The 113,754-nt window shown below is 66.7% G+C and carries 109 protein-coding genes, 1 tRNA gene and 4 pseudogenes (2 of these 114 only partly in view); 74 read left to right on the top strand and 40 right to left on the bottom strand.

Annotated elements, in window-relative coordinates; genetic code table 11:
* Positions 1 to 400, top strand: the 3' end of a protein-coding gene (locus A5759_RS18390) for a TIGR03084 family metal-binding protein (protein WP_005116473.1). It extends 413 nt beyond the left edge of the window; the window shows 400 of its 813 coding nt (coding positions 414-813); the start codon falls outside the window, past its left edge; the stop codon is at positions 398 to 400.
* Complete coding sequence (locus A5759_RS18385; protein WP_005110557.1) at positions 397 to 2,121, top strand: acyclic terpene utilization AtuA family protein; 1,725 nt, start codon at positions 397 to 399, stop codon at positions 2,119 to 2,121. The genes A5759_RS18390 and A5759_RS18385 overlap by 4 nt, the downstream gene beginning before the upstream one ends.
* Here A5759_RS18385 and A5759_RS18380 read toward each other — a convergent pair.
* The 6 genes from A5759_RS18380 to A5759_RS18355 form a co-directional block, all read right to left on the bottom strand.
* Positions 2,118 to 2,711, bottom strand: a complete 594-nt coding sequence (locus tag A5759_RS18380) for a TetR/AcrR family transcriptional regulator (RefSeq protein WP_005086604.1) — start codon at positions 2,709 to 2,711, stop codon at positions 2,118 to 2,120. The genes A5759_RS18385 and A5759_RS18380 overlap by 4 nt on opposite strands.
* 213 nt (positions 2,712 to 2,924) lie before the next feature.
* Entirely contained in the window at positions 2,925 to 4,478 is a 1,554-nt protein-coding gene (locus A5759_RS18375; protein ID WP_005086603.1) for a long-chain fatty acid--CoA ligase, read from the bottom strand.
* A gap of 26 nt (positions 4,479 to 4,504) precedes the next feature.
* Complete coding sequence (locus A5759_RS18370; protein ID WP_068200068.1) at positions 4,505 to 5,659, bottom strand: acyl-CoA dehydrogenase family protein; 1,155 nt, start codon at positions 5,657 to 5,659, stop codon at positions 4,505 to 4,507.
* 54 nt (positions 5,660 to 5,713) lie between these two features.
* Positions 5,714 to 7,747, bottom strand: coding sequence for a biotin carboxylase N-terminal domain-containing protein (locus A5759_RS18365; protein WP_005116476.1), 2,034 nt, complete (start codon positions 7,745 to 7,747; stop codon positions 5,714 to 5,716).
* Positions 7,748 to 7,752: 5 nt separating this feature from the next.
* Entirely contained in the window at positions 7,753 to 9,354 is a 1,602-nt protein-coding gene (locus tag A5759_RS18360; protein ID WP_005086599.1) for an acyl-CoA carboxylase subunit beta, read from the bottom strand.
* A 351-nt stretch (positions 9,355 to 9,705) separates the two neighbouring features.
* Positions 9,706 to 10,380 (bottom strand): TetR/AcrR family transcriptional regulator, encoded by a 675-nt coding sequence (locus A5759_RS18355; protein ID WP_005086598.1) that lies wholly within the window; start codon positions 10,378 to 10,380, stop codon positions 9,706 to 9,708.
* 68 nt (positions 10,381 to 10,448) lie between these two features.
* On the opposite strand from A5759_RS18355, the gene A5759_RS18350 reads away from it, so the two are divergent.
* Positions 10,449 to 11,318, top strand: a complete 870-nt coding sequence (locus tag A5759_RS18350) for a metal-dependent hydrolase (RefSeq protein ID WP_005086597.1) — start codon at positions 10,449 to 10,451, stop codon at positions 11,316 to 11,318.
* A gap of 183 nt (positions 11,319 to 11,501) precedes the next feature.
* Here A5759_RS18350 and A5759_RS18345 read toward each other — a convergent pair whose 3' ends face one another.
* Positions 11,502 to 12,065, bottom strand: a complete 564-nt coding sequence (locus tag A5759_RS18345; RefSeq protein WP_005131302.1) for a TetR/AcrR family transcriptional regulator — start codon at positions 12,063 to 12,065, stop codon at positions 11,502 to 11,504.
* 197 nt (positions 12,066 to 12,262) lie between these two features.
* Between A5759_RS18345 and A5759_RS18340 the strand changes: the two genes are divergently transcribed.
* From A5759_RS18340 to A5759_RS18275, 14 genes are all read left to right on the top strand, one after another.
* On the top strand, positions 12,263 to 13,117 hold the full coding sequence (locus A5759_RS18340; protein WP_068200066.1) for an SDR family NAD(P)-dependent oxidoreductase: 855 nt from the start codon (positions 12,263 to 12,265) through the stop codon (positions 13,115 to 13,117).
* A 13-nt stretch (positions 13,118 to 13,130) separates the two neighbouring features.
* Complete coding sequence (locus A5759_RS18335; RefSeq protein WP_005086594.1) at positions 13,131 to 14,054, top strand: hypothetical protein; 924 nt, start codon at positions 13,131 to 13,133, stop codon at positions 14,052 to 14,054.
* A complete protein-coding gene (locus tag A5759_RS18330; protein WP_068200063.1) occupies positions 14,051 to 15,544 on the top strand; it encodes an NAD(P)/FAD-dependent oxidoreductase in 1,494 nt (497 codons plus the stop codon). The genes A5759_RS18335 and A5759_RS18330 overlap by 4 nt, the downstream gene beginning before the upstream one ends.
* Before the next feature lie 44 nt (positions 15,545 to 15,588).
* Positions 15,589 to 17,106 (top strand): NAD(P)/FAD-dependent oxidoreductase, encoded by a 1,518-nt coding sequence (locus tag A5759_RS18325; RefSeq protein WP_068200060.1) that lies wholly within the window; start codon positions 15,589 to 15,591, stop codon positions 17,104 to 17,106.
* Positions 17,103 to 18,068: an alpha/beta hydrolase gene (locus tag A5759_RS18320; RefSeq protein WP_012296509.1), complete on the top strand. Its 966-nt coding sequence runs from the start codon at positions 17,103 to 17,105 to the stop codon at positions 18,066 to 18,068. Before A5759_RS18325 ends, A5759_RS18320 begins: the two co-directional genes overlap by 4 nt.
* 76 nt (positions 18,069 to 18,144) lie before the next feature.
* On the top strand, positions 18,145 to 19,674 hold the full coding sequence (locus A5759_RS18315) for an NAD(P)/FAD-dependent oxidoreductase (protein ID WP_068200057.1): 1,530 nt from the start codon (positions 18,145 to 18,147) through the stop codon (positions 19,672 to 19,674).
* A gap of 115 nt (positions 19,675 to 19,789) precedes the next feature.
* Positions 19,790 to 21,247, top strand: coding sequence for a cytochrome P450 (locus A5759_RS18310; protein WP_011560575.1), 1,458 nt, complete (start codon positions 19,790 to 19,792; stop codon positions 21,245 to 21,247).
* Positions 21,244 to 21,897, top strand: a complete 654-nt coding sequence (locus tag A5759_RS18305) for a transglutaminase family protein (RefSeq protein WP_011560574.1) — start codon at positions 21,244 to 21,246, stop codon at positions 21,895 to 21,897. Before A5759_RS18310 ends, A5759_RS18305 begins: the two co-directional genes overlap by 4 nt.
* A 26-nt stretch (positions 21,898 to 21,923) precedes the next feature.
* On the top strand, positions 21,924 to 23,543 hold the full coding sequence (locus A5759_RS18300) for a fatty acid--CoA ligase (protein ID WP_094286550.1): 1,620 nt from the start codon (positions 21,924 to 21,926) through the stop codon (positions 23,541 to 23,543).
* A 38-nt stretch (positions 23,544 to 23,581) separates the two neighbouring features.
* Positions 23,582 to 24,727, top strand: a complete 1,146-nt coding sequence (locus A5759_RS18295) for an acyl-CoA dehydrogenase family protein (protein ID WP_068200043.1) — start codon at positions 23,582 to 23,584, stop codon at positions 24,725 to 24,727.
* A 49-nt stretch (positions 24,728 to 24,776) separates the two neighbouring features.
* Positions 24,777 to 25,835 (top strand): BtrH N-terminal domain-containing protein, encoded by a 1,059-nt coding sequence (locus A5759_RS18290; RefSeq protein WP_068200039.1) that lies wholly within the window; start codon positions 24,777 to 24,779, stop codon positions 25,833 to 25,835.
* A 91-nt stretch (positions 25,836 to 25,926) separates the two neighbouring features.
* Positions 25,927 to 26,337 (top strand): SCP2 sterol-binding domain-containing protein, encoded by a 411-nt coding sequence (locus A5759_RS18285; protein ID WP_005110592.1) that lies wholly within the window; start codon positions 25,927 to 25,929, stop codon positions 26,335 to 26,337.
* A 152-nt stretch (positions 26,338 to 26,489) separates the two neighbouring features.
* Positions 26,490 to 27,596 carry an NDMA-dependent alcohol dehydrogenase gene (locus tag A5759_RS18280; RefSeq protein ID WP_068200036.1) on the top strand — a complete coding sequence of 369 codons (1,107 nt, stop codon included), beginning with the start codon at positions 26,490 to 26,492 and terminating at the stop codon, positions 27,594 to 27,596.
* Positions 27,597 to 27,755: 159 nt separating this feature from the next.
* Complete coding sequence (locus A5759_RS18275; RefSeq protein ID WP_068200032.1) at positions 27,756 to 28,955, top strand: acyl-CoA dehydrogenase family protein; 1,200 nt, start codon at positions 27,756 to 27,758, stop codon at positions 28,953 to 28,955.
* Between the two features lie 40 nt (positions 28,956 to 28,995).
* On the opposite strand, the pseudogene A5759_RS26155 reads toward A5759_RS18275, so the two are convergent.
* From A5759_RS26155 to A5759_RS18265, 3 genes and pseudogenes are all read right to left on the bottom strand, one after another.
* Positions 28,996 to 29,301, bottom strand: a pseudogene (locus tag A5759_RS26155) (integrase core domain-containing protein); the annotation flags it as partial.
* Positions 29,299 to 30,168 (bottom strand): annotated as a pseudogene (locus tag A5759_RS18270) (IS3 family transposase); the annotation flags it as partial. The pseudogenes A5759_RS18270 and A5759_RS26155, both read right to left, overlap by 3 nt.
* Positions 30,165 to 30,455, bottom strand: coding sequence for a transposase (locus A5759_RS18265; protein ID WP_068200030.1), 291 nt, complete (start codon positions 30,453 to 30,455; stop codon positions 30,165 to 30,167). The gene A5759_RS18265 and the pseudogene A5759_RS18270, both read right to left, overlap by 4 nt.
* 46 nt (positions 30,456 to 30,501) lie before the next feature.
* Between A5759_RS18265 and A5759_RS25700 the strand changes: the two are divergent.
* A pseudogene (locus A5759_RS25700) lies at positions 30,502 to 31,533 on the top strand (recombinase family protein); the annotation flags it as partial.
* Here A5759_RS25700 and A5759_RS18255 read toward each other — a convergent pair.
* Positions 31,515 to 31,600: transfer RNA gene (locus A5759_RS18255), tRNA-Leu, on the bottom strand. The pseudogene A5759_RS25700 and the gene A5759_RS18255 overlap by 19 nt on opposite strands.
* 72 nt (positions 31,601 to 31,672) lie before the next feature.
* On the opposite strand from A5759_RS18255, the gene A5759_RS18250 reads away from it, so the two are divergent.
* From A5759_RS18250 to A5759_RS26485, 3 genes are all read left to right on the top strand, one after another.
* Complete coding sequence (locus tag A5759_RS18250; RefSeq protein ID WP_068200029.1) at positions 31,673 to 33,016, top strand: M20/M25/M40 family metallo-hydrolase; 1,344 nt, start codon at positions 31,673 to 31,675, stop codon at positions 33,014 to 33,016.
* A gap of 18 nt (positions 33,017 to 33,034) precedes the next feature.
* Positions 33,035 to 33,565: a YbhB/YbcL family Raf kinase inhibitor-like protein gene (locus tag A5759_RS18245; protein WP_064393976.1), complete on the top strand. Its 531-nt coding sequence runs from the start codon at positions 33,035 to 33,037 to the stop codon at positions 33,563 to 33,565.
* Positions 33,566 to 33,677: 112 nt separating this feature from the next.
* Positions 33,678 to 33,806 (top strand): hypothetical protein, encoded by a 129-nt coding sequence (locus A5759_RS26485; RefSeq protein ID WP_255361514.1) that lies wholly within the window; start codon positions 33,678 to 33,680, stop codon positions 33,804 to 33,806.
* Here the strand turns inward: A5759_RS26485 and A5759_RS18240 are convergent.
* From A5759_RS18240 to A5759_RS18230, 3 genes are read right to left on the bottom strand one after another with little or no spacing between them, the layout of a single operon-like run.
* Positions 33,803 to 34,861 carry a quinone-dependent dihydroorotate dehydrogenase gene (locus tag A5759_RS18240; protein WP_197506110.1) on the bottom strand — a complete coding sequence of 353 codons (1,059 nt, stop codon included), beginning with the start codon at positions 34,859 to 34,861 and terminating at the stop codon, positions 33,803 to 33,805. The genes A5759_RS26485 and A5759_RS18240 overlap by 4 nt on opposite strands.
* A gap of 7 nt (positions 34,862 to 34,868) precedes the next feature.
* The gene (locus A5759_RS18235) at positions 34,869 to 35,138 is read right to left on the bottom strand and encodes a DUF5703 family protein (RefSeq protein ID WP_064393974.1); all 270 of its coding nucleotides are present in this window, start codon (positions 35,136 to 35,138) and stop codon (positions 34,869 to 34,871) included.
* Positions 35,135 to 36,124, bottom strand: a complete 990-nt coding sequence (locus A5759_RS18230) for a hypothetical protein (protein WP_231984693.1) — start codon at positions 36,122 to 36,124, stop codon at positions 35,135 to 35,137. Before A5759_RS18230 ends, A5759_RS18235 begins: the two co-directional genes overlap by 4 nt.
* Positions 36,125 to 36,313: 189 nt before the next feature.
* On the opposite strand from A5759_RS18230, the gene A5759_RS18225 reads away from it, so the two are divergent.
* The 8 genes from A5759_RS18225 to A5759_RS18190 all read left to right on the top strand — a co-directional run bounded on the left by A5759_RS18225 (position 36,314) and on the right by A5759_RS18190 (position 42,733).
* Positions 36,314 to 36,625: a hypothetical protein gene (locus A5759_RS18225; RefSeq protein ID WP_064393972.1), complete on the top strand. Its 312-nt coding sequence runs from the start codon at positions 36,314 to 36,316 to the stop codon at positions 36,623 to 36,625.
* Between the two features lie 44 nt (positions 36,626 to 36,669).
* Positions 36,670 to 37,500, top strand: a complete 831-nt coding sequence (locus A5759_RS18220; RefSeq protein ID WP_064394185.1) for an undecaprenyl-diphosphate phosphatase — start codon at positions 36,670 to 36,672, stop codon at positions 37,498 to 37,500.
* Positions 37,497 to 38,201: a histidine phosphatase family protein gene (locus A5759_RS18215; protein WP_064427901.1), complete on the top strand. Its 705-nt coding sequence runs from the start codon at positions 37,497 to 37,499 to the stop codon at positions 38,199 to 38,201. The genes A5759_RS18220 and A5759_RS18215 overlap by 4 nt, the downstream gene beginning before the upstream one ends.
* 46 nt (positions 38,202 to 38,247) lie before the next feature.
* The gene (locus A5759_RS18210) at positions 38,248 to 38,835 is read left to right on the top strand and encodes a DUF3090 domain-containing protein (protein WP_064393970.1); all 588 of its coding nucleotides are present in this window, start codon (positions 38,248 to 38,250) and stop codon (positions 38,833 to 38,835) included.
* Positions 38,819 to 39,652, top strand: a complete 834-nt coding sequence (locus A5759_RS18205; protein ID WP_094286545.1) for an SCO1664 family protein — start codon at positions 38,819 to 38,821, stop codon at positions 39,650 to 39,652. The genes A5759_RS18210 and A5759_RS18205 overlap by 17 nt, the downstream gene beginning before the upstream one ends.
* 3 nt (positions 39,653 to 39,655) lie before the next feature.
* Positions 39,656 to 40,435, top strand: coding sequence for a 3'(2'),5'-bisphosphate nucleotidase CysQ (locus A5759_RS18200; protein ID WP_064393968.1), 780 nt, complete (start codon positions 39,656 to 39,658; stop codon positions 40,433 to 40,435).
* A 57-nt stretch (positions 40,436 to 40,492) separates the two neighbouring features.
* On the top strand, positions 40,493 to 41,731 hold the full coding sequence (mshC, locus tag A5759_RS18195) for a cysteine--1-D-myo-inosityl 2-amino-2-deoxy-alpha-D-glucopyranoside ligase (protein ID WP_064425633.1): 1,239 nt from the start codon (positions 40,493 to 40,495) through the stop codon (positions 41,729 to 41,731).
* A 123-nt stretch (positions 41,732 to 41,854) separates the two neighbouring features.
* Positions 41,855 to 42,733: an SDR family oxidoreductase gene (locus A5759_RS18190; RefSeq protein ID WP_068200021.1), complete on the top strand. Its 879-nt coding sequence runs from the start codon at positions 41,855 to 41,857 to the stop codon at positions 42,731 to 42,733.
* An 88-nt stretch (positions 42,734 to 42,821) separates the two neighbouring features.
* Here A5759_RS18190 and A5759_RS18185 read toward each other — a convergent pair whose 3' ends face one another.
* Positions 42,822 to 43,688 (bottom strand): PAC2 family protein, encoded by an 867-nt coding sequence (locus A5759_RS18185; RefSeq protein WP_197506108.1) that lies wholly within the window; start codon positions 43,686 to 43,688, stop codon positions 42,822 to 42,824.
* Positions 43,689 to 43,793: 105 nt separating this feature from the next.
* Here A5759_RS18185 and A5759_RS26480 point away from each other — a divergent pair, with 105 nt between their 5' ends.
* From A5759_RS26480 to A5759_RS18140, 10 genes are all read left to right on the top strand, one after another.
* A complete protein-coding gene (locus tag A5759_RS26480) occupies positions 43,794 to 43,916 on the top strand; it encodes a hypothetical protein (protein ID WP_255392535.1) in 123 nt (40 codons plus the stop codon).
* Positions 43,917 to 44,142: 226 nt separating this feature from the next.
* Entirely contained in the window at positions 44,143 to 47,892 is a 3,750-nt protein-coding gene (gene metH, locus A5759_RS18180; protein ID WP_068200018.1) for a methionine synthase, read from the top strand.
* 12 nt (positions 47,893 to 47,904) lie between these two features.
* Positions 47,905 to 48,588: an HAD family phosphatase gene (locus A5759_RS18175; RefSeq protein ID WP_068200145.1), complete on the top strand. Its 684-nt coding sequence runs from the start codon at positions 47,905 to 47,907 to the stop codon at positions 48,586 to 48,588.
* A gap of 54 nt (positions 48,589 to 48,642) precedes the next feature.
* A complete protein-coding gene (locus A5759_RS18170) occupies positions 48,643 to 50,100 on the top strand; it encodes a sugar porter family MFS transporter (RefSeq protein ID WP_064393963.1) in 1,458 nt (485 codons plus the stop codon).
* Positions 50,097 to 51,632 carry an FAD-binding protein gene (locus tag A5759_RS18165; RefSeq protein WP_068200015.1) on the top strand — a complete coding sequence of 512 codons (1,536 nt, stop codon included), beginning with the start codon at positions 50,097 to 50,099 and terminating at the stop codon, positions 51,630 to 51,632. The genes A5759_RS18170 and A5759_RS18165 overlap by 4 nt, the downstream gene beginning before the upstream one ends.
* A 40-nt stretch (positions 51,633 to 51,672) precedes the next feature.
* Positions 51,673 to 51,954: a phosphoribosyl-ATP diphosphatase gene (locus tag A5759_RS18160; protein ID WP_064393961.1), complete on the top strand. Its 282-nt coding sequence runs from the start codon at positions 51,673 to 51,675 to the stop codon at positions 51,952 to 51,954.
* 5 nt (positions 51,955 to 51,959) lie between these two features.
* Positions 51,960 to 52,805 carry an ATP phosphoribosyltransferase gene (hisG, locus tag A5759_RS18155; protein WP_064393960.1) on the top strand — a complete coding sequence of 282 codons (846 nt, stop codon included), beginning with the start codon at positions 51,960 to 51,962 and terminating at the stop codon, positions 52,803 to 52,805.
* A gap of 67 nt (positions 52,806 to 52,872) precedes the next feature.
* A complete protein-coding gene (locus A5759_RS18150; protein WP_064393959.1) occupies positions 52,873 to 53,355 on the top strand; it encodes a DUF4126 family protein in 483 nt (160 codons plus the stop codon).
* Between the two features lie 10 nt (positions 53,356 to 53,365).
* Positions 53,366 to 54,736: an FAD-containing oxidoreductase gene (locus tag A5759_RS18145; RefSeq protein ID WP_068200012.1), complete on the top strand. Its 1,371-nt coding sequence runs from the start codon at positions 53,366 to 53,368 to the stop codon at positions 54,734 to 54,736.
* Positions 54,737 to 54,761: 25 nt separating this feature from the next.
* Complete coding sequence (locus A5759_RS18140) at positions 54,762 to 55,313, top strand: nuclear transport factor 2 family protein (protein WP_068200010.1); 552 nt, start codon at positions 54,762 to 54,764, stop codon at positions 55,311 to 55,313.
* Position 55,314: 1 nt separating this feature from the next.
* On the opposite strand, the gene A5759_RS18135 is transcribed toward A5759_RS18140, so the two are convergent.
* The 7 genes from A5759_RS18135 to A5759_RS18105 are packed head-to-tail and all read right to left on the bottom strand — an operon-like array spanning position 55,315 to position 59,364.
* Entirely contained in the window at positions 55,315 to 55,947 is a 633-nt protein-coding gene (locus A5759_RS18135) for a flavodoxin family protein (protein WP_064425627.1), read from the bottom strand.
* A 6-nt stretch (positions 55,948 to 55,953) separates the two neighbouring features.
* Positions 55,954 to 56,448 carry an SRPBCC family protein gene (locus tag A5759_RS18130; protein ID WP_064425626.1) on the bottom strand — a complete coding sequence of 165 codons (495 nt, stop codon included), beginning with the start codon at positions 56,446 to 56,448 and terminating at the stop codon, positions 55,954 to 55,956.
* Complete coding sequence (locus A5759_RS18125) at positions 56,441 to 56,761, bottom strand: helix-turn-helix transcriptional regulator (protein ID WP_064393954.1); 321 nt, start codon at positions 56,759 to 56,761, stop codon at positions 56,441 to 56,443. The genes A5759_RS18130 and A5759_RS18125 overlap by 8 nt, the downstream gene beginning before the upstream one ends.
* 46 nt (positions 56,762 to 56,807) lie before the next feature.
* Positions 56,808 to 57,092, bottom strand: a complete 285-nt coding sequence (locus A5759_RS18120) for a YiaA/YiaB family inner membrane protein (protein ID WP_068200007.1) — start codon at positions 57,090 to 57,092, stop codon at positions 56,808 to 56,810.
* A 43-nt stretch (positions 57,093 to 57,135) separates the two neighbouring features.
* Positions 57,136 to 57,651, bottom strand: a complete 516-nt coding sequence (locus tag A5759_RS18115; protein ID WP_064393952.1) for a DinB family protein — start codon at positions 57,649 to 57,651, stop codon at positions 57,136 to 57,138.
* Positions 57,648 to 58,445 (bottom strand): thioesterase family protein, encoded by a 798-nt coding sequence (locus A5759_RS18110; RefSeq protein ID WP_064418284.1) that lies wholly within the window; start codon positions 58,443 to 58,445, stop codon positions 57,648 to 57,650. Before A5759_RS18110 ends, A5759_RS18115 begins: the two co-directional genes overlap by 4 nt.
* Positions 58,446 to 58,476: 31 nt before the next feature.
* A complete protein-coding gene (locus A5759_RS18105) occupies positions 58,477 to 59,364 on the bottom strand; it encodes a RecB family exonuclease (RefSeq protein WP_068200004.1) in 888 nt (295 codons plus the stop codon).
* A 73-nt stretch (positions 59,365 to 59,437) separates the two neighbouring features.
* Between A5759_RS18105 and A5759_RS18100 the strand changes: the two genes are divergently transcribed.
* Entirely contained in the window at positions 59,438 to 60,271 is an 834-nt protein-coding gene (locus A5759_RS18100; protein ID WP_064425623.1) for a tRNA (adenine-N1)-methyltransferase, read from the top strand.
* Positions 60,272 to 60,330: 59 nt separating this feature from the next.
* Here A5759_RS18100 and A5759_RS18095 read toward each other — a convergent pair whose 3' ends face one another.
* From A5759_RS18095 to A5759_RS18085, 3 genes are read right to left on the bottom strand one after another with little or no spacing between them, the layout of a single operon-like run.
* Entirely contained in the window at positions 60,331 to 60,627 is a 297-nt protein-coding gene (locus A5759_RS18095; RefSeq protein WP_064418281.1) for a DUF503 domain-containing protein, read from the bottom strand.
* Between the two features lie 7 nt (positions 60,628 to 60,634).
* Positions 60,635 to 61,180: a hypothetical protein gene (locus A5759_RS18090; RefSeq protein ID WP_068200001.1), complete on the bottom strand. Its 546-nt coding sequence runs from the start codon at positions 61,178 to 61,180 to the stop codon at positions 60,635 to 60,637.
* Positions 61,181 to 61,187: 7 nt separating this feature from the next.
* Positions 61,188 to 61,679, bottom strand: coding sequence for a hypothetical protein (locus tag A5759_RS18085; RefSeq protein WP_064418279.1), 492 nt, complete (start codon positions 61,677 to 61,679; stop codon positions 61,188 to 61,190).
* A 145-nt stretch (positions 61,680 to 61,824) separates the two neighbouring features.
* Between A5759_RS18085 and arc the strand changes: the two genes are divergently transcribed.
* Positions 61,825 to 63,666: a proteasome ATPase gene (gene arc, locus A5759_RS18080; RefSeq protein ID WP_064393945.1), complete on the top strand. Its 1,842-nt coding sequence runs from the start codon at positions 61,825 to 61,827 to the stop codon at positions 63,664 to 63,666.
* A gap of 105 nt (positions 63,667 to 63,771) precedes the next feature.
* On the top strand, positions 63,772 to 64,410 hold the full coding sequence (locus tag A5759_RS18075; RefSeq protein WP_068200143.1) for a hypothetical protein: 639 nt from the start codon (positions 63,772 to 63,774) through the stop codon (positions 64,408 to 64,410).
* On the opposite strand, the gene A5759_RS18070 is transcribed toward A5759_RS18075, so the two are convergent.
* Positions 64,380 to 65,540 (bottom strand): hypothetical protein, encoded by a 1,161-nt coding sequence (locus A5759_RS18070; RefSeq protein WP_064418278.1) that lies wholly within the window; start codon positions 65,538 to 65,540, stop codon positions 64,380 to 64,382. The two genes, A5759_RS18075 and A5759_RS18070, sit on opposite strands and share 31 nt — an antisense overlap.
* A 30-nt stretch (positions 65,541 to 65,570) precedes the next feature.
* Positions 65,571 to 66,488, bottom strand: coding sequence for a hypothetical protein (locus A5759_RS18065; RefSeq protein ID WP_197506101.1), 918 nt, complete (start codon positions 66,486 to 66,488; stop codon positions 65,571 to 65,573).
* 40 nt (positions 66,489 to 66,528) lie between these two features.
* Between A5759_RS18065 and dop the strand changes: the two genes are divergently transcribed.
* From dop to prcA, 4 genes are all read left to right on the top strand, one after another.
* Entirely contained in the window at positions 66,529 to 68,025 is a 1,497-nt protein-coding gene (dop, locus tag A5759_RS18060) for a pup deamidase/depupylase (RefSeq protein WP_064350045.1), read from the top strand.
* Positions 68,026 to 68,118: 93 nt separating this feature from the next.
* Complete coding sequence (locus tag A5759_RS18055) at positions 68,119 to 68,313, top strand: ubiquitin-like protein Pup (protein WP_064393943.1); 195 nt, start codon at positions 68,119 to 68,121, stop codon at positions 68,311 to 68,313.
* On the top strand, positions 68,310 to 69,218 hold the full coding sequence (gene prcB / locus A5759_RS18050) for a proteasome subunit beta (protein WP_064393942.1): 909 nt from the start codon (positions 68,310 to 68,312) through the stop codon (positions 69,216 to 69,218). The genes A5759_RS18055 and prcB overlap by 4 nt, the downstream gene beginning before the upstream one ends.
* Positions 69,215 to 69,958: a proteasome subunit alpha gene (gene prcA, locus A5759_RS18045; RefSeq protein WP_064393941.1), complete on the top strand. Its 744-nt coding sequence runs from the start codon at positions 69,215 to 69,217 to the stop codon at positions 69,956 to 69,958. The genes prcB and prcA overlap by 4 nt, the downstream gene beginning before the upstream one ends.
* Position 69,959: 1 nt before the next feature.
* On the opposite strand, the gene A5759_RS18040 is transcribed toward prcA, so the two are convergent.
* From A5759_RS18040 to A5759_RS18030, 3 genes are read right to left on the bottom strand one after another with little or no spacing between them, the layout of a single operon-like run.
* The gene (locus tag A5759_RS18040; protein WP_064393940.1) at positions 69,960 to 70,871 is read right to left on the bottom strand and encodes an alpha/beta fold hydrolase; all 912 of its coding nucleotides are present in this window, start codon (positions 70,869 to 70,871) and stop codon (positions 69,960 to 69,962) included.
* On the bottom strand, positions 70,868 to 72,436 hold the full coding sequence (locus tag A5759_RS18035) for an alpha/beta hydrolase (protein ID WP_068199998.1): 1,569 nt from the start codon (positions 72,434 to 72,436) through the stop codon (positions 70,868 to 70,870). The genes A5759_RS18040 and A5759_RS18035 overlap by 4 nt, the downstream gene beginning before the upstream one ends.
* On the bottom strand, positions 72,433 to 72,708 hold the full coding sequence (locus tag A5759_RS18030) for a hypothetical protein (protein ID WP_064418275.1): 276 nt from the start codon (positions 72,706 to 72,708) through the stop codon (positions 72,433 to 72,435). Before A5759_RS18030 ends, A5759_RS18035 begins: the two co-directional genes overlap by 4 nt.
* A 165-nt stretch (positions 72,709 to 72,873) precedes the next feature.
* On the opposite strand from A5759_RS18030, the gene pafA reads away from it, so the two are divergent.
* The 7 genes from pafA to A5759_RS17995 all read left to right on the top strand — a co-directional run bounded on the left by pafA (position 72,874) and on the right by A5759_RS17995 (position 81,385).
* Positions 72,874 to 74,232: a Pup--protein ligase gene (gene pafA / locus A5759_RS18025; protein WP_094286531.1), complete on the top strand. Its 1,359-nt coding sequence runs from the start codon at positions 72,874 to 72,876 to the stop codon at positions 74,230 to 74,232.
* Between the two features lie 249 nt (positions 74,233 to 74,481).
* On the top strand, positions 74,482 to 75,471 hold the full coding sequence (locus tag A5759_RS18020; protein ID WP_068199995.1) for a YafY family protein: 990 nt from the start codon (positions 74,482 to 74,484) through the stop codon (positions 75,469 to 75,471).
* 31 nt (positions 75,472 to 75,502) lie between these two features.
* A complete protein-coding gene (locus tag A5759_RS18015) occupies positions 75,503 to 76,465 on the top strand; it encodes a YafY family protein (protein WP_068199992.1) in 963 nt (320 codons plus the stop codon).
* 35 nt (positions 76,466 to 76,500) lie between these two features.
* The gene (gene tatA / locus A5759_RS18010; RefSeq protein WP_064393934.1) at positions 76,501 to 76,749 is read left to right on the top strand and encodes a Sec-independent protein translocase subunit TatA; all 249 of its coding nucleotides are present in this window, start codon (positions 76,501 to 76,503) and stop codon (positions 76,747 to 76,749) included.
* Between the two features lie 51 nt (positions 76,750 to 76,800).
* The gene (tatC, locus tag A5759_RS18005) at positions 76,801 to 77,751 is read left to right on the top strand and encodes a twin-arginine translocase subunit TatC (protein WP_064418271.1); all 951 of its coding nucleotides are present in this window, start codon (positions 76,801 to 76,803) and stop codon (positions 77,749 to 77,751) included.
* The gene (locus A5759_RS18000) at positions 77,735 to 80,503 is read left to right on the top strand and encodes an RNA helicase (RefSeq protein WP_068199985.1); all 2,769 of its coding nucleotides are present in this window, start codon (positions 77,735 to 77,737) and stop codon (positions 80,501 to 80,503) included. The genes tatC and A5759_RS18000 overlap by 17 nt, the downstream gene beginning before the upstream one ends.
* Before the next feature lie 60 nt (positions 80,504 to 80,563).
* Positions 80,564 to 81,385, top strand: a complete 822-nt coding sequence (locus tag A5759_RS17995) for a DUF4333 domain-containing protein (protein WP_064418269.1) — start codon at positions 80,564 to 80,566, stop codon at positions 81,383 to 81,385.
* Positions 81,386 to 81,397: 12 nt separating this feature from the next.
* Here A5759_RS17995 and A5759_RS17990 read toward each other — a convergent pair whose 3' ends face one another.
* Complete coding sequence (locus A5759_RS17990; RefSeq protein WP_068200140.1) at positions 81,398 to 82,354, bottom strand: 5'-3' exonuclease; 957 nt, start codon at positions 82,352 to 82,354, stop codon at positions 81,398 to 81,400.
* A gap of 69 nt (positions 82,355 to 82,423) precedes the next feature.
* Here A5759_RS17990 and A5759_RS17985 point away from each other — a divergent pair, with 69 nt between their 5' ends.
* Positions 82,424 to 83,551, top strand: a complete 1,128-nt coding sequence (locus tag A5759_RS17985; RefSeq protein ID WP_068199981.1) for a Xaa-Pro peptidase family protein — start codon at positions 82,424 to 82,426, stop codon at positions 83,549 to 83,551.
* An 8-nt stretch (positions 83,552 to 83,559) separates the two neighbouring features.
* On the opposite strand, the gene A5759_RS17980 is transcribed toward A5759_RS17985, so the two are convergent.
* A complete protein-coding gene (locus tag A5759_RS17980) occupies positions 83,560 to 83,985 on the bottom strand; it encodes a F420-dependent biliverdin reductase (RefSeq protein WP_064393929.1) in 426 nt (141 codons plus the stop codon).
* Between the two features lie 35 nt (positions 83,986 to 84,020).
* On the opposite strand from A5759_RS17980, the gene A5759_RS17975 reads away from it, so the two are divergent.
* The 4 genes from A5759_RS17975 to A5759_RS17960 are packed head-to-tail and all read left to right on the top strand — an operon-like array spanning position 84,021 to position 87,449.
* Positions 84,021 to 84,779 carry an SDR family NAD(P)-dependent oxidoreductase gene (locus A5759_RS17975; RefSeq protein WP_068199975.1) on the top strand — a complete coding sequence of 253 codons (759 nt, stop codon included), beginning with the start codon at positions 84,021 to 84,023 and terminating at the stop codon, positions 84,777 to 84,779.
* A complete protein-coding gene (locus A5759_RS17970; RefSeq protein WP_068200138.1) occupies positions 84,776 to 85,954 on the top strand; it encodes a bifunctional cobalt-precorrin-7 (C(5))-methyltransferase/cobalt-precorrin-6B (C(15))-methyltransferase in 1,179 nt (392 codons plus the stop codon). The genes A5759_RS17975 and A5759_RS17970 overlap by 4 nt, the downstream gene beginning before the upstream one ends.
* Entirely contained in the window at positions 85,951 to 86,706 is a 756-nt protein-coding gene (gene cobM, locus A5759_RS17965) for a precorrin-4 C(11)-methyltransferase (RefSeq protein ID WP_064418408.1), read from the top strand. The genes A5759_RS17970 and cobM overlap by 4 nt, the downstream gene beginning before the upstream one ends.
* The gene (locus A5759_RS17960) at positions 86,706 to 87,449 is read left to right on the top strand and encodes a cobalt-precorrin-6A reductase (protein ID WP_068199974.1); all 744 of its coding nucleotides are present in this window, start codon (positions 86,706 to 86,708) and stop codon (positions 87,447 to 87,449) included. Before cobM ends, A5759_RS17960 begins: the two co-directional genes overlap by 1 nt.
* Positions 87,450 to 87,474: 25 nt before the next feature.
* Here the strand turns inward: A5759_RS17960 and A5759_RS17955 are convergent, their stop codons facing one another.
* The 3 genes from A5759_RS17955 to A5759_RS17945 form a co-directional block, all read right to left on the bottom strand.
* Positions 87,475 to 88,404 (bottom strand): VOC family protein, encoded by a 930-nt coding sequence (locus tag A5759_RS17955; RefSeq protein ID WP_068199967.1) that lies wholly within the window; start codon positions 88,402 to 88,404, stop codon positions 87,475 to 87,477.
* Positions 88,405 to 88,610: 206 nt separating this feature from the next.
* Positions 88,611 to 89,708, bottom strand: coding sequence for a phosphotransferase family protein (locus A5759_RS17950; protein WP_082694871.1), 1,098 nt, complete (start codon positions 89,706 to 89,708; stop codon positions 88,611 to 88,613).
* A gap of 82 nt (positions 89,709 to 89,790) precedes the next feature.
* Positions 89,791 to 90,549: a DUF2249 domain-containing protein gene (locus A5759_RS17945; protein WP_064393925.1), complete on the bottom strand. Its 759-nt coding sequence runs from the start codon at positions 90,547 to 90,549 to the stop codon at positions 89,791 to 89,793.
* A gap of 58 nt (positions 90,550 to 90,607) precedes the next feature.
* On the opposite strand from A5759_RS17945, the gene A5759_RS17940 reads away from it, so the two are divergent.
* From A5759_RS17940 to A5759_RS17930, 3 genes are read left to right on the top strand one after another with little or no spacing between them, the layout of a single operon-like run.
* Positions 90,608 to 91,303 carry a metalloregulator ArsR/SmtB family transcription factor gene (locus A5759_RS17940; RefSeq protein WP_064425614.1) on the top strand — a complete coding sequence of 232 codons (696 nt, stop codon included), beginning with the start codon at positions 90,608 to 90,610 and terminating at the stop codon, positions 91,301 to 91,303.
* A complete protein-coding gene (locus A5759_RS17935) occupies positions 91,300 to 92,388 on the top strand; it encodes a hypothetical protein (protein ID WP_068199966.1) in 1,089 nt (362 codons plus the stop codon). The genes A5759_RS17940 and A5759_RS17935 overlap by 4 nt, the downstream gene beginning before the upstream one ends.
* Positions 92,385 to 94,955 carry a multicopper oxidase domain-containing protein gene (locus A5759_RS17930; RefSeq protein WP_068199965.1) on the top strand — a complete coding sequence of 857 codons (2,571 nt, stop codon included), beginning with the start codon at positions 92,385 to 92,387 and terminating at the stop codon, positions 94,953 to 94,955. The genes A5759_RS17935 and A5759_RS17930 overlap by 4 nt, the downstream gene beginning before the upstream one ends.
* Positions 94,956 to 94,965: 10 nt before the next feature.
* Here the strand turns inward: A5759_RS17930 and A5759_RS17925 are convergent, their stop codons facing one another.
* Genes A5759_RS17925 through cobG form a run of 3 tightly spaced genes read right to left on the bottom strand, consistent with a single transcriptional unit; the run spans position 94,966 to position 98,177 of the window.
* Positions 94,966 to 96,429, bottom strand: a complete 1,464-nt coding sequence (locus A5759_RS17925) for a precorrin-2 C(20)-methyltransferase (RefSeq protein WP_064393921.1) — start codon at positions 96,427 to 96,429, stop codon at positions 94,966 to 94,968.
* Positions 96,426 to 97,052 (bottom strand): precorrin-8X methylmutase, encoded by a 627-nt coding sequence (locus A5759_RS17920; protein ID WP_064393920.1) that lies wholly within the window; start codon positions 97,050 to 97,052, stop codon positions 96,426 to 96,428. The genes A5759_RS17925 and A5759_RS17920 overlap by 4 nt, the downstream gene beginning before the upstream one ends.
* Before the next feature lie 9 nt (positions 97,053 to 97,061).
* Complete coding sequence (gene cobG / locus A5759_RS17915; RefSeq protein WP_068199962.1) at positions 97,062 to 98,177, bottom strand: precorrin-3B synthase; 1,116 nt, start codon at positions 98,175 to 98,177, stop codon at positions 97,062 to 97,064.
* A 134-nt stretch (positions 98,178 to 98,311) separates the two neighbouring features.
* On the opposite strand from cobG, the gene A5759_RS17910 reads away from it, so the two are divergent.
* Entirely contained in the window at positions 98,312 to 98,590 is a 279-nt protein-coding gene (locus A5759_RS17910; protein ID WP_064393918.1) for a hypothetical protein, read from the top strand.
* A gap of 36 nt (positions 98,591 to 98,626) precedes the next feature.
* Here A5759_RS17910 and A5759_RS17905 read toward each other — a convergent pair.
* Positions 98,627 to 98,971: pseudogene (locus A5759_RS17905) on the bottom strand (TauD/TfdA dioxygenase family protein); the annotation flags it as partial.
* A 152-nt stretch (positions 98,972 to 99,123) separates the two neighbouring features.
* On the opposite strand from A5759_RS17905, the gene A5759_RS17900 reads away from it, so the two are divergent.
* From A5759_RS17900 to A5759_RS17865, 8 genes are all read left to right on the top strand, one after another.
* Entirely contained in the window at positions 99,124 to 99,771 is a 648-nt protein-coding gene (locus tag A5759_RS17900) for an ABC transporter permease (RefSeq protein WP_064425607.1), read from the top strand.
* Positions 99,768 to 100,955, top strand: coding sequence for an ABC transporter ATP-binding protein (locus A5759_RS17895; RefSeq protein ID WP_068199958.1), 1,188 nt, complete (start codon positions 99,768 to 99,770; stop codon positions 100,953 to 100,955). The genes A5759_RS17900 and A5759_RS17895 overlap by 4 nt, the downstream gene beginning before the upstream one ends.
* The gene (locus A5759_RS17890) at positions 100,952 to 101,722 is read left to right on the top strand and encodes an ABC transporter permease (RefSeq protein WP_064393914.1); all 771 of its coding nucleotides are present in this window, start codon (positions 100,952 to 100,954) and stop codon (positions 101,720 to 101,722) included. Before A5759_RS17895 ends, A5759_RS17890 begins: the two co-directional genes overlap by 4 nt.
* Positions 101,719 to 102,684, top strand: a complete 966-nt coding sequence (locus A5759_RS17885) for a glycine betaine ABC transporter substrate-binding protein (RefSeq protein WP_064393913.1) — start codon at positions 101,719 to 101,721, stop codon at positions 102,682 to 102,684. The genes A5759_RS17890 and A5759_RS17885 overlap by 4 nt, the downstream gene beginning before the upstream one ends.
* A 62-nt stretch (positions 102,685 to 102,746) precedes the next feature.
* Positions 102,747 to 104,210, top strand: a complete 1,464-nt coding sequence (locus A5759_RS17880) for an NAD(P)/FAD-dependent oxidoreductase (RefSeq protein ID WP_068199957.1) — start codon at positions 102,747 to 102,749, stop codon at positions 104,208 to 104,210.
* 403 nt (positions 104,211 to 104,613) lie between these two features.
* Entirely contained in the window at positions 104,614 to 108,198 is a 3,585-nt protein-coding gene (gene cobN / locus A5759_RS17875) for a cobaltochelatase subunit CobN (protein WP_068199956.1), read from the top strand.
* 9 nt (positions 108,199 to 108,207) lie between these two features.
* Entirely contained in the window at positions 108,208 to 108,588 is a 381-nt protein-coding gene (locus A5759_RS17870; RefSeq protein WP_064393910.1) for a PPOX class F420-dependent oxidoreductase, read from the top strand.
* 2 nt (positions 108,589 to 108,590) lie between these two features.
* Positions 108,591 to 108,989: a PPOX class F420-dependent oxidoreductase gene (locus A5759_RS17865; RefSeq protein WP_064393909.1), complete on the top strand. Its 399-nt coding sequence runs from the start codon at positions 108,591 to 108,593 to the stop codon at positions 108,987 to 108,989.
* Here A5759_RS17865 and A5759_RS17860 read toward each other — a convergent pair.
* Positions 108,973 to 109,680: a dienelactone hydrolase family protein gene (locus tag A5759_RS17860; protein WP_068199954.1), complete on the bottom strand. Its 708-nt coding sequence runs from the start codon at positions 109,678 to 109,680 to the stop codon at positions 108,973 to 108,975. The genes A5759_RS17865 and A5759_RS17860 overlap by 17 nt on opposite strands.
* Positions 109,681 to 109,727: 47 nt before the next feature.
* On the opposite strand from A5759_RS17860, the gene A5759_RS17855 reads away from it, so the two are divergent.
* The 4 genes in view from A5759_RS17855 to A5759_RS26585 are tightly spaced (at most 13 nt apart) and all read left to right on the top strand, a layout consistent with a single transcriptional unit that may run on beyond the window.
* The gene (locus A5759_RS17855; RefSeq protein WP_064393907.1) at positions 109,728 to 110,213 is read left to right on the top strand and encodes an FxsA family protein; all 486 of its coding nucleotides are present in this window, start codon (positions 109,728 to 109,730) and stop codon (positions 110,211 to 110,213) included.
* Between the two features lie 13 nt (positions 110,214 to 110,226).
* On the top strand, positions 110,227 to 111,813 hold the full coding sequence (locus A5759_RS17850; protein ID WP_068199952.1) for an amidohydrolase: 1,587 nt from the start codon (positions 110,227 to 110,229) through the stop codon (positions 111,811 to 111,813).
* Positions 111,806 to 113,443: an apolipoprotein N-acyltransferase gene (gene lnt, locus A5759_RS17845; protein WP_068199950.1), complete on the top strand. Its 1,638-nt coding sequence runs from the start codon at positions 111,806 to 111,808 to the stop codon at positions 113,441 to 113,443. Before A5759_RS17850 ends, lnt begins: the two co-directional genes overlap by 8 nt.
* Positions 113,440 to 113,754: the start of a polyprenol monophosphomannose synthase gene (locus A5759_RS26585; protein WP_064425597.1), read on the top strand. The gene runs 462 nt beyond the window's last position; only the first 315 of its 777 coding nucleotides appear in the window; it begins with the start codon at positions 113,440 to 113,442; its stop codon lies beyond the right edge, outside the window. Before lnt ends, A5759_RS26585 begins: the two co-directional genes overlap by 4 nt.

The following is a 113,754-nucleotide window of genomic DNA, read 5'->3' as shown; positions in this document are numbered from 1 at the left end:
ACTCATGGAGACCTGGGCGCACGGCCAGGACGTCGTCGACGCGCTCGGCGCGACCCGCGAGGCCACGGCACGGCTGCGTCACGTGGCCCACATCGGGGTGGGTGCACGCGCGTTCAGCTACCTGGCCAACGGTCTGGACCTGCCCGCGGACCCGGTACGCGTTGAGCTGACCGCTCCGGACGGCAGCGTCTGGACGTGGGGGCCAGCCGACGCGGCCAACCGCGTGAGCGGGCCGGCGCTCGACTTTTGCCTGTTGGTCACCCAACGCCGCCACCGCGACGACACCGCTTTGGTCGCCGACGGCCCGCTGGCCGACCAGTGGCTCGCGATCGCCCAGGCCTTCGCGGGGCCCCCTGGCGGCGGGCGCGTGGCGGGCCAGTTTGCAGGGCGTCAGCGGTGAGCGTCCCGGTCCGCATCGGCAACTGCTCCGGCTTTTACGGCGACCGCATCGCCGCAGCCCGCGAGATGGTCGAGGGCGGACCGATCGACGTCCTGTGCGGTGACTATCTGGCCGAGCTGACCATGCTCATCCTGGCCAAGGCCCAGGCCAAAGACCCGTCCGGCGGGTACGCGCGGACTTTCCTCACCCAAATGGAACAGGTGCTGGGCACCTGTCTCGATCATGGCATCAAGGTCGTCGCGAACGCGGGCGGGCTGAATCCCGCCGGCTTGGCCGCCGCGTTGCGCGAGCTGTCCGCCCGTCTCGGCCTCACCGCGCGCGTCGCTCACGTCGAGGGCGACGACCTACGTGGCGACCTCCACGCAATCACGCCGCCCGTCGGCGACATCAAACCGGTATCGGCCAACGCGTACCTCGGCGCCTGGGGCATCACCGAGGCGCTGCGTTCGGGCGCCGACGTCGTCGTGACCGGCCGGGTCACCGACGCATCCCTGGTCGTCGGTCCAGCCGCCTGGTGGCACGCCTGGGCACCCGCCGACTGGGATCGGCTCGCGGGCGCGGTCGTCGCCGGGCACGTGATCGAGTGCGGCCCTCAGGCGACGGGCGGCAACTACGCGTTCCTGGACGAGATCACGGACCGCCGCTACCCGGGGTTTCCGATCGCCGAGGTCGCCGAGGACGGCTCTTCGGTGATCACGAAGCATCCCGGCACCGGGGGACTGGTCTCAGTCGGCACGGTCACCGCCCAGCTGCTCTACGAGACCGCTGAACCTGCCTACCTCGGCCCCGACGTCGTCGCCCACTTCGACACCATCCGGCTGGCTCAACAGGGTGAGCACCGCGTCGCGATCAGCGGTACGAAAGGCAGTCCGCCGCCGGACACGTTGAAGGTGGCGTTGAATGAGGTGGGCGGCTTCCGTAACACAATGACCATGGTGCTCACCGGCCTCGACATCGGGGCCAAGGCGGCTTTCGCCGAACAGCAGCTCTTCGACGTTCTCGGCGGACGCGACGCCTTCGACGAAGTCGACGTGAGGCTGTTGCGTTTCGACGTCTCCGACGCACCGACGAACGAGCAAGCCTGCGCGCACCTGCGTGTGACGGTGAAGGACGCCGACCCGCGCAAGGTGGGCCGAGCCTTCTCCGGGGGGGTCATGGAGATCGCCCTGGCTGGTTTCGCCGGCTTCCACACCACCACGCCACCGTCCTCGGAGACCGCCTTCGGCGTCTACCGGCCGGCCTACGTAGCGCGGTCGGCCCTCACGCACGTACTCGTCGACGCCGACGGCACACGGCACGAGATCCCCGACCCGCCGACCGGTGCCGTCCCGCCGGCTAGGATCGCCGCGCTCGCGAAGCTGCCAGTGCCGTCCGGGCCGACACGTCGCGCGCCGCTCGGGTCGGTACTCGGCGCGCGGTCCGGAGACAAGGGCGGCAACGCTAACCTCGGCCTGTGGGCACGGGATGACCCTGGGTACGCGTGGGCGCGTGACTACCTCAGCGTCGAGCGGCTGCGCACTCTGCTCGGGCCGGAGACGGCGCACCTGCCCATGGAGCGCTTCGAACTGCCGAACCTGCGCGCCCTCAACGTGGTGGTGCACGGCTTGCTCGGTGACGGGGTGGCCTCCTCGACCCGGCTGGACGCACAGGCCAAGGGGCTCGGGGAATACGTGCGGTCCCGCATGGTGGACATTCCCCAGTCGCTGCTCGACACACACTAAATCCGGTGCGGGGCGCCGTCTACCTGCTGTGTAACCGCGCGGCTGAACAGCGCCGCAACGGCCGCGGCGGCCAGCATCGCCTCAATCGTCGCGTCGTCCAGCGACGCCGGCATGTACGCGGACGCGTTGAGCAATGACAGCACGGCGGCGACCAGGCCCTGTGCGCGCTCACGGTCCAGATCGCCCCGTGCTCGTACGAGTGCCTCGACCCAAAAGGACTCGTAGCTGTGCTGTCGGCGTCGCAGGGCACGGGTCGCCAGCGGCGACAGCGAGCGGTGCTCGCGGGCGTAGACGGCCAACAGGCCGCGTCGTCGCGCGCCGAAGGCCGCGTGCAGGTCGACAAGGGCGTGCAGGACCTCCGTCGGTGTGCCGGCCGTGGTGGCGCGCCGGGCGCCGGCCAGCAGCTCAGTCATGGCGGCGTCGCATAACTCGCGAAGGATCGCGTCCTTGTTCTGAAAGTGCCGGTAGACGGCCGGCCCGCTCACCCCTGCTGCGGCACCGATGTCGTCGATGCCCACGGCGTGAAAGCCTTGCCGCGCGAACAGGTCGGCGGCGGCCTCGAGGAGCAGTTTGCGGCGCAAACCGGCCACTTTCAGGCCTCCTGTCGATTTGTGGTTACGTTGTTCGCCGTCCGATCCGCTGGGCTGGGATCCTACCGACGCTGGGGTTGCCTGCGTCGGCACCCGCCGCACCGAATCGAGGGAGGTGAACGAAACCGCTAGCCCCCGCCGATGCTGTCGATCCTTTTCTCAGTTCATGATTTAGGGGCCCTGCTCCGAACCCGCGATGTGCAGCGGCACGACTCAGCGCAAAACGACTCCGCCCTCGATGCCCGTGAACTGCGCGCGCAGCTCGGTCTTGAGCAGCTTGCCGGTGGCGTTGCGCGGCAGTTCGGCGACGAAGTGCACGTCACGCGGACACTTGAAGTGTGCCAGCCGCTCCCGGCACCACGCCACGATCTCCTCGGCGCTCGGCGCCTGCGTCGCCGGGTCGGCAACCACGACCGCGACGACGCGTTCGCCCCACTTCGCGTCCTTACCGCCGATCACGGCGGCGTCGAACACCGCCGGGTGGCGGAAGAGGACCTGCTCGACCTCGATCGGGTAGACGTTCTCGCCGCCGGAGATGATCATGTCCTTCTTGCGGTCGACGAGGGTGATGAAGCCCTCCGCGTCCATGCGCCCGAGATCGCCCGTGTGGAACCAGCCCCCGCGCAACGCCTCGGCGCTCGAATCGGCCTTCATCCAGTAGCCGGTGAACACATTCGGACCGCGCACGATCAGTTCGCCCACGGTGTCGGTCGCGACGTCGCGGTCGTCGTCGTCGACGATGCGGGCGTCGACATGCATCGCGACGCGGCCGATCGACCCGGCCCGCGTGCTGATGTTCTCGGCGTCGAGGACGGTCACCAGGGGAGCGGTCTCGGTCATGCCGAAGCCCTCGGTGAAGGGCACGCCTCGCTCGCGCATGAAGTCGATGACCGTGAGGGGGACGGGCGACCCGCCGCCCATGGCGAAACGCAGCGCAGACAGGTTGAAGGAGTCGAAGTCGGACACCTGTGTGAGAGCGGTCCACATGGCCGGCACCATGAACTGAACCGTGACGTGGTGGTCGGCCATCGCCTGCAGCGTAGCTCGCGGCTCGAAGGACGGCATGATGACGCTGGTGCCGCCGACGTAGAGCAGCGGCAGGGTGTGTACTCCCAGCCCGCCGATGTGGAACAACGGCGCCACCGCGACGGTGACGTCCTCGCCCCGCAGGCCGATGTCGGTGCCGAGGACGTTGATCGCGTTCCATAGCAGGTTGTCGTGGGTGAGGATCGCGCCCTTGGGTCGGCCCGTCGTCCCCGACGTGTACATGATGAACGCGGGGTCGCTGCCGTCGACGTCACCGTTGAGCGGTTCGGGCGCGGCGCCCGAGACGACGTCTTCGTAGCCGAGCTCGCCCGGCGCCGGCGCCCCACCGGCGCGTACGACATGGCGCACGCGGACTCCGGACTCGGTGACGGCGCTCTTGGCCTGCGCGGCGAACGGCTCGTGGAAGACCAGAACATCGGCGCCTGAGTCGGCCAGGATGTAGCCGATCTCGGGTCCGGCAAGGCGCACGTTGAGCGGAACTGCAAGTGCGCCGATTTTGGCGCAGCCCAGCAGCACCTGGATGAACTCGGTCGAATTGACCAGCAGCATCGCGACCCGATCGCCCTTGCGCACGCCGAGGGCGATGAGTGCGGCGGCGACCTGGTTGGTGCGCCGATCGAGGTCGGCGTAGGTGATGTGCGCGCCGTTGCTGATCAACGCGGTGCGCCCGCCGTTGAGGAAGGCGCGCCGGGTCACCCACTGACCGATGCCGAGTTGCATGCGATTCCCTTTCCGTCCGCGGCGACTCAGTAGGACGCGGGCAGTTTCAGGCTGTGCTGCGCCACGAAGTTGAGGATCATTTCGCGGCTGATCGGCGCGGTGCGCATGAGCCGGGCCGGACCCCACAACGTGGCGAGGCCGTACTCGGTGGCCATGCCGTTGCCGCCGTGGGTCTGAATCGCCTGGTCGAGCGCCAGGATGCCCGCCTCGGCTGCGGCATATTTCGCCATGTTCGACGCCTCACCCGACCCCGGATCGCCGGCGTCGTGCAGGGCGGCGGCACGCTGGGTCATCAACCGGGCCAGCTCGACCTGGATCTTGGCGTGGGCGAGGGGGTGCGATACGCCCTGGTGCGAGCCGATCGGCGCTCCCCACACGTGGCGGTTGCGGGCGTAATCGGCGGCTTTATCCAGCGCGTAACGGCCGATGCCGTTGCCGAGCGCTGCCCCCATGATTCGCTCCGGGTTCAGGCCCATGAAGACCTGGCGCAGGCCCTCGTTCTCCGTGCCGATAAGGTTGGCGGCCGGCACGCGGACGTCATCGAAGAATAGAGTGAACTGCTTCTCTGGAGTGACCGCCTGGACCGGGATGAGTGACTTGGTGAGCCCGGGGACATCGGTGGGCACGACGAGCAGGCTGAGTAGTCCGCGACCACTGTCGTTGGTAGACGTTCGGGTGACGACCAGGATCGCTTCGGCTTCGTCGACACCGGAGATGTAGTACTTGGTGCCGTTGATGACCCAGTCGTCGCCGTCGCGTTTCGCGGTCGTGGAGATGTTGTGCGAGTTCGAGCCCGCGTCCGGCTCGGTGATTGCGAATGCCATGATCGTCTCGCCGCTGGCGATGCCCGGCAGCCACTGCTGCTTGAGTTCCTCACTGCCGAATGCCTGGATGATCGTGCCGCAGATGGTTGGCGAGACGACGGTCATCAGCAGCGGGCAGCCCGCCGCGGCGAGCTCCTCACCGACGATCTGCAAGTCGTAGATGCCGCCGCCGCCGCCGCCGTACTGCTCGGAAAGGTTCACCCCGAGGAAGCCCTGTTTGCCCACGGCCTGCCACAGCTCGGTGCTCTTCGCGCCGGCCAGCGATTTTTCCAGGTAGTACTCGTGTCCGAAGTCCTTGGCGATCTCGGCGACCGCCTTGCGCAGGTCCTGACGTTCCTCTGTCTCGTGCAATTCCATGACACTCCTCACATCGGTATCGACGCGCCACCGATCGGGAGCGCGCCGGGTTCATTAGAGCTCGGTGGCGTCCGACGCCACTTCACCGCCGTCCACCGCCTCGACCACGGCGAGGACGTCACCGCTCGAGACCTGATGGCCGACCTGGACCGGCAGGGCGCTCAGCACCCCGTCGATCGGGCTCGCGACGGTGTGCTCCATCTTCATCGCCTCCAGGACGACAAGGGTTTGGCCCGCCGAGACCGTCTCGCCCTCGGCGACCGGTAGTCGGATCACCGAGCCCGGCATCGGCGCGGTGAGCGACCCGGGCGGGTTGAGAGTGCTCGGGTCGACGAAGCGTGGCGCCAGCCGCAGGGCGGAGTAGCCGGCGACCGAGTCGAGGTGGGCAACATCGCCGTCGAGGACGACATCATAAGTGCGGCGCACCCCGTCGACGCGCAGCACCACCCGCTCGCTACTGCCCTCGACAACCTCGACGTCGGCCAACGGCTCGTCGTCGACCTGCAGGCAGGTCCCTGTCGAACCTAACGTGTACCCGACGCGCACTTCGCGCCCACCCTGGGTCTGCCAGGTCGTGGTCTGCGGCTGCGAAGGGTTGTTGCGCCAGCCGGCGGGCAACGTGGCCTGCAGAGTTGCGACGGCACGCCGCGCGGCCACCCCGGCCACGGTCGCCGCGACGGCGTGCAGGCGCTCGGACTGCGTGTCTGGGAGGGCAGCGCCGAGTTGGGCGACGTCGTGTCGGTCAAGGAACCCAGTGTCGGTGCCCCGCCCGGCGAACTCGTCATGGCGCAGGACGCGAACAAGCAGGTTGCGATTGGTGGTCACGCCGTGAATACGGGCGCCGGCCAGCGCCGCCGAGAGGCTGGCAAGTGCCTCGTCGCGCGTTGGTGCCCACGCGATGACCTTGGCCAGCAGCGAATCGTAGTAATGACTGATGACCGAACCGGCACGAAAACCCGAGTCAACCCGCACGCCGGCAAGCGCCGGGACATCCAAGGTGCGCAGGGTGCCGGTACAGGGCCGGTAGTCATCGGCCGGATCCTCGGCGCACAGACGGGCCTCGACCGCGTGACCGCGAATTCGCGGGTTGTGCATCTCCTCAGGCAGCGGGCGGCCCATGGCTACGAGCAGCTGGGCACGCACCAGGTCGAGGCCGGTGATCAGCTCGGTAACCGGGTGCTCGACCTGCAGCCGGGTGTTCATCTCGAGGAAGGCGAAGGAGTCGGCTTTGCCATCCTGAGCGGCGTCGTAGACGAACTCGACCGTCCCGGCGCCTACGTAGCCGACGGCGCGCGCGGCGGCGATGGCGGCCTCGCTCATCCGAGCGCGCAACGCGTCGTCGACGACCGGTGACGGCGCCTCCTCGATCACCTTCTGGTGTCGACGCTGCACGGAGCACTCGCGCTCGAACAGAGAGACGACGTTTCCGTGCGTGTCGGCCATGATCTGGATCTCGACGTGGCGTGGGCGCTGGACGTAACGCTCGAGGAAGACGGTGCCGTCGGCGAACGCGGCGGCGGCCTCACGCGAAGCGGAGGTGACCGCTTCGTCGAGCTCGTCCGGCGACGCGACAATGCGCATGCCTCGGCCACCGCCGCCGGCGCTGGCCTTGACCAGCACGGGGTAGCCGACGTCGGCGGCCAGCTTCGCCAGCTGCTCGGCCGATAGCCCCGTCGTGTCGCCACCGGGCAGCACAGGCACCCCCGCGTCGGACATCGTCTTCTTGGCCTGCAGCTTCGAGCCCATCGCGTCGATCGCCCCGGGCGGCGGACCGATGAAGACGAGGTCGGCGGCGGCACAGGCGCGCGCGAACCCGGCGTTTTCCGAAAGGAAGCCGTAGCCGGGGTGTACTGCGTCCGCGCCGGTGAGCGAGGCAGCGGCGATGATCCGGTGGATGTCGAGGTAGGTCTCAGCGGCAGACGAGCCGGGAAGGTGCACGGCCTCGTCGGCGTCGGCGACGTGCCACGCGTCGGCGTCGGCGTCGGAATAGACCGCGACGGTGGCGATGCCGAGATCGCGGCAAGTGCGGAACACCCGCCGCGCGATCTCGCCACGGTTGGCGACCAGGACCTTGCGGATCTTGGGCATCGCCATCACATCCGGAACACGCCGTAGCCACGCTGGCCACGGACCTCGCCGTTGTGGATCACCGACAGGCAGAACCCGAGAACGGTCCGCGTATCGCGGGGATCGATGATCCCGTCGTCGTAAAGTCGGCCGCTGTTGGCCAGTGCGACGGATTCGCGCTCGATCTGTTCCTCGACGGCGGCGCGCATCTGGGCGTCGGCCTCCTCGTCGAAGGGCAGCCCGCGGTCGGCGGCGGACTCGCGCGCCACGATGGACAGCACTCCGGCCAGTTGCGCCGGACCCATCACGGCCGACTTCGAGTTAGGCCAAGCGAATAGGAAACGCGGCGAGTACGATCGCCCGCACATGCCGTAGTTCCCGGCACCGTAGGACGCACCCATGGTGATGGTCACGTGGGGGACCGTGCTGTTGGATACGGCGTTGATCATCTTGGCGCCGTCCTTGATGATGCCGCCCTGTTCGTACTCGGCACCGACCATGAAACCGGTGGTGTTCTGCAGGAAGATGAGGGGGGTGTCGATCTGATTTGCCAGTTGGATGAACTGCGAACCTTTCTCGGCCTCCTCACTGAACAGGATGCCCCGTGCGTTGGCGAGGATGCCGACTGGGAAGCCGTGGATCGAGGCCCAGCCGGTGACGAGTGACGTGCCGTAGAGAGGTTTGAACTCGTCGAAGGCCGAGCCGTCGACCACTCGGGCGATGACGTCGCGGGGGTCGAAGGGCACCTTCGGATCGACCGACGCGATGCCGAGCAGCTGATCGGGGTCGTGCACCGGTGGGTGCGGCGGCGTGGTGGGTCCGGGGCCGTTCTTCCGCCAGTTGAGCCGCGCCATGATGCGACGGCCGATGCGGATCGCATCCTGCTCGTCCTCGGCCATGTAATCGGCCAGCCCCGAGGTGCGGGCGTGCATGTCGGCGCCGCCGAGCGACTCGTCATCGGAGACCTCGCCCGTGGCCATCTTGACCAGCGGCGGACCCCCGAGGAACACCTTGGAACGGTTGCGAACCATCACGACGTAGTCGCACATGCCCGGGACGTACGCACCTCCAGCGGTGGAGTTGCCGAAGACCAAGGCCAGTGTCGGCAGCCCCGCTGCGCTGTGCTGTGTCAAGTCGTGGAACAGCTGTCCGCCGGGCACGAAGATGTCTGCCTGTGTGGGCAGGTCGGCGCCGCCAGACTCGACGATGTTGATGATGGGCAGTCGGTTCTCCCGCGCGATGGCCATGCCGCGGAACACCTTGCGGAAGGTATAGGGGTTCGATGCGCCGCCGCGGACGGTGGGGTCGTGGGCGATGATCATCGACTCGATGCCCTCGACTACGCCGATGCCGACCACCACGCTACCGCCGACGGGGAACTTACTGCCCCAGGCGGCGAAGGGACATAGTTCGAGGAACGCCGTGTCGGGGTCGAGCATCAGCTCGATGCGCTCGCGGACGAGCAGCTTGCCCCGCTTGCGGTGGCGCGCAACGTATTTCGCGCCTCCGCCGCCGTTGACCAGCGCCAGTTGCTCCACGATGGTGTGGAGTTGCGCGCTCAGTCCTTCGCGGTTCTTGAGATACCCGGGCGCGGTGTCGTCGACCCGGTCGGGCAAGACCTGTACCAAAATTTTCCCTCCGGGCGAGCATCGACGTCATCTGCTAGGCGCTGGTGTTAGCCGCAATTAACATCAGGTGACAACGGCGGCAGGGCTTGCGTCAGATTTGTTTCCCGCGCCGCGATTCCGTCGAAGCGCGATGGATCGAAGCGGTGCGCTTCGCTGCAGATCGAGCGATCAAAGGAATTGACTGCGGGCGCGACGGCACACACAGGGCCCTTGCTAGGTCGTATCGAGTTCCTCGTCCGGCGCGCGTGGAGTCTACGGTCGCGATCTCGGGTGAACGCCAGCAGTGATTATCAGCGTCGCGCCATGCGCCTCAGCCAACCGAGTCGTATATAAATCCGGGTCGGTCAGAATCTATCGGGTCTCGTCAACTGCGGCCAGCCGCGGAGCGGCCTGATCAGGCGCCTGCCCGAGGGTATATAGGCCGAGACTGCCGAGAAACCCCGCACAGTGCTCGATAAGCATTTCAGTCGAGAGGTTCAGTTGTCCGTCTATCCAGCGACGGAGTATCTCGAACAGGCCCCCGACACCGTAGGTGGCGGCGAGATCTGCGACTTGAAGCACCTCGCTGGGTATATCGAGGTGCAAGCGGGCCTCTCTGAGCACCAGCTCCGCAAAATCGGTCATCAGCTCGCTTCGCAGCTGCCGAAGGAGGGGTTCTGCGCCCGATTCGACAAACAGTATGCGGGCCATGCTGGGATCGTTCTCGATCACCTGAACCAGGGCCTTGATCGGAGCGTAAGCGAGTTCTTGAGGAGCAACCGTGTCGTCCGGAATGGCGCTGGTTATCACCGCCTGGAAGGTGGCGGAGATCTTGGCAAATACCGCGCGCAAGAGTGCGTCTCGGTCGCGAAACTGCTGGTAGAAGTACCGGCTCGTCACTCCTGACTTCGCACACACGGCGGTCACGGTGCACGCGGTAGCTCCGTGGGTGCCCATGATTGAGACCGCGGCATCAATCAACATCACGCGGCGCTGCGCATCGCGTTGAGCTGCGGACAGCCCGCCATAAACACGTGCTGGACTCATGTCCTACAGTCTGGCAGTCTTATCTGACAAGGCATAAAGTCAGATCCAACTTCGAGGAAGGACCTCCAGTGTCGGAAGATCAAGCCCGGACCAGGACCCGCGTGCTGCCAAAACCCAGGCGTGTTCGTTTTCCGATGCCGACCTCCACGAAGCGGCAACACTTCGTGGATGGCGACCTGGTGATGAGCCATTTCATCTCGGTGCTTTCTGCGACGTTCCCGGAAGGCGAGGATTTCTTCATCCGCTCGGTCAGGAACTTCCAGAGCTCCATCGACGATCCCCAATTGGATACAGCGGTCAAGGGTTTCATCGGACAAGAGGCCACACATCGACACCAGCATCGTCTCCTCAACGAGCGACTCCAGGTCATGGGGTATCCGACGGCGCGAATCGACCGTCATGTCGCACGCCTGATCAAGCGATTGGAACGGCGCTTTTCGCCGGAAATGCGGCTGTCCATGACCTCCGCGTTGGAGCACTACACCGCTACGCTGGCAGAAATCATTCTTACCAGCGAAGACGCCCAGAAGCTCATCGGACAGACAGAGGTTCGACCGATTCTGCTGTGGCATGCCTTCGAGGAGTCGGAGCACAAAGCGGTTGCCTTCGATGTCTATCGGCTCGTGGGAGGAACCGAGCGCACCCGTGTACGCGGCATGCGGATCGCTTCAGTAATTCTGTTCGGCGAACTCATTCTGCAGACTGCCCTGTCCATGGCCGCTGACAAAGCCTCATATAACCCGGTCACGTTGGTGCGCAGTCTGTACCGCTTCAGTCGCACCCCGATGTTCACCGCCGATGCGCTGCGGCGTTTCCGTTCCTACAATCGCCCGGGTTTCCATCCTGATGATTGGGACAGCGCCGCGGTCCTGGAGCATTGGAGCAAAGAACTGTTCGACCAAGACGGTTCACAGCGAGTTATCGCTTCGTCGGGATAGCAAAGATGCGGAAGTGCGGCGACGCAGGAGCACCGTTCCTGCGTCGCTCCTTCCGAACAGGGTGCGACGCGTCGGTCGACTCACGGATTCGGTGCTCGGTGGCCGGTGAAGGTGGCGGTCGGACCCGCAAATGCGGTTCGCAGCGATCGCCACGGGGCTGGCTGGCCCTGTTGTGAGCCTCGATCAGTCGCTGATGACATAGCGTTGAGCCAGGGTTTCAGCAAGTCTGCTGGTGTGCGCGACCACTTCTTTCTCGGTCACCGCAAGCAAACCGGAGTGCCAGGCGGTGATGACTTCGACGAATCCCCCGACAGCGATCAGGGTGTCCATGCGAAGGGCTATCTCGTCGGCATCTTGTCGGAGGTGTGGCCGGCTTGCCTCAACGACCAACTGCGTTGCTTCCTGTAGCGCCACGGCGCGGCGGTCTTGTAGCGGTGAGCTACCGACATGCTGAGCGAGGAGGATGCGTGCCCGGCCCGGATCGCGTGCGATCCGGTCGACCACGATGGTGATCGCCGCGGTGATGGTTTCGATCGGCGGCCGATTCGCACGCTCGTTGAAGAGCGCGGCGACCTCGCCGAGCATGTCATTGCGGACGCCATCCCACGCAGCAACGAGCAGCTCATCGCGCGTCTTGAAGCCCTCGTAGAAGTATCGATCGTTCAGCCCTGTGCGGGCGCATACGCCGCGCATAGTGACCGCGGCCCAACCGCTCTCACTCCAAATCTCGGTTGCGGCCTCGATCAATTGCTGCCGTCGCTCGGCACGACGCTCGGCCCCGGTCCGACCACCCCAGCGCTTGTTTCTCGACCGCACCTCTCCATCTTGACAAGGTGCTCGTTCCACCACCAAACTGGTGGCATGCGACACCAATGGTGGCTGGTGCCCCCAGATGAGAGTTTCCCCACAGCAGACGTCCATGTCGCGACCCGAAAGGCAGACGGATGAGATTGCTGCCCTTCGGCGGCGCACCAGGCAGAACGCACCGCGCCGATGCAGTCGTCACGGGCGCAGGAAGCGGTATCGGCCGCGCATTCGCCGTGGAGCTTGCGCGCCGAGGTGGACGCGTGGTGTGCGCCGACAAAGATCCCGTCACTGCAAAAGAGTCGGCAGAGTTGGTGAGGCAGGCTGGCGGCGAGGGCTTCGACATCGCATGCGATGTCACCGATCTTGAGCAGGTCCGCAACCTCGCTGATGTGAGCGAAGACTGGTTCGAGAAGGCTGCGAGCCTCGTCATCAACAACGCCGGAATCGGTGCGGGCGGCAACCGCATCGGCGCGACGTCGATCGAGGACTGGAACGCGGCGATTTCTGTCAACCTCTGGGGCGTTATCTACGGCTGCGAGACTTTTGTGCCTCGGCTCCGCAGCAATGGGCATGGCGGAGTCATCAATGTGGCGTCGGCAGCGAGCTTTGGCTCGGCCCCTCGGATGGCGGCTTACAACGTGAGCAAGGCCGGGGTGCTCGCTCTGTCGGAGACATTGGCGGCCGAACTGAGCGGTACTGACATCAACGTCACAGTGCTTTGCCCCACCTTCGTGAAGACGAACATCGTCAACAATCCTCAAATCGACGAGGCGGCTGCAAGACTCGCGGCCAACCTGATGAAATGGACCGGCATTTCGCCACAGCACGTTGCTCGAACGACGTTGAACGCGCACGATCGCGGACAAATTTATGTAGTACCCCAACTCGATGCCAAAGTCTTGTGGCAACTCAAGAGAGCCCTACCCGGCCCCTTTGCTCGCACGCTGGGCCTCGTGGAGCGCATGGCCTCATGGAACGATTCAGCCGAGTAGAGGAGCAGGGAAAATGGCTTTCGCATACAGTGACATGCTCGAGACAATCAAAAACAAGCAATGGGCTCTTGCCGATATCGATTGGAACGCCCCTGGCGCGGAACTGATCACCGATGAACAGCGTCCCAAACTCAAGCAATTCATGTCCGACGTGGTGTGGATTGAGCATGTTGGAGCACGTGCCTTCGCCGCGATGGCTCCAAAGGCGCCATTCGAAGCGCTCGGAGACATTTACCGTTACTTTCACGCCGAGGAGCAGCGTCACGCCAATGCCGAACTTGCCTTGATGCGTCGCTGGGGCATGCTCGAGGAAGGCGAGAAACCGGTCCCGAACAAGAATATTCGGCTGGTCATCGAATGGCTGGACCGTTATGCGGAAGCCCTGCCCCTGACCGTCATCGGGGCCGCGATTCCGGCACTGGAGACTGCGCTCGATGGAGCGCTGCTGAAGTTTCTCCTCGATGAGGTTGACGACCCTGTGTGCGGGGAGGTGTTCAACAAGGTCAACAGCGACGAATCAAGGCATCTCGCGGTTGGCTTCCAGGTCTTGAATGACCTGGGCGCCAGCCCGATGCGAATCCACGCCATCCAAACTGCGGGTGCTCTTGTCGACCCGCGCATTCTCACCGGCGCGTTGCTGTATATCCCGCTCCTGACGCGCATGTTGATGAATCTCAACGCTATGGGTCTGTCCGAGGAGAAGTTATACAACGCAGTGACGCGGTATGCCAATGTCGGCGATCGCAGTGAGCATACGCGGAGGGTGCCCGGCTATCACATCTTGAAGGCGCACATGTCGTCGTCCATCAAGCGGTCCCAGCCTCTGCACTTCGTGTCTCAGCGCCTTGGCAATGCGATCGATGTTTTCCCTGTTCAGATTTTCGGTCGGCCGCCATCCTGGACGGACGAACTGACCTACGAACCGGTTGCCAAATGACAGGCACCACGACGACGTTGATCGTCGGCGCCGGGTTCGCAGGTATCGGTGCGGCGATCAGACTGCTTCAAGAGGGCACGGATGACTTCGTCATCCTGGAACGGTCAGATCGCGTCGGAGGCACCTGGCGAGACAATACTTATCCCGGTGCGGCCTGCGATATTCCCTCGCTTCTCTACTCCTACTCGTTCGAGCCGAATCCGGGCTGGACTCGTACCTACTCGGGGAGCGCTGAGATCCTCGAATATATCGACGATATGGTCGCCAAGTACGATCTTGCCCGGTTCATCCAGTTTGATACCGACGTGACTGCCTTGGAATTCGATGAGAGTGCCGGCATCTGGATGGCCGACACGGCAGATGGAAAGCGGTATCTCACCCGGTCAGTTGTGATGGCCAGTGGACCACTTGCCAACGCCAGCTTTCCCGATATTCGGGGTATTGACTCGTACGGTGGAAAAAAGATCCACAGCGCTCGATGGGACCATGGCTACGATCTCGGCGGTAAGAGGGTTGCAGTCATCGGGACAGGCGCGAGCGCGGTTCAGATCATTCCCGAGCTCGTAAAGTCGGCTGCCTCGGTCAAAGTCTTCCAGAGAACGCCCGGCTGGGTGTTGCCCAGGGTGAACTTCAGGCATCCGGCCTGGGCGCGTTCGACCTTCACACACCTGCCGGTGAGCGAACAAGCGCTCCGCGACGCGTGGTTTTGGGCCCACGAAGTGATGGCAGTGGGTATGGTCTGGAACACCGCCGCGACGTCCGCGATACAGCTGGCGGCCAAGGCTCATCTCCGTCGGCAGGTGAAAGACTCCTGGTTGAGACGTCAGTTGACGCCCCATTTCAGGCCTGGATGCAAGCGCATGCTCATGACCAGTGATTATTACCCTGCGCTACAGGCGGATAACTGCAAGCTGATCAGCTGGCCGATCGCCACATTGTCACCCAACGGTGTTCGGACCGCCGACGGTGTCGAGCACGAAGTGGACTGTATCGTATTTGCCACTGGCTTCGATGTGGCCAAACGTGGCACCCCGTTCCCGATTAGCGGCCTCGGCGGTCGGAAGCTCGGCGATGAATGGTCTCAGGGGACATTTGCCTTCAAGAGCGTGAGCGTGGCCGGGTATCCGAACTTATTCTTCACTTTCGGACCGAATTCCGGGCCAGGCCACAACTCGGCGCTCGTATATATGGAGGCTGCAATTGACTATATAGTCAAGGCGATCAAGCTCCTTCAGCAAAATGACATCGGCACTTTGGATGTGAGGGAGGATCGTCAGGACCGCTATCACTCCGAAATTCAGCGCCGCCTTCGACGAACGACTTGGAATTCGGGGTGCAGCAGTTGGTATTTGACCGAGGACGGCTACAACGGCACGATGTACCCAGGTTTCGCGACCCAGTTTATGAGAGAACTATCCCGCTTGGATCCTCATGATTACGTGATAACCCGGCGCGACGATACACACGTCGAGCTGACGCAATCACTCTGAATACAAGTTTGCAAGGCTGACCGTCAGAACGGTGAAATACAGGAATGGATCGCAAGTCCGACCGTAATTACGAGATAATTATCATAGGAGCTGGATTTTCCGGCATCGGGTCTGGCATTAGCTTGATGAAGGCGGGATTTACCGACTTCTTGATGGTTGATGACGCCGATGGCGTAGGTGGTACGTGGCACTGGAACACCTACCCGGGTATCGCTGTCGATATACCGTCGTACAGTTATCAATTCTCATACGAAATGCGGCCCTCTTGGTCGCGCACGTACGCCCACGGCAATGAGCTCAAAGCCTATGCCGAGCGATGTGTTGAAAAGTATCGGCTCTGGGACCATATTCGTTTCAACACAACCATTACCGAGGCTTGTTTCGACGAGAACGCAACACGGTGGCATTTGACCAGTGCCAATGGTGAGGAGTTCACGGCACGCTTCGTGATAAATTGCTCCGGCGTTCTCAGTCGGCCAAAGTGGCCTGAAATCAAGGGGGTGCGAGATTTCGCCGGCGTTACGCTCCACACGGCTAGATGGGACAATGCCAAAGATCTCAGCGGGAAGAGGGTTGCAGTAATCGGTACCGGTGCATCGGCGGTGCAACTGATACCCGAAGTCGCAAAGAAAGCAGAGAGTCTGACGGTATTTCAGCGAACTCCAATTTATTGTCTGCCGAAGCCAGACTTCCCCATACCGACGTGGGGTGGAAGGCTTCTACATTTCCTGCCGGGGGCACAATTGGCGACCAGGACCGCCAGCCAGGCGTTCGTGGAAATCACTTTCCCAATCGCCGCTCACTTTCATACGGTGATACCGTTCGCCGATGTCATGGAGAGCGCCGCAAAGCGGTACATGCGGCGTGAGGTCCATGACCCGACGACGAGAGAACAACTCATTCCGCGCTACTCGTTGGGCTGTAAACGACCCAGCTTCCACAATTCCTATCTCGCAACGTACAACCGGTCCAACGTTTCGCTCGAGACGAGCGGCATAACCCATATCGACCATGCATCCGTCCATACTCGAGACGGCAAAGCTCATCCCATTGACGTCTTGATCCTGGCCACCGGCTTCAAAGTGATGGAGTCGGGCAACATGCCAACTTACGTATTGAAGGGACGCGGCGGGCTGGAGCAGGCTACATGGTGGGACGAGCATCGACTGCAGGCCTTCGAAGGGGTGAGCGTCCCGGGATTTCCGAATCATTTCAACATCTTCGGCCCGTACGGCTACAACGGTTCCTCGTACTTCACGCTCATCGAGGCGCAGAGTCGGCACATCGTCCGGTGTCTTCGTCGCGCGCGGGCGCTGGGTGCTAACTGCGTGGAGGTCAAGAAGGAGGCGAACGACCGTTATTTCGCCGAAGTGCTAAGGCGGCGTCACAGACAGGTTTTCTGGCAGCCGAGCTGTTCCAATGCCAACAGCTACTACTTCGACAGGCACGGTGACGTTCCACTCCGTCCATCAACGACTCTGGAGACCTATTGGCGGAGCCGCACCTTTCGCCTCTCGGACTACCGATTCGAGAATCGGCCCGAAGAGGTGTGTCCCCGGTGACCAGAATGGATGCCCCTGACTGGCAGCCCAGTCTTGCCAGTCATCTCGTCGCGATGTCCTCGCGAACCACGCTGCGGCCACTGGCGCAGCTGATGCCATCAAACGCCTACGGACTTGCGGTGATGGATCGCGTGCTTCGAACAGCGCTCGTAGCCTCACGGCCTCGGCGCGGCGTCACAGTGCGCAAGGTTGACACTGTATTCGCCGGAGGCCCGGTTCGTGGGGACTGGATCACCACGCCTGCCATTAATCCGCATGCCAACCCTTTGCTGTACATCCACGGCGGCGCCTATTCTATGTGCTCGCCGGAGACGCACCGCGGTCTTCTTGGTGAACTCGCCTCGGCGAGCGGGCGCCCCATCTTCGCAGTGAAGTATCGTCTTGCCCCGCGGTATCCCTATCCCGCAGCCGCGGACGATGCGCTGAATGCGTATCGCTGGCTTACCAGCGGAGGGTCCCCGGGTTCTTGTCAGCGCACCGTCGCGGTTGCCGGCGATTCAGCGGGCGGTCAGCTCACGATGGCCACGGCCTTGGGCGCACGTGCAGTTGGATTGCCGCTCCCTGATGCGATGCTGCTGATGTCTCCCGTCCTGGATCTCAGGTGCGAACTTGCCAGAGCGCGTGAAATTCGCCGCCGGGATCCTTTTGCCTCCGCTCAATCAGCGGCGCGCGCTCTTGACCTCTACGTAGGTGGCGCAGATCGCGGAGATCCGCGCCTCAGCGTGCTTGACGCGGACCTCACCTCGATGCCGCCGATCCTCATTCAGGTGGGCGGGAGAGAAATGTTGATCGATGACTCGCGCCGTCTCGCCGAGCGACTTCAATCAGCTGGATCCCACGTCGAGATCCAGGTATACCGGGGACAGATCCATGTATTCCAGGCTATGTTCCGGATTCTTCCCGAAGCCCGAGACGCGATTCATCGAGCGGGACGCTTCCTTGAAGCCTCGGAAGTCAGGTGAAAGTGTCCGAACAGGCAATGCTCCTACACCTACACCACCTCGACCGCCGCAGCGTGAAGTCAGTCGTCTCTGCCTCATGAGCAGCAACTTCGCGACGGCCTGTCGCGCATACGATCCGTCGATCGTGATCATCGGGGCCGGCTTCGCCGGGGTTGCGATGGCCCACCGGCTGAAGAAGGACGGGTTCACGAACTTCACGATCCTGGAAAAGGCTGCAGACATCGGGGGTGTTTGGCGTGACAACACCTATCCGGGAGCGGCCTGCGACGTGCCGTCAGCGTTGTACTCACTCTCGTACAAGCCCAATCCTCGTTGGTCACGGCGATATGCCGAGCAACCCGAGATACTCAAGTACCTCCAACAACTCGTGGAGAGTGGCGGACTGGCCGCGCATCTGCGTACCCAGACCGAAGTTGTCGCAATGACCTTCGATGACCAAATAGGGCGTTGGACCCTGGTTACGAACTCGAACGAGACAATAACCTGCGATGTCGTCGTCTCGGCCGTGGGTCAGCTCTCCTTGCTCCACGTACCCGTTATTGCCGACGCAGACACCTTCCAGGGGCCGCGCTTTCATTCGGCGCGTTGGGACCGATCGGTTTCGCTTCGCGGCAAGCAAGTAGCCGTCATCGGCACAGGAGCTAGTGCCATCCAATTCGTGCCACACATCGCCCAGGAGGCGGAGCATGTCACGCTATATCAGCGCACGGCTCCGTGGATCTTGCCGAAGTGGGACAGCAGGTATGGAGTCCTTCACGACAGGGTGAGCGAGTTATTGCCGATGGCGCTGCGCCTCGAGCGTTTCGCGGTATGGCTAATTTTCGAGTTGCTCGCTGTGACGCTAGTCGACGCGAAGCCCCTCTCACGCGTCCTCGGTGCGATCGCGCGCCGCCACCTACATCGGCAGGTTGCTAGCCCATCTTTGCGCGAGCAATTGATGCCTTCGGACGCGCCAGGGTGCAAGCGAGTGCTGTTCTCGAATGATTACTATCCAGCAATCGCGAGTGATCGCGTGTCGTTGGTGCCGAAGGCTATCGCAGAGCTCTGCGACAACGGTGTCAAGACCGTGGATGGAGAGTTTCGTCCTGCAGATGTCGTGATCTACGGAACCGGGTTTCGCGCCACCGATTTTCTCGCCCCGATGTCCGTGCGCGGCTCTCGCGGAGTCTCCTTGGCCGAGGTGTGGAAGACCCAGGCGTACGCATATCTGGGCATCACTGTCCCCATGTTCCCGAACCTGTTCCTGCTTTATGGTCCCAACACGAATGTGGGCTCGGGGTCGATCCTCTACATGATCGAGTCACAAGTCCGTCACATCGCAACGCTCATCAAAGCCGTGGCTGCTCATCCGGGTCATGCGATCGATGTCAGGACGGAGAGCGCGCAACGCTACAACACGCGCTTGAGAAGGCGACTACGGAGGTCGGTGTGGGCGCTGTGTGCGAGCTGGTATCGAACCTCGAGCGGGGAAATCCCGACGAACTGGCCGGGGCCTACCTTGGTTTATCGACTCCTTACCCGGAAGCCGCACAGCGGCGATTACGTCTTGAGAAACGTCGGGCGTCTAAAGGTCGGAGACCCTCCAGAACCGAGCCTGGCCGACTAAGGGCACGAGACGCGCCCTTAACCGCTAGGCCAATAATGTCTAGATATTGACATCAATGGCATCTTTGTAAAGACTGGTGGACGCCGTCAAAGCGGCCCAGCGTCCAGGAGGAACCATGACGAATCACCTTCTCGCACCTGCGCACCACGTGAAGGAGCGGTTGTCCTCTGTGATCATGGTCCCCGCGCCTCACGCCGTCGACGACAGATGGCGTCGATGGAGCCGGGACTGGCCGGTTCGTGAACTGGCACCGGCACCCGCGGGCAGTGGATTGAAAGCCGTCCGGGGGGATGCCGGACTGCCCTTCGTAGGTCACACGCTCGACTACATCCGATTCGGCTCGGATTTCAGTCGAGAGCGCTACGACCGTCTGGGTTCGGTGTCGTGGATGGGCGCGTTCGGCACCAAGATGGTGGTCATCGCCGGCCCTGACGCCACTCGAGAGGCGTTCACGAGCGAAGCGAAGGCATTCTCTCAGGATGGCTGGTCCTTCCTGATCGACGCCTTCTTCCATCGCGGTTTGATGCTCATGAGCTTCGACGAGCACTTGATGCACCGGCGCATCATGCAGGAGGCGTTTACGCGTCCGCGCCTGACCGGATACGTCGAACAGGTAACGCCATGCGTTCGCTCGGCAGTGCCTGCGTGGCCGGTGGGCCCGTCGGTTCGAATCTACCCACTGTTGAAGGAACTCACCCTCGACATCGCTACCGACGTCTTCATGGGCGGCCGCGGCAAGGACGAGAGCGATGCTGTCAACAAGGCGTTCGTCGCTACGGTCCGGGCGGCGAGTTCCCTTGTGCGTGCTCCGCTTCCGGGAACCAGATTCCGCGCTGGTGTGCAAGGGCGGCGCGTTTTGGAGGACTACTTCTTCCGGCATCTGCCGGCCGCGCGAGCCGGTGAAACGGAGGATCTGTTCGCTGCTCTCTGTCAAGCCACGACCGAAGACGGGGAGCGGTTTTCCGACGAGGATGTGGTGAATCACATGATCTTCTTGATGATGGCGGCCCACGACACCTCGACGATCACCACCACAGCGGTCACCTATTTCCTTGCCAAGTATCCGCAGTGGCAGGAGGCTGCGGCTGCGGAAGCCGCGGCCATCGGTGACGGGTTGCCGGACATCGAGGCCCTGGAGAAGATGACGGTCATCGACCTCGTGATCAAGGAAGCGCTCAGACTGCTTGCACCTGTTCCGCTGGTGATGCGCAAGACGGTTCGAGATGTCGCCATCGATGGATATCACATCCCCTCGAACACGTTATGCGCTATAACGCCTGCCGTGAATCACTTCGATCGAACGATCTGGAGTGATCCGGAGCGGTTCGATCCCTCACGTTTCGACGAGCCTCGGCGCGAAGACCAACACCACCGATTCGCCTGGGTTCCGTTCGGAGGTGGAGCGCACAAGTGCATCGGCATGCAATTCGGGACGCTCGAGGTCAAAGCAATCCTGCACAGGATGCTGCGTTCGTTCACTTGGAAGGTTCCGGAGAACTATCACGTCCGATGGGACAACACCTCGCTGCCCATTCCGGTGGACGGACTTCCGTTGGAGATGAAGCGCCGATGACCGTCGACCACAGCCCCTACCTCGAACCCACGGAGTTTCTTGACTGGCAACAAGATTCGGTACGTGACTTCGTGTCATCGGCGATCCGTGGTGCCTGCGGCGACACCGAGAAGGCCATCGCCATCTTCACCGCGGTCCGTGACTCCATTTGGTACGACCCCTACACGGTGACCGACAACCCGCACGCGTATCGCGCCAGCACCGTCGCGACCGCAGAACGGGCCTACTGCGTCCCGAAGGCCGTGCTCTTGACTGCAGCGTGCCGAGCGGCGGGAATCCCGGCGCGGCTGGGGTTCGCCGACGTCCGAAACCACCTCCAGACCAAGGCATTGCGCGAGCGGATGGGTGGTAGCGACGTTTTCGTCTACCACGGCTACAGTCTCATGTTCCTCAACGGTGCGTGGGTAAAGGCCACCCCGGCGTTCAATCGCGAGCTGTGCGCACGCTTCGGTGTCTCGCCGATCGAATTCGACGGCCGTAGCGACGCGCTACTCCATGGTTTCACCGCTGACGGCACCCAGCACATGGAGTATCTGCGCGACCGGGGAGCCTACGACGATCTACCCCTAGCAGACATCCTGCAAGCACTGAGAACGCATTACGGCACATTCATCGATCAGCCGAACAGCCGTCCCGACCTCTTCGCCTGAAAGGGCACTACACGATGCAAAGCACAATGCAAAATGTTCCGCTCACGGTGTCGGCGATCGTCCAGCATGCGGCAGCCATACACGGTGACAGCGAGGTCGTCACTCCGACCGGAAATGGATATCGGAGAACGCCTTACCGCATTGTGCTGGCGCGAGTGGCTCGCCTTGCCAATGCGCTGCGCAGTCTTGGCGTCACGGCGGACCAACGCGTGGCCACCTTCCAGTGGAGCAACCAGGAACATCTGGAGGCCTACTGTGCGATTCCCTCCATGGGCGCGGTCCTGCACACGCTCAACATTCGTTTGGCCCCAGAGCAACTGGCGTACATCGCCAACCACGCGAGCGATCAGATCGTCCTAGTCGACGCTTCGGTTGCCCCGTTGTTGGCGCGCGCGCTCCCAGCGATGGCGTCGGTGCACACCGTCATCGCCACCGGGGAGGGCGACCTTGCCCCGCTACAGGAATGCGGGAAGACCGTTCTGCGTTACGAGGAAGTGCTTGCCGGCCAAGAAGAATCATTTGACTGGCCTGAGCTCGACGAGCTGTCCGCCGCGGCCATGTGTTATACGAGCGGTACCACCGGAGATCCCAAAGCCGTCGTCTACAGCCACCGTTCGACGTACCTTCACTCCCTGACCGCCTGCACAGCTAACGCTTTGTCAGTCAGCGAGGCCGACCGTGTGCTGGCCATCGTCCCAATGTTTCACGCCAATGCGTGGGGGCTTATCTACGCAGCGTTGATGTCCGGTGCGGATCTGGTACTGCCTGACCGGTATCTCCAAGCCGAACCGTTGGTGTCGATCATCGAAGACACCAGACCGACCGTGGCCGGTGCAGTGCCGACGATCTGGAACGATGTCGACCGATATCTGGATTCGCACCCTGAGCGGGACATTTCTTCGTTACGGCTGGTCGCGTGCGGGGGGTCTGCTGTTCCGCTTTCGTTGATGCGGGCATTTGAAGAGAAGTACGACGTGCCCATTGTGCAGGCCTGGGGTATGACCGAAACCTCTCCGTTGGCGACCGTTGCACGTCCGGCTCACAGAGCCGACGCGACGCGGCGCTGGGAGATGCGCGCATCCCAGGGCCGGCCGATCTGCGGTGTCGAAATCCGGTTGCGGGACGACGACGGGAAAGACGTGCCGTGGGACGGGCAAGCAGTTGGGGAGATCCAGGCGCGCGGTCCCTGGATCACCGGGTCCTATTTCGGAGACAACGATACGGAGAAGTTCGACGAAGGATGGCTGCGTACCGGTGATGTGGGCAAGATCGACGCCGAGGGCTATCTGACACTGACCGACCGCTCGAAAGACGTCATCAAGTCAGGTGGCGAATGGATCTCCTCGGTGGAGCTGGAAAACACGCTGATCGGCCACCCTGCCGTGTACGAAGCGGCGGTAGTCGGCGTCGCGGACGATAAATGGCAGGAAAGGCCGTTGGCGCTTGTCGTCGTCCACCCCGGAACCGATGTTGACATTGACCAACTCCGATCGTTCCTTGCGGACAAAGTCGCCAAATGGTGGATTCCCGAGCGATGGAGCTTCGTGTCCGATATTCCGAGGACGAGCGTCGGAAAGTACGACAAAAAGGCCATCCGTGCGCGCCACTCTGCCGGCGAATACCTCATCGAAATCGAAACGTCATAACGTCAAATCCCTGGAATTCCAACAGTCGGAAGGTAATCATGTCCTCACCAATCTCTCCCTGGATGAATGCCGAATTACTCGAGCTTCGTGACCTCGCTGCGAAGTTCTTCTCGGCCGAATTGGCGCCGCATGCGAACCGCTTTGCAGACCAGCACCACGTCGACCGAGAACTGTGGAACCGAGCAGGCGAGCTGGGCCTGCTCTGCATGTCTATACCTGAGGAATACGGCGGAGGCGGTGGCACTTTCGCGCACGAAGCGGTCGTGCTTGAAGAGCAGGCCCGCATAGGTGACAGCTCATGGGGCGCGGGACTGCACAGCGGAATCGTCGCCCACTACATCCTGCGGTACGCGACTGAAGAGCTGCGCGCGCAGTGGCTTCCCAAGATGGCATCCGGTGAAATGATCGGGGCGATCGCCATGACAGAACCGGGGACCGGGTCCGATCTGCAGAGCGTCAAGACAAAAGCCCTCCTGGACGGTGACGAGTACGTTATCACCGGCTCCAAGACTTTCATCACCAACGGCCAACAGGCCGACCTCATCATCGTTGTTGCCAAGACAGATCCGAGCCAGGGCGCTGCGGGCATCTCTTTGATCGTTGTCGAGGCTGACCGGGCGGGATTCCGGCGCGGCAAGGTTCTCGACAAAATCGGCCAGCGCGGCCAGGACACCTCCGAGTTGTTCTTCGATGAAGTGAGAGTTCCGCGCTCGCATCTACTGGGCCAGTCTGAGGGACAGGGCTTCATTCAGCTGATGACGCAGCTGCCACAAGAGCGACTCATCGTCGCGGTGGGGGCTGTCGCAGCGATGGAACTTGCCCTGGAGCAGACGCTCAAGTACACGCGTGAGCGGGAGGCGTTCGGTCGGCCTGTCTTTGGCTTTCAGAACACCAAGTTCACGCTGGCTGAAGCCGCGACAGAAACGCGCATCGCACGAGTGTTCCTCGACTACTGCATCGACCTGCACCTTGCGGGTCAACTGGACGTGCAGACCGTCGCCATGGCGAAGTGGTGGACCACTGAGCGAGCGATGAAGGTACTCGATGACTGTATGCAGCTTCACGGCGGATATGGCTACATGACCGAGTACCCCATCTCGAGGTTGTGGGTGGATCAGCGCGTGCAAAAAATCTATGCCGGCACGAACGAGGTGATGAAGGAAATCATCTCGCGTTCCCTATGACTCAGAGGAGTTGCCGCCTGCACGTTAGTCATCTAGAGGAGGAGGACTGATGGCATCGATGGTGGTGCCGTATCGCCACGACATGGGCGGCCACTGCGGATCGGGGGCTCTTCGGGATTTGACCGAATGGGCCGGGATCCGTTGGGGTGATGACACCCCGGACGAAGGCATCGTGTTTGCTCTCGGCGGGGCCCTCGACTTCTCGTATGTTCGCTCGGCCCACCTACGTCCACCGATCTACCTCGTTGGACGCAGCGCGGACCTCGAAGACGAATACTTGACCCGGTTGGGCGCGCGCTTCGAGTGTCGTTCGACAGACGACCCCGATCTCGGGTGGAAATGGGTGACCGAACAGATCGATGCCGGTACGCCGGTCATGGTGTGGACTGACATCGCCGAATTGCCCTATTTGAGAACGCGTCTGAGTATGAGCCGGCACGATGTCGTGATCGTAGGGTACGACGACGACGAGGAACTCGCCTTCGTGGTCGATAACGATCGCGATACACCTCAAGCCGTGCCTTACGAGAATCTACGGAAGGCGCGGGCATCGACGGGATTTCCCGTCCCCACGCGGCACACCACCTACGTAGTCGAGTGGCCCGGCGCGGCACCAGATCTCGGCAATGCTGCCCGGTCGGCCTTCCGTAGGTCCGCGGACGCGATGCAGGGTTCGTGTGTGAGCGCGCCGATCACCGAGGACTCCGATTGTGAAATTCAGGTGCGTGGGCTACCAGGGGTATCGACTTTTGTGGAGGATCTCAAGCGGTGGCCGAAGATCTTTGACGACGACACCCTCGACGGAGCCTTGTTTGCGCTGAGCGCCTTCATCGAAAAAGCCGGAACCGGAGGCGGTCTGTTCCGAGATCTGCAAGCACGTGGATGTCGGCGCGTCGCAGAAGAGTTGAGTTTCGAACCTGCGTTTAAAGCAGCGAAGGCTGCAAAGACCGCATCTGAGTTGTGGACCGCGGTTGCGCACGCCGCTTATGACCGCGGTGCAGATCCGCACCGAAGAGCGAGCGGCGCCGCGTCCGTGGCTGCGCAATTGCCGACAGCCGAACGTCGACTCGCGGAGGCGCTGAGGGAGGCAGGAGATCTACTCCTATGAGTTCTGATTGCTTCGAAGCAAGCCGAACTGGTTGCGACCCAGCAGATTTATTTGAGCGCTTTGAATTGTGTCATAAGAGGGGAGAATCACGATGGCTGTCTTCGCTGATGCGGAAGAGGTTTACCGCTACCTCGCCGGCATCTTTCGACGAGGTTTGGAGAACGAAGACCTTGCGAACAGACTTGCCGGGTCCGGGGTGGTGTTACGGATCCACTACACCGATCCGGATGCGGTAGTAACCGTGGATATGCCGGAGAAGGTCGTAGAGACCGGCGCGGACAGTGGCGTTACACCGAATGTCGAATTGTTCATGTCCGCGGATACCGGCAACAGGTTCTGGTTGGGGAAGGTGAACTTGACCATGGCGATGGCGAAAGGAACTGTACGAGCGAAAGGTCCTGTCACCAAACTGATCAAGCTCATACCGCAGGCAAAGAACCTCTTTCCGGAGTACCGGGCAATCCTTGAGGCCGACAAGCGTCACGACCTGCTCAATGTGTGATGTCGGTGCGGTACCGCGCCCGGGCCCTGGTGAGCGGCCGGCGCGGGCCTCTGGGCGATGTGCCCGGAGATCATCCAGGACAGTTCGCGCGACCACCGTGCGCGGTCGGGATAACTACTCGAGAAGCGTAATTCGATAGAAGGGACTTCAACATGAAGACACGTGCGGCTGTTTTGTGGGGGTTGGAGCAGAAGTGGGAGGTCGAAGAAGTCGAGTTGGATCCGCCAGGTCCCGGGGAGGTCCTCGTGCGGCTGGCGGCCACCGGCTTGTGCCATTCCGACGAACATCTGGTGACCGGCGACCTCCCGATCCCATTGCCGGTAGTGGGGGGTCATGAGGGTGCTGGCACAGTCGTGGAGTGCGGCGAAGGGGTTGAGGAACTGTCCGACGGTGATTCTGTCATCTTGACCTTCCTTCCCTCGTGTGGGCGCTGCTCGTACTGCGCGCGCGGCATGGGCAATCTCTGTGAGTTGGGAGCGGCGCTCATGATGGGACCGCAGATCGACGGCACCTATCGCTTTCACGCACGAGGCGAGGACGTCGGGCAGATGTGTTTGCTCGGGACGTTTTCCGAGTACACAGTGGTGCCGCAGGCGTCCGTGGTCAAGATTGACGGCGGAATCCCCCTGGATCGGGCAGCCTTGATCGGTTGCGGCGTCACGACCGGTTACGGATCTGCGGTGCGGACTGGGGAGGTGCGCGCCGGGGACACCGTCGTGGTAGTGGGAGCGGGCGGAATCGGAATGAATGCGATTCAGGGCGCGCGAATCGCGGGAGCGCTAGCGATTGTGGCGGTCGATCCGGTGAAGTTCAAGCGAGAGCAAGCGAGCGGGTTCGGTGCGACGCACACCGCGGCCTCGATGGATGAAGCTTGGTCGCTGGTCAGCGATATGACGCTGGGCAAGCTGGCTGATGTCTGCATCCTCACCACCGATGTGGCTGAGGCCTCCTACACCGCGGAAGCGCTGGCCTTGGTCGGAAAGCGCGGGCGCGTCGTGGTCACGGCCATCGGGCACCCCGACGACTCATCGATCTCAGGATCACTGCTTGAAATGACGCTTTACGAGAAGCAGATTCGTGGCGCTTTGTATGGCTCATCCAATGCGCCGCACGATATTCCGCGACTGGTCGAGCTGTACTCCGCTGGGTTGTTGAAGCTCGATGAGTTGGTCACCCGCGAATACTCCCTCGACCAAATTAATGAGGGCTACCAGGATATGCGTTCAGGAAAAAATATCCGAGGGCTGGTCCGGTTCTGAAGAGCATCATGCCCACTGCTGTCTTCATGTGCTTGCGTTGCTGCAGATCATGCGGCCGGGCCGCTTGGGTGGTTGGCGTCGGGTCCTTCTTTCCCGTCGTGAGGACGGCAAGCATCAGACACCTCATCGATCATCTATCACATTCTCTGGGAGGCTGAGATGACGGACGCTGGCACGACCACGGCAAGCAGGGATGGGGCTGCTCGTTTCGCTATCGCCCCGGAGGTGTGGACCACGCCGGAGCGACGAGCGCTGAGCCAAATGGCACGGTCTTTCTCGGAACGTGAAATCGCGCCGAAGCTAGCGGAATGGGAGCGCGTGGGTGAGATTCCGCGCGACCTGCATCTCAATGCTGCCGAGGTGGGGCTTCTCGGAATCGGGTTCCCGGAAGAAGTCGGCGGCAGCGGCGGCAATGCGATTGACTCTGCACTGGTCACTGAGGCCATCCTGGCCGCAGGCGGGTCCACTGGCGTCTGCGCCGCCTTGTTCACCCATGGCATTGCCCTTCCCCACATTGCCGCCAATGGCTCCGACGCCCTGATTGAACGATATGTCCGTCCTACGCTCGCAGGAAAGATGATCGGCTCGCTGGGCGTTACCGAGCCTGGAGCAGGCTCAGATGTCGCGAATTTGCGCACACGCGCAGTGCGCGAAGGGGACACCTACGTGGTCAACGGAGCAAAGACGTTCATCACCAGCGGAGTTCGGGCGGACTTCGTTACGACGGCGGTACGCACCGGCGGACCGGGTTACGGTGGAGTTTCATTGCTCGTGATCGACAAGAATTCGCCTGGATTCGAAGTGTCCCGCCGGTTGGACAAGATGGGATGGCGATGTAGCGACACCGCCGAGTTGACTTTCGTCGACGTTCGCGTACCGGCTGAGAACCTGGTGGGGGCAGAGAACAGCGGGTTTTTGCAGATCATGCAGCAGTTTCAGGCTGAACGGCTCGGCATCGCCGTCCAGGCGTACGCGACGGCGGGTAGGGCTCTCGATCTTGCCAAGAGTTGGGCGCGGGAGCGTGAAACGTTCGGTAGACCCTTGACGGGGCGCCAGGTGATTCGCCATAAGCTTGCGGAGATGGCTCGACAGGTCGACGTGGCGTGCACCTACACCCGTGCGGTCATGCAGAGGTGGCTAGCGGGGGAGGATGTCGTTGCCGAGGTGTCGATGGCCAAGAACACCGCTGTGTATGCGTGCGACTACGTGGTTAACGAGGCGGTTCAGATCTTCGGTGGGATGGGCTACATGCGTGAGTCTGAGATCGAGAGACACTATCGAGACTGCCGGATTCTCGGAATAGGCGGTGGCACCAACGAAATCATGAACGAGGTCATCGCCAAACGTATCGGACTCTAGCGACTTGATTGAATCGCCCTGACTTTCCCGGAGGCTCGGGTTATTGGATTCCGGACAGGGGTTGGTCGGTCCCATGTGCATCGTAGAACGCGGCTTCGAACTCGGTGGGTGGGATGTCATTAAGGTAGCTGTGTAAGCGGCTGGTGTTGTGCCAGTACACCCAGCTCAGGGTCGCGAGTTCGACGTCCTCGACGGTCTTCCACGGCCTGGTGCGGACTGGCCCGTAGATCAGCTCCGCCTTGTAGTAGCCGTTCACCGTCTCCAGGGCATTATCGTAGCTGTCTCCGATCGTGCCGATCGAGGGGACCGCTCCGATCTCGGCGAGCCGTTCGCCATAGCGGACGGCGCTGTGCCGGCGTTGGTGATTGTAGAAGGTGTAGCACCAGTCGATGACAACCGCGCGCGCTTGGATGCTATCATGGAATCTATTGCGGGACAATACTTCCCACTCCAAGGAGGAGAAGAACGCCTCCGCGGCAGCATTATCGAAGCACGACCCGACCCGCCCCATCGACTGCCGAATCCCCAACTGCCGGCACAACTTGGTGAAAGCGTTCGCGGTATAGGTGCTACCGCGGTCGGTGTGGAAGATGACCCGCTCGGCCTCCTCGTCGCGCCAGATCGCCTGGCGGCCCCCGCGGGCGGCCACCGCCATCTTGATGGCCGCACACGCCAACTCGGCATCCGGATGCAGGCCCATCGCCGCCCCCAGCAACCGCCGGCTGTAGAGGTCGATCACCGTCGCCAAATACAATTTCTGACCGGACTCGGTCGGGATCTCGGTCATGTCGCCGACCCATTTGCGGTTCGGCGCGGACGCAGTGAAGTCGCGTTTGACCAGGTCCGCGAACTTCGGGGCCGCCTTGTCCTGTTTGGTCAGCCCATTGCGGCGTTTGATGCGGCGCGCCACCAAACCCTGGCGGCGCATCGAGTCTGCCACCGTTTTCTCCGACACCTGCCAGCCCAGCTCACGCAAGTCGGTGACCAGCCGCGGCGACCCATGCAGGTCCCGGGCCTTGTCGAACGCCGCCGCGACTGCCGCGTCGAGTTCGACGCGGCGCCGCTCGGTGTCGGTATAGGGCCCATCCGGGTCAGCCGCACGCTTGATCCACTTGTAGAACCACGCCGCGCTGACTTCCAGCAGCCTGCACGTAACCTCATGCGGCACCCGGTATTTGGCCCTCTGGTCGGCGATGAAACGTGCCACGCTCACTTCGTCGCCTCCTTCACCCACAGGACCACTGATCGCTTGAGGACATCACGCTCCATCCGCAGCTCGGCAACCTCGCTGCGCAGGCGTTTGAGTTCCGCAAGATCGTCGCGGGTCAACTCCCCACGGCCCTCCCGCGCCTCACGGTCCTGGGCAACCCAATTGCCCAAAGTGCCCTCATGCACACCCAGATCCCGCGCGACCTGCGCGATCGGCTTACCCGTCTCCCGCACGATCCGAACAGCCCCCTCACGGAACTCCCGGTCGTACTTCTTCCGCTTCTCTGACATCGCTACTCCTTATAGCTGATGCCTCCACGGTCTCGGGGGAACCTCACGCATGTATGCCGATGGTGCTGGCTTGCGCTTCATCGCACAGCAGCTCACCGACGATGGAGTGCCATCACCGAGCCAATACAACCCGGCACGGAACCGGCATCGTGACCCACGTGGATGGTCCCATTCGGCGATCCGCGCCATTCTCGACAACCCTGCGTACCGCGGTATCCGTGTCTGGGGCAAGCAGGAGAAGTATGAGGTCCTTTTGAACCCCGATGATGTCGCCGCGGGATATGAGACTCGCATGCGGTGGCGCGATCGGGCCGACTGGATCGCACCCGATCGACGCACGCACGAAGAGCTGATCCCTGATGAGCTGGCGCAGGCTGTTCGTCTCCGGATGCAGGCGCGGCGTGGTCCCGGTCGCGTGTGCAGCAGAGAATCGACAGTGCCGTATGCGCTGCGTGGGCTGCTGTTCTGCGCCGCATGTGGACGGCGAATGCAGGGCGCCGCCCGGCCGGGGAAGCAAACAACGCGGATCCTCTACCGTTGTGAGTTCGGCAAGTCACGTTCTGTACCTGTGGACCTGAGTGATCATCCGCGCACCGTCTATCTCCGCGAAGACGCAGTGACAGCGCGACTCGACGAATGGATCGCCACTCTGGCCGATCCAGAAGACCTCGCACGCGGGCAAGACGTGGACCCGGCGGCCGGACCTGGCTACGCCGCCTTGCAGCGCCAGCTGAGCGAGGCGAATGCCAAAGTGGCTGCCTTGATCACCGCCGTGGAGTCTGGCGTGGCCGTTGAGGATCTAACTGCTGCGTTGCGTCAACGTACCGCCGAGCGCGACGAGCTGAGGGCACGCGTTGAGCGAGTGGAGCGGCCCCGCGCCATGTGTGCCGCCGAGATCAGTGAGTTAGTTAAGGAGTTAGGCGGACTGTCGGTCATCCTCGGCGCGGCAACCGGAGCTGAGCGCGCCGAGGTGTACGCAAGCTTGGGCCTGCGTCTCGACTACGACCCGCATCTTCGGCGAGTCACGGCGACTGCCGACCTGAGTCGTGTCGCCGGATGTGTCCGAGGGGGGACTTGAACCCCCACGCCCGTTAATAGGGCACTAGCACCTCAAGCTAGCGCGTCTGCCATTCCGCCACTCGGACTCGTTGTGGGCAGCTAAGGCTATCGGATCACTGAGGCGTGACCCAAACCCAGTCGCCAGGTCAATGGTACGAATGGTGACTGTGACTGGTCCCGTCAACGCCGAAGCGGAGGTCGTCGACCTCGTCAGCGCGCTCATCCGGTTCGACACGTCCAACACCGGCGACCCGGCCACCACCATGGGTGAGGCCGAATGCGCGCGCTGGGTGGCCGAACAGCTCGAAGAAGTCGGCTATACGACCGAATACGTGGAGGCCGGTGCGCCGGGCAGGGGCAATGTGTTCGCCCGGCTCGAGGGCTCCGACAGCTCGCGTGGGTCGCTGCTGCTGCACGGCCACCTCGATGTCGTGCCCGCCGAGGCGTCCGACTGGAGCGTGCACCCGTTCTCCGGCGCGGTCGAGAACGGCTACGTGTGGGGTCGCGGCGCGGTCGACATGAAGGACATGTGCGGCATGATGATCGCGATCGCGCGGCACTTCAAACGCGCAGGCATCACCCCGCCGCGCGACCTGATCTTCGCGTTCCTGTCCGACGAGGAGGCCGGCGGCAAGTTCGGCTCACACTGGCTGGTCAAAAACCGGCCCGACCTGTTCGCCGGGGCTACCGAGGCGGTCGGCGAGGTAGGCGGCTTCTCGTTGACCGTGCCGCGCAAGGACGGCGGCGAGCGGCGCCTCTACCTGGTCGAGACGGCCGAGAAGTCGATGAACTGGATGAAGCTGACCGCGCGCAGCCACGCCGGCCACGGCTCGATGATCCACGACAGCAACTCCGTGACCGCGGTGGCCGAAGCGGTGGCCAAGCTGGGCCGCCACGAGTTCCCGCTGGTGATGACCGACGCCGTCAGCCAGTTCCTGCAGGCGGTCACTGAGGAGACCGGCTATTCGTTCGACGTCGACTCGCCGGACCTGGCCGGCGCCATCGCCAAGCTGGGCCCGATTGCCCGAGTGGTCGGCGCCACCCTGCGCGACACCGCCAATCCGACGATGCTCAAGGCCGGGTACAAGGCCAACGTCATCCCGGCCTCGGCCGAAGCGGTGGTGGACTGCCGGATTCTGCCGGGGCGTCAGGCGGCCTTCGAACACGAGGTCGACGAGCTGATCGGCCCGAACGTCACCCGCGAGTGGGTCACCGAACTGCCGTCCTACGAGACCACGTTCGATGGCGACCTGGTCGACGCGATGAACGGCGCGATCCTGTCCGTGGACCCCGACGCCCGCATCGTGCCGTACATGCTTTCCGGGGGTACGGATGCAAAAGCGTTCGCGCAGTTAGGGATCCGATGCTTCGGGTTCGCACCGCTGCAGTTGCCGCCCGACCTCGACTTCACCGCGTTGTTCCACGGCGTCGACGAACGGGTACCCGTTGACGCGTTGAAGTTCGGTACCCAGGTCCTCGAGCATTTCCTGTTGCACTGCTGATCGACGAAAGGACGAGTCATGGCGTTTGATTACAACCCCTACGAGTTCCTCCCCGAGTTGCCCTCGTTCACGGTGTCCTCGGACACCTTCAACGACGGCGACGCGCTGGGCAACGACCAGGTCAGCGGCATCATGGGTGCCGGGGGAAACGATGTCTCGCCGCACCTGACCTGGTCGGGCTTCCCCGAGGAGACCCGCAGCTTCGCGGTCACGGTCTATGACCCCGACGCCCCGACCGCGTCCGGCTTCTGGCACTGGGCGGTGGCCAACCTGCCCGCCACCGTCACCGAACTGCCCGAGGGAGTGGGTGACGGCAGCGGCCTTCCCGGCGATGCGCTCACGCTGCGCAACGACGCCGGCCTCCAGCGCTTCATCGGCGCCGCCCCGCCTCCGGGACACGGCCCCCACCGCTACATCGTCGCCGTGCACGCCGTCGACGTGGAGAAGCTCGATCTGCCCGAGGACGCGACTCCGGCGTACCTCGGGTTCAACCTGTTTCAGCACGCGATCGCGCGGGCGCTGATCCACGGCACCTACGAGCAGAAGTAGCAGAACACTGAAATCTGCTCTGCGCGCTCCGATTTCCTGCACGGCTGGCTTTTCTGAGGAACTGACGTATGGTCGCAGGTGAGTGATTGCCACTTCTGCTTAAGGAGCGACAATGGCTGACAAGAAACCCGGTAGAAGCCTGAAGAAGGCTGAACGGTCCCTCAAGGACCGGCGCGCTGAGAAGCGTCAGCGCGAAGCCGAGGCGGGTGAGTTCATCCGCAAGCGCAAGCGCGCAAGCTAGGCCGCAGAACCGACCGCTTCGGCCAGTGAGCCGAAGCCCCCCTCGTGAAGGCGGCGGGCGATTCCGTCGTGGATGCCTTTGGCCCACAGCCCGCCGCCGTACACGAATCCGGTGTAGCCCTGCAGGAGTGAGGCTCCGGAGGCGATCCGGTCCCACGCGTCGTCGGCGGTTTCGATGCCGCCGACACTGATCAGCACCAGCCTGTCCCCGACGCGGCGATAGAGCCTGCGCAGCACCTCGACCGAACGTGTGGCCACCGGCCGCCCGGAGATCCCGCCGGGCCCCAGTTCGTCGAGGCCCGGCGTGGCCAACCCGTCGCGCGACACGGTCGTGTTGGTGGCGACGATTCCGGCCAGGCCGAGATCGACTGCCAGGTCGGCGATTTCATCGACGTCTTCGTCGGACAGGTCCGGTGCGATCTTCACCAGCACTGGTTTCGACGTCTCCGCCAGCACCGCGGTCAGGATCGGGCGCAACGACGAAACCGCCTGCAGGTCGCGCAGCCCCGGAGTGTTCGGAGAGCTGACGTTGACCACCACGAACGAGGCGAGCGGTCCCAGCAGACGCGCCGATGTCGCGTAATCCTGCACCGCCTCCTCCGGCGGCGTGATCTTCGTCTTGCCGATGTTCACGCCGATGGGGATATCGGGAACGTGCCGGGCGAGCCTCACCGCGAGTTCGCCCGCGCCGTGGTTGTTGAATCCCATCCGGTTCAACAGCGCATGGTCGTCGGGCAGCCGAAACATCCGCGGTTTCGGATTGCCGGGCTGGGCTTGGGCGGTGACGGTGCCCACCTCGGCGTAACCGAAGCCGAGTGCGCCCCACGCGTGCAGTCCGCTGCCGTTCTTGTCGAACCCGGCGGCCAGGCCCAGCGGTCCGGGAAACCGAACACCGAACACCGTGCTGGCCAGTATCGGATCGCGGGGTCCCAACCACCGTCTCAACGCGCGCCTGGTCCACGGCGGATAGGTGACGGCCCGCAGCAGTGCGAAGACCCACGTGTGAATCCGTTCGGGTGCAACGAGAAACAGCGCCCGCCGCAGCGCGCCGTACATCATCGCCTCACTGTGCGGGCTGCTCCGGGATGTTCATCCGGCTGGCTGCGGTCTTCTTGCGGCGCAGCAACACCCGTCGCGAACCGTCGGTGTAGAGCCTGACGCGGGTGAGTTCCCAGCCTCGGTATTCGGCCTCGATCGACAACCGGGTCGAGGCGCTGACTCGCGTGACGTCCGGCGGCAACCGCAGCGGAATCCATTCGTAGTCGTCTGAGAGGTCTGATTTGACGGCGTCCTCCCAGGCCGCTGGCATCCGTCCGCGGTGAAGTGCGCTCATGCGTGCGCTCTCGCCGCGTCGACGATCACCTGCACACCCGCTCCCGATCCGGACACCACATACAGGGTGCCAGAGGATTCGTCGAATGCCAGGGAGTTCGGTTGCTGCACGGTTCGATATCGCACCTTCTCGACGGGAATGCCGGTGGCCAGATCGTAGCCAACGACCTCGTTCGTCGCAGTCTGCGACACCCAGGCCAGCGTCGACGACCCGGCGAGGCCGTAGGGGGCGTCGCGCACCGGGTACCGCTGACGCAGGATCAGCGGATCGGTGCCGAAGACCAGGAGCCCCTCGCCGCGGGTGTCGGCCACCAGCACCCGACCGGCCGGGTCGGCGACCATCGTCGTCGCACCCTCGCCCGCCCGTAGCGCCTGCGCCTGCTCCTCGCCGTTCTCGGTGAGCGCCGTCACCGACGTCTGGGCGCGGTCCAGTACCACGGCCGTATTCCCTTGTGTGACAAGCGCATCGACACGGGCAAAGATATTCAGCGTAGCGGCTACGGCGGTGTCTGAGCCCAACGTGTAGACGGCGCCGTCGGCGCTCCCGAGCACCAGTCGGCCGTCCGCGCGCCGCGCGATCGCGGTGAAGTCGGTGTCGGGCAGGCCCTCGACCTCGACCTTGGTCGCGGTGCGGCCGGCGACGTCGATCCGGTGGTAGCCGCCGCGCGTCGCCGCGTAGACCTGGCCGTCGCCGTCACCCGTCAACGCCGTTGCGGGACTGGACAACGACACCGTCGCCGCGTCCTCGCCGCCCGGGGAATACACCGTGACCTGCGATCGGTCCGCCGGATCGGGCGCCAGTACCACCAGTGAGCCGCTTTCCGCGTCGACGATCGCCGCCTGCGCATCGGCGCCCAGCGGCCGCACGACGCCGTCGGGCCGGCCGGCCACCGGTGGGGACACCGCGGCCTGCGCGGGCGCGATGGTGGCAGGAGCGTCGGAGCTTTCCGACGAGCAGCCGCCGACCAGCGCAAATGCCGGCACGATAGCCAGCGCCGCCACGATCCGGCGAATCGGCTGATTCGATGTGTTTACCACGGGCGCCAAGGGGTAGCTCTCGGTCGTGCGTACGGTTAAGCGACTGAACGGCCAGTCTAGGCAGACCGCTGCGCGTCGGCTTTCGTCCGCTCGCCGTGCCCTCCCAATTAGCGGCCGCGTCAACGGTATGGTGCGATCATGACCCTCGCCACGGACCGCGCGACCGGCGCCGGTGAGTTTGTCATCGAGGACATGACCACCGGCCTGTATGCCAGCGGCTTCGGCCAGGTGGGCGACGGCCGCAGCTTCTCGTTCCATGTCGAGCGCCAGATGCTGGTCGTCGAGATCTACCGCCCGCGGTTGGCGGGACCGGTCCCGCACGAGGAGGACGTGGTCGCGGTGTCCAGCCGCAAGCTGACCGACATCGACCTCACCGACCGACGCAGCGTGGGCGCGGCGGTGCGTGATCTCGTCGCGTCCGCAGAGCCGGTGGCGCGGACCGGTCGCTAACACCCGCCCACGGTACGGTCGTCGTCGTGACGGACGTGCCGGCGATGTCGTGGGTGCAGGTCGTCGTCCTCGCGATTGTGCAGGGGCTGACCGAGTTCCTGCCCGTCAGCTCCTCGGGGCACCTGGCGATCACGTCGCGCGTGTTCTTCGCCGACGACGCCGGGGCGTCGTTCACCGCCGTCACCCAGTTGGGCACCGAGTTCGCGGTCCTGCTCTACTTCGCCAAGGACATCGGGCGCATCGTCAAGGCCTGGTTCAACGGCTTGTTTGTCACCGCGCACCGCAACGCCGACTACTGGTTGGGTTGGTATGTGATCGTCGGGACCATCCCCATCGCCGTCCTCGGGCTGCTGTTCAAGGACCAGATCCGCACCGGCGCACGCAATCTGTGGGCGATCGCGATCGCGCTGATCGTGTTCTCGGCCGTCATCGCCGCCGCCGAGTACTTCGGCCGCCAGGCGCGCACCGTCGAACAGCTGACGTGGAAGGACAGCATCATCGTGGGCTTCGCGCAGTGCCTGGCCCTGCTGCCCGGTGTGTCCCGTTCCGGCGCGACGATCAGCGCCGGGCTCTTCCTCGGTCTCAACCGCGAGCTGGCCGCCCGGTTCGGTTTTCTTCTGGCCATCCCCGCGGTGTTCGCCTCCGGGTTGTTCTCGCTTCCCGACGCGTTCCATCCCGTCGGGGAGGGGATGAGCGCGACCGGCCCGCAGTTGCTGGTGGCCACGCTGATCGCGTTCGTGGTCGGTTTCGCCGCAGTGGCTTGGTTCCTGCGGTTCCTGGTCAGGCACAGCATGTACTGGTTCGTCGGGTATCGCGTCATGCTGGGCACCGTGGTGCTGATCTTGTTGGGGACGGGTGTGGTGGCAGCGACATGACGGTCATCCTGTTGCGGCACGGCCGCTCGACGTCCAACACCGCGCACACGCTGGCGGGCCGGTCCGAGGGCGTCGACCTCGACGACAAGGGTCGCGAACAGGCGCATGCGGTGGCAACCCGCATCGGTTCGCTGCCGATCCGCGCGATCGTGCGCTCGCCGCTGTTGCGCTGCGAACGAACCGTGGAACCGCTGGCCGCGGCGCTGGGCCTGACGCCGATCGTCGACGACCGGATCTCGGAGGTCGACTACGGGGCCTGGACCGGGCGCAAGATCGCCGACTTGGTCTCCGAGCCGCTGTGGGCGGTGGTGCAGCAGCAGCCCAGCGCCGCGGTGTTCCCCGGCGGGGAGGGCCTGGCCCACGTGCAGGCCCGCGCGGTGTCCGCGGTCCGTGAGCACGACCGTCGACTCGCCGAGGAGCACGAGGGCGACGTGCTGTGGGTCGCCTGCACTCACGGCGATGTGATCAAAGCCATTGTCGCCGACGCGCTCGGCACCCATCTCGACAGCTTTCAGCGGATCACCGCCGACCCGGCGTCGATGAGCGTGATCCGTTACACGGCGGTGCGGCCGTTCGTGATCCACGTCAACCACACTGGTGACCAACTCACGTCGGGGCTGGCGCCCAAACCCGCGAAAAGCGACGCGGAAGACGGCGAGGTGCCGCCGGAGGATGCCGTCGTCGGCGGGTCCACCGGCTAGTCGCAATTACGGGTGACAAGCCCCAACCGGTATTTTGGGAGGTGCCATGGCCCGCGCAATCCACGTCTTCCGCACACCCGACCGATTCGTGGCCGGGACCGTCGGCCAACCCGGTAATCGCACGTTCTACTTGCAGGCCGTCCACGACAAGCGCGTTGTGTCGGTGGTTCTGGAGAAGCAGCAGGTCGCCGTGCTCGCCGAACGGATTGCCGCGCTGCTGCTCGAGATCAATCGCCGGTTCGGAACGCCGATTCCGCCCGACACCGGTGATGTCGAGGATCTCAGCCCGCTGATCACTCCGGTCGACGCGGAGTTCCGCGTGGGCACCATGGGACTGGGCTGGGACTCCGAAGCCCAGACGGTCGTCGTCGAACTGCTGGCGGTGTCGGAAACCGAGTTCGACGCGTCGGTGGTGCTCGACGACGCAGAGGAGGGCCCCGACGCGGTCCGTGTGTTCCTCACACCGGAATCCGCGCGCGAGTTCGCGACGCGCTCCAACCGGGTGATCTCGGCAGGCCGCCCGCCCTGTCCACTGTGTGACGAACCGCTGGACCCCGAAGGCCACATCTGCGTGCGCACCAACGGCTATCGGCGCGGCGCCTTCGCCGAGTCCGACGATGACATCGACATCTGACGGCGGGGCCGATGCGGTCCGCGAAGAGGTGCTGCGGCGCGGTGAACTGACCGTCATCGGGCGCATCCGATCGGCCAGCAACGCGACCTTCCTGTGCGAGGCGAATCTTGGGCAGCACCAAGTCCATTGCGTCTACAAGCCGGTGGCGGGCGAGGCACCGCTGTGGGACTTCCCCGACGGAACGCTGGCCGGTCGCGAGCGCGGAGCCTATCTGGTGTCGGCAGCGTTGGGATGGAATATCGTGCCCTACACCATCATTCGTGAAGGGCCGGCGGGTGAGGGCATGGTGCAGCTGTGGGTGGACCAGCCGGGCGACGAGGTCGACGACGAACGACCGGACGGGCCGGATCTGGTGGATCTGCTTCCCGCAGGGCGCATTCCGCCCGGCTTTTTGCCGATCCTGCAGGCCTACGACTACGCGGGCGACGAGGTCGCCCTGGTGCACGCCGACGACGACCGGTTGCGCCGGATGGCGGTGTTCGACGTGCTGGTCAACAACGCCGACCGCAAGGGCGGACACATCCTGTCCGGCGTCGACGGTCGGGTGTACGGCGTCGACCACGGGGTGACCCTGCACACCCAGGACAAGCTGCGCACCGTGCTGTGGGGCTGGGCCGGTAAACCCGTCGACGACCAGACACTGGAATCGGTGGCCGCGCTGCGCGATCAGCTGCGCAACGGGTTAGGCGACGAACTGTGCGCGCTCATCACCGAGCGGGAGATTGCCGCGTTGCTCTCCAGAACCGTTGCGCTGCTGACCGATCCGGTGATGCCCACACCCGATCGGCATCGCCCGATCCCGTGGCCGGCGTTCTGAGCGATGACCCTGACTGATGCGGCGTTGGCCGCCGAGGTGGCCGCCGAGGCGGGCGAGATGCTGCTGAAGGTCCGCGAGGAAGTGGGTTTCTACGACCCGTACGACCTCGGCGACACCGGCGACAAGCTGGCCAACAGGCTGATCCTCGATCGGCTTCGCGCTGAGCGGCCCGACGACAAGGTGCTCTCCGAAGAAGCGGTCGACGATCTGTCCCGCGTCGACGCCGACCGGGTGTGGATCGTCGACCCGGTCGACGGCACCCACGAGTACTCGATGCCGCGGCGCACGGACTGGGCGGTGCACATCGCGCTGTGGCGACGCGACGGCGGGCCTAACGGGCGCATCACCGACGCCGCGGTCGCGCTACCCGCGCGCAACGAGGTCTACCGCACCGACACCGTCACCCCGCCGCCGCCCCGCGCCGACGGCCCCATCCTGATCACGGCCAGCTCCAACCGGCCGCCGCCGGTGCTGTGGTGGCTGCGCGACCGGATGGACATCCAGTTGGTGCGCATCGGGTCCGCGGGCGCCAAGGCGATGGCGGTGGTGCGCGGTGACGTCGACGCCTACCTGCACGCCGGCGGACAGTGGGAGTGGGATTCGGCCGCGCCCGCCGGCGTGGTGCAGGCCGCGGGTCTGCACGCGTCGCGCATCGACGGCTCGGAGCTGGTCTACAACCGGCGCGACCCCTACCTGCCCGACCTGTTGATGTGCCGGCCCGAGCTCAGCGAGGCGCTGCTCAAGGAGATCCTCTCGGCGTATCGGAGCCGCTGGAGGGACTGATCGGGAATGAAACGGCCGCCCGCGATGTCGGTCAGATCGATGCCTAGAGTCGAGACTATGAATTCGTGGCCGGCTCCCGTCGTCCCGGCGCTGCCGGGCCGGGGACCGCAGCTGCGCCTCTACGACAGCGCCGACCGGCAGGTCCGTCCCGTCAGCGCGGGCGAGACGGCCACGATGTACGTCTGCGGCATCACGCCCTACGACGCGACCCACCTCGGCCACGCCGCCACCTACCTCGCCTTCGACCTCGTGCACCGCATTTGGCTGGACGCCGGGCATCGGGTGCACTACGTGCAGAACATCACCGACGTGGACGACCCGCTGTTCGAACGCGCGCAGCGCGACGGCATCGACTGGCGCGAACTCGCCGACCGCGAGACCCGGCTGTTCAGCGAGGACATGGCCGCGCTGCGGGTGCTGCCGCCGCACGACTACGTCGCCGCCACCGAGGCCATCGCCGAGGTCATCGAGGTGGTGGAGAAGCTGTTGGCCTCAGGTGCCGCCTACATCGTCGACGACGCCGAGTATCCCGACGTGTACTTCCGCGCCGACGCCACCGCACAGTTCGGTTACGAGTCCGGCTACGACCGCGACACCATGGCCCGGTTGTTCGCCGAACGCGGCGGCGACCCGGAGCGACCGGGGAAGGGCGACGAACTCGATGCGCTGCTGTGGCAGGCGCAACGGGCGGGGGAGCCGAGTTGGCCGTCGCCGTTCGGGCCGGGCCGCCCGGGATGGCACGTCGAATGTGCGGCCATCGCCCTGAGCCGCATCGGCACCGACCTCGACATCCAGGGCGGCGGCAGCGACCTGATCTTCCCGCACCACGAGTTCTCCGCCGCGCACGCCGAATCCGTCACCGGCGAGCGCAGATTCGCGCGTCACTACGTGCACGCCGGCATGATCGGCTGGGACGGCCACAAGATGAGCAAGAGCCGCGGGAACCTGGTGCTGGTCTCGCGGCTGCGCGCCGAGGGCGTCGACCCCGCGGCGATCCGGCTCGGGCTGTTCGCCGGTCACTACCGTGCCGACCGGTACTGGAGTGACGCGGTGCTCGCCGAGGCGGTCGAGCGGCTGGGTCGTTGGCGTGCGGCGGTCGCGCTGCCCGGCGCGCCGAATGCGACCGATGTCGTGCAGCGGGTTCGCCGGTACCTCGCCGACGATCTGGACACCCCGAAAGCGCTTGCGGCGCTGGACGGTTGGACAACCGACGCGCTGAGCTACGGCGGCCACGACCCCGAGGCGGGGCACACGGTGGCGACCGCCGTCGACGCGTTGCTGGGCATCGCGCTGTAGCCCCGTTGCGGCGAGTGCGCGCGTCTGTCGACGACACGCCGCTGGTTTCCCAGCCATTTGTGCACCCTCGCGGCGCGCTGAACGTGCGTCGAATGCCGCCGCCGGCGCGGTACCTTAGCCGCCATGAGTTCACTGAACGGCAAAGTCGCGTTGATCACCGGCGGGGCGAACGGCATCGGCGAAGAGGTGGCCCGGCGGCTGCACGACAAGGGCGCCAAGCTCGTGCTGACCGACCTCGACGCCGACCGGTTGGCCCAGGTCGCTGCCCGGTTCGGCGAGGACGGGGTGGTGACATCGGTCGCCGACGTGCGCGACCTGGCGGCGATGGAGGCGGCGGTCGCCAAGGGAGTCGAACGGTTCGGCGGCATCGACATCGTGATGGCCAACGCCGGCATCGCAACCTACGGGTCGGTGCTCGGGGTCGACCCGCAGGCGTTCCAGACGATCATGGACGTCAACGTCGTCGGCGTGTTCCACACCGTGCGCGCTGCGCTGCCCTCGGTGATCGACCGGCGCGGCTACGTCCTGGTGGTGTCGTCGGCGGCCGCCTACGCTGCCTCGGCCGGCATGGCTCCTTATGACGCCTCGAAGGCGGCCGCCGAGCATTTCGCCAACGCGCTGCGCTTGGAGGTCGCGCACCACGGTGTCGACGTCGGGTCGGCGCACATGCTGTGGATCGACACGCCGCTGGTCCGGGAGAGTCGCTCGGACCTGCCGAGCGCGCGCAAGATGCTCGACTCTCTGCCCGGGCCGCTGGGCAAGACCACCTCGGTGGACAAGTGCGGTGAGTTGTTCGTCGCTGGCATCGTGGCCCGCAAGCGGCAGATCAACTGCCCGCGGTTCGTCGGCCTGATGCGCTGGCTCAAGCCGCTGCTGGCGTCGCGGCTGGGGGAGCGGGCCACGCTCAAGACGGTGCCGGATCTGCTGCCGAAGATGGACGCCGAGGTCGCCGCGTTGGGCCGGTCGATGAGCGCGCGCACCGAGGCGCTGGAAAAGCGCTAACCCTCACTGCCGCGAGCGACCGAGTTTGCCCCGCGACACGCCGCGCTTGACCGTACAAATGCGGTCGCTCGCGCGGGATGACGGACGCTCAGCCCCTGAAGCCGGGGCCGCGGCGGCGCAGGTAGCGCTCGAACTCGGCGGCCAGCGCGTCGCCGTCGATCTTGCCGAGCGCCTCGGTCATGTCCACCTCGGCGTCGCCGCGTTCCTCCAGCGACTGCACGTACTCGGCGATCTCGTCGTCCTCGGCGGTCATCTCCGAAACCGCCTGCTCCCACTCCTCGGCCGCGGTCGGCAGGTCGGCCAGCGGCACCTCGACGTCGAGCACGTCCTCGACGCGGCGCAGCAGGGCCACGGTGGCCTTCGGGTTCGGCGGCTGGGAAACGTAGTGGGGCACCGCGGCCCAGAACGTCACCGCGGGGATCCCGGCCTGCACACACGCGTCCTGGAACACACCCGCGATGCCGGTCGGGCCTTCGTACCGCGTCTCCTCCAGCCCGAACACCGCCGCGGAATCCGACGAGTAGGCCGCGCCCGACACCGGCACCGGCCGAGTGTGGGGCGTATCGGCCAACAGGGCGCCGAGGATGACGACGGTCTGCACGTTGAGCTTGTCGGCGATCGCCAACAGCTCCGAGCAGAACGTGCGCCAGCGCATGTTCGGCTCGACGCCGTGCATCAGCACGATGTCACGGTCGGAACCCGGGGGACGGCAGTGCGAAATCCGCATCGACGGCCACACCAGTTCCCGCGTGACCCCGTCGACCTGCCTGATCACCGGCCGATTCACCTGGTAGTCGTAGTAGGCCTCGTCGTCGATCTCGACGATCGTCTCGGCTTCCCAGATCGCGTCGAGGTGCTCCACCGCATCGCTGGCGGCGTCGCCGGCGTCGTTCCAGCCCTCGAACGCTGCGACGACGATCGTGTCGTTCAGTTCGGGCAGGTCGGGCGGTTTCAAACCGCTCGCATCCGACAAGGTCACAACGCCAGCGTAAGCCCTCTGAGGCGGGTAGGAGCGCCATCGCCACACGTGCTGACTTGATTCGCCGACTACCCTGGATTCGTGGCTGATGTGAAGGACCGCGCGTACACCACCGATTTGCTCGACGCCCTCGTAATCGGTGGCCGCGCGATGTGCACCCGGCTGCCAGCCAAGACGAAATACGCTCGGCTGCAATCTGGTTAACCATGGTGTCGACGACAGTGCCGACAAGATCCGCCAGCGTTCGCTCATGGGCGCGCGCCGCCGTGCGGGTCGGATCGATCGCCACGTCGAGGCGGGCGTCCGAGAATCGTTTGGATGACAACGTAGACTTTGCCTGTCGAGAGGCGTTGCAACGGATTCCGGTCTTCACCGTTATCCGCCACGCTCGGCAGACTCAAGGACGCCTTCCCCTAGGGAAGGAGCGCGCATGACTGCCGTTGAGTCGAACACTCTCACGCCGAACATCCGCCCCGACTGCACCGACGAACTGACCGTGACACTGGGTCAGCGGATCATGGTGATCGACGGCGCGATGGGCACGGCGATCCAGCGGGACCGGCCCGACGAGGCCGGATACCGCGGCGAACGGTTCAAGGACTGGCCGAGCGACGTCCAGGGCAACAACGACCTGCTCAACCTGACCCAGCCGCAGATCATCGAGGCGATCCACCGCGAATACCTCGACGCCGGCGCCGACATCATCGAAACCAACACGTTCAACGCGAACGCGATCTCGCTCTCCGACTACGGCATGGAAGAGCTCAGCTACGAGGTGAACTACGCCGGTGCGGCGCTGGCGCGCAAGGCCTGCGACGAGGTCGGCACCGGTGACCGGCCCCGCTACGTCGCCGGAGCGCTGGGACCGACCACGCGGACCGCCTCGATCTCGCCGGACGTCAACGATCCCGGCGCCCGCAACATCACCTACGACCGGTTGGTCGACGCCTACCTCGAAGCCGCCAACGGCCTGGTCGACGGTGGTGCCGACATCATCCTGGTCGAGACGATCTTCGACACACTCAACGCCAAGGCCGCCGTGTTCGCGATCGAGACGCTGTTCGAGGAACGTGGCCGCCGCTGGCCCGTCGTCATCTCGGGCACCATCACCGATGCTTCCGGGCGGACGCTGTCCGGCCAGGTCACCGAGGCGTTCTGGAACTCGGTCCGGCACGCCAAGCCGCTCGCGATCGGCCTCAACTGTGCCCTCGGTGCACCGGAGATGAGGCCCTACATCGCCGAGATGTCGCGAATCGCGGACACGTTCGTCTCCTGCTACCCGAACGCCGGGCTGCCCAACGCGTTCGCCGAGTACGACGAAACCCCCGAGCGCCAGGCCGGCTACGTCGCCGACTTCGCCGAGGCGGGCTTCGTCAACCTGGTCGGCGGATGCTGTGGAACGACGCCCGCGCACATCGCCAAGATCGCCGAGGCCGTCGAGGGCAAGCCACCACGCCAGGTGCCCGAGATCCCCGTGGCCACCCGGCTGTCGGGCCTGGAACCGCTCAACATCGACGACGACACCCTGTTCGTCAACATCGGTGAGCGCACCAACATCACCGGCTCGGCCCGGTTCCGCAACCTCATCAAGGCCGAGGACTTCGACACCGCGCTGTCGGTGGCCCTGCAGCAGGTCGAGGTCGGTGCACAGGTCATCGACATCAACATGGACGAGGGCATGATCGACGGCGTCGCCGCGATGGACCGGTTCACCCGGCTGATCGCGTCCGAGCCCGACATCAGCCGCGTGCCGGTGATGATCGACTCCTCCAAATGGGAGGTCATCGAGGCCGGCCTGAAGAACGTGCAGGGCAAGCCGATCGTCAACTCGATCTCCCTGAAGGAGGGCGAGGAGAAGTTCATCCGCGAGGCGCGCTTGTGCCGTAAGTACGGCGCCGCCGTCGTCGTGATGGCCTTCGACGAGGAGGGGCAGGCCGACAACCTGGAGCGCCGCAAGGAGATCTGCGGTCGCGCCTACCGGGTCCTGACCGAAGAGGTCGGCTTCCCCGCCGAGGACATCATCTTCGACCCGAACTGCTTCGCGCTGGCCACCGGCATCGAGGAGCACGCGACCTACGGGATCGACTTCATCGAGGCGTGCGCCTGGATCAAGGAGAACCTGCCCGGGGTGCACCTGTCCGGCGGCATCTCGAACGTGTCGTTCTCCTTCCGCGGCAACAACCCGGTCCGCGAGGCGATCCACGCGGTGTTCCTCTTCCACGCCATCCAGGCGGGCCTGGACATGGGCATCGTCAACGCAGGCGCGCTGGTGCCCTACGACTCGATCGACGCCGAACTACGGGAGCGCATCGAGGACGTCGTGCTGAACCGTCGCGAGGATGCTGCCGAACGGCTGCTCGAGATCGCGGAGCGGTTCAACAGTAAAGGCAAGGGCGAAGACCCCCAAGCTGCGGAGTGGCGATCCTTGCCGGTTCGCGAGCGGATCACGCACGCGTTGGTCAAGGGCATCGACGCCCACGTCGAGGACGACACCGAGGAACTGCGGGTCGAGATCGCCGACGCGGGCGGGCGACCGATCGAGGTGATCGAGGGTCCGCTGATGGACGGTATGAACGTCGTCGGCGACCTGTTCGGCTCGGGCAAGATGTTTTTGCCCCAGGTCGTGAAGTCGGCCCGGGTGATGAAAAAGGCCGTCGCCTACCTGCTTCCGTTCATCGAGGCGGAGAAGGAGGAGGCCGGCACGACGGGTTCCAAAGACACCAACGGCACGATCGTGATGGCGACCGTCAAGGGCGACGTCCACGACATCGGCAAGAACATCGTCGGGGTTGTCCTGCAGTGCAACAACTTCGAAGTGATCGACCTCGGGGTGATGGTGCCCGCGCAGAAGATCCTGGACGCGGTGAAGGAGCACGACGCCGACATCGTCGGGCTGTCCGGCCTCATCACCCCGTCGTTGGACGAGATGTCCAACTTCGCCGTCGAGATGGAACGCGCAGGGCTGGAGATCCCGCTGCTCATCGGCGGCGCGACCACCTCGCGCGCGCACACTGCGGTGAAAATTTCGCCGCGCCGCAGCGGTCCGGTGGTCTGGGTCAAGGACGCGTCCCGCTCGGTTCCGGTGGCCGCCGCGCTGCTCGACGACAAACAGCGGCCCGGACTGCTGGAGGCCACCGAGAAGGACTACGCATCGCTGCGCGAACGGCACGCCCAGAAGAACGACCGGCCGATGCTGACGCTGGAGAAGGCCCGCGCGAACCGGACGCCGATCGACTGGGACGGCTACACGCCACCGGTGCCCGCTCAGGGGCTCGGCGTGCGCGAGTTCCTCGATTACGACCTCGCCGAACTGCGCGAGTACATCGACTGGCAGCCGTTCTTCAACGCCTGGGAGATGAAGGGCCGATTCCCCGACATCCTCAACAACCCGGCCACCGGGGAGGCGGCGCGCAAGCTCTACGACGACGCGCAGGAGATGCTCGACACGTCGATCAAGGAGAAATGGCTGACCGCGAACGGGGTGATCGGTTTCTTCCCGGCCAACGCCGTCGGTGACGACGTCGAGGTCTACACCGACGACACCCGCACCGAGGTGCTGACCACACTGCACAACCTGCGTCAGCAGGGCGAGCACCGCGAGGGCATCCCGAACCGGTCACTGGGTGACTTCGTTGCGCCGAAGAAAACGGGTCTGGCCGACTATGTCGGTGCGTTCGCCGTGACCGCCGGCCTGGGCAGCCAAGAGAAGATCATGGAGTTCAAGGCGGCGCTAGACGATTACAGCGCCATCCTGCTGGAGTCGGTCGCCGACCGGCTCGCCGAGGCGTTCGCCGAACGGATGCACCAACGGGTCCGCAAGGAGTTCTGGGGATACCAGCCCGACGAGCAGCTGGACAACGACGCGCTCATCGGCGAGAAATACGTGGGCATCCGTCCCGCGCCCGGTTATCCGGCATGCCCGGAGCACACCGAGAAGGCGACGCTGTTCAACCTGCTGGACGTCACGAAGCGCACCGGCATCGAGCTGACCGATTCGATGGCGATGTGGCCGGGGGCCGCGGTCAGCGGCTGGTACTTCTCGCACCCGCAGTCGCAGTACTTCGTCGTCGGCCGGGTGGCCCAGGACCAGGTCGCCGATTACGCCAAGCGCAAGGGTTGGACGCTGAAGGAGGCCGAGCGCTGGCTCGCGCCCAACCTCGGCTACAACCCGGAGGACTGAATGGAGGCGGTGCTGCGCGCCGTCCTCTTCGATATGGATGGCACCCTCGTCGATTCGGAAAAGCTGTGGGACGTCTCGTTGGGGGCGCTCTACGCCGAACTCGGGGGCGAGCTGACCCCACAGGTGCGCGAGGCGCTGGTCGGCGGCTCGGCCGAGGACACCATCCGGACCGTGTACACCGACCTCGGACTCGAGCAGGATCCGCGCGCGATGGCCGAATCGAACCGATGGCTGCACGACTACACCGCCGAGCTGTTCGACGGCGGCCTGGAGTGGTGTGACGGTGCCCAAGAATTACTCGATGAGCTTGCCGCAGAAGAAATCCCGATGGCGCTCGTTACCAACACTCTGCGCGCACTGACCGACAAGGCGCTGAACAGCATTGGTTCGCACTACTTTTCGGTGACCGTCTGCGGTGACGAGGTTGCCCGCGGCAAACCCGCACCCGACGTATACGAACGCGCGGCCACACTGCTGGGTTTCGATCCGGTGGCGTGTCTGGCGGTCGAAGACTCCGTCACCGGCTCGGCGGCCGCCGAACGTGCCGGATGCCCGGTGCTGGTGGTACCCAACGACGTAGCGGTACCCGAGGGGCCACGTCGACACCACGCTTCCTCGCTCGCCGGGTTGCGTGCCGCGGACCTCCACCATGTCCATTCCGAACTGGTGACCAGGCCGGGAGAACGCACCGCCTGAGCACCGGTCTGTGATTGAATGTGACATCCATCACGCGCTGTGGAAAGGTCTCACATGACTCACGGACCCGCAGGTGACTCCTCGACGGCGGTGGATTACGAGGAATCCGAGCACAGCGGTCGCGTCGTTCTCATCGCGTCCGTCGCGGCGCTCGGCGGCCTGCTGTTCGGCTACGACAGCGCGGTCATCAACGGCGCGGTTGCGGCGGTCGAGGACCATTTCCAGATCAGCAAGGCGGTTACGGGCGTGGCCGTGGCGGCGGCCCTGATCGGCGCCGCGTTGGGTGCGCTGGTCGCCGGACGTCTCGCCGACAAGATCGGCCGGCTGTCGGTGATGAAGGTCGCCGCGCTGCTTTTCTTCATCAGCGCCTTCGGCACCGGCCTGGCCACAAACGTCTGGATGTTCACGATTTTTCGCATCGTGGGCGGTATCGGCGTCGGCGTGGCTTCGGTCATCGCACCGGCCTACATCGCCGAAACCTCGCCACCGCGGATCCGGGGCAGGTTGGGCTCGCTACAACAGCTGGCCATCGTCTCCGGCATTTTCATCTCGCTGGCGATCGATGCGCTGCTGGCCCGCCTGGCCGGCGGATCGCGCGAGGAACTCTGGTTGGGGATGGCAGCCTGGCGCTGGATGTTCCTCGTGATGGCGGTACCCGCCGTGGTCTACGGCGTGCTGGCGTTCACGATCCCCGAATCACCGCGTTATCTCGTTGCCACATACCGGATTCCGGAGGCGCGGCGGGTGCTGACGAAGTTGCTGGGGGAGAAGAACCTCGAGCTGACGATCACGCGCATCAAGGAATCGCTGAAGTCGGAGAAGCCGCCGTCGTGGCGCGATCTGCGCAAGCCGACCGGAGGGCTCTACGGCATCGTCTGGGTGGGTGTGCTGCTGTCGGTGTTCCAGCAGTTCGTCGGCATCAACGTGATCTTCTACTACTCGAACGTGCTGTGGGAGGCCGTCGGGTTCGGGGAGCAGCAGGCGTTCCTGATCACCGTGATCACGTCGGTGACCAACATCGTCACCACGCTGATCGCGATCGCGCTGATCGACAAGGTCGGACGCAAGCCGTTGTTGTTGGTCGGGTCGACGGGTATGGCGATCACCCTCGGCACGATGGCGGTCATCTTCGGCACGGCGCCGGTGGTCGACGGCCAGCCGAGCCTGGAGGGCATCGCCGGTCCGATTGCACTGGTGGCCGCGAACCTGTTCGTGGTGTCGTTCGGCATGTCGTGGGGTCCGGTGGTCTGGGTGCTGCTCGGTGAGATGTTCCCGAACCGCATCCGCGGCGCCGCGCTGGGTCTGGCCGCCGCAGCGCAGTGGCTCGCCAACTGTGCGATCACCGCGTCGTTCCCCGCACTCGGTGACTTCTCGCTCGGCATCGCCTACGGCTTCTACGCGATCTGCGCGGTGCTGTCGTTGCTGTTCGTGTGGAAGTTCGTCGCCGAGACCAAGGGTAAACACCTCGAGGACATGGGCAACGAGGTCGCATCGCAGCAGGAAACCGTCTGAGCGGCATCGACGAGTCGGTCGACGTCGTCGTCGCCGGCTCTGCCGGGGCGCTGGCCGGAGCCTATACCGCTGCGCGGGAAGGACTCTCGGTCGCAATCGTGGAGGCGAGCGACCGGTTCGGCGGCACCTTCGCCTACTCCGGAGGCGGCGGCATGTGGTACCCGTGCAATGCGGTGCTCACCCGCGCCGGATGCGACGACACGATCTCCGACGCGCTGCGTTACTACCGCGAGGTTGTCGGCGACCGCACACCCGCGGCACTTCAGGAGACCTACGTCCGCGGCGGTGCCGCGCTGATCGACTACCTCGAACGCGACGAGCACTTCGCGTTCAAGATCCTGCCGTGGCCCGACTACTACAGTTCGGCGGCCGGGGCCCGCACCGACGGCATGCGCCACATCGTCTCCAAGGCGGTGCCCGACGAGCGCCTCGGCCGGTTCGCGGGCCTGGTTCGTGGGCCGCTGGACCATGAGCGCCTCGGGGCGCCGCAGCCCGATCTGCTCACCGGCGGGCGGGCGCTGGTCGGGCGGTTTCTGTGGGCGATGGCCGACAACCCGGCGGTGACGGCGCATCTGTCCACGAGCCTGGTCGAGTTGGTCGTCGAGGGAGGTCGCATCGTCGGAGCGGTCGTGGAGCACGACGGCGAGCGACGCACGATCACGGCGCGGCGCGGCGTGCTGCTCGCCACGGGCGGTTTCGAACAGAACGCCGACATGCGGGCCGAATTCGGCGTCCCCGGAAGCGCTCGCGACACCATGGGCGCCCCGGCCAACACCGGACTGGCCCATCGGGCGGCGATCGCCGTCGGGGCGGACGTGGACCTGATGGACCAGGCGTGGTGGTCGCCGGGGCTGATCCATCCGGACGGCCGCGCCGCGTTCGCGCTGTGCTTCACCGGCGGCATCTTCGTCGACCGTTCCGGCCGCCGCTTCGCCAACGAGTCGGCGGCCTACGACCGGTTGGGGCGCGCGATCCTGCGCGCGATGCGCGACGGCACGGTCGGGTCGCGGTACTCGATGGTCTACGACAGCCGAACCGGCGAACAACCGCCCGTGATGGCCACCAACGTCTCCTTCTCGCCGACCGAACAGTACTTCGCCGAGGGTCTGTGGGTGCAGGCCGACACGCTGGCCGCACTCGCCGGTCAGATCGGCGTTCCGGCAACACAATTGGAAGACACCGTGCGCCGTTTCAACGAGTTCGCGGCGCGGGGTGTCGACGAGGACTTCGGTCGCGGCCGCGAATCGTTCGACCGGGCCTTCACCGGCGGCGCGTCGCCGCTGGTGCCGATCGACACCCCGCCCTACCGCGCGGCGGCCTTCGGCATATCCGACCTCGGCACCAAGGGCGGGCTGCGCACCGACACCGACGCCCGCGTCCTGGACACCTCCGACCGGCCCATCGCGGGTCTGTATGCGGCGGGGAACACGATGGCGGCCGTCTCGGGGGAGACCTACCCCGGTGGAGGAAACCCGATCGGGGCGTCGCTGTTGTTCAGCCACCGCGCCGCACTGCACATGGCGCGTACGTGACCGGGGTCGGGCAAACCGGCGTGACCCGACGGGTGCGAGCGTGACACAATCGCGTGCCGTGAAGACCTTCGACGCCCTGTTCGCGGAGCTCAGCGAACGCGCCCGGACCCGCCCCGCCGGTAGCGGCACCGTCGCCGCACTGGACGGCGGCGTGCACGGGATCGGCAAGAAGATCCTCGAGGAAGCCGGCGAGGTGTGGCTGGCGGCCGAACACGAGAGCGATGACGCGCTCACCGAAGAGATCAGCCAGCTCCTGTACTGGACACAGGTGCTGATGATCGCTCGGGGACTCACCCTCGACGACGTCTACCGGAAGCTGTGAATCGCATGCTTCGCGTCGCCGTCCCCAACAAGGGCACACTCTCCGAACCCGCCAGCGAGGTCCTGTCCGAAGCCGGCTACCGGCGCCGCACCGACCAAAAAGACCTGACGGTCATCGACCCGGCCAACAACGTCGAGTTCTTCTTCCTGCGCCCCAAAGACATTGCGATCTATGTCGGCTCGGGGCAACTCGACTTCGGGATTACCGGCCGCGATCTGGCCGCCGAATCGGATGCGCCGGTGCGGGAGCGGTTGGCGCTGGGCTTCGGCTCGTCGTCGTTCCGGTATGCGGCCCCGGCCGGGCGCGATTGGCGGGTCGAGGATCTCGCGGGAAAGCGGATCGCGACCGCGTTTCCGAACCTGGTGCGAAAAGACCTGGCCGCGCACGGCATCGAGGCGACGGTGATCCGGCTCGACGGCGCGGTGGAGATCTCCGTGCAGCTCGGCGTCGCCGACGCGATCGCCGATGTGGTGGGCTCCGGACGAACACTGGGACTGCACAATCTGGTGCCGTTCGGCGATTCCCTGTGTGACTCCGAGGCGGTGCTGATCGAGCGGGACGGCGCGCCGGACAGCCCCACCGGCGCCCAACTGGTGGCCCGTGTGCAGGGCGTGGTTCGCGGCCAGCAGTACCTGATGCTCGATTACGATTGCCCGCGCAGCGTTCTCGACCGTGCGGTCGCGGTGACCCCCGGCCTGGAGTCGCCGACAATCGCTCCGCTCGCCGACCCGGCGTGGGCGGCGGTGCGCGCTCTGGTGCCCCGCCGCGACGTCAACAAGATCATGGACGAACTCGCCGCCATCGGTGCCAAGGCGATACTGGCTTCTGACATCCGATTCTGTCGCCTGTGATTCAGCGCGAACCCTTCCGGCCTGCGTGTTAGCGTCCGGAGGTCCATAACACCGGCCGGAGGTCGCCATGACACAGGTCCTGATTCTGGTACTCGCACTGTTGATCGGCGTCATCGCCGGCCTACGCGCACTGACCGCGCCGGCGGTGGTGTCCTGGGGCGCACTGCTGGGGTGGATCGACGTGGACGGGAAATGGTCGGAGTGGATGGCACATCCGATCACCGTCACCGTGTTGACCATCTTTCTGCTCGTCGAGCTGGTCACCGATCAGCTGCCGAAAACCCCCAGCCGTAAGACGGCTCCCCAGTTCATCACGCGCCTGATCATGGGCGCCTTCGCCGGCGCGGTGATCGGCAGTGCGTACTTTCACACGTTCAGTGCGCTCGGCGCGGGTGTCATCGGCGCGGTGCTCGGCACGATGGGCGGCGCGGCGGCACGTCAGCGGTTCGCCGACCTGCGCAACGGCCAGGACCGCCCTGGCGCGATCCTCGAAGACATCGTTGCCGTGGGTGGCGGCTTCCTGATCGTGTTCCTGGTCAGCCTGGTGTGAACGGCCCACCGTGACAGAACGATTCGACGCGATCATCGTCGGTGCGGGGCAGGCCGGGCCACCGTTGGCGGGCCGGCTCACGCAGGCGGGGCAGAAGGTCGCGGTCATCGAACGCAAACTCGTCGGCGGGACATGCGTGAACTACGGATGTATCCCGACCAAGACCCTGGTCGCCAGCGCGCACGCCGCCCATCTGGCCCGCCGCGGTGCCGAATACGGTGTCAGCACAGGCGATATCGGCGTCGATATGACAAAGGTCAAGGCGCGCAAGGACAAGATCGTGCTCGATGACCGCGACGGCGTCGAGTCCTGGCTCGAAGGCATGGACGGATGCACGTTCATCCGCGGCCACGCACGCTTCTCCGATCCGCACACGATCCGCGTCGACAACCGAGTGCTGCACGCGGACAAGATCTTCCTCAACGTCGGCGGTCGCGCCGTCGCACCCGACATGCCCGGGCTGGCCGACATCGACTACCTGACCAACGTCGGCATTCTCGAACTCGATACGGTGCCCGAACATCTCGTCATCATCGGCGGCAGCTACATCGCACTGGAGTTCGCGCAGATGTACCGTCGCTTCGGAGCCGGGGTCACCGTGATCGAGAAGGGGCCGCGGCTGACATCACGTGAGGATGAGGACGTTTCGGCCGCGGTCAAAGACATCCTGGAGGCCGAGGGCATCGATATCGCCCTCGACGCCGACGCGATCCGATTCACCAAGACCGACAGCGGTTTCGAGGTCATCCCGAGCGACGGTGCGGCACCCATCGCAGGTACTCATCTGCTCATCGCGGTCGGGCGCACCCCCAACACCGACGACCTGGGGCTCGAGAACGCCGGGGTCGAAACCGACGCCCGCGGTTACATCGCCGTCGACGATCGATTGCGCACCAACGTCGAACACATCTGGGCCATGGGCGACTGCAACGGTAAGGGGGCGTTCACGCACACGTCGTACAACGACTTCGAGATCGTCGCGGCGAACCTGCTCGACGACGACCCGCGCCGGGTCAGCGACCGCATCACGACGTATGCGCTTTACATCGACCCTCCGCTGGGGCGCGCCGGTCTGACCGAGGCGCAGGTGCGCGAGTCGGGTCGAAAAGCGTTGGTCGGCAAGCGTCCGATGACGCGGGTCGGCCGCGCGGTGGAAAAAGGGGAGACGCAAGGCTTCATGAAGGTGGTCGTCGACGCCGAGACCGAGCAGATTCTGGGTGCGGCGATCCTCGGCGTCGGCGGTGACGAGGTTATCCACTCGATCCTCGACATCATGACCGCTGGGGTTTCCTACACCGCGATCTCGCGCACGATGCACATCCATCCGACCGTCAGCGAGTTGGTGCCTACGATGCTGCAGGAGATGACGCCCCTGACCTAGGCGGACTATCGAATATCGTCGACGCATGCCCACCGCGCTGCCGAATCTCGATGCACTGATCGCCAAGGACGAGATCCGCGATCTCGTCCTTAACTACTGTCGCGCGATGGATCGCGGCGACGTCGCACTGGCTGAATCTCTGTACGAGAAAGGCGCCCACGACGAGCACGGCTTCAACGCGACGAACACCGCCGAGGAGTTCATCGACTCGATCGGAGACTTACTCGGCGGACTGGCGACGCTTCAGCACAACGTCACGAATCACCTCATCCGGATCACCGGACCCGATACCGCCGAAGGGGAGGCCTACGTGGTCGCCTACCACCGCGCCGAGCGTGCTGGTGTCGGGTATGTGCTGATCACCGGCGGCCGTTATCTCGACCGCTACTCAAAGCGGGAGGATCGGTGGAAGTTCGCCCACCGCAAATGCGTGGCCGACTGGACACACGAGTTCTCGGCGCCGCTCGCGAGCGATGTCAAGAACCCAGTGTCCGGCAACCTTGCCGAGGGGCGCATGGACGAGCAGGACCCCTCATACGCGTTCTTTACCGCGTTCCCGCGCGGGGAACGGGCATAGCCTACGACGCCGCAGGCGATGGCGCCGCTGCCGTGACCGAGCGGCCGACGATGAATTGCCGGGTCACCAAAGCGAACCGGTGACCGAGGTGACGGTGGGTGGCTACATCGGCGGCGTGGACCCCGTCGGGGTCGGCGTCGACGTCGGTCTGCGCGCCGGCGCCGAGAAAGAAGCCGAGCCGGTTGAGGTCGTTCTCGCTCGCCTTCGAATGGTTCCAGCCCGGAGGCAGACCGAGGCTGACCCAGTGCATGTGGTGCTGCGCGGCGAACACCGCCAGCGACACCAACGTGTTCAACTTGTCGCCGCTTTTACCGCCGGAATTGGTGAACCCGGCCGCGACCTTGTCGCGCCACGCGCCGGTGAAACAACGCCGCCCGGTCGACTCGGCGAAGCCCTGGAACGCCGCGGACACGTTGCCCATATAGGTCGCGCTCCCGAACACGATGCCGTCGGCCGAATCCAGAACGTCCCAGTCGGCGTCGGTCATCCGGTCGACGGCAACGGTTGCCACGACCGCGCCCGCGTCGCGCGCTCCCGCGGCCACGGCTTCGGCGAGCGTCGCGGTGTGCCCGAAACCCGAGTGGTAGGCAACCGCGACGGCAGGTGCGGCGATGTCAGATCCGTTGTGCGTCATGTCAACTCATCCTGTCTGCGTGCTGTTGATCTCTGCGCGCCTGCGCAGCCAGTCCGGTAGCGGTGCGTGTTCCAGGTATGCCTGCAGCCGATCCAGGTAGGCGTGGGTTCCGCCGAGGAACCCGCCGGCGTTGCGCACGCCTAATCCCCGATGGGTGAACTTCAGCAGGGTGCCGGTGCCGTCGGGAGTCAGTTCGTAGCGCACGGTGCTGTCCTCGACGATGGGCTGACGCCACTCGTGCTCGAGGACGTGCGGCGGATCCCACACCAGAATGCGCCCGGTCATGCGCATCCGGTCCGGAGGTAGCGGCGGTCCGATGGGCACCATCTCGATCGTCCCGCCTTGCCGCGGTTCGATCGTCGTCGCGCCGAACCACTCTCGGCGTTCGGCGGGGTCGGCGATCGCGTTCCAGACCGCCTCGATCGGATAGGGCAGTCGGCGTTCGAACGTCAGGACGGCGCGCTCGCCGTCGATGGTCAACCGGCCGTTGCGGTCAGTCATCGCCGCTCCCGTGCTTTGCTTCCAGATGACGCTCCAGTGCGGCGAGGTGGTCGGTCCAGATGCGGCGGTAACGCGCGATCCAATCGTCGATCGCCATCAGTCCGTCGGCGCGAAGCGCATAGATGCGGCGCTGCGCGTCGGGCCGCACCTCCACCAGGCCGACTTCCCGCAGCACCCGCAGATGCCGGGACACCGTCGGCTGGGTCAGTCCAGGCAGGCTCGCGACCAGTTCACCCGCGGTGCGTTCACCGTCGACGAGCTGGTCGAGCAGTGCGCGACGACTCGGCTCGGCGACCGCTTCGAAGACGTCCATGCGGCTAGTATTACATTCTATCTATATAGACGCAAGGACATATTGCTCAGCTCGCGCTGAAGGGGTTGTGTTCGGCGATCAGTTTCTCGAGCCGGGCCTCATCAAGCCTCACCCGGATGGTGGCGGCTTCCTGTTGGTCGCGGATCACCTTGGCCAGGGTGAACGAACTGGTGACCAGAAACAGCGCCGTCATGCCCAGAAACAGTCGCTGCCAGGAGTCCAGGGGAAGGAACAAGATCCCGCCGACCAGTCCGACCAGGCTGACGCCGAAAGCGATTGCGGCTTGCAGGAAGTAGGCGGCGGTGGTCCGCGAGGTGGTAGGTGTGTCCATGCCGCCAGCCTGCAGGCGCAGCCGACGGCGGGGGTAGGTAGAACTACCCGACCTTCGACCTGTGTGCCGCGCGTATCAGGCGCAACTGGCCGATCTCGGCGGTGTTCTTGGTCAATTCGACGTTCACCCACAGCGCGGTGCGCGCGACGGTGTGGCCCGAGTCCTCGCCCCACGGGTACGCCGAGGGGGCGTTCGGGTCGACGCCGGTCAACACCTCTCGCCAGCGGTCGGCGAGGTGACGCAGGCGGGCGACGGCGGCGGCGCCCTCACCCGGCCAGGTGACGACGCCGGGCTCCCGCGGTGCTTCGCCGGTCAGATGATCGATCGCGCTCGACCACCACCAGTCGACGTGCCACGTGAGCCACGCGATCGTCGGCGCCGGGATGGGCTGGGGTTCCGTGGCGGACCAGTCCGCACGCCACACACCGTCCGCATCCGGCCGTACCGTCCACGTCACCTCGGCGGGCTCCCAGAGGAAGTCGTCATCGGCGAGGGCGGCCAAGTGCAGGTCGGCCAGCGCCCACACGAGTTCGAACTGCCACTGGAGGTCGACGGTCACGGGCGGCGTTGCACCAGCAGGGTCTGCGCCGAGGTGCCGATGAAGCCCTGCCGATCGAAGAGTTCGGCCGTGGTCACCCCGATGCCGTCGGGGCCGATCGAGCCACGGGCACGAACCGCGAAGTCGCTACCTGTTGGCAGGCGGTGCAGATGCACGGCGGTGTCGGTGTTCATGAACACGAACGACTCCGGGTCCAACGCCGCACCTGCACCGTTGGCGCTGTCCACGACCATCGCGAGCCGCTGCAGCGCGGTCGTCGGCTCCGAATCAACAAGCGCGACAAGCGGACTCATCCACACCACGTGTCCGGTCTCGCCGGTCTCGGGTTGGCGCCGCCAGCTCACCGTCTCCAGGTAGCCTTTCGCGCCGACCCAGCCGTGGGGCACCTCCACGGCGGTGCCCTCGATGAGTGGGGGATAGCGGTCGGTGGCCGCGTCGGCGGTGTCGCTGGTCGCCAACAGCCATGCCGTCACGCGGGCCACCGCGCGCCGTGTGCCGTCGGGCCGGGTGTGGAGCATCTCGGCGGCCATCAGCGATATTCGCGCGCCCGGGCGTTCCACCCAAGCGCGGACCCGCAGCTGCTCGACGGGAATCGCCCCCAGGATGTCCAGAGTCAAGCGCCCGATGCGCAGTCCCGAGTCGCCGGCCAGCTCCTCGATACGTTTGGTCATCAGCGCCAACGGCGGTGAGCCGTGCTGGATTTCGGGATTCCAGTTGCTGCGGGTGCCGTCTGTGGACTCGAAGACCTCGAATTCGTTGTCGGTACCGATTCGGCGGTAATGGCAATCGATCACGCCTCGGCTCCCGCTCGTTCCGGCCCTCGGCTCACGCCGCAGGCTCCGCCGCTCGCAGCACGATGTCCTCGGCGGTCGGCGAACCTTCATCGGGTGCCTCGGGCCAACCCGGGTACGGCGGCGGGGTGCCGCCGAACACCGGGCAGTGCGCGTGGTGGGCGCACCAGTCGCACATCGCCGACGGCTTCGGGCGGAAATCACCGGTGGCTCCGGCGTCCTGGATGGCTCGCCAGATGGCGGTCAGCGTCTTCTCGAACCGCATCAGCTCGTCGAGGTCCGGGGTGTAGTCGAGGATCTGACCGTCGGCCAGGTACAGCAGCCGCAGCCGCGCAGGCAGCACGCCACGCGAACGCAGCAGCGCCACCGCGTAGAACTTCATCTGGAACATGGCCTTGAACTCCGCGAGCGCGCGCGCCTCGGGCGGCGCCTTGCCGGTCTTGTAGTCGACCACCCGCAGCTCACCGGTGGAGGCGACGTCGATGCGATCGACGAAGCCGCGCAGCAGCGTCCCGTCCGCCAGTTCGACCTCGACGCGCTGCTCACAACTGTCCGGGTCGAAGCGGGTGGGATCCTCGAGCCGGTAGTAGCCGGCCAGCAGGTCGCGCGCCTCCCTCAGCAGCGTGGCCCGCACCTCGGGGGCGAACTCGTCGGCGATGTCCGGGCGTTCGGCGACCACGCGGTCCCAGGCCGGCTCGACAAGCGTCATCGCGGTTTCCGGACGGCGCTGGGCGGCCGGCAGCGCGTACAGCTGCTCGAGCGCCGCGTGCACCACCGAACCGCGGACCTGGGCGACCGAGGACGGCGCGGGCAGCCGATCGATCGCGCGGAAGCGGTACAGCAGCGGGCACTGCTTGAAGTCGGCGGCCCGCGAGGGCGACAGCGCCGGGCGCCGCAGCTTCTGCGCGCCCTGCTCGTTCATAACGCCAGCCTAAGACCGCTGTCCGACAACCCCGGTACCCACGACGGCGCGTCTACTGGCAGGCTGAACGACTGTGCCAAGGACCGGTCCGTTCGCCGTCGGCGATCGGGTGCAGCTCACCGACGCCAAGGGTCGTCACTACACGATGGTGTTGACGCCCGGCGGGGAGTTCCACACCCATCGCGGCGTCATCGCCCTCGACTCCGTGATCGGGCTGCCTGAGGGCAGCGTGGTCAAGTCCACCAACGGCGACCAGTTCCTCGTGCTGCGGCCGCTGTTGGTCGACTACGTGATGTCGATGCCGCGCGGCGCCCAGGTCGTCTACCCCAAGGACGCCGCGCAGATCGTGCACGAGGGCGACATCTTCCCCGGCGCCCGGGTGTTGGAGGCCGGTGCCGGCTCCGGCGCGCTGACGTGCTCGCTGCTGCGGGCCGTCGGCCCCGAGGGGCGGGTGATCTCCTACGAGGTCCGCGAGGACCACGCTCACCACGCCGAGCGCAATGTCGCGACCTTTTTCGGCGAGGCGCCGGCGAATTGGGAGCTGGTGATCGCCGACCTGACCACCTACAGCGGTCCGGAGGTCGACCGCGTCGTCCTCGACATGCTCGCTCCATGGGAGGTATTGGGCACGGTCGCCGACGCGCTGGTCGCCGGAGGCGTGCTGATGGTCTACGTCGCGACCGTCACGCAGTTGTCGCGAGTGGTGGAGGCGCTGCGCGAGCAGCAGTGCTGGACCGAGCCTCGGGCCTGGGAGAGCATGCAACGCAACTGGCACGTCGTCGGTCTGGCGGTGCGCCCGCAACACACGATGCGCGGCCACACGGCGTTTTTGGTCTGCGCGCGCAAGCTGGCGCCGGGCGCGGTGGCGCCGATGCCGCTGCGGCGTAAACGGCAACTCGGCACCTGACCTTGACGGGTTTATTGCACGCACGAGGTGAGGGCGATCAACCAGTTAGGCCGCGATGGTCAGTCGTCGGTGCTGCGCCGCAGGCCGCGCCGCGCCGACAGCAGCTCGAACTCCGGGCGCGCGGCCACCAGACGTTCGGCGGCGTCGAGTACCTCGACGACATGCCCACGGTCGGCGGCCACCAGAGCCACCCCGACGTTGGCCCGCCGGTGCAGTTCCTGGGCGCCGGTTTCGGCGGCCGAGACGGCGAATCGGCGATGCAGTTCGGCGATCACCGGCCGGATCGCCGAGCGCTTCTGCTTGAGCGAGCGCACGTCGCCGAGCAGCAGGTCGAATTCGAGCCAACCGATCCACATCGGCGGCTCACGGCGTCGGTGTCGGCGTTGGGGCCGGACCGAGCTGCAACAGCGCATCGGTCGTCGAACGGGTCAGCTGCCAATGGTTGTCGGCGAAGCGGAACTGCATCGGGAACGTGAACTCGCCCGCCGCCGGGTTGGCGGTCCGCACGGTGACGATCGCCTGAACGACACCGTCGGCGCCGTCGGACCACATCAGATCTTTCGCCTCGAAAGTCGCCGGTGCGTAGCCGCCGTCGCGCAGCGCGACGGCGAACTTGTCCATCGTTTCACCGTCGGCCGCGGTGGCGTCCTCGATCAGGTGGAGCTTCTCGGCTCCGGGAACATTGGCGTCGGCGATGCGCGCCAGCACGTCGGTGAGCGCCTCGGGAGGCGGCAGGGGTGCGCTCGTCGCCCCCGGGTCCGGCGGCTGCACCGTCGGCGACGTGGCGACCGGCGGCTCGGTCGCCGCGGGGGATTCGGTTACCGGTTCGTCGGCGCCACATCCGCAAAGCCCGAGCGCCGCCGCTAACGCGACGGCGCTCAGGACTGCGAAACGGTCGGTGCGGCGCACCGGACTCCTAGCCGACGGCGGACAGCAGCGCCATCAGCGACTGCTTGGCCATCTGCCAGCCGGTCGGGCTCGGGCCGGGCACGAACTGGATGTTCTGGCTGGCCGTGCCGCCGGTGGCGGCGGTCGCGGTGACATCGGCCGACACGACGGGGCCGTTCTGGTCGATGTTGGCCACCGAGAAGCTCAACGGGAACTTGCCTTCGGCGGCCGCCTCACGAAGCTTGGTGTCGGCAACGCGGCTCTCGATGCGCCCGATGCCACCCTGGATGTACGGCGCTTTGCTAGCGGCCGTGCCGGACGTGCCGAGCGCCTGCAGCGTCTGCAGAAGCGCGCCTTCGAGTTCGGGAGCCGGGGCCTGCGGCATCGGGATGTCCCAAACGACCGGGGTGACGGTCGGTGCGGCGGCTACGTTGGAGGATGCAATGGACGTCACACCTGCCGCAGCACCGCCGACAACAGCAACCGCTGCGACGCCGGTAACGAGGGCTTTCAGGGTCACGATTTTCCTTTCGATCGGACCAACACATCAGAGAGGTTAACAGTGGTGCAGGTGTGTCGAATTGCTACACCGCACACAAAGGCTGAATCGCCGGTAGCTTTGAAGTTGTTACTGCACCAACTTTCGGTGCGGGGAGGGGCGCAATATGAGTGAATCAGACCGTTCTGACGCTTTCGCAGAGGGTTTTGACGCCCGAGGATCCGGCCTGTCCAGTGAGGACGCGGCCGAGCTCGAGGAGCTCCGCCGGGAGGCTGCCGTCTTGCGAGAGCAGTTGGAGAACGCGGTCGGGCCCCAGAGTGGGTTGCGCAGCGCCCGAGATGTTCATCAGCTCGAGGCGCGCATCGACTCCCTCGCCGCCCGCAACACCAAGCTGATGGAGACCCTCAAGGAGGCCCGTCAGCAGCTGCTCGCGTTGCGCGAGGAGGTCGACCGCCTGGGCCAGCCGCCGAGCGGATACGGAGTGCTGCTCGGCGTCCAGGACGACGACACCGTCGACGTGTTCACGTCCGGGCGCAAGATGCGGCTGACGTGCTCGCCGAACATCGACACCAAGTTGCTCAAGCAGGGCCAGACCGTCCGCCTCAACGAGGCCCTGACGGTCGTGGAGGCCGGCAACTTCGAGGCGGTCGGCGAGATCAGCACACTGCGCGAGATTCTGTCCGACGGGCACCGCGCGCTGGTGGTCGGGCATGCCGATGAGGAGCGCATCGTCTGGCTCGCCGAGCCCCTGGTTGCGGCCGAGGACCTGCCGGAGCGCTACGACGACGACCTGAACGACGACAGCCGTCCCCGCAAGCTGCGCCCGGGGGACTCGCTGCTGGTCGACACCAAGGCCGGATACGCGTTCGAGCGCATCCCCAAGGCCGAGGTCGAGGACCTCGTGCTCGAAGAGGTGCCCGACGTCAGCTACAACGACATCGGCGGCCTGGGCCGCCAGATCGAGCAGATCCGCGACGCCGTCGAACTGCCGTTCCTGCACAAGGAGCTGTACCGGGAGTACTCGCTGCGCCCGCCCAAGGGTGTGCTGCTCTACGGTCCGCCCGGCTGCGGTAAGACGCTGATCGCCAAGGCGGTGGCCAACTCGCTGGCCAAGAAGATGGCCGAGGTGCGTGGTGACGACGCCCGCGAGGCGAAGAGCTACTTCCTCAACATCAAGGGCCCAGAGCTGCTGAACAAGTTCGTCGGTGAGACCGAGCGTCACATCCGGTTGATCTTCCAGCGCGCGCGGGAGAAGGCCTCCGAGGGCACCCCGGTGATCGTGTTCTTTGACGAGATGGACTCGATCTTCCGTACCCGCGGCACCGGTGTGAGCTCAGATGTGGAGACGACGGTTGTGCCGCAGCTGCTTTCGGAGATCGACGGCGTCGAGGGGCTGGAGAACGTCATCGTCATCGGCGCCTCCAACCGCGAGGACATGATCGATCCGGCGATCCTGCGGCCCGGCCGCCTGGACGTCAAGATCAAGATCGAGCGTCCGGATGCCGAAGCGGCCCAAGACATCTTCAGCAAGTACCTCACCGAAGAGCTGCCGGTCAACGAGGACGACCTCGCGGAGTTCGACGGCGACCGCTCGCTGACGATCAAGGCGATGATCGAGAAGGTCGTCGACCGGATGTACGCCGAGATCGACGACAACCGCTTCCTCGAGGTGACGTACGCCAACGGTGACAAAGAGGTCATGTACTTCAAGGACTTCAACTCCGGTGCGATGATCCAAAACGTCGTCGATCGGGCCAAGAAGTACGCCATCAAGTCGGTGCTGGAGACCGGCAGCAAGGGTCTGCGGATCCAGCATCTGCTGGACTCGATCGTCGACGAGTTCGCCGAGAACGAAGATCTGCCCAACACCACCAATCCCGATGACTGGGCACGGATCTCAGGCAAGAAGGGCGAGCGGATCGTCTACATCCGCACGTTGGTCACCGGCAAGAGCTCGTCGGCCAGCCGGGCGATCGACACCGAGTCCAACCTGGGTCAGTACCTGTAGCTCACCTCACCTTTTCGGCCGCGAGCGGGCGTGTTTGTACACGGCGCGCCGCAGTTGTGCAGCAATTCGCGCACGCTCGCGCGCGCCGAGGGATACCGTCGCGTCATGTCTGCGGACGAACTGTCGGTCACGGACGGTGTTTTCGGCAAGCGGTACGGCGAAGTGCTGCTCGTCAGGTCCACACCGTCGGGTGCCGAAGCCACGGTGTACAACTCGTTTCCGCTCAACGACTGCCCGGCCGACCTGTGGAACGCGCTCGACGCGCAGGCGATCGCCCAAGAGAACGGCGCTGTGGCCACACTGCTCAACGGGCCGCGGTACTGGCTGATGAGCAGCATCGGCAAGAAGGGCCGGGAGACATTGGAGCGCAAGAGCTTCGGTGGCATCGAGATGCTGCGCCAAGCCACCGTCAAGCTCGCGTCGATGAATCCGGCCCCGTATCAGCTGAACCGGGTGGACCGGAAGGCGGTCTTCACCTTCGATGCGGGCCGCGAGATCTACGAACTCGTCGACCCGGACGGCAGGCAGTGGGTCATGCAGACGTTCAGCCAGACGGTCGACCCGTCGCTCACGCTGAGCGACCTTCCCGGCCTCGCCGCCAGGCTGTCGCTGCCCGATGGCTGGTCCTATCGGGCGCGCACCCCGACATCGCCGCTCGTGGTCGACACCGCCACCGAGGACGCCTGCGTGACGCAGGACGATCTCGCCAACAGTTACTCGTTGGTGGCCTCCATCGCGCGGTAGGCGTCGCGGCCGGCCAGGCTGACCGCGACGTCGGCGATCAGCGGGTCGAAGAAGCGCTCGCGGTACAACGGGTCCACGCTGGTGCTGACCGTGAAGTACAACCCCGACAACACGGCGACGAAAAGCGATACGTGCACGATGGTCTGCGGCACCGGCACGTTGACGCCGAACCACGTTCCCGGGCAGGGCGGTTCACCGACCGGACAGGACTGCTCCGAGGCCCACAGCACCGCGACATCGTCAGGGACGGCGACGATGCCGAGCGCGAGGAAGAATATGAACAGTCCGGTCGTGAAAAACACCACCTGGATCGTCTGGGAAAACACCATCACCGCAACGACATTGACCTGTTCGGCCAGCGAAAGCGGCGTGCGTTCCAGGCGCGTGCGGGGCGCGACGGCCAGCGGTGTGCCCTCGAGCAGCGTGGCCGGGTCGTTTTGTTCGGCGCGATCTTCACGCAGCGCCCGAACTTCGTCGCGAATCGTGGTGACCACGAAGATCAGCGCGACCAGGGCCAGGAAACCGATTGTCTGCCAGAGCCGTTGGCGTGGCATCCGGGCGGCCAGCTGCCACAGCTCACCGGTGAAGTACACGACGACGGTGAGCATCAGCAGCGGCAGCGCCCGGCTCATCAGTGTTCCGAGCGCGCCGAGTTGCACCCAGGCGAACCGCAGCGCCCACAACGCGATCGCGCCGATACCGAGATAGGTGAGCCAGATCGTGACCACGGCGACGACCGCGAACCCCACCGCCTCGACAGCCGCGATGCCCGAAAAACCGCTGTCGGCGAACGGAAGTCCCAGCACGAACACCGCCATCACCACCAACGCCGCCGACCGTCGGCCGGCCTCGCTGTGCGCGGTGCCGATGCGGTGCAGGAGATGTAACACGAACGGAGCCGCCACCAACAGCGCAGTCAGCACTCCCAACCGGATCGCATAGCCGATGTCAGGATCATCGCCGGTGAGATCGGCCAGCAACATCGTCAGCGAAATCACCGCTCCGACACCGCTGACTGTCGGGGCCGAACGTTCGATCAGCGCCCCGGAGCGAACCCGTCGCGTGAGAACAAGCGGCAGACCGCGATGCAGGAACCAGTTGTGCACCCGACGCATGTCCGACACGGGCATATTGTGCGCGAGATTCGCTCCGGCAGGCGCTCACCGCGCCGGAACGGCGGCCCGGTAGCGGTTGCGGGCGGTCAGCGTGAGCCACAGATCGTCGAGCAGAGGGGCGATGAACCGGTCGTGATAGGCGTCGTCGCCCACCGCGCGGGCGCTGACGTACATGAACGTCAACGCTCCCAGGAACAAAGTCACCTGGATCAGCGCATCCGGAACCGGGATCGTCATGCCGAGGATTTGCCCGTCGCTGGAACCGTTGCGCGTCCATGCCGCGAGCAGCTCGGGCGAGAGCAGGATCAGGCCCAACACCAGGAACAACAGTGCGGTGACCGTGGCCACCACCAGGATGTGGGCCAATTGCGACACCGCGAGCACGAAATACACGTTCCACCGCTCGGGCCGGCTCAGCGGCTTCACCCGCGCAGGATCGGGCATGTCGGCGAACGGGGTACCGTCCAGCTTTGCGGCGTGACCCGGGTCCGGATCGGGGTCGTTGACCATGGGGCGCAACCGGTCCACGATCACCGACGCGACGAACGCCGCCGCGATCGCGGTGAGGAACGACAGCGCCAGCCAGAGCCGGGTGCGCGAGATCGTCGCCGCCATCAGCCACACCGGCGAGTTGAAGAACACCAGGAACGTCAGCAGCAGCACGGGCAGCGCGCGCAGCAGCAGTGAGCCCGCCGCGCTCAGATGCGCGAGAGTCACCCGGGCGGCCCAACCCAATATCGAGCCGACGCCCAACGCGGTGAGCGCCAGGATCGCCGCGATGGCCACCGCCACCCACACCAGGTTCCTCGGCAGGTACGGGCTCGGGCCGCCGAACACACCGCCCAGCACCGCGACGGCGACAGCGACCGCCGCGGCCGCGAGGCGACCCCGCTGGAGAGGGATGCGCGACACCCACCACCGCGCCGCATCGATGGGTGCGGGATCGACCGGATCGGATGGCACGGTCGCAGGCTACTTTCCGCCGTCACCTAGGCTTGGCGACATGCAACGGATTATCGGGACCGAGGTCGAGTACGGCATCTCGTCGCCGTCCGACCCGACCGCGAATCCGATTCTGACCTCGACCCAGGCTGTGCTCGCGTACGCCGCGGCGGCCGGGATCCAGCGCGCCAAGCGCACGCGCTGGGACTACGAGGTGGAATCGCCGCTGCGCGACGCCCGCGGGTTCGACCTCAGCCGGTCGGCAGGGCCGCCGCCGGTCGTCGACGCGGACGAGGTCGGCGCGGCGAACATGATCCTGACCAACGGCGCCCGCCTGTACGTCGACCACGCCCACCCGGAGTACTCCGCACCCGAGTGCACCGACCCGCTGGACGCCGTGATCTGGGACAAGGCGGGCGAGCGGGTGATGGAGGCCGCCGCGCGGCACGTCGCCAGCGTGCCCGGCGCCGTGAAACTGCAGCTCTACAAGAACAACGTCGACGGTAAGGGCGCGTCCTACGGGTCGCACGAGAACTACCTGATGAGCCGGCAGACCCCGTTCTCCGCGGTGATCGCCGGGCTGACGCCGTTCCTGGTGTCGCGCCAGGTCGTGACCGGTTCGGGGCGTGTGGGCATCGGTCCCTCCGGCGACGAGCCGGGCTTCCAGCTGTCGCAGCGCTCGGACTACATCGAGGTGGAGGTTGGCCTCGAGACGACGCTCAAGCGCGGCATCATCAACACCCGCGACGAGCCGCACGCCGACGCCGACAAGTACCGCAGGCTGCACGTGATCATCGGCGACGCGAACCTGTCGGAGACCTCGACGTATCTCAAGCTCGGCACCACCGCGCTGGTGCTGGACCTGATCGAAGAGGGGATGGATCTCAGCGATCTCGCGCTGGCCCGTCCCGTGCACGCGGTGCATGTGATCAGCCGCGACCCGTCGCTGCGCGCCACCGTCGCGCTGGCCGACGGTCGCGAGGTGACCGGCCTTGCGCTGCAACGGATGTATCTCGACCGGGTGGCCAAGCTCGTGGACAGCCGTGATCCGGATCCGCGGGCCGCCGACATCGTCAAGATGTGGGCCGAAGTCCTCGACCTGCTGGAGCGCGATCCGATGGAGTGCGCGGAGATCCTGGACTGGCCGGCCAAGCTGCGCCTGCTCGAAGGTTTCCGTCATCGCGAGAACCTGGGCTGGTCGGCGCCGCGGCTGCATCTGGTCGACCTGCAGTACTCCGACGTGCGGCTGGACAAGGGCCTCTACAACCGGCTGGTGGCCCGCGGGTCGATGAAGCGGCTGGTGACCGAGCAGCAGGTGCTGGACGCGGTCGACAACCCGCCGACCGACACGCGCGCGTACTTCCGCGGTGAGTGCCTGCGCCGCTTCGGGGCCGACATCGCCGCGGCGAGTTGGGACTCGGTGATATTCGATTTGGGCGGTGATTCGCTGGTCCGGATTCCCACCCTGGAGCCGCTGCGGGGCAGTAAGGCGCACGTCGGAGCCCTTCTGGACTCCGTGGACAGCGCCGTGGAATTGGTAGAACAGCTCACCAACTAGGCGCGCTATCGCAGGCAATCAGCGCGGCGACCGGTAATGTGGAGTCACGGCGGGCAGCAGTGAGCCCGCCGACAACTTACGCAGGAGGCAGCGATGGCTCAGGAGCAGACCAAGCGTGGCGGTGGTGGCGGCGAGGACGACGACCTCACCGGCAGCACGGCCGCCGGGCAGGAGCGTCGCGAGAAGCTGGCCGAGGACACCGACGACCTGCTCGACGAGATCGACGACGTCCTCGAGGAGAACGCCGAGGACTTCGTGCGCGCATACGTCCAGAAGGGTGGACAGTGACCTGGCCGCACCGCGATCAGCTGGCCTTTCCCTCGCCCCTACCTGGAGCTCCATCCGTTCCCGTGGACCTGTCGTCCTTCTCTGAACTCCTGCGCCGCCAGGCGCCCGAACTTCTACCCGCCCACCGGGCCGCCGCCCATGCAGGCGACGCCCATTCCGACTTCGCGCCCCACGGCACCACGATCGTCGCGCTGAAGTTCCCGGGGGGCGTGGTCATGGCCGGTGACCGCCGCGCCACCCAGGGCCACATGATCGCCAGCCGCGACGTGCAGAAGGTGTACATCACCGACGATTACACGGCCACGGGTATCGCCGGGACGGCGGCCATCGCCGTCGAGTTCGCCCGCCTCTACGCCGTCGAACTCGAGCATTACGAGAAGCTGGAAGGCGTCGCTCTGACCTTCCCAGGCAAGGTGAACCGGCTCGCGACCATGGTGCGCGGCAACCTCGGTGCGGCCCTGCAGGGTTTCGTCGCGCTGCCGCTGCTCGCCGGCTACGACGTCGACGACCCCAACCCGCAAGCGGCAGGGCGCATCGTGTCCTTCGACGCGGCGGGCGGCTGGAACTTCGAGGAAGAGGGCTACCAGTCGGTGGGCTCGGGCTCCATCTTCGCCAAGTCGTCGATGAAGAAACTGTATTCGCAAGTGACGGACGGTGATTCGGCGCTGCGGGTGGCCATCGAGGCGCTCTACGACGCCGCCGACGACGATTCGGCGACCGGTGGGCCCGACCTCGTGCGCGGTATCTACCCGACCGCGGTGATCATCGACGCCGACGGCGCCGAAGAGGTGACCGAGGAGCGCATCGCCGAGTTCGCCCGTTTGGTGATCGAAAACCGTTCGCGCGCTGACACGTTCGGCCCGGACGCTGTCCACCGTTCGACCGATGCGCGGGGAGATTCGTGAGCTTTCCCTATTTCATCTCGCCCGAACAGGCGATGCGTGAGCGGTCCGAGCTCGCGCGCAAGGGTATCGCCAGGGGGCGCAGCGTCGTGGCGCTGGCCTATGCCGACGGGGTGCTGTTCGTCGCCGAGAACCCGTCCCGCTCGCTGCAGAAGGTGAGCGAGCTCTACGACCGGGTGGGGTTCGCCGCCGTCGGGCGGTTCAACGAGTTCGACAACCTGCGCCGCGGGGGCATCCAGTACGCCGACACCAGGGGTTACGCCTACGCCCGCCGCGACGTCACCGGACGTCAGTTGGCCAACATCTACGCCCAGACACTGGGCACCATCTTCACCGAACAGGCCAAGCCCTACGAAGTCGAGTTGTGTGTCGCGGAGGTCGCACACTACGGCGAGTCCAAACCTCCGGAGATGTACCGCATCACCTATGACGGGTCGATCGCCGACGAGCCCCACTTCGTCGTCATGGGCGGAACGACGGAACCGATCATCGCTGCCCTCAACGACTCCTACACCGAGAACGCCGGCCTGGAAGATGCGATGAAGATCGCGATCGACGCGCTGCACGCCGCGGGTAACGGTGGCACCGAACAGCGCGTGCTGGGTCCCTCGACACTCGAGGTGGCGATCCTGGACGCCAATCGGCCACGGCGCGCGTTCCGTCGGATCACCGGCTCCGCCCTGGAGACGCTGCTGCCCGCGGTGGAGGAGACTCCGCAGGACTCCGAACCCGCCGGAGAGTAGGTCAGCCGGCGGCCGGCGTCGGCCGCGCCCGGATGAGGATGAGTTCGGCGAACTGCTCAGGGCATTCCAGCGGCGTGAAATGTCCCGCGTCGTAAGCGAAGTGCACGTGCACGTCGCTGAAGTAGTGCCCGAGTCGGTCCGACCATGCGGCCGGGAACAACGGATCGTGGTGCGGCCACACCACATCGGTGGGTACGTGGATCTTGATGGCACGCTCGGGCGGCAGTTCGGTGAGCGACTGGGCGATCATCCCGGCGCCCGCGCGGTACCACGCGATCGACGCGGTGAACGCGCCGGGCAGACCGTAGTCGGCCACCAGTCGTTCTAGATCGTCTTCTGACACGGCGAAATTCGGCCCTGACCAATGCGTCCAGAAGTGCCGTAGGTAGTCGCGGACCAGATCGGGGTTCCCGTCGAGCAGCTGGCCCGCCAGCGGCAACTGGTGGAAGGACTGATACCAGAACTCGCTCTGCGCTTTCGCGGTCAGGACGCGGTCACCGGCACCGGGCAGCGGCGGGGACAGCACCAGCGAGCACACCAGATCCGGCTGCATGCGAGCGACGCTCTGCGCGACGCGGCTGCCGACGTCGTAGCCGGCGAGCACCACCTCGGACAGCTCGAGCTCCTTGATCAGGCCGATGATGCTGCCGGCCTGCGCGGTCGCGCTGTAGAAGTGCCGGATCGCAACCGCATGTTTGTCCGAGCCGCCAAACCCCCGCAGGTCCGGCACGACGACATCGACGGCATCCCCGAGCAGAGGCACCACCCGGCGATAGTCGTGGCGGTTTCCGGGCCAGCCGTGCAGCAGTACCACCGGCGACGCGCCCCTGGTGCCGAACCGGTCGTAGGCGAGCCGGAACCCGTCGACGGGCGAGCTGCGCGACCACACCGGCTTATTCTGGCCAGATGTCATCCCGGTTGTTGTGAGGTTGGACGATCCCTGCCGATATCACCGGTGATGACCCCGAGGATCGCGCGCCACGCGTCCGAGGGCGCGTTCAGCACGTCGGAATGGGCGCTGGGGCCGGCCATTGGGCGCCCGTCGTCGTACCGGCCGGCGGGCAACGTGATCACACCGGCCATCTCGTCGGGATCGGCGCCGTGCGGGCCGCCCGGGATGCCCTGCACGGCCGCGATGAGGTCGCCGGGCGGTGTCATGGAGAAGCGCAACACATGTGGGTTTCTGTTGTGCCAGTCACCGGGCTCATGCACCCCGACGCCCGCCCCCGCGGCGGCGACGTACATCGTGCGGTCCGAGGTCATGCCCAACGCCTCCGCGGTGCCCACGATCGACCCGCCGTAGGAGTGGCCGACGACGGTGACGGGGATCCGGCGGCCCGTCGAGTCCACCGTGCGATCGACGTCTTCGGTGAAGGCGACCAGCCGCGGCGCCATGGCCTGCGCGTAGCGCGGGTCGGCCGCCGCCGCCAGACCGCTCACGACGTTGTCGCCGCGCGGAAACGGCCCGCCGAGATAGGTGATGGCGGCGACGTCGCCGCGGGTCGCCGAGACGAACCTGCGCGCGGTCCCGACGTTGGCCGCCGAGCCGGTGATCGTCGTGTTCAGCCCCGGTACGAGCACGGCGACGCTGGAGGCCGTTGCGACGTTGCCGTGCAGTTCGACCAGCGATGAACGGCGGGGGTCGAAGGCGAGCACCTGGCGGTCCAGGCGGGCGTGTCCGCCTGCGGGATCGTCGATCTCGCCGAGCAGGTCCCGGTACACCGTGAGCCGCTGCGGGTCGGGTTCGCGCAGCACGGCCTGCGCCACGTTGGTGCGGTTGGCCTCGACCCGCATCTGCCACGGCACGCCGTCGGTGTTGCCCACCTGCGAGGGGAAGTCGTCGATCAGCCGCTGCCGCTGCTCGGGTGTCATGGCCGCGATCTGATCGGCGATCCGGTCCTGGCTGGTGACCGGCCATGCGGCGACGACGTCGGCATCGGCGGCCTGACTACCGGCGGCAGGCAGCACGAAGGCCTCGGCGATGTCGGCCGCAGCGTCGGCGTCGGCGGCCTCGAGCCGGTCCAGTGCCTCGGCGAGTCGGCCGGTCAGCTCGGCCGCACGCAGGGTGAGCATCTCGACGGCGACCGGCGGGGCACCTCCGGACAGCGCGACCAGCAGCGGCGACGGCGGGTCGTGCACCGCGACCGCCCCGGCGTCGTCGACGGAAAACCCCTCGGCGCGCGCGGTGGCGACCACGGCCATCACGTCGGCTCGGGCGGCGCCGATCTGGGCGGCGCCGTCGCGGGCCGCCGCGGCGGCGAGCACCAGTGCGCGCGAGAGCGTATCGGCCGTCGCCACAATGCTTTTCGCGCGCTGGCGGGCCGTGTCGGCGGCGGCACCGGTCCAGAAGCTGAATTCGGCGGCCAGGGCGTCGGCGTGCACGCACACGGACCGGGCGTTGCGGCCCCACCCGTCGGCCAGCCGGCTCAGCGCGCCCGGAGACCAGGCTTGGGCCTGGCCGATGGTCGGCCGCGTCACCGTCCGACGCGGACGGCGGTGCGTTGCTCGGCGCGCTCGAACGCGTCCGCGGAGATTCGCGCCGCGAGGGCCCAGCCGCGCATGTTGGCGACGACCTCGGCGAGCCCGGGCGCGACGGGCGCTGTCGCGGCGACGTCGGCGACGGCCGCGCCGGGCAGCTCACCCGGATTCAATTCGGGCCAACGCATCTCGGCGATCCGGTCGGCGGCGGTCATGACCTTCTGGGCGACGGTGCGCAGCTGCGACACGTCGACCTCGACGATTTCCCCCATGGCTCATGCTGACAGAACCGACGTCCGCGCTGCTGAAGTTATCCACAGGGCCAAGCTCGTGGCCGTCCTTACGGACCGCGCGGAGGGTGTCCACCCCGATGTCCGCTGCCTTCTTCGGCGCGGCTTGCCCACCGCGACCGCCGAGCAACAAGTAGTCTCGATGAGGTGCAGCGACGGATCATGGGCATCGAGACCGAATTCGGTGTCACCTGCACGTTCCACGGCCACCGTCGGCTCAGCCCCGACGAGGTGGCGCGCTACCTGTTCCGGCGCGTCGTGTCGTGGGGCCGCAGTTCGAATGTCTTTCTCCGGAACGGCGCCCGGCTCTACCTCGACGTGGGCAGCCACCCCGAGTACGCCACCGCCGAGTGCGACAGCCTCACGCAGTTGGTCACCCACGACCGGGCGGGTGAGCGGGTGCTCGAGGATCTGCTCATCGACGCCGAACAGCGGTTGGCCGACGAGGGCATCGGCGGCGACATCTACCTGTTCAAGAACAACACCGACTCCGCGGGCAACTCCTACGGTTGCCACGAGAACTACCTGATCGTCAGAGCCGGAGAGTTCTCGCGCATCTCCGACGTGCTGCTGCCGTTCCTGGTCACCCGCCAGTTGATCTGCGGTGCGGGCAAGGTGCTGCAAACTCCCAAGGCCGCGACGTTCTGCCTGAGTCAGCGCGCCGAGCACATCTGGGAGGGCGTGTCCTCGGCCACCACCCGGTCGCGCCCGATCATCAACACCCGCGACGAACCGCACGCCGACGCCGAGAAGTACCGCAGGCTGCACGTCATCGTCGGCGACTCGAACATGTGCGAGGCCACCACGATGCTCAAGGTGGGCACGGCGTCGCTGGTGCTCGAGATGATCGAGGCCGGAATCGCGTTCCGCGACTTCTCGCTGGACAACCCGATCCGCGCGATCCGGGAGGTCAGCCACGACCTGACCGGCCGGCGCCCGGTACGCCTGGCCGGCGGCAGGCAGGCCAGCGCCCTGGACATCCAGCGCGAGTACTACGCCCGCGCCGTCGAGTACCTGCAGAGCCGGGAGCCCAACACCCAGATCCAACAGGTCGTCGACCTGTGGGGACGCCAACTCGACGCCGTGGAGAGCCAGGACTTCGCCAAGGTCGACACCGAGATCGACTGGGTCATCAAACGAAAGCTGTTCCAGCGCTATCAGGACCGCTACAACATGGAGCTGTCCGACCCGAAGATCAGCCAACTCGACCTCGCCTATCACGACATCAAGCGCGGTCGCGGAGTGTTCGATCTGCTGCAGCGCAAGGGACTGGCCGCGCGGATCACCACCGACGAGGACATCGAGGCGGCCGTCAACACGCCGCCGCAGACCACCAGGGCCAAACTGCGCGGGGAGTTCATCAGCGCCGCGCAGGAGGCCGGCCGCGACTTCACCGTCGACTGGGTGCACCTCAAGCTCAACGATCAGGCGCAGCGCACGGTGTTGTGCAAGGACCCGTTCCGGTCGGTCGACGAGCGGGTGAAGCGGCTCATCGCCTCCATGTAGGCGCTCGCGGGAATCCCCTCGCTGCGCTCGGGAGGTGCTCGCTCAGTTCGCCCCGCCGGGCGTCGGGTTTATGGCGCAAAATTGGCCGAAACCCGTCAGAATCCCGACGCTCGGCAGTTGGAGGGGCCGGCGGCGCGTCCTCGTCCAGGCGGCGGCAGCGTGAGCGCTCACCTGTGTGCGGTTTCGGCGCGAAAACTGGTACGAGGCTGAGCGCTCGGCCGGTGGGCGGCACACCCTAAGCTGGGTCGAGTGGCGATCTCCAAAGTCGAACGGCTGATGAACCTCGTGATCGCACTCCTGTCGACGCGCAACTTTATCACCGCCGAGCGGATCCACCAGACGGTTTCGGGATACGCCGACAGCGCCAGTGATGAAGCCTTCTCCCGCATGTTCGAGCGCGACAAGAACGAGTTGCGCGACTTGGGCATTCCGCTGGAGACCGGGCGGGTCTCGCAGTTCGACCCGACCGAGGGCTACCGGATCAACCGGGAGGCATACGCGCTGCCCACGGTCGAACTGACCCCCGACGAGGCGGCCGCCGTCGCCGTGGCCACCCAGCTGTGGGAATCGCCGGAGCTCATCACCGCCACCCAGGGCGCGTTGCTGAAACTGCGCGCGGCGGGCATCGACATCGACGCCGTGGAGGCCGCACCGGCGATCACGTCGACCGGGGCACTGCCCGGGCTGCGCGGCTCCGAGGAGGTCTTGGGAATCCTGTTGTCCGCCATCGACTCCGGACAAGCCGTGCAGTTCCCGCACCGGCCGTCGCGCAGCGACCCCTACACCACTCGCACGGTGGAACCCTGGGGCGTCATCACGCACCGGGGCCGCTGGTATCTGGTGGGACACGACCGCGACCGCGACGCCACACGCACGTTCCGGCTCTCTCGCATCGGCGCCGAGGTGACCACGGTCGGACCGCCCGGCGCGGTCAAGCGACCACAGGGCGTCGACCTACGCGAAGTCGTCGAACGCGCAGTGGGCGAGTGGCCATCGGGCGGCCAGGCGCGGGTGTGGATCGCCGACGGCAAGGGCACCGCGTTGCGTCGACAGGCCGCATCGGCGACTCCGCAGACACACAACGGCCGCGCGGGCGAGGTCATCACCATCGACATCGGAATGTTCGACCGGCTGGCCCGCGAGGTCGCCAGCTACGGTCCCGACGCGGTGGCACTCGAGCCCGACTCGTTGCGTGACGACGTGGTGGCCCGGTTGACGGCGCAGGCAGGCCAACAGTGACTTGCGAGCGAGTAGCGAAGGCGGATCGCGCATGACGGCCGTATCGACGCGCCTGGTCCGGCTGCTCAACATGGTGCCGTACTTCCAGGCCAACCCGAAGATCACCTACGCAGAGGCGGCCTCCGATCTCGGCGTCAGCGTCAAGCAGTTGCGCGAAGACCTGAACCAGCTGTGGATGTGTGGGCTGCCGGGATACGGACCCGGGGACCTGATCGACTTCGAGTTCTCCGGCGACACAATCGAAGTGACGTTCACCGCCGGTATCGACCACCCGCTGCGCCTGACGTCGCCGGAGGCGACGGGCGTGCTGGTGGCCCTGCGCGCGCTGGCCGAGGTGCCCGGCATGGTGGACCCGGAGGCGGCGCGCAGCGCGATCGCGAAGATCGAGTCCGCCGCGGGCACGGTAGGCCAGGACGGTGCCGCGGTCGACGAGCCCGCGCCGATCGAGAGCGAGGCGGCCGCGGCGGTGCGGGAGGCGGTGCGCGACGGACACGCCTTGTCCATCGAGTACTACTCGGCGTCGCACGACGTGCTGACCAGCCGCATCGTCGACCCGATCCGTGTGGTGCTGGTCGGCGACCACAGCTACCTGGAGGCGTGGTGCCGCACCGCCGAGGGGGTGCGGCTGTTCCGTTTCGACCGCATCGTCGACGCGCAGGTGCTCAACGAGCCCTCGTCGCCGCCACCGCCGGCGGTGCAGGCCGAACCGGACACCTCGCTGTTCGACGCGGACCCCTCTCTGCCGTCGGCACTTCTGCTGATCGATCGGTCGGCGGCGTGGATGTTCGACTACTACCCGCTGCGGGTCAGCCGGGAACTGCCCGACGGCGCCGGTTGGGAGGCCGCGATGACCTACGCCTCCGACGACTGGATGGCCCGCTTCGTGCTCGGTTTCGGGTCGGCGGTGCGGGTGCTCGAGCCCGCTCATCTTGCCGAGAGGGTGCGGGAATCGGCGCACGCCGCGCTGCGCGCCTACGGCGCGGCGGCCGAGTGACGGTAGACTGGCCGCGACGTCTGGAGGTGACCTAAATGGGCGGTCTACAACCCTGGCACTGGGTGATCGTTATCGCCGTATTCGTGCTGCTCTTCGGTGCCAAGAAGCTCCCGGACGCGGCACGCTCGCTCGGCAAGTCGATGCGGATCTTCAAATCGGAGATCAAGGAGATGCAGGCCGATTCCAAGTCGGACACGCCGCCGGCCACTCCGATCGCCTCGGAGCGCGTTGACAACGCTGCGGGTCCCGAGACCGAGCAGCCATCGGACAAACGTCCGGCCTGAACGCCGAGAATCGATTGACCGCGGCCACGCTGCCGCGTCAGTAGGCATGCCGTGCAGACCCCAGGACTCTTCAAGAAGCTCGATCCTCGCCGACGGCGCTCGCGGGTCAACCCCGATGGCACGATGTCGCTGGTCGAGCACCTGCATGAGCTGCGCACCCGGCTGCTGATCTCGGCGGCCGCCGTCGTCCTCACCACGATCCTGGGCTTCCTCTGGTACAGCAACGGCGTGTTCGGGCTGCCCAGCCTCGGGGACTGGCTGCGCGGCCCGTACTGCGATCTGCCCGCCTCGTCGCGGGCGACGATCGCGCCCGACGACGAATGCCGTCTGCTCGCCACCGCACCCTTCGACCAGTTCATGCTGCGCCTGAAGGTCGCGCTGACCGCGGGCATCGTGCTGGCCTGCCCGGTGTGGCTGTATCAGATGTGGGCGTTCATCACGCCCGGGCTGTACAAGAAGGAGCGCCGGTTCGCGGTCGCGTTCGTCACCGTCGGCGCCACGCTGTTCGTGGCGGGCGCGGTGCTTGCCTACGTGGTGTTGGCCACCGCGCTGGGCTTTTTGCTGACCGTCGGCAGCGACGTGCAGATCACCGCGCTGTCCGGCGATCAGTACTTCGGCTTCTTGATCAACCTGCTGCTGGTGTTCGGTTTCAGCTTCGAGTTCCCGCTGCTGATCGTGATGCTCAACGCCGTTGGAGTGCTGACCTATGAGCGGCTCAAGGCGTGGCGCCGCGGGCTGATCTTCGCGCTGTTCGTGTTCGCCGCGCTGTTCACCCCGGGATCGGATCCGTTCTCGATGCTGGCACTGGCGCTCGCCCTGACCGTGCTGCTCGAGTTCGCGATTCAGATCGCGCGGCTGCACGACCGACGCAAGGCGCGTCGGGCCGCGCTCGAAGACATCTCCGACGACACGGCCGCGCCAATCGAACCCGCCGAACCCATCGAAGCGTCCAGCACTGTGCCGACGTCCGCACGACTTGTGGTCGATGACGACGCCACCTAGTGAATTGGGCTGCGAGCTGGCCCGTTTCACCGAACAGTTGACGTTTGCGCTCGACGACTTTCAACGCCGATCCTGCGAGGCACTGGAGAACGGGCACGGTGTGCTGGTGTGCGCACCCACCGGCGCGGGCAAGACGGTGGTGGGGGAGTTCGCCGTGCACCTCGCGCTGGCGGCGGGCGGAAAGTGCTTCTACACGACGCCGATCAAGGCGCTGAGCAACCAGAAGCACAACGACCTGGTGCTGCGCTACGGTCCGGAGAAGATCGGACTGCTCACCGGTGATCAGTCGGTCAACGGTGACGCCGATGTGGTGGTCATGACGACCGAGGTTCTTCGCAACATGCTCTATGCGAATTCCTCGACGCTGCAGGGTCTTTCGTATGTCGTGATGGATGAGGTTCACTTCCTGGCCGACCGCATGCGCGGCGCGGTGTGGGAAGAGGTCATCCTGCACCTGCCCGACGAGGTGCGGCTGGTGAGCCTGTCGGCGACGGTCAGCAACGCCGAGGAGTTCGGCGGCTGGATCCAGACCGTGCGCGGGGACACCGCGGTCATCGTCGACGAACACCGTCCGGTTCCGCTGTGGCAGCACGTCCTGGTCGGCAAGCGGCTGTTCGACCTGTTCGACTACCGCGCCACCCGGGCGGCCCGCGGCACCACGAAACCCAACCGGGAGCTACTCGTCGACCCGGAGTTGTTGCGGCACATCGCACATCGGCGCGAAGCGGATCGGCTGTCCGACTGGCAGCCGCGCGGTCGGGGCCGCAACCGGGGCAGGCCGACCATGTACCGGCCCCCGTCGCGACCCGAGGTGATCGCCACGCTGGACCGCGAAGAGTTGCTGCCCGCAATCACCTTCATCTTCTCGCGCGCGGGATGCGACGCCGCGGTCAAGCAGTGCCTGCGGTCGTCGCTGCGACTGACCACCGACGAGGAACGCGCCCGCATCGCCGAGGTCGTCGACCGGCGCTGCGGGGATCTGCCCGAGTCCGACCTGATCGTCCTCGACTATCACGAGTGGCGCGAAGGCCTGCTGCGCGGGCTGGCCGCCCACCACGCCGGCATGTTGCCGGTGTTCCGCCACACCGTGGAGGAGCTGTTCTCCGCCGGGCTCGTGAAGGCGGTATTCGCCACCGAGACACTGGCTTTGGGAATCAACATGCCCGCACGCACGGTGGTGCTGGAGCGGCTGGTGAAGTTCAACGGCGAACAACACGTGCCGTTGACCCCCGGTGAGTACACGCAGCTGACCGGGCGGGCGGGCCGCCGCGGCATTGACGTCGAGGGCCACGCCGTGGTGCTGTGGACCCCGGATGTCGAACCGGCAGAGGTCGCCGGGTTGGCGTCCACCCGAACGTTCCCCCTGCGCAGTTCGTTTGCGCCGTCGTACAACATGACCATCAACCTCGTCCGGCAGATGGGCCCGGCCCAGGCGCACAAACTGCTGGAGAGTTCGTTCGCGCAGTACCAGGCCGATCGCTCGGTGGTGGGGTTGCGCCGCGGTATCGAGCGCGGTGAGCGGATGCTCACCGAGATCAGCGCCGAACTGGGCGACGACGCGATCCTCGACTACGTCCGGCTGCGGATGCAGATCTCCGAACGCGAACGCGCGCAGTCGCGAGCCTCGCGACTGCAGCGCCGCAGGGCCGCCAACGAGGCGCTGGCCTCGCTGCGCCGCGGCGACATCATCACGATCACGCACGGTCGCCGCGGAGGTTTGGCCGTCGTGCTCGAACCGGCCCGCGACGACGAGGACCCGCGCCCGCTGGTGTTGACCGAACACCGCTGGGCGGGGCGGATCTCGTCGGCCGACTACGCGGGAACGTCTGCCCCGTTGGGCACCATGCGGTTGCCCAAACGCGTCGAGCACCGCAACCCGCGAGCCCGGCGCGACCTCGCCTCGGCGCTCAACTCGGCGGCCGAACGCCTCGACGTGCCGTCGAGAAAAGGCAAGCGCAGCGGGAGCGCCGCGGCCGAACGCGCCATCGACCCAGAATTGGTCGCGCTGCGCGAGCAATTGCGCGCGCAGCCGGTTCACCACCGTCCCGACCGGGAGGAGAAGGCGCGGCTGGCCGAGCGGTACCTGCGCATCGAACGCGACAACGAACAGATCCGGCAGAAGGTGGCCGCGGCGACCAACTCGCTGGCGCGCACGTTCGACCGGATCGTGGTGCTGCTGACCGAGCGCGGATTCATCAGCGGCGCCGCGGACGACCCCAAAGTGACCGACGACGGCCGCCTGCTGGCCCGCATTTACAGCGAAAGCGACCTGCTGGTGGCCGAGGCGCTGCGCACCGGCATCTGGGAGGGACTCGACGCCGCCGAGCTGGCGGGCGTCGTGTCCGCGGTGCTCTACGAAGCGCGCGGCGACACGCCGGGCGCTCGCGAGGGCTTCGACATCCCGACCGGCAGACTGCGCCGCGCCCTCAACCAGACGCAGCGGCTGTGGACCGAGTTGCGCGCCGACGAACAGCGCCACCGCATCACCGGCAGCCGCGAACCCGACGACGGGTTCGTCGCCGCGATTTTCCGGTGGGCCACCACCGGCGACCTGACCAGCGCCCTGGCCGCCTCGGATGCCACGGGCAGCGGATCACCGCTGTCGGCGGGTGATTTCGTCCGGTGGTGCCGACAGGTCCTCGACCTACTCGACCAGGTGCGCAACGCCGCACCCAGCGCCGCGTTGCGGAGCGCCGCAAAACGCGCGATAAACGACGTTCGACGCGGCGTCGTCGCTGTTGATGCGGGGTAATGTGTCGGGGGCAAGACGCCGAGGTATCCGCGGCTCGGCCGCGGGTGAACAAGGAGTGATATGAGCGGACCGCAGGGATCTGATCCGACGCAGTCGTGGCCAGGCCAGCAGCCGGAACAGCCTTCGGACCAGCCGTCCAGCGATCCATCGGCCAACCAGCCGTGGCAGCCCCAGGGCGGCGACGCGACCCAGGCGGCGCCCAGCTGGCAGCCGCCTGCCTACGACCCGTCGCAGGCCCAGCAGCAGTACCCGCAGTACCAGCAGCCGGCGTACCAGCCGCCGCAGCAGTACCCGGGTGGCGAACAGTACGGACAGCCGCCCAGCGAGTACACCCCGCAGGCGTATCAACAGCCGGGGCAGTACGGCCAGCCGCACTACGGGCAGCCATACGCGCAGCCCGGTCAGCCGGGCTACCAGCAGCAACCCGGCCAATACGGTGACCAGACCGGCCAGTACGGACAGCAACCGGGCCAGTACGGCCAGCAGCCGGGTCAGTTCGGCCAGTACCCGCAGTACGGCCAACCGGGTTCGGAGGAGGGTTCGAAGCGCTCGCTGGCCGTGATCGGCGGCGTGATCGGCCTGCTGGCGGCGGTCATCGTCGCGGTCGTGCTGGTGCTGGGCTTCTGGAAGCCGGGTTTCTTCGTCACCACCAAGCTCGACATCGACGCCGCGCAGTCCGGGGTTCAGCAGATTCTCACCGACGAGGCCAACGGATACGGCGCCACCAACGTCAAGGACGTCAAGTGCAATGACGGCCAGAATCCGACCGTCGAGAAGGGCGGCACCTTCAACTGCGAGGTCAGCATCGACGGCACCAAGCGCCAGGTGACGGTGACCTTCCAGGACGACGAGGGCACCTACGAGGTCGGCAGGCCCAAGTAACCCTGGTCGTCGCTAGCCGTCGAGCCCGTCGAGGGCCTTCTGCAGCCGCCCGATCGATGACGTGACGCCGTAGGTTTCGGCGAGTGTGACGACCTTGCGGGGATGCTCGGCGGCCAGGGGCATCGTGTCGCTCGGGGTCGACCAGTCCAGGTCGGCGTCGGTGGCCACCTTGACCACCGGGGCCGCCGCCTCGATGTAGTCGGCGGCCTTGAGCAGCTTGGTTCGGTACGCCTTGCTCATCTTCGACTTCGGGTCGTTGGCCGCGGCGAGGATGTTCTCCAGCGAGCCGTGCTGTGCCAGCAGCGTTGCGGCGGTCTTCTCCCCGATACCGGGCACGCCGGGCAGGCCGTCGCTCGGATCGCCGCGCAGCAGAGCCAGTTCGGCGTACGCCGGGCCCGCCCGATCCACCGGAATCCCGTACGTCTCGGCCACTTCCTTCGGACCCCATTTGGTGGCCTTGGCCAGGCCGCGGCCCAGGTAGAGCACCCGCACGGAGACCGGTTCGTCGCGCACCAACTGCAGCAGGTCGCGATCGCCGCTGACCACCACGACGGGATCGCGCTTCTCACGCGCGGCCAGCGTGCCCAGCACGTCGTCGGCCTCGCACTCCGCAGCGCCCGCGGTCGGGATGCCGAATGCTTCGAGGATCTCGAAGATCATGTCGACCTGCGGGGTGAGCTCGTCGGGCACCTCCTCGACGTCGGGCTCGCCCTCGGGGTTCTCCTCGAGCACGCGGTGCGCCTTGTAGGACGGAATGAGGTCGACGCGCCACTGCGGTCGCCAGTCGTCGTCGCGGCACACCACCAGCCGGCCGGGGCGCTCCCGGGTGATCACCGTGGCCATCGCGTCCAGGAAGCCACGCAGCGCGTTCACGGGGCGGCCGTCGGGCGCGGTGATCGAGTTGGGCACCCCGAAGTAGGAGCGAAACCACATGCTGGCGCCGTCGAGCAGGACGAGGGGAGCGGCCACGGTCACTGACAGTAGCGCGACCGACGAGCGCGGTCGCCACCCATCCGGGCGCGGATTAGCCTGAATCCCATGACGGCCAACCGATTCAGCACCGATGTCTACGCATCCCGGCTGCGTGCCGCCGCGTCGACCGCCGCCGATGCCGGTCTCGCGGGCCTGGTCATCACGCCGGGCTACGACCTGCGCTATCTGGTCGGTTCACGCGCGCAGACCTTTGAGCGGCTCACCGCGCTGGTGCTGCCGGCCGACGGCGAGGCGACCATCGTGGTGCCGCGGCTGGAATTGGCGGCGCTCAAGGAGTCGGCGGTGCCTGAACTCGGCTTGACGGTGCGCGACTGGGTCGACGGTGACGACCCGTATGCACTCGTGGGCGAGGCGCTCGGAGGGGCGCCGTTGAAGAGCGCCGTGACCGATTCCATGCCCGCCCTGCACCTGCTTCCTCTCGCCGAGGTCCTCGGGGCGGTGCCGGTGCTGGCCACCGACGTGCTGCGTCGGCTGCGGATGATCAAGGATCCGGCCGAGATCGACGCGCTGCGCAACGCGGGGGCGGCCATCGACCGGGTGCACGCCAGGGTGCCCGACTTCCTGGTGCCCGGCCGCACTGAAGCCGACGTCGCCGCCGATATCGCCGAAGCCATTGTCGCCGAGGGACATTCGGAGGTCGCATTCATCATCGTCGGTTCAGGGCCGCACGGTGCCGACCCGCACCACGAGTGTTCAGACCGCGAACTGCGCGCCGGTGACATCGTGGTCGTCGACATCGGCGGACCGTACGAGCCCGGCTACAACTCCGATTCCACCCGGACCTACAGCATCGGCGAACCGGATGCCGACATCGCTCGTCGCTACGCGGTGCTGCAGCGCGCCCAGCGCGCCGCGGTCGATGCGGTCCGGCCCGGCGTCACCGCCGAACATGTCGACGCCGCCGCCCGCGACGTGCTGGCCGCCGAGGGCCTGGCCGACGCGTTCGTGCACCGCACCGGCCACGGCATCGGACTGTCGGTGCACGAGGAGCCCTACATCGTCGCCGGCAACACGCTGACCCTCGAGGAGGGCATGGCGTTCTCCGTCGAGCCGGGCATCTACTTTCCCGGCGAGTGGGGCGCGCGCATCGAGGACATCGTGATCGTCACCGCCGACGGCGCCGAACCGGTGAACAACCGGCCGCACGAGTTGGTGGTCGTGCCCGTCGGCTGAGCCGCGGTTTAGTCGGCGACCCGGTCCAGCAGGTCCGAGGAGCCCAGCACCCGCTCGACACGGACCTCGATCACGACGCGTTTCGGGTTGACCCGCGGCGTGCGGTAGCGCTGTGCGTAGCGCAATTCGGCGTCGCGGACGGCGTCGGGATCGGTGTTGACCTTGGCCTTGCCCTCGAGCGACAGCCACCGCGCACCGTCGACCTGGCTCAGCACCGCGACGCCTTGGCGCTCGGCGTTCACGGCCTTCTGGGACCCGCCGCTGGTGATGACGCGGGCGATGTGGGTGGTCGGATCGAAGGTGAAACCGACGGCGACGACATGCGGCGAGTTGTCCGAACGCAGGGTCGTCAGCATGGCGAGATGACGCTCGGACAAGAACGCGAGCGCGTCGGTGGTGAGCCGGGTGGTCGCCCGGCGGCTGGACTGGGCCATCGGGCTTCACCGTAGCGCAGGACATAATCGCAGCCATGACAGACACGGCTGACTCTCGTCCGCCCTTGGTCGTGGTCTTCGGCGGGCGCAGCGAGATCGGCCTCGAGGTGGCCACGCGTCTGGCGCCCGGAGCGGTGGTGCTGCTGGCGGCGCGCCGCTCCAACGAGCTGGCCACGGAGGTGTCCGCTGTCCGCGCTGCCGGCGCCGTCGCCGTGCAGGTGCGCGAGTTCGACGCCGACGACCTGGGCTCCCACGGACCGCTCGTCGACTCCATCGTCGCCGACCACGGCCCGGTCGACACCGCGGTGCTCGCCTTCGGCATCCTCGGCGATCAGGCCCTGGCGGAGAAGGACCCCGCGCACGCTGCGGCGATCGTGCACACCGACTTCGTCGCCCAGGTCAGCCTGTTGACCGTGCTGGCCGCCACGATGCGCGGCGCGGGCGCCGGGGCCATTGTCGCGTTCACGTCGGTGGCCGGCGTCCGGGTGCGACGCGCCAACTACGTCTACGGGTCCGCGAAGGCGGGGCTGGACGGGTTCTGCAGTGGGCTCGCCGACGCCCTGCACGGCTCGGGGGTGCACCTGCTCGTGGTTCGGCCGGGGTTCGTGATCGGGCGGATGACCGAGGGCATGGCACCGGCGCCGCTGTCCAGCACGCCCGGGCAGGTCGCCGACGCCACCGTGCGTGCGCTGCGGAAGGGCCGCGCCAGGGTGTGGGTGCCCGCGCCACTGGCCGTGCTGGCGGCGGCGTTCCGGATGACGCCGCGGTTCGTGTGGCGGAGGTTACCGCGGTGATCATCGTCGTCGGCATCGGCGCCGACGGAATGCCAGGACTGTCATCGGTCGCAAAGGCCGAACTCGCAAGAGCCACCGTAATTTACGGCTCGCGGCGTCAACTGGAGCTACTCGACGACACCGTCACCGCGCCGCGGCGGGAGTGGCCGTCACCGATGCTGCCCGCCCTGCGCACGCTGCTCGACGCGGCCGAGGGCGACGTGCACGTGGTGGCCAGCGGCGACCCGCTGCTGCATGGCGTCGGCAACTCGCTGATCCGGCTGTACGGCGCGCACCGGGTGACGGTGCTGCCGCACGTGTCGTCGGTGACCCTGGCCTGCTCGCGGGTGGGCTGGGCGGTGCAGGACACCGAGGTCATCAGCCTGGTGTCGGCTGACCCGCACATCGCGGTGCGCCGCGGCGGGCAGGCGGTCGTGATGTCGCGCGACCGTTCCACTCCCGCGGCGTTGGCGCGCCTGCTGACCGACACCGGCCGCGGCGATTCCGAGGTCACCGTGCTCGAGCAACTGGGCGGGCCCGCCGAGCGGCGCCGGACCGCCACAGCACGGGAATGGGCGGCGCGGCCTCCCGGTGACGTCGACGACCTCAACGTGGTCGCGGTGCGCTACCTGCCCGACGAACGGCGGCTCGGGGTGCTGCCCGACGACATGTTCGCCAACGACGGGCAGATCACCAAACAACCGGTGCGCGCGGTGACGCTGGCCGCCCTGGCACCGCGGCCCGGCGAACTGCTCTGGGACGTCGGAGCCGGATCGGGCAGCATCGCGATCGAATGGTGTCGCAGCGGGCCGGGTTGCCGCGCGGTGGCATTCGAACGCGACGAGCAACGCCGCAAACGAATCACCGATAACACCCTGGCGTTCGGTGCGCGTGTCGAGGTGCATGGCGATGCGCCCGGTTCCTTCGACTCCGTACCGGCGCCCGACGCCGTCTTAATCGGCGGCGGCATCACCCAACCCGGCCTGTTGGAGGCGTGCTTCGAGCGGTTACGGTCCGGCGGCAGGCTCGTCGCCAACGCCGTCACGGTTGAATCCGAATCTCTTGTTGCTCAGTGGTATTCACGTCACGGCGGGGAGCTACGGCGCTTCGAATACCACCGCGGCGAGCCGCTCGGCGGCTTCACCGGCTGGCGCCCGGCCATGCCGATCACCCAGTGGTCGGTGACCAAACGATGACCGTCTACTTCATCGGCGCCGGCCCCGGTGCTGCCGACCTGATCACCGTTCGGGGACAGCGACTGCTGCAGCGCTGCCCGGTCTGCCTCTATGCCGGTTCGATCATGCCCGAGGATCTGCTCGCGCTGTGTCCGCCGAACGCGCGCGTCGTCGACACCGGGCCGTTGACACTCGACCAGATCATCACCGAACTCGCCGACGCCCACGCCGCGAATCTCGATGTGGCGCGGCTGCACTCCGGCGATCCCTCGATCTACAGTGCGCTGGCCGAACAGTGCCGCCGCCTCGACGAACTCGACATCGACTACGAAATCGTGCCCGGTGTACCGGCATTCGCCGCGGCTGCGGCCGCACTGGGCCGCGAGCTCACGGTTCCCGGTGTCGCGCAGACGGTCACACTGACCCGGGTGGCCACCCTGTCGACCGCGATGCCGCCGGGGGAGGACCTGCAGACATTGTCGGCGCCGGGCGCCACACTGGTGTTGCACCTGGCGGCCGCGCAGATCGACACGATCGCAGCGGACCTTCGGGCCGGTGGTTACCGGCCCGAAACCCCATGCGCGGTGGTCGCGTTCGCGTCGTGGCCACAGCAGCAGGTGGTGCGCTGCAGGCTCGAGAATCTCGCGGAGCAGACGAAGGCGGCCGGGATCACCCGCACCGCGGTCATCGTCGTCGGCGACGTGCTAGCGGCCGAGGGGTTCGCCGACAGTTACCTGTACTCGTCAGGGCGAGTACGGCGGGGACGACACTGATGCGAATCCTGTTGTTGGGCGGCACATCGGAGGCGCGTGCGCTCGCCGCGCGGCTGCACCCCGACGTCGAGGTGATCAGCTCCCTCGCCGGACGGGTGCCCGACCCCGCGCTGCCGGTCGGCGAAGTGCGCATCGGCGGGTTCGGTGGCGTCGAGGGCCTGCGGCAGTGGCTGCGCGGCGAACAGGTCGACGCCGTCGTGGACGCCACCCACCCGTACGCGGCAACGATGACCGCCCACGCCGCCGCCGTCTGCGCCGAACTCCGGCTGCCGCACCTGGTGCTGGCGCGACCCGCCTGGCCGGCCGGCGACGCGATCGTGGTCGGTGACGATCGCGAAGCCGCGAAGGTCGTTGCTGCCGAAGGGTTTCAGCGGGTCTTTCTGACCACCGGGCGATCCGGCGCCGCGGCGTTCCGGAAAGTCGACGCGTGGTTCCTTATCCGCGCCGTCACCCCACCCGATGTCGGGGACCTGCCGTCGCGGCATCAGGTCCTGCTGTCGCGCGGGCCGTATCGCTACGACGACGAGTTGGCGCTGCTGCGTGAGCACCGCATCGACGCGCTGGTCACCAAGAACAGCGGCGGGTCGATGACGCGGCCCAAGCTGGACGCCGCCGCCGCGCTCGGGGTCGCGGTGGTGATGGTGGACCGGCCGCCGCTGCCCGCGGGGGCGACCAGCGTCGCCACGGTGGACGAGGCGGTCGAATGGGTCACGGCGATTCGGAAGGCGCCGAGGAGCGACTGACCGCAAGGCTCTTGCGCGGTTGTGCTCACTGCCTCGCAGCAGCGTGGGCACCGATCATCAGGGCTGCCAGGTCGTCGGGTTCGAGGAACGACGGTGGAGGGGGTGGCCCCCAGGCGTAGAGCCCCCGCAGGCCGTGAAGCACCTCTGGGCTCCACAGTTCGTCTTCCGGAACGGTATCCATGTCGGAGTAGTACTCCGAGAAGTTGCCCGCCGGGTCCTTGAGATACCAGAAGAAGTTCGCGCCCGCATAGTGGCGACCGAGACCCCAAATGTGGCGCTCGGGATGGCCCTCCAGCATCATCTGAGCGCCGCGGCCGACCTCGTCGATGTCGTCTACCTGCCAGCTGGTGTGATGCATGAAGTTGACCGGCGCAGCCATGACCAAGAGGTTGTGGTGTTCAACGGAGCAGCGTAGAAAGGCGGCGCTTTCTCCTATGTAGTCGCTGACCTTGAAGCCCAACCCGTCGACGAAGAACCGCATCGTCGTCTCCAGATCGACCGAACCGATCACCGCGTGGCCGAGCTTACTCGGCTGGACTCGCCCACGCCGAGCGGTGAAAGGTGCGCGGCCCCAACGGTCGATGCGTCCCGGGCCGTTGTACGCAGTAGCGGCGACGGCTGGTTCGACGACGATCCGGGGCCGGATCTCGACGGCGACCCGAGTACCGGTAACAGGTTCGAACGCCGAGCACGAGGTGGGTGAGCGCTGGACCTCGGCGCCGAAGGCGGCGATCCCCGTGGCGATGCGTGCGATGTCGTCTTCGTCATCGGCCGCAACCGTCAGCTCGACCAGTCGGCGCCTAAGCGTATGCACGATTTCGAGTTGGTCACCGCCGTTGCGGGTGGCGAACACGCCGCCTCCGCGGTAGGTGAGGCCGAACTCGGTGTAATAGGCGACGGTTTCGTCGACGTGAGGTACGCCGATAGTGGCTTTGGCCAAGCCGTGTAATGCCATGGTGCTCCTTAGAAGTCTGTCGAGTCTGCGTCGAACGCCGACGTTTCCCGATGCCCTCGTTCCAGCGAATCTGAAGACTTCTACGACGCAGCGCTCGAGAAGGTTCACAGGGGATTCCGCGGCGCCACGGTCGAGCAAGCTGGGAGCAGCAGCCGCCCCGATCCTCCGTGGTGTGCAGGCACCGACTTCTTACTTCACCGGTCGGCCTACCGATACGACGCGATGAGCTCCAAGGTCTCCAGTTCGCGGATGGCCCGGCATCCGCGGCTCAACATCGCCAGCATCATCTCATCGCCGCGCTCGGTTGACGTCGCGAACGCCGTACCGAGTGCCACGAGCAGCGGCGCCTGCACGACGCCGAGACGGTAGTCGTTCCAGCAGGTGGCGAGATCGTAATCACCGACGCCGTAACCGATCAGCGCACGGTGGTAGCGCTCGACGAGGTCACGCTCGATCTGCGCGCGCACCGTCGGTTCGAGGCTGGTCGCGGTGAAGTACGCGAGGTCGCGTGTGGGTAGCCCGATGCCGATGGTCTGCCAGTCGACCACCGTGATGCGGGTGTGGTCGGGATCGAACAACATGTTGTCGAGCCGGTAGTCGCCGTGCATGAGCGCGTAGCGGTCCGGTTCGGCCTTCAGCCAGTCGGTAACCGAAGCCATTGCTGCGGAGAGTGTTTCCTGGTCCTCGGCGCTGATCGAGGACCCGAGGCGGTCGATGACGATGTCGGCGGCCATCTTGCAGACGTCACCCATGCCCTTGGCGGCTTCGTCATCACCGGGTTTCGGCATCACGATTCCGGCCAGCTGCATCCACCGGTCGTCGCGCCAACTCGGGCCGTGTAAGCCCGCGAGCGCCTCGACGGCGAGCCGTGCCTCTACAACGCTGCACCCGGCGATCTGGTCACCCTGCACGGCCGGGGCCATGTCGGCAAGGACCAGGACGAAATCCGTTCCGTCGGGCGAGATGTCGCTGTGGAAGCAACCGGGGATCGGGATGGCCACCTGATCGGCGATCAGCGAGTAGAACTCGACCTCGGAGCGGTAACCGAGCGCCACCCGCTCGCGCACCGCATCGTCTTGGGCGGACAGCTTGATCGCGAATGTCGCGGGCAGGTCGGTGTCGCCGGCGTACGTCACCGCCGCCCGGTAGGTGGCGCCGGTCTGTCCGGTGCCGATCGCGAGCACGTCGACGGCGTCGATGTCCACGCCGAGCGCCGAGGCGAGCCAACGGGGCGTCACATCGGCAGGGCCGCGGGGGATGGTGACGACGGTGCCCTCGTCGGTCGACGGGGTCTGCTGCCCCACGGCGCCTCCCTCAGTGGTTGCGGGTGTGAGCCGAAACCGTATCGGTAAGGGCGACAGTCGTCAACGAACCCCGGCGCCCCCGTCAGCGCCGGGTCAGGCGCAGCTTCCAGGCCTCCGGCCCGCGCTCGAGGTAGTCCACCGAGATCCGGCCGGCTGTGCGGTCGTGCAGCTGGCGCAGCAGCGGCACCGGGTCGTGGGGAGCCACGAGCACCAACGCACCCCCGACCGGAACCGCGTCGAACGCGCCGAACACCGTGGCGTGCCGAATCGAGTGCGGCACCTCGCGCACGTCGAGCACGGGCTCCTCGGCGTCGGCTCCGCAACCGCAGCTGTGGCCGCCCTCGGCATGGTGATGACCGCCGATCAGTTCGTGCATTCCGTCGAGGGAGTCTGCGAGCGAGATTTCCGGGTCGGAGGCGACGATCGGCAGGATCCGGTCGTTCTCGTCGACGAGGTGGGCCTCGAACACGACCCGCAGCGCGTGCCCGGCCGCCGCGGCACGCAGGGGAGACTGTTCGGTGCGGACCTGGTCCACCAGACCGCCGATGACTCGGTGCGCGGCGATCATCGACTCGATCAGCGGCCGGGCCCGGTCGGTGTGGGCGGCGGCCGGATACAGCCGGGCCTCCTCGGCTGCGGCGTGCGGTAGCAACTCGTCGGTCAGGAATTCGGTGGCCGCGGCGCGCGCCGCTTCGAAACCGGCGCCGCGTTCGGCCGCCGTCAACATCGCCTCGGTCAGAGCCTTGAGGTGTCCGGCCAGCTCAGCGTGGTGAGTCTTCACCGTCTCGGCCGCCTCCGCGTCCGCGGGTGTGGTAGCGACGATCAGTTCGTTGACAGTCATGACGGGTCCCTTTCGGCTGTGCTGGTCCTACAGCTAGCAATTTACTACAATAATTTCCGTGGTAAATAGTGCGCCGCCTTTCGGGCCTTCTCCGGTGCCGTCCGCGACCGGTCCCGTGCCGTTGTCGGGACAGCGGTTGAGGGTGCTCGAGCACGTGCGGGCGCACGCTCCGGTACGGACTGTCGACGCGGCCGCCGAACTGGGGCTGCATCAGAACACGGTGCGCGAGCACCTGGATGCGCTCGTCGACGTCGGCCTCGTCGAGCGCGCCACCGAACCCGCCGCCGGACGTGGCCGGCCGGCGGCGCTGTACCGGCCCTCGGCGGGTGACCCCGCGTTGCGGGTCCGCGACTACGCCAGCCTCGCCACTGCGCTGGCCGGGCACATCGCCCGGACCAGCACCGAGCCCGAGCGCGACGCCCGGGCCGCCGGTGTCGAGTGGGGCCGCGAGGTGGCCGAAGAGATCGGCCGCACCACCAATGATCCGCGCCAGGCGGTCCTCGACGCGCTGGACCGGTTGGGCTTCGCTCCCGATGACGAGGGCGCCGAGCGTGGGGTGGCCCTGCGGCGCTGTCCGCTGCTCGACGCGGCCCGTCGCTACCCGAGCGTGGTCTGCCAGGTCCACCTCGGCATCGTCGAGGGGTTGCTGCACAGCGTCGATGCGCCCACCGGGCCGGGCCTGGACCTGATCCCGTTCGCCGAACCCGGCGCCTGTCGGTTGTTCCTACCCGATCCGGTGGTGAAAAACCCATGACTGAGAATCGGATTCCGCTCCGGGCGGTGTTGCTGATACCGGGAGGCTTCGCGCTGTTGGCCGGATTGGATGCCGCGCTGCTGCGTCTCGGGCTACCCGCCCCGGTGGAGACGGTCCGGCTGGCCGAGGTGCACGGCATCGTGCTCGTGCTCGGGTTCGTCGGCACCGTGATCGCGCTGGAACGCGCTGTCGCATCGGGTCGGCGGTGGTGCTATCTGGCCCCGGCGTTGTCCGGACTGGGGGCGATTCTTCTCGTCAGCCCTGCCCCGCGACCCCTCGCCGACACCGCCCTTCTGGCGGGCGCCGCGCTACTGGTCGCGGTGTATGTGCCGCTGTGGCAGCGCAGTTGGGATGCGGCGGTGCTGGTTCAAGCCGCCGGTGCGGTGTTGGCGACCGGAGCGGCGCTGCTGTGGGCGGCCGGGTTTCCCGCGTCGGACCTGCTCGGCTGGCTGGCCGGTTTCCTCATCCTGACCATCGCGGGGGAGCGCATGGAACTGGCGCGGGTGGCGCTGTCGGATACCCGCGCCGAGATGCTGCTCGGCGCGGCAACGGTCACACTCGTCATCGGGGCGGTGACGCAGTTGGTCTGGCCGACAGTCGGTTTCGCACTTCTCGGTGCGGCGGTCCTCGGGGTCGCATGCTGGCTGTTTCGATTCGACGTCGCCAGGCGAACCATCCACACGACAGGCCTCACACGGTATATGGCGGTGTGCTTGTTGGCCGGCTACGCGTGGCTATTGGTTCCCGGCATGGCGTGGTTTGTCGTCGGCGCGGTGAGCTCGGGCGGCGGATACGACGCGATCGTGCACGCGGTGATGCTCGGATTCGTGCTGTCGATGATCATGGCCCACGCACCGGTCATCTTGCCCGCGGTGCTGCGACGCCCGTTGCCGTACACCCCGGCGATGTACGGGCCGGTCATGCTGCTGCACGCATCGCTGTTGTTGCGCATAGTCATCGGTGACGTGCGCGGCGTCGAGTGGGCGGTGCAGGCAGGGGGCGTGCTCAACATCGTGGCGGTGCTCGCGTTCATCGGCGTCGCGGTCCGCGCGTCCACGCGGCAGACGATCGGGGCGCCGGTATGAACCGCTCCCAGTGGCATCTGCGGGTCGGGTCGATGGTATTCGCCTGGCTTGCAGCACTTGTCGTGATTGCACTGGTCCACAGGTCGGTGCCGATATCGACTTGGCTGCTGATCCACCTGCTCGGTCTGGGGGCGGCAGGCAACGCGATCCTCATCTGGAGCCGGCACTTCACCGATGCGCTTCTACGCCGTCCACAAGACCCGTCGAGGTCCGGGCAGGCCTGGACTCTCGCGATTTTCAACGTCGGCGCGGTCGCGGTGGTCGCAGGGATGGCCGTCTCCTTCTGGCCGGTGGTGCTGGCCGGTGGTGTCGCGGTCGCCGCCGTCGCGTTGACTCATGCCGTCACATTGGTGCGGCAACTGCGCAGCGCGCTGCCCTCGCGCTTCGGCGACACCGTGCGCTATTACGTCGCTGCGGCAGCGCTGCTTTCGGTCGGGGCCGGGCTCGGCATCGCGATGGCCAACGCGGCGCTGCCGGGCGCCCTGCACGAGCGGTTCGTCGTGGCCCACGCCGCGGTCAACCTGTTCGGGTTCATCGGTCTCACGGTGCTGGGCACATTGGTGACCCTGTGGCCGACGATGCTGCGCACCCGGATGGCGGACGGCGTCGAGGTCGCCGCCCGGCGCGGTCTGCCCCTGCTGATCGGAGGTCTGGTGGTGGCGGTGTCGGCGGCGGTGGCCGGCTCGCCGACGATGACCGCCGCGGGCGCGCTGGCCTACCTCATTTCGGCCGGCTACGTGCTGTGGCCCCACCTCGACGAGGTCCGCCGCAAGCGGCCGGGCAACTTCGCCACGCTGTCGGTGCTGTGCGGGGTGGTGTGGCTGCTGGGCTCGCTGAGCTACACCGTGGTCGCCTTCGCCACCGCACCGACATGGTCCGCACTGCTGGACCGGGCCGATCCGCTCACCGCGGCGGTGCTCGCCGGGTTCCTGGTTCAGGTTCTGCTCGGTGCGCTGTCGTACCTGACCACCATCGTCGTCGGCGGGCGCGCCGCCTCCATCGCGGCGACATTCGAACTGGAGCGCGGCGCACCGTGGCGGCTGGCTGTCGCCAACGTCGCGCTGCTGCTGTGCGTGCTGCCGACCCCGAGCCTGCTGCGGGTGGCGGCGTCGGTGTTGGTGCTGACCGCCTACGCCGCGTTCCTGCCGCTGCTGGTGCGGGCGGTGTGGCGGGCACGCAAGCTCCGCGATACGCCCTCGACGCCGGGGCCGCCGCCGTCGGGGCCGCCGGTGCGCCAGCGGCTCGGCGTCGCGGCCGCCGGGCTGGCTGTCGTGGTGTTGACGGCCGCGGCCGCGGTGGCCGCCGACCCCGCCGCGGTCGGAATCGCCGACGAGCCGCAGGTATCGGTGACCGCCACCGGACAGACCACCGAGGTCGAGGTGCATGTCGAGGGGATGCGCTACGTGCCCGACACCATCGACGTGCCCGTGGGCAACCGGCTGGTGATCACCCTCGTCAACAGCGGTTCGGACCGTCACGATCTGGTCCTGGCCAACGGGGCCAGCACCGGGCGCCTCGCGGTCGGGGAAACCGCCGTCCTCGATGCCGGGGTGATCGGCGCCGATATGGACGGCTGGTGTTCGGTGGCCGGGCACCGGCAGATGGGCATGACCATGTCGGTGCGCGCGACGGGGGCCGAGGCACACGCCGGCCACCACGACCAGGTGAGTGCGGCGTCGATCGCCGGTGACGACGTCGCGCGCAGTCTCGCGGCGACACCCGGCCCCGATTTCGTGCCGCGTGACCCCGCCTTGGCCGCCGCGACGCCCGATCACCGCGTCACCTTGGCGGTGACCGAGACGACGCGGGAGGTGTCGCCGGGAATCACGCAGCGGCAGTGGACATTCGGCGGCACGGCGCCCGGGCCGACGCTGCGGGGCAAGGTCGGCGACGTCTTCGAGGTCACCCTCGTCAACGACGGCACGATCGGGCACTCGATCGACTTCCATGCCGGGGCGCTCGCCCCGGACGTGCCGATGCGCACCATCCAACCCGGCGAACGCCTGGTCTACCGGTTCACCGCGAGCCGTGCCGGTGTGTGGATGTATCACTGCTCGACGATGCCGATGTCGGTGCACATCGCCAACGGCATGTTCGGAGCGGTGGTCATCGACCCGCCGGACCTGGCCCCTGTCGACCGCGAATACCTTCTCGTGCAGTCGGAGTACTACCTCGGCCCGCAGGGCGGCGAGGTCGACGCAGCCAAGGTCGCCGCCGACAAACCCGACCTGGTGGTGTTCAACGGCTACGCCAACCAGTACGACCACGCGCCGCTGACCGCGCGGATCGGGGAGCGAGTGCGGATCTGGGTACTCGCGGCCGGGCCGAACCGGGGCAGTTCCTTTCACGTCGTCGGCGGCCAGTTCGACACCGTGTGGTCCGAGGGTGACTACCGGCTGCGGCCGGGCCCCGGCGGCGCGCAGGCCCTCGGATTGTCAGCGGCCCAAGGCGGTTTCGTCGAGCTGAGCTTCGATCAGCCCGGGCGTTATCCGTTCGTCACCCACGCGATGGTCGACGCCGAACGCGGCGCCCACGGGATCATCCAGGTCACCGCGCAACCCGGGTAGGCCCCCAGATTCACTCCGGATACCGGCGCGGGGTGAACACCCGGTCGCCGTCATCGGTGTACCACTGGGTCTGCGAGGAGCCGACGATCAGCAGGCACCGCATGTCGACGTCGCGGGGGTCTAAGTCCGCAAGGCGCACCACTTTCACCTCCTCGCGGGGGCCGGATACGTCGCGGCCGATTACCACCGGGGTGCCGGGATCGCGGTGCTCGAGCAGTAGGTCGCGCATCGCACCGACCTGCCAGGTGCGGGTCTTGGACGCCGGGTTGTAGATGGCCAGTACCAGGTCGGTCTCGGCGGCGGCGGTCAGTCGGGCTTCGATCACGTCCCACGGCTTGAGGCGGTCCGAAAGGGAGATCACCGCGTAGTCGTGGCCCAGCGGCGCGCCGACCCGGCTGGCGACGGCCTGCGCGGCCGTCATCGCCGGGATCACCCGCACCGAAACCCCTGGCCACTGCTTGGCCTCCTCGAGCACCGCGGTCGCCATCGCGAAAACCCCCGGGTCGCCGGAGGACACGACCGCGACCGTGCGGCCCTGCTCGGCCAACGTGCACGCGAGTCGGGCGCGGGCAGGCTCGTCGGTGTTGTCGCTGGGATGCTTGCGTTGCCCGGCGCGGTTGCCCACCCGGTCGAGGTAGGGGCCGTAGCCGATGAGGTCGGTGGCCGCGGCGAGTTCACGACGGCATTGCGGGGTCATCCAGTCGGTGCTGCCCGGACCCAGTCCGACCACCGCGACGCTTCCGGTCGGCGCCTCCCGATCGCGTCGGCCCGGCAGCATGGCCAGCGAGAAGTACGGCACGGTCTCGTCGTCGACCTCGCCGGCGCTCAACACCCGCTGCTGCGGCGTGCTGGCCCGTTCGACGTAGAACGCGTCGTCCAACCGACCCGTTGCCGAGAGTGCCTCGCGCACAGCCGGGTACGACCTACCGAGTTTGAGCATCACCGCCGCGTCGGTGTCGGCGAGCCTGCGTCGAAGCTCGTCGGCGGGCAGCGTGCCCGGCAGTATCGTCAACACCTCGTCGCCCTGGACGAGGGGAGTGGCCACCGCCGCCGACGCCGCGCTGACCGACGTCACCCCCGGCACGATGACCGCATCGAACCGTTCGGTGAGCCGGGTGTGCATGTGCATGTAGGAGCTGTAGAACAGCGGGTCGCCCTCGGCGAGCAGGGCCACGTTGCGACCGGCCTCCAGGTGGGCGGCGATGCGGTCGGCGGCCTCGCGGTAGAAGTCCTCCATCGCGCCTGCGTAGCCGCCGGGGTGGTCGGTGGTCTCGGTGGTGACCGGATAGACCAGGTGCTCCTCGATCTGACTGGGCCGCAGGTACGGTTCGGCGATACCGCGCGCGATGCTGTTGCCGTGTCGTGCGCTGTGGTACGCCACGACGTCGGCCTCGCCGATCACCCGTGCGGCCTTCACGGTCACCAGTTCGGGATCACCGGGGCCCAGCCCGACACCCCAGAGCGTGCCCCTCATTCCCGTTCCGTCGCAATCGCATTCACGGCCGCGGCGGCCATCGCGCTGCCGCCGCGACGGCCCGTCACCACCAGGTAGGACATCCCGCGGGGGCGGTCGATGAGTTCCTGTTTCGATTGCGCCGAGCCGACGAAGCCGACCGGGCCGCCGAGCACCGCCGCTGGAGTCGGGGCGCCCTCGTCGAGTAGCTCCAGCAGCCGGAACAACGCGGTCGGCGCGTTGCCGATCGCCAGAACCGCGCCGTCGAGCCCCTCGGCCCACAGATCGACTGCCGCCGCGGACCTGGTGGTGCCGAGGCGCGCGGCGAGGTCGGCGGCGCGCGGGTCGGCCACCAGCGAAACCACCTCGTTGTCGGCGGGCAGCCGTGACCTGGTGATCCCCGCGGCGACCATCGACGAGTCACACAACACCGGGGCGCCGGCGTTCAGCGCGGCGTGGGTCCTGGCGACGACGTCATCGCGGTACGCGACGTGGTCGGCGACGTCGACCTGACCACAGGTATGGATCAACCTCACGACAACCCGGGCGACATCCTCGGGAAACCGCGACAGATCCGCTTCGTCGCGGATCGTCGCGAACGACTGCCGGTAGATCTCCCCGGCGTCGCGGATGTAGTCGAGCACGCGATCACCCTACGGGTGAGCGTCGCGCGTCCGGTATCCGTCTCCGGTTGCCACCAGCACCTCACCGGTGGGTGGGCTGCCGCAGGCCCGGTCGCATCCGACGAAGTGGCGGTGGCCCGCGGCCGGTTGTGTCACCGCGGCGGCGGCGTCGGCGCGGACGTCGGCCAGCGAGTGCTCGCAACCGGGGCGCCCCGTGCAGGCGCTGACCGACAGCCAGGGCGAGTTCTCGTCGAACACCAGGCCCAACGGGGCGAGCACGCGTAACGCGACGTCGGCGACGTCCTCGGTGAGGTCGAACACCAGCACCGAGCGCCACGGCGTGATCACCATCGGCGCCTCGATTGCGGCCAGAAACTCGGCCGTTCGGGCGGGCAGCACGCCCAGAGGAACCGCCGCACCCAGCGCGATGCGGCCGTCGTGCTGTTCGAGCCAACCGACGGGCGGCCGGGTGACCGCCGGCCACGTCGTACCCGGTTCCACGGACGGCAGCAGCCCGCCCAGCAGGGCGCCGGTCTCACTGAGTTCCTTGACGCGCCAGGCATTTTCGCGCGTGGCAGCGAAGCGACGGGCCACGTCGAGCATCGTCGACACCGCCGTCTGCATCGGCACCCGGACACCGGTGTCGCGCCCGGCCAGCAGCAGCGCGGCGTCGGCGGCCGCGACGTGCACGCCGACGTCGGGGGCAAGACCGGAGATGTCGCCGCGCCCGTCGTCGATGCCGAACAGGAACCGGCCGGGCAGCGTGGCCAGTTCCGGGTCGGCCTGGATGGCGTCGTCGAGCTCGGTGACGATTCCGCGGATGTCGGCGGTCACTCCCACCCGCCCCGACAGCGGTGAGGCGACGATGTTGCGCACGCGCTCGTGCGTCGGCGAGGGCAGGAGCCCGGCCGCGGCCACGGCCTCGGCGACCGCCCCGGTGTGGGTGACGCCGCGGATCTGGAGGTTGCCCCTCGACGTGAGCTCCAGCGTGCCCGCGCCGCATTCGGTGGCCGCCCGTGCCAGCGCCTCCAACTGCGGAGCGGTGATCACCCCGCCCGGCAGCCGCATCCGCGCCAACGCGCCGTCCGCCGCCTGATGCACCTGCAGCGCACCGGGGCAGGCGTCCTGGTCGCGGGTCCTGGCCACGAGTTCACGGTAGTCCGTGGGTGGCCCCCGCAAACACAGGTAGTGCCTTACGCGTGCGTGGCCTACCGCGGGCTCCTAACTTCACAAACATCCAGGTCCGAGGTGGACCGGGCGAGCACGGTGGGAGAGTCGCCATGACCGAACTGACCAGAACGAGGCGTCCGTCGACGGAACATTCCTCGACACGTCCGGCGCCGACGGCCGAACCGACGCTGATCACCGAAGAGCAGGTGCGGTTCGGCACCGCGGCCGCCCGGTTTCCGTCACCGACGTACCGGCACTGGCCCTCGGCGCTGGATGCGGTGCGCGGGCTCTGGCACCACAGCGGCCGCCAACCTGCGCGTAACCACTATCCACAGCGCTTCGCCTACCTCGAGGAAGCGTTGCTGTCTCGGGAGTGCAACCGGCTCTGATCAGCTGGCCAGCGCCGGGGCCTGCCCGCCGGAGGCTTTCACCACAAGATGTTCGGTCTCGTAGTAGTCGGAGACGAATTCGTCGCGGTATGACCGCTGTTCGGCGGTGAGTGCCGCGCCCGGCTCATCATGCAGCGAGGCGTAGTCGTACTGGTTTGTGTGCACGGCCCACAGGTTCTCGGCCAGCGCACGCAACGGCGCGGGCAGACGGTCGTAGGCGGCCTCCGTGGATGCCCATGTCGTCGTGCCGCCGTACGGGGGCAGGGTGATGGCGCGCAGGATGGACGCTTTCGGGATCCGGTCGACGAACGTCACGTCGGTGCTGACGCTGAGGTCGACGCCCTCGATCCGGGCGCCGATGTGTGCGCCGAGCTTGACCACCCGCAACGAAAGCGGCACGTGGTGACCTCCAGACGATGGATGAAACGTGGTGAACACCTTCGCCTCAGCACCGTGTGACGACGACCGTTCGACTCAGCGCGAATCGAACAGGGCTGGGTTTCGGCTCGATCAAGATCGGGTAGCTCACCGCCGTGAGGGCACTGTGGGACTACATATGGGCCCACCAGGCGCAATTGGCGTTCGACTCCTACCAGCACGTCAGCGCGGTCGTCCAAAGTGTGCTCATCGCGACGATCGCCGGCGTGGTGATCGGTGTGCTGACCTACCGCAACCCGGTCGCCGCCAACCTCGCCACCTCGACATCCAGCGTGATCATGACCGTCCCGGCGTTCGCGCTGCTCGGCCTGCTGATTCCGTTGTTCGGGCTCGGCGTGGTTCCCAGCATCACGGCGCTGGTGCTGTATTCACTGCTTCCGATCGTGCGCAACACGATCGTCGGGCTCACCGCGGTGGACCCCGCGCTGACCGACGCGGCGCGGGGCATCGGGATGAGCAGGCTCGACACCCTGGCCCGAGTGGAACTGCGGCTGGTGTGGCCGTCGATCCTGTCGGCCATGCGGATCAGCACTCAGATGTCGATGGGCGTGCTGGCGATCGCCGCATACGTCAAAGGACCGGGGCTGGGGAACCTGATCTTCACCGGGTTGGCGCGGGTGGGCAGCCCGACGGCCGTCCCGATGGCGCTCGCCGGCACGCTGCTCATCGTCATCCTCGCGCTCGCGCTGGATGCGGTGCTCGTCCTGATCGGCCGCCTCACCACGTCGAAAGGCATTCGATGACAGGGCAACTCATACCGGACGACATGGCCTCGAACGGCAGCACCGGGGTGCGCATCGTGCTCGACCACGTCTCCAAGGTCTATCCCGGCTCCGACCGCCCTGCGGTGGACGACGTGTCGCTCGAGATCCCCGCAGGCGAGATCGTCGTGTTCGTTGGCCCGTCGGGATGCGGGAAGACCACGATGATGCGGATGATCAACCGGTTGTCGGAGCCGACGTCGGGCACGATCATGATCGGCGACAAGGATGCGATGTCGATCCGCGCGACCGAACTTCGCCGCTCGATCGGCTACTCCATCCAGCAGGCCGGGCTGTTCCCGCATATGACGATTCGCCAGAACGTGGGTCTGGTGCCCGGGTTGCTGCGCTGGGACCGCAAATGCATCGCCGAGCGGGTCGACGAACTGCTCGACATGGTGGGGCTGGAGCCGAGCCAGTACGCCGACAGGTATCCACGCCAACTGTCCGGTGGGCAGCAGCAACGTGTGGGGGTCGCGCGCGCGTTGGCCGCCGACCCTCCGGTTTTGCTGATGGACGAACCCTTCGGCGCGGTCGACCCGATCACTCGCAGCACGCTGCAGGACGAACTGCTGCGGTTGCAGGGCGAACTACGCAAGACCATCGTTTTCGTCACCCATGACTTCGGTGAGGCGGTCAAGCTCGGCGACCGGATCACCGTACTGGGCAACCAGTCCAAGGTGCTGCAGTACGACACTCCGCAGAACATCCTGGCCAACCCCGCCGACGACACCGTGGCCGGCTTCGTCGGCTCCGGCGCCTCGTTGCGCCAGCTGGGGTTGACGCGGATCAAGGACGTCGAGCTGCGGCCGCATCCCTCGGTACGCCAGACGGATTTGATCGATGACGTGCGAAAGACGCTGGCGGGCAGCGAGTTTGACTGGGTCGTTGTGCTCGATGGCCGCGACCGGCCGGTCAGCTGGATCCGGGGCGCCAAGCTCGCGCACGCCACGACGTTGGCCGATGTCGTCGAACCGCTCGATGTCGTCAGCACACATTCCACGCTCGAGGACGCGCTCGAGGCAATCCTCGCCGACCAGCACGCGTCGGCGGTGGTGGTCGGTGCGGGCAGCCGGTACGAGGGTGTCGTCACCCTGGACACGCTGATCAACACGATCACCTGGCTGCGGGTGTCGGCGGAGGCCGACACGGACGGACAGCCATGACCGCGGTCGCGGATTCCGCTCAGTCGTCGGGTGCCAGTTCGGGTGAGCGCATACGACTGCTCATCCAGCCGGTCCTGGTGCTCATCATCGCTGCCGCCGTGATCTTCTGGGCGTTCAACCGCGACCTGACCGCCACCCAGCAGGAGAACATCAACCCCGGCAACATCGCCACACTGATCTGGCAGCACCTGTTGATCACCGTGGCGGTTACCGCGATCGTGCTCGCCATCGGCGTTCCGCTTGGGGTGCTGGTCACCCGCCCCGGGGCGAAACTGTTGCGCCCGTTGTTCATGGGCGTCGCCAACATCGGCCAGGCGGCGCCGGCCATCGGGCTGCTCGTGCTGCTGTTCCTCTGGTCGGGTAGGACCGGGTTCTGGATCGGCGTCCTTCCGATCGCGCTGTACTCACTGCTGCCCGTGCTGGCCAGCACCATCCTCGGCATCAATCAGGTGGACCGGTCGCTGGTGGATGCGGGACTGGGACAGGGCATGTCGCGACGTTCGGTGCTGACGCGGGTCGAGATGCCGCTGGCGATCCCGTACATCCTGGCCGGACTGCGCACGTCGTTGGTGCTCGCCGTGGGAACCGCGACACTGAGCTTCCTCGTCAACGCCGGCGGTCTGGGCATCCTGATCGACACCGGATACAAATTGCAGGACAACGTGACCCTGATCCTCGGCAGCGTGCTCGCGGTCTGCCTCGCCCTGCTGGTCGACTGGATGGGCGGATTGGCCGAGTTCTACCTCAATCCCAAGGGCCTTCGATGATCCGCCGCTCGATCGCCGCGCTGGCCTGCCTGCTGCTCGCCGGGTGCGGGCTGGGAGCGGGCAGCACCGTGCCGCTCAAGGTAGGCCCCGGCTCCATCCAGCCCGTCGCCGCACTCGAAGGAGTGCAAATCACGGTGGGCTCAAAGGAATACACCGAACAGGTGATCCTCGGATACATCCTGGAGTTCGCGTTGACCGCCGCCGGTGCCGACGTGCGTGACCTCACCGGCATCGTAGGCTCACGCAGCACCCGGGAAGCCCAGTTGTCGGGTCAGGTCGACGTCGCCTACGAGTTCACCGGCAACGCATGGATCAACTACCTGGGCCACGAGAAGCCGATTCCCGACAGCCGCAGACAGTTCGAGGCCGTCCGCGACGAGGACCTGGCCCGCAACGACATGGTGTGGTTGCCGCCCGCACCGATGGATGATACCTACGCGCTGGCGGCCAGCAGGGCAGTCGTCGAGCGGACCGGTGTGCGCACGCTTTCGCAGTACGCCGAGTTGGTCAAGCGCGATCCGGCGGCTGCGCGTACGTGCGTGGACACCGAGTTCCGGGCCCGCCAGGACGGCTTTCCCGGAATGGCGGCGGCCTATGGGTTCGATCCGGCGCGGGCGCAGACGCCGGTACTGCAGGTCGGGATCATCTATCAGGCCACAGCGGACGGCACGCAGTGCGACTTCGGCGAAGTGTTCACCACCGACGGCCGCATCTCCGCGCTCGACCTCGTGGTACTCGTCGACGACAAGCAGTTCTTCGCCCACTACAACCCGTCGGTGACCATGAAACGTGCCTTCTACGAAGCACATCCGCAGATCGCGGAGGTCACGGCGCCGGTGACGGCCGCTCTGACCAACGAGGCGATCATGGAGATGAACAAGCAGGTCGACGTGGAGGGCCGCGACCCGAGCCAGGTCGCGCGGGACTGGATGGTGGCCGAAGGTTTCGTCACCGTGCCGTAGCCCCGATTGCCACGACAACCACGCTGGTCAGGCGTACCCTTCCGGTAGCCGGAGGGGGTTCGATGGCAGAGAAACGCACAGTGCGTATCGCGATCGTCGGCGCAGGCATGTCGGGCATCTGCATGGCGGCCAGGCTGCAGGACGCGGGCATCGACACCTTCACGATCTTCGAGCAGGCCGACGAAGTCGGTGGCACCTGGCGCGACAACACCTATCCCGGACTCCACTGCGACGTGCCCTCGCGCTTCTACTCGTATTCGTTCCGGTCCAATCCCGAATGGACGCGGTTGCTGCCGCCGGGTGGCGAGGTGCAGTCCTACTTCATGCAGGTCGCCACCGAGCGCGACATTCGAACCCACATCAGATTCGGCACAGCGGTGACATCGGCGGAGTTCCGCGACGGCACGTGGTGGGTCAGCACCACCGGCGGCACAGAAGCGTTCGACATCGTCATCACCGCCACCGGAATCCTGCGCGTGCCACGCTATCCGAACATTCCCGGCCTGGACACTTTTGGGGGCCCGATGTTTCACTCATCGCGCTGGGACCACTCGGTGTCCTTGCAGGACAAGCGGATCGGGCTGATCGGGACGGGCTCGACCGGTGTCCAGATCACCGCTGAGCTCGGCGGGAACGTCCGCGGTCTGACGATCTTCCAACGCACCGCGCAATGGGTCTTCCCGTTCCCGAACCCGCGCTACTCACCGATCACCAAGGCAGCACTTCGACGCTTCCCGGCGATGAGCCGCCTCGGCTACCGCTTCTGGCAGGCCGTGTACGAGAACTTCTTCGCCAAGGCCATGGTTTCGCCGGGATTCCGTCGCCGACTGGTGTCGGCGATGTGCCGGTGGAATCTCAACCTCTCGGTGCGCGACCCAGAACTGCGGAGCAAACTGACACCGAACTACCAGGCGATGTGCAAGCGCATCATCGCGGCCGGCCACTACTACCAATCCGTTCAGAAGCCGGGCGTCGACGTCGTCGTCGATCCGATCGACCACGTCGAGCCCAAAGGTGTCGTCACTGCGGACGGGACACTGCACGAGGTGGATCTGCTCGTCGTCGCCACCGGCTTCGACGCCCACGCCTACGTGCGTCCGATGGAGATCATCGGCGAGCACGGAGTGTCACTCAACGAAGCCTGGGCAGACGGGCCGCAGGCCTACCGGTCGGTCGCGGTGCCGGGATTCCCGAACCTGTTCATGCTGATGGGCCCGCACTCTCCGATAGGACAACAGTCGTTGGTGATCATCGCCGAGAACCAGGCCGACTACGCGATGTGGTGGATCGAACGCATCCGCAACGGCGACATCGTCGCCGCGGCCCCGACGGACGTCGCCACCAAGGATTACAACGAGGAGATGAAAGCCGCTATGCCGCAGACGGTTTGGACCACCGGCTGCAACAGCTGGTATCTCGACAAGAATGGTCTACCGGAACTGTTCCCCTGGGAACCCGTTCGGCATCGCCGGCTGCTGGCTTCGCCGGTGCTGTCGGACTTCACCGTCCACACCGCTCAAAAGTGACGATCGTCACACTAGAGCCTCTAGTGATCCGTGCCACACAAGTTGGCCGCAAAAACCCGCTGACGTCGTAAGTTCCAGATTACTGCACGCGTGTGCAGTAAGCGTCAGGAAGGAACGACGATGTTCGAACTCATCGTGTTCGGTGCTCTTCTGGTCGTACTGATCGCCGCCCTCGGACTGCCGTATCCGCAGAGCACGTATGGCCGCTGGAACCGCCGCTAGACACCTCACCCTTTTTGCGCGAGCGTGCGAGTCTGCAGACGACACGCCGCGAAGATTCAGCACGTTCCGCACGCTCGCGCCCGCCGACGGGTGCGTGGAGTGCGCACATCACGCGGCGTGTCGTCGACAGACCCGCACGCTCGCGGAAAACGGGGGTGAGCGTGTGGGGTAGGAATGGGGGGTGCCGGAACCTGCTGTACTACTGCTGTCCACCTCTGACACCGACCTCATCACCGCCCGGTCCAGCGGCGCCAATTACCGGTGGGCCAACCCGTCCCGGCTGGTCGACGGTGAACTCGGCGAACTGCTGAGCGGCGTGGGCGTCGTGGTGGTGCGGATTCTCGGCGGCTACCGCGCCTGGCAGGACGGCATCGATGAGGTGGTGGCCAACGGCGTACCCACCGTCGTGGTCAGCGGCGAACAGTCGCCCGACGCGGAGTTGATGGGTCACTCGACCACGCCCGCGGGGGTCGCGCTGCAGGCACACGTCTATCTCGCTCAGGGCGGTGTGGCGAACCTGCGTCACCTGCACGCATTCCTGTGCGACACCCTGCTGATGACCGGCTTCGGGTTCTCACCGCCCGAGAGCACACCGCTGTGGGGCGTGGTGCCCCGCGACGGCGGCGGCGACGGACCCACGGTCGCCGTGCTCTATTACCGCGCGCAACATCTCGCCGGCAACACCGCCTACGTCGAGGCGCTGTGCGACGCGATCGAGGGCGCCGGTGGCCGTGCGCTGCCGGTGTTCTGCGCTTCGCTGCGCACCGCCGACGCGGACCTGCTCGAACTGCTCGGGTCGGCCGACGCGCTGATCACGACGGTGCTGGCGGCAGGTGGCGCCACCCCGTCGAGCGTGTCAGCCGGCGGCACGGATGACGCATGGAACGTCGCGCACCTCGCGGCGCTGGACGTTCCGATCCTGCAGGGGCTGTGCCTGACGAGCCCACGGGCGCAGTGGCAGAACAACGACGACGGGCTCTCACCGCTGGACGTCGCTACCCAGGTCGCCGTGCCGGAGTTCGACGGGCGCATCATCACGGTGCCGTTCTCGTTCAAGGAGATCGACGACGAGGGCCTCACCTCGTACGTGCCCGATCGTGAACGGTGCGCCCGGGTCGCCGGGCTGGCCGTCCGCCATGCGCGGTTGCGTGCAATCCCCGTGCAGGACAAGCGGATCGCGGTGGTGTTCTCCGCCTACCCGACCAAGCACGCCCGCATCGGCAACGCCGTCGGGCTCGACACGCCGGCCAGCGCGATCGCGCTGCTGCGCGCGATGCGCGAGCACGGCTACCGGATCGGCGACGGTGACGGCGATCTCGACACCATCATCGCCTCCGGTGACGGCGACGCACTCATCCACAATCTGATCGAACGCGGCGGCCAGGACCACGACTGGCTTACCGAAGGCCAAGTCGAGGGGAACCCGATCCGGGTGTCGGCCAAGGAGTATCGCGACTGGTTCGCCACGCTGCCTGCCGAGCTCACCGACGCGATCGTCGAGCACTGGGGTCCGCCGCCAGGAGAGATGTTCGTCGACCGCAGCGCCGACCCCGACGGTGAGATCGTCATCGCGGCACTGCAGGCGGGCAACGTCGTGCTGATGGTGCAGCCGCCGCGCGGTTTCGGTGAGAACCCGGTCGCGATCTATCACGATCCGGATCTGCCGCCGAGCCACCACTATCTGGCCGCGTATCGGTGGATCGAGTCGGTGTTCGGCGCCGATGCGGTGGTGCACCTCGGCAAGCACGGCAACCTGGAGTGGCTGCCGGGTAAGACGCTGGGCATGTCGGCGGCCTGTGGATCCGATGCCGCGCTGGGCAGCCTGCCGCTGATCTACCCGTTCCTGGTCAACGATCCCGGTGAGGGCACCCAGGCCAAGCGTCGCGCCCACGCCACGCTCGTCGACCATCTGATCCCACCCATGGCGCGCGCCGAAACCTACGGTGACATCGCGCGTCTGGAACAGCTGCTCGACGAGCACGCCAACGTGTCGGCGCTCGACCCCGGCAAGCTGCCCGCGATCCGTCAGCAGATCTGGACGCTGATGCGCGCCGCGAAGATGGACCACGATCTCGGTCTCGAGGAAAGACCCGAAGAGGACTCGTTCGACGACATGCTGCTGCACGTCGACGGCTGGCTCTGCGAGATCAAAGATGTCCAGATCCGCGACGGGTTGCACATCCTCGGCCAAACACCAAGCGGCGAAGACGAACTGGACCTGGTGCTCGCGGTGCTGCGGGCGCGCCAACTCTTCGGCGGCGAGCAGACGGTGCCGGGCCTTCGCCAAGCGCTCGGCCTCGCCGAGGACGGCAACGACGAACGCACCGCCGTCGACGCCGCCGAAGCACAAGCCCGGAAGCTGGTCGCTGCGCTGCAGGATTCGGGGTGGAACGCCGAGGTGGTCGACACGCTGACCGACAACGCCGACGTCGCCGCGGTGCTCCGGTTCGCCGCCACCGAAGTGGTGCCGCGGCTCGCGGGCACGGCCGAGGAGATCACCCAGATCCTTCGCGCACTCGACGGTCGCTTCATCGCCGCAGGCCCGTCGGGATCGCCGCTGCGGGGGCTGGTCAACGTGCTGCCCACCGGGCGGAACTTCTACTCGGTCGACCCCAAGGCGGTGCCGTCACGACTGGCCTGGGAAACCGGTGTGGCGATGGCCGATTCGCTGCTGGATCGGTACCGCCAGGACTACGGCGGCTGGCCGCGCTCGGTCGGCCTGTCGGTGTGGGGCACATCGGCGATGCGCACCTCCGGTGACGACATCGCGGAGGTGCTCGCCCTGCTGGGGGTGCGCCCCGTGTGGGACGAGGCGTCGCGGCGAGTCGTCGATCTCGAACCGATCGCGCTGGCCGATCTCGGACGGCCTCGTATCGACGTCACCGTGCGCATTTCCGGTTTCTTCCGGGACGCCTTCCCACACGTCGTCACGATGCTCGACGACGCCGTGGCGCTCGTCGCCGGCCTCGACGAACCGGCCGAGGACAACTACGTCCGCGCGCACGCCCAGGCCGACCTGACCGAGCATGGCGACGAGCGTCGCTCCACCACTAGGATTTTCGGCTCGAAGCCGGGCACATACGGTGCCGGGCTGCTGCAGCTGATCGACAGCCGCAACTGGCGCGACGACGCCGACCTCGCCGAGGTGTACACGGCGTGGGGCGGATTCGCCTACGGCCGCGGATTAGACGGAGCCGCCGCCAGTGATGATATGAGCCGGCAGTACCGCCGAATCGCGGTGGCGGCCAAGAACACCGACACCCGCGAACACGACATCGCCGACTCCGACGACTACTTCCAGTACCACGGCGGCATGATCGCCACCGTTCGTGCACTGACCGGTAAGGACCCCGCCGCCTACATCGGCGACAACACCCGCCCCGATGCCGTGCGAACCCGCACCCTGTCCGAAGAGACCACCCGGGTGTTCCGCGCCCGCGTGGTCAACCCGCGTTGGATCAACGCGATGCGCAGGCACGGTTACAAGGGTGCGTTCGAGATGGCCGCCACGGTCGACTACCTGTTCGGTTACGACGCCACGGCAGGCGTGATGGCCGACTGGATGTATGAGCGGCTGTCGGCGGAATACGTGCTCGACGACGAGAACCGCAAGTTCATGACCGAGTCCAATCCGTGGGCCCTGCACGGTATGGCCGAACGGTTGCTGGAGGCCGCCGACCGCGGAATGTGGGCGGCCCCGGAGCAGGCGACGCTCGACGGTTTGCGCAAGGTGCTGCTCGAGACCGAAGGCGACTTGGAGGGCTAGGTTGGGGAGGTGTCTGCCACCTTCGCCGATGTCGCCAAGTCCGAGTACATCCTGCTGACCACGTTCACCAAGGACGGCAGGCCCAAGCCGACACCGATCTGGGCGGTGCCCGAGGGTGACGGGCTGATCGCCATCACGCAGGAGTCCTCGTGGAAGGTCAAGCGGATCCGCAACACCCCGCGGGTGACCATCGCGCCGTGCGACATGCGCGGCAACCCCAAGGGGGAGGCGGTCGAAGCCGTCGCCGCGGTTCTCGACAAGTCCGCCAACGGCGCGACTTACGACGCGATCGGCAAGCGCTATGGTCTGCTGGGCAAGACGTTCAACGTTTTCTCCAAGCTGCGCGGGGGAATGAAGAACAACGTGACCATCGAGATCAAGCCGGGTTGACCGTGGCCGACACCTTCGACGACGTCGCCCGCTCGAAGTACATCCTGCTGACCACGTTCACCAAGGACGGCAGACCCAAGCCCACCCCGATCTGGGGTGCCCCCGAGGACGACAAACTGCTCGTCATCACCGATGACGGGTCGTGGAAGACCAAGCGCATCAACAACACCCCGCGGGTGACGATCCAGAAGTCCACGGCGCTGGGCAAGCCGAAGGGCGACCCGGTCGAAGCCGTCGCCCGGGTGCTGCCCAAACAGGAGACCCGCCGCGTCTTCGACAAGGTCACCCGGCGCTACTGGTGGCATGCGTGGTGGTGGATCCCGCAGGCGCTCATCCGCGGTGGCATCGACAAGATCCACATCGGCATCGAGATCAAGCCCGCGGTCAACCCCGCGGGGTAGCCGTCAGGTGCTCGCCGAAGAACGCGAACACCCGCGCCCAGGCGTCGCTGGCCGCCGCCTCGTTGTAGCCGAAACCGGTGATCCGCAACAGCGGCTGCCCCGGCAACTTGTTCGCGAAGCTGTGCCCGGCATCCGGATACGCCTTGATGTCGGCCGGAATCTGCTTGTCCGCAACCACTTTTCGTAACCGGTCCGCCGCTCCGATGCCGATCGGGTCGCGGCGACCGAAGCTGGCGACGATCGGGCACGCCCCGATCAACGTCTCGTCGAGTCGGCGGGGCAGCGGGGTGCCGTAGAACGGCGCGGACGCGCCGAACCCCTTCGGCGACATCACCAGCGCGAACTGCCCACCCATGCAGAACCCGGCGATGCCGACGGCGCCCGTGCACTCGGAAAGGCCCTGCACATGGTCGCGGGCGGCGAGGATGTCGTCGAGCGCGCGACCCCGCTTGCTGAGCAGTTCGCGAAACACCCGGGTGATGCATCTGGCCCGGCCACCGCGCGAGTACAGGTCGGGGGTGATGGCGATGTAGCCCGCCTCGGCGATGCGCGCCGATATCGCCGCGTTGTCCGGTCCGTAGCCGATCGCGTCGTGCACGACCACGATCGCCGGCCACGGGCCCTCGCCGGCCGGCGTCGAGAGCAGCGCGTCGATGGGACCGCCCGGCGTATCGATCTTGATCGTGGCCACACCGCCAATCTACGGAACCCTCGCGGCCGTCCGGACGTTTACCACGTATGGCGATGCGGCTGTTTGTCCTCTATGTGGTCATCGAAACCGCGGTCGTGGTGGCTCTGGTGTCGACGATCGGCATCGGCTGGACGCTACTGCTGCTGCTCACGACGTTCGTGCTGGGTTTCGCGCTGGCCGGATCGCAGATCAGGCGTCACGTCGGCAGGTTGCGCGCGGGCCTGACCCCGGCGACCCTGCACGGCACCGCCGCCGACAGCGTCCTGGTCGCGCTCGGCACGGTGCTCGTCGCGATCCCCGGGCTGGCCAGTTCGGTGGCGGGGGCGCTGCTCCTGCTGCCACCGACGCGGGCCGCGGGACGCCCGCTGCTGACCGCGCTCGCCGCCCGCCGGGCGCCGCTGATCACCGCGGGAATGGCCGGGTGGGGAGCGGCTACCAAGCGGAACGACTACATCGACGGTGAGGTCGTCGACGTGGTCGACGTCGAACCGCCCGCCGTGGAGCGCCCGCGTCCGCCCGCCGACGGGCTGTGAGAACCTCCCCTAGGTGACGACCCTTCTGCTCAACGGGCGGGTGCACAGCCCCGCCATGCCCGACGCCACGGCGCTGGCCGTGCGCGACGGTGTGATCGCATGGTTGGGCAGCGACGACGTCGGCCGTAGCCAGTTTCCCGACGCGCGGGTCATCGACCTCGACGGTGCCTTCGTCGCACCCGCCTTCGTCGACTGTCACATCCATCTCACCGCCACCGGGCTCACGTTCTCCGGGCTCGACCTGCGCCCCGCCGCCTCACTACAGCACTGCCTGCAATTGCTCGCAGACCACGCCCGCCGCCACCCCGAGGGCCCGATCTGGGCCCACGGCTGGGATGAATCGGCCTGGCCGCAGCACACCCCGCCCAGCGTCGACGACATCGACGCCGTCGTGGGGGACCGGCCGGTCTACCTCGCCAGGGTCGACGTGCACTCGGCCGCGGCCTCCACTGCGCTGCGCGCGCGGTGCCCGGGCCTGGCCAATGCGACCGGATACGACCCGCAGCGGCCGCTGACCAGCGACGCTCACCACCTGGTCCGCGCCGCCGCCCGGGCGGGTCTGACCGCCCGACAGCGTGCCGACGCGCGCACCGCCGCGCTCGACGCAGTGGCAGCGCACGGCATCGTCGCGGTGCACGAATGCGCGGGCCCCGACATCGGCGGCCTCGACGACTGGGACGAGATCCGCGTCCTCGACCACGGCGTCGAGGTCGTCGGCTACTGGGGCGAAGCGGTCGCCACGGCCGACGAGGCACGCGCACTGATCGACCGCACCGGCGCCCGCGGCCTGGCGGGTGACCTCTTCGTCGACGGGGCACTGGGCTCGCGCACCGCGTGGCTGCAGCAGCCCTACGCCGACGCGCCCGGCTGTGTCGGGAACACCTACCTCGACCCCGGCGCCATCGCGGCCCACCTGCAGGCGTGCACGGAGGCGGGCATCGCGGCCGGCTTCCACGTGATCGGCGACGCCGCCGTCACCGCGGTCGTCGACGCGTTCGAGTCCGTCGTCGCGTCCTCGGGCGCCCCCGCGGTCGCCCGGTGCGGGCACCGACTCGAACATCTGGAGATGGTCACCTCAGAACAGGCGCGCAAGCTCGGCGCCTGGGGCGTGCTCGCCAGCATGCAACCGAATTTCGATGCGCTCTGGGGCGGCGACACCGGCATGTACGCCCAGCGTCTCGGGGCGCAGCGAGCCAGATCGCTGAACCCGTTCGCGCTGTTAGCATCCCAAGGCGTGCCCCTCGCGTTCGGCTCGGACAGCCCGGTTACCGGGATCGACCCCTGGGCGACGCTGCGCGCGGCGGCGCGACACCATACGCCGGGCAGTGCACTCTCGGCGCGCGCGGCGTTCGCAGCACTCACCCGAGGTGCGTGGCGCGCCGCAGGTGTGCGAGACGGGTTGGCGGGCACCCTCGTTCCCGGTGCACCGGCGTCGTACGCGATCTGGGAGGCCGACGAATTCGAGGTGAGCGCGCCTGCCGACGCGGTGCAACGGTGGTCCACCGACCGGCGGTCGCGGGTACCGCCGCTGCCGCGACTCGGCGCCCCGTCACCTCGCTGTCGGCAGACGGTCCATCGAGGTGTCGTCATATATGGCTGAAACTCTCTCGAGGACAAGGCGATTCGGCCAGGGCCTGGTGGACCGGCTGCCGCAGCTGGGCGTGGCGATCGTCGCCGGGGTACTTCTGTGTCTGAGCTTTCCGCCCTTTGGATGGTGGTATCTGGGCTTCCTCGCGTTCGCACTGCTGGCGTGGGTGCTGACACGCGAGACCACCACGGTGCTCGGCGGATTCGGCTACGGGTTCCTGTTCGGGGCCGCGTTCTACCTGCCGCTGCTGCCGTGGGTCGGGGCGTTCGTCGGCCCCTTCCCGTGGATCGGACTGTCGCTCGCCGAGGCGGTGTTCCCTGCGCTGTTCGGCGCGGCCGCGGTGGTGGTTCGCCGGCTGCCGGGCTGGCCGTTGTGGTTCGCCGGGTTGTGGGCCGCGCAGGAGTGGCTCAAGTCGACGGTGCCGTTCGGCGGATTCCCCTGGGGCGTCGTCGCGTACGGCCAGACGGAGAGCCCGCTGCGCTCGATCGCCCAACTCGGAGGGGCGCCGCTGCTGTCTTTCGCGGTGGTGCTCGTCGGGTTCAGCTTGGCGGCAATGGTATTCGAGGTGATCCAGTGGTGGCGTCGCGACGACGCGCAGACCACACCACCGGCCGTGGTGGTGCCCGGCCTGTGTATCAGCGCCGTGCTGCTGGCCACCGCGCTGACGTGGCCGCACGTACGCCAGTCCGGCCTCGGCGCCGGTGACGAGCACTCGGTCACCGTCGCCGTCGTCCAAGGCAATGTGCCCCGGCTCGGATTGGATTTCAACGCCCAGCGTCGCGCCGTGCTCGACAACCACGTCCGCGAGACGTTGCGGCTGGCCGAGGACGTGAGGGCGGGCCGCGCGCCGCGGCCGATGTTCGTCGTCTGGCCCGAAAACTCCTCCGACATCGATCCACTGGCCAATCCCGACGCTCACGAGCTGATCTCGTCGGCCGCCGCGGCCATCGACGCACCGATCCTCGTCGGCGCGGTGGTCGAGGCTCCCGGCGCCACGGCCGAGGAGCCGACCACGACGAACTCGGTGATCGTGTGGAACCCGGAGAGCGGACCCGGCGAGCGCCACGACAAGCAGATCGTGCAGCCGTTCGGCGAGTACCTGCCGTGGCGCGGGTTCTTCCGCAACTTCTCCGAGTACGCCGACCGCGCCGGCTACTTCGTACCCGGTGACGGAACGGGCGTCGTGCACCCGGCCGGCGTGCCGGTCGGGGTGGCCACCTGCTGGGAGGTGATCTTCGACCGTGCGCCGCGCGAGTCGGTGCGCAATGGCGCGCAACTGCTGGTCGTGCCCTCCAACAACGCGACGTTCACCGAGTCGATGAGCGAACAGCAACTCGCTTTCGCCCGGCTGCGTGCTGTCGAACACGACCGCTACGTCGTCGTGGCGGGGACGACGGGGATCAGCGCGATCATCTCGCCGGACGGCCGTGAGCTGGCTCGCACCGCGTTCTACGAACCGGCCTACCTCGACTCCGCCGTACGGCTGAAATCCCAGCTCACGGCCGCGACACGGTTCGGACCGCTGGTGGAGGGGCTGCTTATCGCCCTCGGCGTAGGCAGCCTGATCGTCGCGATGCTGCACAATGAAGGCTTTGTGCGTCGCCGCGTCGGCGGCCGCACCACAGACAGAGGAGCCACATGACGACGGGCCGGGACCCGGGGGAGCGACCCAGCCAGCGCACGCTGGTCATCATCCCCACGTACAACGAGCGGGAGAACCTTCCGCTGATCGTCGAGCGCGTCCAGAAGGCGCAGCCCGACGTCCACATCCTGATCGTCGACGACGGCAGCCCCGACGGCACCGGCAGGCTCGCCGACGAACTCGCCCTCGCGGACGCCGACCGCATCCACGTCATGCACCGCAATGCCAAGGGGGGCCTGGGCGCGGCGTACCTGGCCGGGTTCGCCTGGGGGCTGAGCCGCGAGTACTCGGTGCTGGTCGAGATGGACGCC

Origin of the sequence: Mycobacterium sp. 852014-52144_SCH5372336, from assembly GCF_001665615.1 — a bacterium.
Taxonomy (GTDB): Bacteria; Actinomycetota; Actinomycetes; order Mycobacteriales; family Mycobacteriaceae; genus Mycobacterium; species Mycobacterium neumannii_A.
The sequence above is the reverse complement of the archived record's forward strand: the minus strand, read 5'-3'. Positions and strand labels throughout refer to the sequence as shown.

Bases quoted from the DNA above. Each gene is read 5' to 3' on its own strand.
- A5759_RS18305 (WP_011560574.1), top strand. From the start codon at position 21,244: ATGACCGTCGACCACAGCCCCTACCTCGAACCCACGGAGTTTCTTGAC.
- A5759_RS17955 (WP_068199967.1), bottom strand. From the start codon at position 88,404: ATGGCATTACACGGCTTGGCCAAAGCCACTATCGGCGTACCTCACGTC.
- A5759_RS18245 (WP_064393976.1), top strand. From the start codon at position 33,035: ATGGCGTTTGATTACAACCCCTACGAGTTCCTCCCCGAGTTGCCCTCG.
- A5759_RS17880 (WP_068199957.1), top strand. From the start codon at position 102,747: ATGGCAGAGAAACGCACAGTGCGTATCGCGATCGTCGGCGCAGGCATG.
- A5759_RS18200 (WP_064393968.1), top strand. From the start codon at position 39,656: ATGACCCTGACTGATGCGGCGTTGGCCGCCGAGGTGGCCGCCGAGGCG.
- A5759_RS18170 (WP_064393963.1), top strand. From the start codon at position 48,643: ATGACTCACGGACCCGCAGGTGACTCCTCGACGGCGGTGGATTACGAG.
- A5759_RS17985 (WP_068199981.1), top strand. From the start codon at position 82,424: ATGACGGCCAACCGATTCAGCACCGATGTCTACGCATCCCGGCTGCGT.
- A5759_RS17885 (WP_064393913.1), top strand. From the start codon at position 101,719: ATGATCCGCCGCTCGATCGCCGCGCTGGCCTGCCTGCTGCTCGCCGGG.
- A5759_RS18235 (WP_064393974.1), bottom strand. From the start codon at position 35,138: ATGAGCGCACTTCACCGCGGACGGATGCCAGCGGCCTGGGAGGACGCC.
- A5759_RS18125 (WP_064393954.1), bottom strand. From the start codon at position 56,761: ATGGACGTCTTCGAAGCGGTCGCCGAGCCGAGTCGTCGCGCACTGCTC.
- A5759_RS18105 (WP_068200004.1), bottom strand. From the start codon at position 59,364: ATGAACGAGCAGGGCGCGCAGAAGCTGCGGCGCCCGGCGCTGTCGCCC.
- A5759_RS17980 (WP_064393929.1), bottom strand. From the start codon at position 83,985: ATGGCCCAGTCCAGCCGCCGGGCGACCACCCGGCTCACCACCGACGCG.
- A5759_RS18215 (WP_064427901.1), top strand. From the start codon at position 37,497: ATGACGGTCATCCTGTTGCGGCACGGCCGCTCGACGTCCAACACCGCG.
- A5759_RS17855 (WP_064393907.1), top strand. From the start codon at position 109,728: ATGGCGATGCGGCTGTTTGTCCTCTATGTGGTCATCGAAACCGCGGTC.
- A5759_RS18265 (WP_068200030.1), bottom strand. From the start codon at position 30,455: ATGTCAGAGAAGCGGAAGAAGTACGACCGGGAGTTCCGTGAGGGGGCT.
- A5759_RS18190 (WP_068200021.1), top strand. From the start codon at position 41,855: ATGAGTTCACTGAACGGCAAAGTCGCGTTGATCACCGGCGGGGCGAAC.
- arc (WP_064393945.1), top strand. From the start codon at position 61,825: ATGAGTGAATCAGACCGTTCTGACGCTTTCGCAGAGGGTTTTGACGCC.
- A5759_RS17930 (WP_068199965.1), top strand. From the start codon at position 92,385: ATGAACCGCTCCCAGTGGCATCTGCGGGTCGGGTCGATGGTATTCGCC.
- A5759_RS18135 (WP_064425627.1), bottom strand. From the start codon at position 55,947: ATGACGCACAACGGATCTGACATCGCCGCACCTGCCGTCGCGGTTGCC.
- A5759_RS18300 (WP_094286550.1), top strand. From the start codon at position 21,924: ATGCAAAATGTTCCGCTCACGGTGTCGGCGATCGTCCAGCATGCGGCA.
- A5759_RS18280 (WP_068200036.1), top strand. From the start codon at position 26,490: ATGAAGACACGTGCGGCTGTTTTGTGGGGGTTGGAGCAGAAGTGGGAG.
- A5759_RS18120 (WP_068200007.1), bottom strand. From the start codon at position 57,092: ATGGACACACCTACCACCTCGCGGACCACCGCCGCCTACTTCCTGCAA.
- A5759_RS17975 (WP_068199975.1), top strand. From the start codon at position 84,021: ATGACAGACACGGCTGACTCTCGTCCGCCCTTGGTCGTGGTCTTCGGC.
- A5759_RS18370 (WP_068200068.1), bottom strand. From the start codon at position 5,659: ATGGAATTGCACGAGACAGAGGAACGTCAGGACCTGCGCAAGGCGGTC.
- A5759_RS18075 (WP_068200143.1), top strand. From the start codon at position 63,772: ATGTCTGCGGACGAACTGTCGGTCACGGACGGTGTTTTCGGCAAGCGG.
- A5759_RS18275 (WP_068200032.1), top strand. From the start codon at position 27,756: ATGACGGACGCTGGCACGACCACGGCAAGCAGGGATGGGGCTGCTCGT.
- A5759_RS18250 (WP_068200029.1), top strand. From the start codon at position 31,673: ATGGTGACTGTGACTGGTCCCGTCAACGCCGAAGCGGAGGTCGTCGAC.
- A5759_RS18040 (WP_064393940.1), bottom strand. From the start codon at position 70,871: ATGACATCTGGCCAGAATAAGCCGGTGTGGTCGCGCAGCTCGCCCGTC.
- A5759_RS18285 (WP_005110592.1), top strand. From the start codon at position 25,927: ATGGCTGTCTTCGCTGATGCGGAAGAGGTTTACCGCTACCTCGCCGGC.
- A5759_RS18325 (WP_068200060.1), top strand. From the start codon at position 15,589: ATGGATCGCAAGTCCGACCGTAATTACGAGATAATTATCATAGGAGCT.
- A5759_RS18340 (WP_068200066.1), top strand. From the start codon at position 12,263: ATGAGATTGCTGCCCTTCGGCGGCGCACCAGGCAGAACGCACCGCGCC.
- lnt (WP_068199950.1), top strand. From the start codon at position 111,806: ATGGCTGAAACTCTCTCGAGGACAAGGCGATTCGGCCAGGGCCTGGTG.
- A5759_RS17960 (WP_068199974.1), top strand. From the start codon at position 86,706: ATGCGAATCCTGTTGTTGGGCGGCACATCGGAGGCGCGTGCGCTCGCC.
- A5759_RS18205 (WP_094286545.1), top strand. From the start codon at position 38,819: ATGACATCGACATCTGACGGCGGGGCCGATGCGGTCCGCGAAGAGGTG.
- A5759_RS17935 (WP_068199966.1), top strand. From the start codon at position 91,300: ATGACTGAGAATCGGATTCCGCTCCGGGCGGTGTTGCTGATACCGGGA.
- A5759_RS18015 (WP_068199992.1), top strand. From the start codon at position 75,503: ATGACGGCCGTATCGACGCGCCTGGTCCGGCTGCTCAACATGGTGCCG.
- A5759_RS18070 (WP_064418278.1), bottom strand. From the start codon at position 65,540: ATGCCCGTGTCGGACATGCGTCGGGTGCACAACTGGTTCCTGCATCGC.
- A5759_RS18130 (WP_064425626.1), bottom strand. From the start codon at position 56,448: ATGACTGACCGCAACGGCCGGTTGACCATCGACGGCGAGCGCGCCGTC.
- A5759_RS18335 (WP_005086594.1), top strand. From the start codon at position 13,131: ATGGCTTTCGCATACAGTGACATGCTCGAGACAATCAAAAACAAGCAA.
- mshC (WP_064425633.1), top strand. From the start codon at position 40,493: ATGAATTCGTGGCCGGCTCCCGTCGTCCCGGCGCTGCCGGGCCGGGGA.
- A5759_RS17925 (WP_064393921.1), bottom strand. From the start codon at position 96,429: ATGAGGGGCACGCTCTGGGGTGTCGGGCTGGGCCCCGGTGATCCCGAA.
- A5759_RS17995 (WP_064418269.1), top strand. From the start codon at position 80,564: ATGAGCGGACCGCAGGGATCTGATCCGACGCAGTCGTGGCCAGGCCAG.
- hisG (WP_064393960.1), top strand. From the start codon at position 51,960: ATGCTTCGCGTCGCCGTCCCCAACAAGGGCACACTCTCCGAACCCGCC.
- A5759_RS18355 (WP_005086598.1), bottom strand. From the start codon at position 10,380: ATGAGTCCAGCACGTGTTTATGGCGGGCTGTCCGCAGCTCAACGCGAT.
- A5759_RS18140 (WP_068200010.1), top strand. From the start codon at position 54,762: ATGCCCACCGCGCTGCCGAATCTCGATGCACTGATCGCCAAGGACGAG.
- A5759_RS18095 (WP_064418281.1), bottom strand. From the start codon at position 60,627: ATGTGGATCGGTTGGCTCGAATTCGACCTGCTGCTCGGCGACGTGCGC.
- A5759_RS17945 (WP_064393925.1), bottom strand. From the start codon at position 90,549: ATGACTGTCAACGAACTGATCGTCGCTACCACACCCGCGGACGCGGAG.
- A5759_RS18220 (WP_064394185.1), top strand. From the start codon at position 36,670: ATGTCGTGGGTGCAGGTCGTCGTCCTCGCGATTGTGCAGGGGCTGACC.
- tatA (WP_064393934.1), top strand. From the start codon at position 76,501: ATGGGCGGTCTACAACCCTGGCACTGGGTGATCGTTATCGCCGTATTC.
- A5759_RS18030 (WP_064418275.1), bottom strand. From the start codon at position 72,708: ATGGGGGAAATCGTCGAGGTCGACGTGTCGCAGCTGCGCACCGTCGCC.
- A5759_RS17890 (WP_064393914.1), top strand. From the start codon at position 100,952: ATGACCGCGGTCGCGGATTCCGCTCAGTCGTCGGGTGCCAGTTCGGGT.
- A5759_RS18365 (WP_005116476.1), bottom strand. From the start codon at position 7,747: ATGCCCAAGATCCGCAAGGTCCTGGTCGCCAACCGTGGCGAGATCGCG.
- A5759_RS18315 (WP_068200057.1), top strand. From the start codon at position 18,145: ATGAGCAGCAACTTCGCGACGGCCTGTCGCGCATACGATCCGTCGATC.
- A5759_RS18375 (WP_005086603.1), bottom strand. From the start codon at position 4,478: ATGCAACTCGGCATCGGTCAGTGGGTGACCCGGCGCGCCTTCCTCAAC.
- metH (WP_068200018.1), top strand. From the start codon at position 44,143: ATGACTGCCGTTGAGTCGAACACTCTCACGCCGAACATCCGCCCCGAC.
- A5759_RS18210 (WP_064393970.1), top strand. From the start codon at position 38,248: ATGGCCCGCGCAATCCACGTCTTCCGCACACCCGACCGATTCGTGGCC.
- A5759_RS18225 (WP_064393972.1), top strand. From the start codon at position 36,314: ATGACCCTCGCCACGGACCGCGCGACCGGCGCCGGTGAGTTTGTCATC.
- A5759_RS18295 (WP_068200043.1), top strand. From the start codon at position 23,582: ATGTCCTCACCAATCTCTCCCTGGATGAATGCCGAATTACTCGAGCTT.
- A5759_RS18330 (WP_068200063.1), top strand. From the start codon at position 14,051: ATGACAGGCACCACGACGACGTTGATCGTCGGCGCCGGGTTCGCAGGT.
- A5759_RS18150 (WP_064393959.1), top strand. From the start codon at position 52,873: ATGACACAGGTCCTGATTCTGGTACTCGCACTGTTGATCGGCGTCATC.
- A5759_RS18055 (WP_064393943.1), top strand. From the start codon at position 68,119: ATGGCTCAGGAGCAGACCAAGCGTGGCGGTGGTGGCGGCGAGGACGAC.
- A5759_RS18000 (WP_068199985.1), top strand. From the start codon at position 77,735: ATGACGACGCCACCTAGTGAATTGGGCTGCGAGCTGGCCCGTTTCACC.
- A5759_RS17910 (WP_064393918.1), top strand. From the start codon at position 98,312: ATGACCGAACTGACCAGAACGAGGCGTCCGTCGACGGAACATTCCTCG.
- A5759_RS17895 (WP_068199958.1), top strand. From the start codon at position 99,768: ATGACAGGGCAACTCATACCGGACGACATGGCCTCGAACGGCAGCACC.
- cobM (WP_064418408.1), top strand. From the start codon at position 85,951: ATGACCGTCTACTTCATCGGCGCCGGCCCCGGTGCTGCCGACCTGATC.
- dop (WP_064350045.1), top strand. From the start codon at position 66,529: ATGCAACGGATTATCGGGACCGAGGTCGAGTACGGCATCTCGTCGCCG.
- A5759_RS18310 (WP_011560575.1), top strand. From the start codon at position 19,790: ATGACGAATCACCTTCTCGCACCTGCGCACCACGTGAAGGAGCGGTTG.
- A5759_RS26485 (WP_255361514.1), top strand. From the start codon at position 33,678: ATGGCTGACAAGAAACCCGGTAGAAGCCTGAAGAAGGCTGAACGGTCC.
- A5759_RS18240 (WP_197506110.1), bottom strand. From the start codon at position 34,861: ATGTACGGCGCGCTGCGGCGGGCGCTGTTTCTCGTTGCACCCGAACGG.
- A5759_RS18290 (WP_068200039.1), top strand. From the start codon at position 24,777: ATGGCATCGATGGTGGTGCCGTATCGCCACGACATGGGCGGCCACTGC.